109 protein-coding genes, 1 tRNA gene and 1 pseudogene (1 of these 111 running past the window's edge) are annotated in these 109856 nt (G+C 70.6%); 75 read left to right on the top strand and 36 right to left on the bottom strand.

The genetic code is table 11. The annotated features are described in order from the left end of the window. On the bottom strand, window positions 1–488 hold the 5' portion of the coding sequence (locus HNQ70_RS18790; RefSeq protein ID WP_183970616.1) for an enoyl-CoA hydratase. Its footprint begins 340 nt before the window's first position; 488 of the gene's 828 nt are visible here — the first part of the coding sequence; its start codon is at window positions 486–488; its stop codon lies beyond the left edge, outside the window. A gap of 165 nt (window positions 489–653) precedes the next feature. Between HNQ70_RS18790 and HNQ70_RS18785 the strand changes: the two genes are divergently transcribed. Beyond that, window positions 654–1175, top strand: a complete 522-nt coding sequence (locus HNQ70_RS18785) for a DsrE family protein (RefSeq protein ID WP_221302899.1) — start codon at window positions 654–656, stop codon at window positions 1173–1175. Window positions 1176–1219: 44 nt separating this feature from the next. On the opposite strand, the gene HNQ70_RS18780 is transcribed toward HNQ70_RS18785, so the two are convergent. Further along, the gene (locus tag HNQ70_RS18780; RefSeq protein ID WP_183970615.1) at window positions 1220–2509 is read right to left on the bottom strand and encodes a diguanylate cyclase domain-containing protein; all 1290 of its coding nucleotides are present in this window, start codon (window positions 2507–2509) and stop codon (window positions 1220–1222) included. A gap of 571 nt (window positions 2510–3080) precedes the next feature. Here HNQ70_RS18780 and HNQ70_RS20315 point away from each other — a divergent pair. From HNQ70_RS20315 to HNQ70_RS20310, 5 genes are all read left to right on the top strand, one after another. Then, entirely contained in the window at window positions 3081–3668 is a 588-nt protein-coding gene (locus tag HNQ70_RS20315) for a GNAT family N-acetyltransferase (RefSeq protein ID WP_183970665.1), read from the top strand. A 49-nt stretch (window positions 3669–3717) separates the two neighbouring features. Beyond that, complete coding sequence (locus tag HNQ70_RS18770; RefSeq protein ID WP_183970614.1) at window positions 3718–4071, top strand: nuclear transport factor 2 family protein; 354 nt, start codon at window positions 3718–3720, stop codon at window positions 4069–4071. Between the two features lie 237 nt (window positions 4072–4308). Beyond that, window positions 4309–5232, top strand: coding sequence for a DMT family transporter (locus tag HNQ70_RS18765; protein WP_183970613.1), 924 nt, complete (start codon window positions 4309–4311; stop codon window positions 5230–5232). A 42-nt stretch (window positions 5233–5274) separates the two neighbouring features. Next, window positions 5275–5760 carry a hypothetical protein gene (locus tag HNQ70_RS18760; protein WP_183970612.1) on the top strand — a complete coding sequence of 162 codons (486 nt, stop codon included), beginning with the start codon at window positions 5275–5277 and terminating at the stop codon, window positions 5758–5760. Beyond that, a complete protein-coding gene (locus HNQ70_RS20310; protein ID WP_221302897.1) occupies window positions 5757–7148 on the top strand; it encodes a GAF domain-containing protein in 1392 nt (463 codons plus the stop codon). Before HNQ70_RS18760 ends, HNQ70_RS20310 begins: the two co-directional genes overlap by 4 nt. A gap of 51 nt (window positions 7149–7199) precedes the next feature. On the opposite strand, the gene HNQ70_RS18750 is transcribed toward HNQ70_RS20310, so the two are convergent. After that, window positions 7200–7919, bottom strand: a complete 720-nt coding sequence (locus tag HNQ70_RS18750) for a hemerythrin domain-containing protein (protein ID WP_183970611.1) — start codon at window positions 7917–7919, stop codon at window positions 7200–7202. A gap of 196 nt (window positions 7920–8115) precedes the next feature. Here HNQ70_RS18750 and HNQ70_RS18745 point away from each other — a divergent pair, with 196 nt between their 5' ends. From HNQ70_RS18745 to HNQ70_RS18720, 6 genes are all read left to right on the top strand, one after another. Beyond that, window positions 8116–9030, top strand: coding sequence for a hypothetical protein (locus tag HNQ70_RS18745; RefSeq protein WP_183970610.1), 915 nt, complete (start codon window positions 8116–8118; stop codon window positions 9028–9030). Next, window positions 9027–9851: a TauD/TfdA family dioxygenase gene (locus tag HNQ70_RS18740; protein ID WP_183970609.1), complete on the top strand. Its 825-nt coding sequence runs from the start codon at window positions 9027–9029 to the stop codon at window positions 9849–9851. Before HNQ70_RS18745 ends, HNQ70_RS18740 begins: the two co-directional genes overlap by 4 nt. A gap of 13 nt (window positions 9852–9864) precedes the next feature. Next, on the top strand, window positions 9865–10410 hold the full coding sequence (locus HNQ70_RS18735) for a methylated-DNA--[protein]-cysteine S-methyltransferase (protein WP_183970608.1): 546 nt from the start codon (window positions 9865–9867) through the stop codon (window positions 10408–10410). Between the two features lie 67 nt (window positions 10411–10477). Continuing rightward, complete coding sequence (locus HNQ70_RS18730) at window positions 10478–10864, top strand: DUF488 family protein, N3 subclade (RefSeq protein WP_183970607.1); 387 nt, start codon at window positions 10478–10480, stop codon at window positions 10862–10864. Window positions 10865–10871: 7 nt separating this feature from the next. Beyond that, the gene (gene murI, locus HNQ70_RS18725; protein WP_343060835.1) at window positions 10872–11693 is read left to right on the top strand and encodes a glutamate racemase; all 822 of its coding nucleotides are present in this window, start codon (window positions 10872–10874) and stop codon (window positions 11691–11693) included. Further along, entirely contained in the window at window positions 11690–11923 is a 234-nt protein-coding gene (locus tag HNQ70_RS18720; RefSeq protein WP_183970605.1) for a cysteine-rich CWC family protein, read from the top strand. The genes murI and HNQ70_RS18720 overlap by 4 nt, the downstream gene beginning before the upstream one ends. A 67-nt stretch (window positions 11924–11990) precedes the next feature. Here HNQ70_RS18720 and HNQ70_RS18715 read toward each other — a convergent pair whose 3' ends face one another. Then, window positions 11991–12455, bottom strand: a complete 465-nt coding sequence (locus HNQ70_RS18715; protein ID WP_183970604.1) for an SH3 domain-containing protein — start codon at window positions 12453–12455, stop codon at window positions 11991–11993. Between the two features lie 307 nt (window positions 12456–12762). On the opposite strand from HNQ70_RS18715, the gene HNQ70_RS18710 reads away from it, so the two are divergent. Further along, window positions 12763–13803 carry an NAD(P)H-dependent flavin oxidoreductase gene (locus tag HNQ70_RS18710; RefSeq protein ID WP_183970603.1) on the top strand — a complete coding sequence of 347 codons (1041 nt, stop codon included), beginning with the start codon at window positions 12763–12765 and terminating at the stop codon, window positions 13801–13803. 37 nt (window positions 13804–13840) lie between these two features. Further along, window positions 13841–14635 (top strand): hypothetical protein, encoded by a 795-nt coding sequence (locus HNQ70_RS18705; protein WP_183970602.1) that lies wholly within the window; start codon window positions 13841–13843, stop codon window positions 14633–14635. Window positions 14636–14667: 32 nt separating this feature from the next. On the opposite strand, the gene HNQ70_RS18700 is transcribed toward HNQ70_RS18705, so the two are convergent. Further along, the gene (locus tag HNQ70_RS18700; RefSeq protein WP_183970601.1) at window positions 14668–15285 is read right to left on the bottom strand and encodes a hypothetical protein; all 618 of its coding nucleotides are present in this window, start codon (window positions 15283–15285) and stop codon (window positions 14668–14670) included. 166 nt (window positions 15286–15451) lie between these two features. On the opposite strand from HNQ70_RS18700, the gene HNQ70_RS18695 reads away from it, so the two are divergent. The 5 genes from HNQ70_RS18695 to ugpQ are packed head-to-tail and all read left to right on the top strand — an operon-like array spanning window position 15452 to window position 18582. Beyond that, window positions 15452–15694 (top strand): hypothetical protein, encoded by a 243-nt coding sequence (locus tag HNQ70_RS18695; RefSeq protein WP_183970674.1) that lies wholly within the window; start codon window positions 15452–15454, stop codon window positions 15692–15694. Continuing rightward, on the top strand, window positions 15694–16104 hold the full coding sequence (arfB, locus tag HNQ70_RS18690) for an alternative ribosome rescue aminoacyl-tRNA hydrolase ArfB (RefSeq protein WP_183970600.1): 411 nt from the start codon (window positions 15694–15696) through the stop codon (window positions 16102–16104). The genes HNQ70_RS18695 and arfB overlap by 1 nt, the downstream gene beginning before the upstream one ends. Further along, window positions 16101–17429 (top strand): TIGR03862 family flavoprotein, encoded by a 1329-nt coding sequence (locus tag HNQ70_RS18685; RefSeq protein WP_183970599.1) that lies wholly within the window; start codon window positions 16101–16103, stop codon window positions 17427–17429. The genes arfB and HNQ70_RS18685 overlap by 4 nt, the downstream gene beginning before the upstream one ends. Before the next feature lie 2 nt (window positions 17430–17431). Beyond that, window positions 17432–17833 (top strand): nuclear transport factor 2 family protein, encoded by a 402-nt coding sequence (locus HNQ70_RS18680; protein ID WP_183970598.1) that lies wholly within the window; start codon window positions 17432–17434, stop codon window positions 17831–17833. After that, the gene (ugpQ, locus tag HNQ70_RS18675) at window positions 17833–18582 is read left to right on the top strand and encodes a glycerophosphodiester phosphodiesterase (protein WP_183970597.1); all 750 of its coding nucleotides are present in this window, start codon (window positions 17833–17835) and stop codon (window positions 18580–18582) included. The genes HNQ70_RS18680 and ugpQ overlap by 1 nt, the downstream gene beginning before the upstream one ends. 33 nt (window positions 18583–18615) lie before the next feature. Here the strand turns inward: ugpQ and glpK are convergent, their stop codons facing one another. Next, window positions 18616–20133, bottom strand: coding sequence for a glycerol kinase GlpK (gene glpK / locus HNQ70_RS18670; protein WP_183970596.1), 1518 nt, complete (start codon window positions 20131–20133; stop codon window positions 18616–18618). Window positions 20134–20258: 125 nt separating this feature from the next. On the opposite strand from glpK, the gene HNQ70_RS18665 reads away from it, so the two are divergent. Continuing rightward, window positions 20259–20642 carry a TraR/DksA family transcriptional regulator gene (locus HNQ70_RS18665; protein ID WP_183970595.1) on the top strand — a complete coding sequence of 128 codons (384 nt, stop codon included), beginning with the start codon at window positions 20259–20261 and terminating at the stop codon, window positions 20640–20642. 7 nt (window positions 20643–20649) lie between these two features. Here the strand turns inward: HNQ70_RS18665 and HNQ70_RS18660 are convergent, their stop codons facing one another. The 3 genes from HNQ70_RS18660 to lexA form a co-directional block, all read right to left on the bottom strand. Beyond that, a complete protein-coding gene (locus tag HNQ70_RS18660) occupies window positions 20650–22155 on the bottom strand; it encodes a Y-family DNA polymerase (RefSeq protein ID WP_183970594.1) in 1506 nt (501 codons plus the stop codon). Between the two features lie 79 nt (window positions 22156–22234). Beyond that, window positions 22235–23005 (bottom strand): translesion DNA synthesis-associated protein ImuA, encoded by a 771-nt coding sequence (gene imuA, locus HNQ70_RS18655; RefSeq protein ID WP_183970593.1) that lies wholly within the window; start codon window positions 23003–23005, stop codon window positions 22235–22237. A gap of 17 nt (window positions 23006–23022) precedes the next feature. Continuing rightward, the gene (lexA, locus tag HNQ70_RS18650; RefSeq protein WP_183970592.1) at window positions 23023–23670 is read right to left on the bottom strand and encodes a transcriptional repressor LexA; all 648 of its coding nucleotides are present in this window, start codon (window positions 23668–23670) and stop codon (window positions 23023–23025) included. Window positions 23671–23954: 284 nt separating this feature from the next. On the opposite strand from lexA, the gene HNQ70_RS18645 reads away from it, so the two are divergent. After that, window positions 23955–24551 (top strand): RNA recognition motif domain-containing protein, encoded by a 597-nt coding sequence (locus HNQ70_RS18645; protein ID WP_183970591.1) that lies wholly within the window; start codon window positions 23955–23957, stop codon window positions 24549–24551. Window positions 24552–24682: 131 nt separating this feature from the next. On the opposite strand, the gene HNQ70_RS18640 is transcribed toward HNQ70_RS18645, so the two are convergent. Continuing rightward, window positions 24683–26332 carry an electron transfer flavoprotein-ubiquinone oxidoreductase gene (locus tag HNQ70_RS18640; RefSeq protein WP_246435132.1) on the bottom strand — a complete coding sequence of 550 codons (1650 nt, stop codon included), beginning with the start codon at window positions 26330–26332 and terminating at the stop codon, window positions 24683–24685. Window positions 26333–26480: 148 nt separating this feature from the next. Here HNQ70_RS18640 and HNQ70_RS18635 point away from each other — a divergent pair, with 148 nt between their 5' ends. Continuing rightward, a complete protein-coding gene (locus HNQ70_RS18635; protein WP_183970589.1) occupies window positions 26481–27266 on the top strand; it encodes an SDR family oxidoreductase in 786 nt (261 codons plus the stop codon). Window positions 27267–27274: 8 nt separating this feature from the next. Further along, window positions 27275–27709: an acyl-CoA thioesterase gene (locus HNQ70_RS18630; protein WP_183970588.1), complete on the top strand. Its 435-nt coding sequence runs from the start codon at window positions 27275–27277 to the stop codon at window positions 27707–27709. Window positions 27710–27802: 93 nt separating this feature from the next. Here HNQ70_RS18630 and HNQ70_RS18625 read toward each other — a convergent pair whose 3' ends face one another. Further along, the gene (locus HNQ70_RS18625; protein WP_183970587.1) at window positions 27803–28456 is read right to left on the bottom strand and encodes a CoA transferase subunit B; all 654 of its coding nucleotides are present in this window, start codon (window positions 28454–28456) and stop codon (window positions 27803–27805) included. 17 nt (window positions 28457–28473) lie between these two features. Continuing rightward, window positions 28474–29172: a CoA transferase subunit A gene (locus HNQ70_RS18620; RefSeq protein WP_183970586.1), complete on the bottom strand. Its 699-nt coding sequence runs from the start codon at window positions 29170–29172 to the stop codon at window positions 28474–28476. A gap of 97 nt (window positions 29173–29269) precedes the next feature. Between HNQ70_RS18620 and HNQ70_RS18615 the strand changes: the two genes are divergently transcribed. The 5 genes from HNQ70_RS18615 (at window position 29270) to ftsB (ending at window position 34560) form a co-directional block, all read left to right on the top strand. After that, entirely contained in the window at window positions 29270–30163 is an 894-nt protein-coding gene (locus HNQ70_RS18615) for a sensor histidine kinase (protein ID WP_183970585.1), read from the top strand. A 92-nt stretch (window positions 30164–30255) separates the two neighbouring features. Beyond that, window positions 30256–31938: a CTP synthase gene (pyrG, locus tag HNQ70_RS18610; protein ID WP_183970584.1), complete on the top strand. Its 1683-nt coding sequence runs from the start codon at window positions 30256–30258 to the stop codon at window positions 31936–31938. A gap of 12 nt (window positions 31939–31950) precedes the next feature. Then, window positions 31951–32808 (top strand): 3-deoxy-8-phosphooctulonate synthase, encoded by an 858-nt coding sequence (gene kdsA, locus HNQ70_RS18605; protein ID WP_183970583.1) that lies wholly within the window; start codon window positions 31951–31953, stop codon window positions 32806–32808. A gap of 42 nt (window positions 32809–32850) precedes the next feature. Further along, the gene (eno, locus tag HNQ70_RS18600; protein ID WP_183970582.1) at window positions 32851–34134 is read left to right on the top strand and encodes a phosphopyruvate hydratase; all 1284 of its coding nucleotides are present in this window, start codon (window positions 32851–32853) and stop codon (window positions 34132–34134) included. A gap of 54 nt (window positions 34135–34188) precedes the next feature. After that, window positions 34189–34560: a cell division protein FtsB gene (ftsB, locus tag HNQ70_RS18595; RefSeq protein ID WP_183970581.1), complete on the top strand. Its 372-nt coding sequence runs from the start codon at window positions 34189–34191 to the stop codon at window positions 34558–34560. Here ftsB and hslO read toward each other — a convergent pair. Both hslO and HNQ70_RS18585 read right to left on the bottom strand, forming a co-directional pair. Then, window positions 34529–35467: an Hsp33 family molecular chaperone HslO gene (hslO, locus tag HNQ70_RS18590; RefSeq protein WP_183970580.1), complete on the bottom strand. Its 939-nt coding sequence runs from the start codon at window positions 35465–35467 to the stop codon at window positions 34529–34531. The two genes, ftsB and hslO, sit on opposite strands and share 32 nt — an antisense overlap. Then, window positions 35464–35988 carry a gamma carbonic anhydrase family protein gene (locus tag HNQ70_RS18585; RefSeq protein ID WP_183970579.1) on the bottom strand — a complete coding sequence of 175 codons (525 nt, stop codon included), beginning with the start codon at window positions 35986–35988 and terminating at the stop codon, window positions 35464–35466. The genes hslO and HNQ70_RS18585 overlap by 4 nt, the downstream gene beginning before the upstream one ends. A gap of 211 nt (window positions 35989–36199) precedes the next feature. Here HNQ70_RS18585 and HNQ70_RS18580 point away from each other — a divergent pair, with 211 nt between their 5' ends. Genes HNQ70_RS18580 through HNQ70_RS18565 form a run of 4 tightly spaced genes read left to right on the top strand, consistent with a single transcriptional unit; the run spans window position 36200 to window position 39873 of the window. Then, window positions 36200–37093 carry an alpha/beta fold hydrolase gene (locus tag HNQ70_RS18580; protein ID WP_246435129.1) on the top strand — a complete coding sequence of 298 codons (894 nt, stop codon included), beginning with the start codon at window positions 36200–36202 and terminating at the stop codon, window positions 37091–37093. Continuing rightward, window positions 37090–37941 carry a 3',5'-nucleoside bisphosphate phosphatase gene (locus HNQ70_RS18575; RefSeq protein ID WP_183970577.1) on the top strand — a complete coding sequence of 284 codons (852 nt, stop codon included), beginning with the start codon at window positions 37090–37092 and terminating at the stop codon, window positions 37939–37941. The genes HNQ70_RS18580 and HNQ70_RS18575 overlap by 4 nt, the downstream gene beginning before the upstream one ends. Before the next feature lie 29 nt (window positions 37942–37970). Further along, window positions 37971–38612: an L-threonylcarbamoyladenylate synthase gene (locus HNQ70_RS18570; protein ID WP_183970576.1), complete on the top strand. Its 642-nt coding sequence runs from the start codon at window positions 37971–37973 to the stop codon at window positions 38610–38612. A gap of 58 nt (window positions 38613–38670) precedes the next feature. Continuing rightward, window positions 38671–39873, top strand: a complete 1203-nt coding sequence (locus HNQ70_RS18565) for a tryptophan--tRNA ligase (RefSeq protein ID WP_183970575.1) — start codon at window positions 38671–38673, stop codon at window positions 39871–39873. Between the two features lie 60 nt (window positions 39874–39933). On the opposite strand, the gene HNQ70_RS18560 is transcribed toward HNQ70_RS18565, so the two are convergent. Continuing rightward, window positions 39934–42774 carry a sensor domain-containing protein gene (locus HNQ70_RS18560; protein WP_183970574.1) on the bottom strand — a complete coding sequence of 947 codons (2841 nt, stop codon included), beginning with the start codon at window positions 42772–42774 and terminating at the stop codon, window positions 39934–39936. 74 nt (window positions 42775–42848) lie between these two features. Between HNQ70_RS18560 and HNQ70_RS18555 the strand changes: the two genes are divergently transcribed. The 4 genes from HNQ70_RS18555 (at window position 42849) to HNQ70_RS18540 (ending at window position 46341) form a co-directional block, all read left to right on the top strand. Next, on the top strand, window positions 42849–43421 hold the full coding sequence (locus tag HNQ70_RS18555) for a class I SAM-dependent methyltransferase (protein ID WP_183970573.1): 573 nt from the start codon (window positions 42849–42851) through the stop codon (window positions 43419–43421). Between the two features lie 26 nt (window positions 43422–43447). Continuing rightward, window positions 43448–44329, top strand: a complete 882-nt coding sequence (dapA, locus tag HNQ70_RS18550; RefSeq protein WP_183970572.1) for a 4-hydroxy-tetrahydrodipicolinate synthase — start codon at window positions 43448–43450, stop codon at window positions 44327–44329. Beyond that, on the top strand, window positions 44326–45486 hold the full coding sequence (gene bamC / locus HNQ70_RS18545) for an outer membrane protein assembly factor BamC (protein ID WP_183970571.1): 1161 nt from the start codon (window positions 44326–44328) through the stop codon (window positions 45484–45486). Before dapA ends, bamC begins: the two co-directional genes overlap by 4 nt. Before the next feature lie 78 nt (window positions 45487–45564). Further along, window positions 45565–46341, top strand: coding sequence for an MBL fold metallo-hydrolase (locus tag HNQ70_RS18540; RefSeq protein ID WP_183970570.1), 777 nt, complete (start codon window positions 45565–45567; stop codon window positions 46339–46341). A gap of 57 nt (window positions 46342–46398) precedes the next feature. Here the strand turns inward: HNQ70_RS18540 and HNQ70_RS18535 are convergent, their stop codons facing one another. Both HNQ70_RS18535 and HNQ70_RS18530 read right to left on the bottom strand, forming a co-directional pair. Beyond that, a complete protein-coding gene (locus tag HNQ70_RS18535; protein ID WP_183970569.1) occupies window positions 46399–46737 on the bottom strand; it encodes a hypothetical protein in 339 nt (112 codons plus the stop codon). 186 nt (window positions 46738–46923) lie between these two features. Beyond that, the gene (locus HNQ70_RS18530; RefSeq protein ID WP_183970568.1) at window positions 46924–47406 is read right to left on the bottom strand and encodes a DUF7931 domain-containing protein; all 483 of its coding nucleotides are present in this window, start codon (window positions 47404–47406) and stop codon (window positions 46924–46926) included. Between the two features lie 189 nt (window positions 47407–47595). Here HNQ70_RS18530 and HNQ70_RS18525 point away from each other — a divergent pair, with 189 nt between their 5' ends. Then, the gene (locus HNQ70_RS18525; RefSeq protein ID WP_183970567.1) at window positions 47596–48135 is read left to right on the top strand and encodes an FKBP-type peptidyl-prolyl cis-trans isomerase; all 540 of its coding nucleotides are present in this window, start codon (window positions 47596–47598) and stop codon (window positions 48133–48135) included. A gap of 76 nt (window positions 48136–48211) precedes the next feature. Here the strand turns inward: HNQ70_RS18525 and mutS are convergent, their stop codons facing one another. The 3 genes from mutS to HNQ70_RS18510 all read right to left on the bottom strand — a co-directional run bounded on the left by mutS (window position 48212) and on the right by HNQ70_RS18510 (window position 52539). Then, a complete protein-coding gene (gene mutS, locus HNQ70_RS18520; protein ID WP_425504392.1) occupies window positions 48212–50968 on the bottom strand; it encodes a DNA mismatch repair protein MutS in 2757 nt (918 codons plus the stop codon). A gap of 199 nt (window positions 50969–51167) precedes the next feature. Then, window positions 51168–51611 carry a universal stress protein gene (locus HNQ70_RS18515; protein ID WP_183970566.1) on the bottom strand — a complete coding sequence of 148 codons (444 nt, stop codon included), beginning with the start codon at window positions 51609–51611 and terminating at the stop codon, window positions 51168–51170. Window positions 51612–51708: 97 nt separating this feature from the next. Next, window positions 51709–52539: an inositol monophosphatase family protein gene (locus HNQ70_RS18510; protein WP_183970565.1), complete on the bottom strand. Its 831-nt coding sequence runs from the start codon at window positions 52537–52539 to the stop codon at window positions 51709–51711. Between the two features lie 120 nt (window positions 52540–52659). Between HNQ70_RS18510 and HNQ70_RS18505 the strand changes: the two genes are divergently transcribed. Together HNQ70_RS18505 and cysE are read left to right on the top strand one after the other, a co-directional pair. Next, complete coding sequence (locus HNQ70_RS18505) at window positions 52660–53460, top strand: RNA methyltransferase (RefSeq protein ID WP_343060831.1); 801 nt, start codon at window positions 52660–52662, stop codon at window positions 53458–53460. Between the two features lie 225 nt (window positions 53461–53685). After that, entirely contained in the window at window positions 53686–54432 is a 747-nt protein-coding gene (gene cysE / locus HNQ70_RS18500) for a serine O-acetyltransferase (RefSeq protein ID WP_183970563.1), read from the top strand. 51 nt (window positions 54433–54483) lie between these two features. Here cysE and HNQ70_RS18495 read toward each other — a convergent pair whose 3' ends face one another. The 3 genes from HNQ70_RS18495 to HNQ70_RS18485 form a co-directional block, all read right to left on the bottom strand. Then, window positions 54484–55272, bottom strand: coding sequence for a UDP-2,3-diacylglucosamine diphosphatase (locus tag HNQ70_RS18495; RefSeq protein ID WP_183970562.1), 789 nt, complete (start codon window positions 55270–55272; stop codon window positions 54484–54486). Window positions 55273–55309: 37 nt separating this feature from the next. Then, window positions 55310–55909 carry a peptidylprolyl isomerase gene (locus HNQ70_RS18490; RefSeq protein ID WP_183970561.1) on the bottom strand — a complete coding sequence of 200 codons (600 nt, stop codon included), beginning with the start codon at window positions 55907–55909 and terminating at the stop codon, window positions 55310–55312. Between the two features lie 85 nt (window positions 55910–55994). Beyond that, window positions 55995–56729 carry a tetratricopeptide repeat protein gene (locus HNQ70_RS18485; RefSeq protein WP_183970560.1) on the bottom strand — a complete coding sequence of 245 codons (735 nt, stop codon included), beginning with the start codon at window positions 56727–56729 and terminating at the stop codon, window positions 55995–55997. Window positions 56730–56829: 100 nt separating this feature from the next. Here HNQ70_RS18485 and cysS point away from each other — a divergent pair, with 100 nt between their 5' ends. The 8 genes from cysS (at window position 56830) to HNQ70_RS18445 (ending at window position 64792) form a co-directional block, all read left to right on the top strand. After that, window positions 56830–58236 carry a cysteine--tRNA ligase gene (gene cysS, locus HNQ70_RS18480; RefSeq protein WP_183970559.1) on the top strand — a complete coding sequence of 469 codons (1407 nt, stop codon included), beginning with the start codon at window positions 56830–56832 and terminating at the stop codon, window positions 58234–58236. 4 nt (window positions 58237–58240) lie between these two features. Further along, window positions 58241–58888, top strand: coding sequence for a DNA-3-methyladenine glycosylase family protein (locus tag HNQ70_RS18475; protein WP_183970558.1), 648 nt, complete (start codon window positions 58241–58243; stop codon window positions 58886–58888). A gap of 135 nt (window positions 58889–59023) precedes the next feature. Then, window positions 59024–59998: an acetyl-CoA carboxylase carboxyltransferase subunit alpha gene (locus HNQ70_RS18470; RefSeq protein WP_183970557.1), complete on the top strand. Its 975-nt coding sequence runs from the start codon at window positions 59024–59026 to the stop codon at window positions 59996–59998. Next, entirely contained in the window at window positions 59964–61499 is a 1536-nt protein-coding gene (gene tilS, locus HNQ70_RS18465) for a tRNA lysidine(34) synthetase TilS (RefSeq protein ID WP_183970556.1), read from the top strand. The genes HNQ70_RS18470 and tilS overlap by 35 nt, the downstream gene beginning before the upstream one ends. A 53-nt stretch (window positions 61500–61552) precedes the next feature. Further along, window positions 61553–62809, top strand: coding sequence for an aspartate kinase (locus HNQ70_RS18460; RefSeq protein WP_183970555.1), 1257 nt, complete (start codon window positions 61553–61555; stop codon window positions 62807–62809). 119 nt (window positions 62810–62928) lie between these two features. Next, window positions 62929–64116 (top strand): ABC transporter substrate-binding protein, encoded by a 1188-nt coding sequence (locus HNQ70_RS18455; RefSeq protein WP_183970554.1) that lies wholly within the window; start codon window positions 62929–62931, stop codon window positions 64114–64116. Window positions 64117–64205: 89 nt separating this feature from the next. Continuing rightward, window positions 64206–64298: transfer RNA gene (locus HNQ70_RS18450), tRNA-Ser, on the top strand. Between the two features lie 77 nt (window positions 64299–64375). Continuing rightward, window positions 64376–64792: a PaaI family thioesterase gene (locus tag HNQ70_RS18445; protein WP_183970553.1), complete on the top strand. Its 417-nt coding sequence runs from the start codon at window positions 64376–64378 to the stop codon at window positions 64790–64792. A gap of 56 nt (window positions 64793–64848) precedes the next feature. Here the strand turns inward: HNQ70_RS18445 and HNQ70_RS18440 are convergent, their stop codons facing one another. Further along, window positions 64849–65838, bottom strand: a complete 990-nt coding sequence (locus tag HNQ70_RS18440) for a Bug family tripartite tricarboxylate transporter substrate binding protein (protein ID WP_183970552.1) — start codon at window positions 65836–65838, stop codon at window positions 64849–64851. Window positions 65839–66197: 359 nt separating this feature from the next. On the opposite strand from HNQ70_RS18440, the gene HNQ70_RS18435 reads away from it, so the two are divergent. After that, window positions 66198–66923 (top strand): TetR/AcrR family transcriptional regulator, encoded by a 726-nt coding sequence (locus HNQ70_RS18435; protein ID WP_183970551.1) that lies wholly within the window; start codon window positions 66198–66200, stop codon window positions 66921–66923. Between the two features lie 109 nt (window positions 66924–67032). Here HNQ70_RS18435 and HNQ70_RS18430 read toward each other — a convergent pair whose 3' ends face one another. Then, entirely contained in the window at window positions 67033–68784 is a 1752-nt protein-coding gene (locus HNQ70_RS18430) for an N-acyl-D-amino-acid deacylase family protein (protein ID WP_183970550.1), read from the bottom strand. Window positions 68785–69027: 243 nt separating this feature from the next. On the opposite strand from HNQ70_RS18430, the gene HNQ70_RS18425 reads away from it, so the two are divergent. The 4 genes from HNQ70_RS18425 (at window position 69028) to HNQ70_RS18410 (ending at window position 73157) form a co-directional block, all read left to right on the top strand. Further along, window positions 69028–69249 (top strand): acyl-CoA carboxylase biotin carboxyl carrier protein subunit, encoded by a 222-nt coding sequence (locus HNQ70_RS18425; RefSeq protein WP_183970549.1) that lies wholly within the window; start codon window positions 69028–69030, stop codon window positions 69247–69249. Window positions 69250–69298: 49 nt separating this feature from the next. Next, complete coding sequence (locus HNQ70_RS18420; RefSeq protein WP_183970548.1) at window positions 69299–70540, top strand: glycosyltransferase family 4 protein; 1242 nt, start codon at window positions 69299–69301, stop codon at window positions 70538–70540. 98 nt (window positions 70541–70638) lie between these two features. Beyond that, window positions 70639–72123 (top strand): class I adenylate-forming enzyme family protein, encoded by a 1485-nt coding sequence (locus tag HNQ70_RS18415; RefSeq protein WP_183970547.1) that lies wholly within the window; start codon window positions 70639–70641, stop codon window positions 72121–72123. Next, complete coding sequence (locus HNQ70_RS18410; RefSeq protein ID WP_183970546.1) at window positions 72120–73157, top strand: Bug family tripartite tricarboxylate transporter substrate binding protein; 1038 nt, start codon at window positions 72120–72122, stop codon at window positions 73155–73157. Before HNQ70_RS18415 ends, HNQ70_RS18410 begins: the two co-directional genes overlap by 4 nt. Before the next feature lie 110 nt (window positions 73158–73267). On the opposite strand, the gene HNQ70_RS18405 is transcribed toward HNQ70_RS18410, so the two are convergent. Next, on the bottom strand, window positions 73268–74974 hold the full coding sequence (locus tag HNQ70_RS18405; protein WP_183970544.1) for a M10 family metallopeptidase: 1707 nt from the start codon (window positions 74972–74974) through the stop codon (window positions 73268–73270). A gap of 135 nt (window positions 74975–75109) precedes the next feature. On the opposite strand from HNQ70_RS18405, the gene HNQ70_RS18400 reads away from it, so the two are divergent. Both HNQ70_RS18400 and HNQ70_RS18395 read left to right on the top strand, forming a co-directional pair. After that, window positions 75110–76732, top strand: a complete 1623-nt coding sequence (locus HNQ70_RS18400) for a thymidine phosphorylase family protein (protein ID WP_183970542.1) — start codon at window positions 75110–75112, stop codon at window positions 76730–76732. After that, window positions 76732–77628, top strand: a complete 897-nt coding sequence (locus HNQ70_RS18395; protein WP_183970540.1) for a ribose-phosphate diphosphokinase — start codon at window positions 76732–76734, stop codon at window positions 77626–77628. The genes HNQ70_RS18400 and HNQ70_RS18395 overlap by 1 nt, the downstream gene beginning before the upstream one ends. A 1-nt stretch (window position 77629) precedes the next feature. Here the strand turns inward: HNQ70_RS18395 and HNQ70_RS18390 are convergent, their stop codons facing one another. From HNQ70_RS18390 to HNQ70_RS18380, 3 genes are read right to left on the bottom strand one after another with little or no spacing between them, the layout of a single operon-like run. After that, window positions 77630–78667: an NADPH:quinone oxidoreductase family protein gene (locus HNQ70_RS18390; protein WP_183970537.1), complete on the bottom strand. Its 1038-nt coding sequence runs from the start codon at window positions 78665–78667 to the stop codon at window positions 77630–77632. 1 nt (window position 78668) lies between these two features. Further along, the gene (locus HNQ70_RS18385; RefSeq protein ID WP_183970535.1) at window positions 78669–79061 is read right to left on the bottom strand and encodes a carboxymuconolactone decarboxylase family protein; all 393 of its coding nucleotides are present in this window, start codon (window positions 79059–79061) and stop codon (window positions 78669–78671) included. Between the two features lie 29 nt (window positions 79062–79090). Next, complete coding sequence (locus HNQ70_RS18380) at window positions 79091–79867, bottom strand: SDR family NAD(P)-dependent oxidoreductase (RefSeq protein WP_183970533.1); 777 nt, start codon at window positions 79865–79867, stop codon at window positions 79091–79093. Window positions 79868–79953: 86 nt separating this feature from the next. On the opposite strand from HNQ70_RS18380, the gene HNQ70_RS18375 reads away from it, so the two are divergent. Continuing rightward, window positions 79954–81000, top strand: a complete 1047-nt coding sequence (locus tag HNQ70_RS18375) for a P1 family peptidase (RefSeq protein ID WP_183970531.1) — start codon at window positions 79954–79956, stop codon at window positions 80998–81000. Between the two features lie 61 nt (window positions 81001–81061). Further along, window positions 81062–82459, top strand: a complete 1398-nt coding sequence (locus HNQ70_RS18370; protein WP_183970529.1) for an amidase — start codon at window positions 81062–81064, stop codon at window positions 82457–82459. Window positions 82460–82487: 28 nt separating this feature from the next. Here the strand turns inward: HNQ70_RS18370 and HNQ70_RS18365 are convergent, their stop codons facing one another. The 4 genes from HNQ70_RS18365 to HNQ70_RS18350 all read right to left on the bottom strand — a co-directional run bounded on the left by HNQ70_RS18365 (window position 82488) and on the right by HNQ70_RS18350 (window position 86785). Then, window positions 82488–83729 (bottom strand): MFS transporter, encoded by a 1242-nt coding sequence (locus HNQ70_RS18365; protein WP_183970527.1) that lies wholly within the window; start codon window positions 83727–83729, stop codon window positions 82488–82490. An 11-nt stretch (window positions 83730–83740) separates the two neighbouring features. After that, complete coding sequence (locus tag HNQ70_RS20680) at window positions 83741–84310, bottom strand: cation diffusion facilitator family transporter (RefSeq protein WP_183970525.1); 570 nt, start codon at window positions 84308–84310, stop codon at window positions 83741–83743. Continuing rightward, window positions 84307–85890 carry a bifunctional aminoglycoside phosphotransferase/ATP-binding protein gene (locus HNQ70_RS18355; protein ID WP_221302896.1) on the bottom strand — a complete coding sequence of 528 codons (1584 nt, stop codon included), beginning with the start codon at window positions 85888–85890 and terminating at the stop codon, window positions 84307–84309. Before HNQ70_RS18355 ends, HNQ70_RS20680 begins: the two co-directional genes overlap by 4 nt. An 85-nt stretch (window positions 85891–85975) precedes the next feature. Further along, window positions 85976–86785, bottom strand: a complete 810-nt coding sequence (locus HNQ70_RS18350) for a YceH family protein (protein ID WP_183970521.1) — start codon at window positions 86783–86785, stop codon at window positions 85976–85978. Window positions 86786–87123: 338 nt separating this feature from the next. On the opposite strand from HNQ70_RS18350, the gene HNQ70_RS18345 reads away from it, so the two are divergent. The 4 genes from HNQ70_RS18345 to HNQ70_RS18330 all read left to right on the top strand — a co-directional run bounded on the left by HNQ70_RS18345 (window position 87124) and on the right by HNQ70_RS18330 (window position 91631). Continuing rightward, window positions 87124–87792 (top strand): XRE family transcriptional regulator, encoded by a 669-nt coding sequence (locus HNQ70_RS18345; RefSeq protein WP_183970519.1) that lies wholly within the window; start codon window positions 87124–87126, stop codon window positions 87790–87792. A 148-nt stretch (window positions 87793–87940) separates the two neighbouring features. Then, window positions 87941–88384 carry an MliC family protein gene (locus tag HNQ70_RS18340; protein ID WP_183970517.1) on the top strand — a complete coding sequence of 148 codons (444 nt, stop codon included), beginning with the start codon at window positions 87941–87943 and terminating at the stop codon, window positions 88382–88384. A gap of 60 nt (window positions 88385–88444) precedes the next feature. Continuing rightward, window positions 88445–89842: a class II fumarate hydratase gene (gene fumC, locus HNQ70_RS18335; RefSeq protein ID WP_183970515.1), complete on the top strand. Its 1398-nt coding sequence runs from the start codon at window positions 88445–88447 to the stop codon at window positions 89840–89842. Between the two features lie 115 nt (window positions 89843–89957). Continuing rightward, window positions 89958–91631 carry a SulP family inorganic anion transporter gene (locus HNQ70_RS18330; protein WP_183970513.1) on the top strand — a complete coding sequence of 558 codons (1674 nt, stop codon included), beginning with the start codon at window positions 89958–89960 and terminating at the stop codon, window positions 91629–91631. A 25-nt stretch (window positions 91632–91656) separates the two neighbouring features. On the opposite strand, the gene HNQ70_RS18325 is transcribed toward HNQ70_RS18330, so the two are convergent. Further along, window positions 91657–92712 carry a VWA domain-containing protein gene (locus HNQ70_RS18325; protein WP_183970511.1) on the bottom strand — a complete coding sequence of 352 codons (1056 nt, stop codon included), beginning with the start codon at window positions 92710–92712 and terminating at the stop codon, window positions 91657–91659. Between the two features lie 106 nt (window positions 92713–92818). Between HNQ70_RS18325 and HNQ70_RS18320 the strand changes: the two genes are divergently transcribed. The 4 genes from HNQ70_RS18320 to HNQ70_RS18305 all read left to right on the top strand — a co-directional run bounded on the left by HNQ70_RS18320 (window position 92819) and on the right by HNQ70_RS18305 (window position 96885). After that, entirely contained in the window at window positions 92819–93844 is a 1026-nt protein-coding gene (locus tag HNQ70_RS18320) for a S1C family serine protease (protein WP_183970509.1), read from the top strand. A 78-nt stretch (window positions 93845–93922) separates the two neighbouring features. Further along, a complete protein-coding gene (locus HNQ70_RS18315) occupies window positions 93923–94933 on the top strand; it encodes an AAA family ATPase (protein WP_183970507.1) in 1011 nt (336 codons plus the stop codon). Further along, window positions 94914–95885: a DUF58 domain-containing protein gene (locus tag HNQ70_RS18310; RefSeq protein WP_183970505.1), complete on the top strand. Its 972-nt coding sequence runs from the start codon at window positions 94914–94916 to the stop codon at window positions 95883–95885. The genes HNQ70_RS18315 and HNQ70_RS18310 overlap by 20 nt, the downstream gene beginning before the upstream one ends. A 7-nt stretch (window positions 95886–95892) precedes the next feature. Next, window positions 95893–96885 carry a VWA domain-containing protein gene (locus HNQ70_RS18305; protein WP_183970503.1) on the top strand — a complete coding sequence of 331 codons (993 nt, stop codon included), beginning with the start codon at window positions 95893–95895 and terminating at the stop codon, window positions 96883–96885. Between the two features lie 515 nt (window positions 96886–97400). On the opposite strand, the pseudogene HNQ70_RS20300 reads toward HNQ70_RS18305, so the two are convergent. Further along, window positions 97401–97583 (bottom strand): annotated as a pseudogene (locus HNQ70_RS20300) (TetR/AcrR family transcriptional regulator); the annotation flags it as partial. Between the two features lie 136 nt (window positions 97584–97719). Between HNQ70_RS20300 and HNQ70_RS18295 the strand changes: the two are divergent. The 6 genes from HNQ70_RS18295 (at window position 97720) to minE (ending at window position 103451) form a co-directional block, all read left to right on the top strand. Then, window positions 97720–98457 carry an SDR family NAD(P)-dependent oxidoreductase gene (locus HNQ70_RS18295; protein ID WP_183970501.1) on the top strand — a complete coding sequence of 246 codons (738 nt, stop codon included), beginning with the start codon at window positions 97720–97722 and terminating at the stop codon, window positions 98455–98457. A gap of 67 nt (window positions 98458–98524) precedes the next feature. Beyond that, complete coding sequence (locus tag HNQ70_RS18290) at window positions 98525–99823, top strand: acyl-CoA dehydrogenase family protein (RefSeq protein WP_183970499.1); 1299 nt, start codon at window positions 98525–98527, stop codon at window positions 99821–99823. Between the two features lie 118 nt (window positions 99824–99941). Further along, window positions 99942–101156 carry an esterase/lipase family protein gene (locus tag HNQ70_RS18285; protein ID WP_183970497.1) on the top strand — a complete coding sequence of 405 codons (1215 nt, stop codon included), beginning with the start codon at window positions 99942–99944 and terminating at the stop codon, window positions 101154–101156. A 103-nt stretch (window positions 101157–101259) separates the two neighbouring features. Beyond that, window positions 101260–102255 (top strand): septum site-determining protein MinC, encoded by a 996-nt coding sequence (minC, locus tag HNQ70_RS18280; protein WP_221302894.1) that lies wholly within the window; start codon window positions 101260–101262, stop codon window positions 102253–102255. A 67-nt stretch (window positions 102256–102322) separates the two neighbouring features. Then, the gene (minD, locus tag HNQ70_RS18275; protein ID WP_183970493.1) at window positions 102323–103156 is read left to right on the top strand and encodes a septum site-determining protein MinD; all 834 of its coding nucleotides are present in this window, start codon (window positions 102323–102325) and stop codon (window positions 103154–103156) included. Window positions 103157–103166: 10 nt separating this feature from the next. After that, complete coding sequence (gene minE / locus HNQ70_RS18270) at window positions 103167–103451, top strand: cell division topological specificity factor MinE (RefSeq protein ID WP_183970491.1); 285 nt, start codon at window positions 103167–103169, stop codon at window positions 103449–103451. Between the two features lie 12 nt (window positions 103452–103463). Here the strand turns inward: minE and HNQ70_RS18265 are convergent, their stop codons facing one another. Beyond that, complete coding sequence (locus HNQ70_RS18265) at window positions 103464–103889, bottom strand: hypothetical protein (protein ID WP_183970489.1); 426 nt, start codon at window positions 103887–103889, stop codon at window positions 103464–103466. A gap of 132 nt (window positions 103890–104021) precedes the next feature. Between HNQ70_RS18265 and HNQ70_RS18260 the strand changes: the two genes are divergently transcribed. The 5 genes from HNQ70_RS18260 to HNQ70_RS18240 all read left to right on the top strand — a co-directional run bounded on the left by HNQ70_RS18260 (window position 104022) and on the right by HNQ70_RS18240 (window position 109835). Next, window positions 104022–105314, top strand: coding sequence for an acyl-CoA dehydrogenase family protein (locus HNQ70_RS18260; protein WP_183970487.1), 1293 nt, complete (start codon window positions 104022–104024; stop codon window positions 105312–105314). Window positions 105315–105383: 69 nt separating this feature from the next. Next, window positions 105384–106928, top strand: coding sequence for an acyl-CoA synthetase (locus HNQ70_RS18255; protein ID WP_183970485.1), 1545 nt, complete (start codon window positions 105384–105386; stop codon window positions 106926–106928). A 127-nt stretch (window positions 106929–107055) separates the two neighbouring features. Beyond that, on the top strand, window positions 107056–107871 hold the full coding sequence (locus HNQ70_RS18250) for an SDR family NAD(P)-dependent oxidoreductase (protein WP_183970483.1): 816 nt from the start codon (window positions 107056–107058) through the stop codon (window positions 107869–107871). A 127-nt stretch (window positions 107872–107998) separates the two neighbouring features. After that, entirely contained in the window at window positions 107999–109291 is a 1293-nt protein-coding gene (gene egtB / locus HNQ70_RS18245; protein ID WP_183970481.1) for an ergothioneine biosynthesis protein EgtB, read from the top strand. Between the two features lie 127 nt (window positions 109292–109418). Beyond that, window positions 109419–109835: a VOC family protein gene (locus HNQ70_RS18240; protein WP_246435126.1), complete on the top strand. Its 417-nt coding sequence runs from the start codon at window positions 109419–109421 to the stop codon at window positions 109833–109835. Window positions 109836–109856: the final 21 nt, after the last annotated feature.

Genomic DNA, 109856 nt, shown 5'->3' with positions numbered 1-109856 from the left:
AAGTAGGTGCCGCCGTAGTCGCCCGAGAAGCCGACCTTGGCGAAGGCCGTGGTCAGGATCGCGCTGGTCGACATGATGCGCAGGTCGCAGGCCAGCGCCAGCGAGAAGCCCGCGCCTGCCGCGGCGCCCGGCAGCGCTGCGATGGTCGGCTTGGGCATCTTGAAGAGCTTGCCCGCGGTGGCGCGCTGGTTCACCCGCTGGCGGTGGATGGCGGCGTCGATGGTGTTGCTGCCGACGGTGCCGTCGCCGCTGGCGGCCATGCCCTTGACGTCGCCGCCGGCGCAGAAGCCCTTGCCCGCGCCCGTCAGCACGATGCATCTGACCTCGGGGTCTAGCTCGGCGGCAGCGAGCTGCGCGGCCAGCGCCTCGTTCATCGCGCGCGACATCGCATTGCGCGCGTCCGGGCGGTTCAGCGTGATGGTCAGCACACCCTCGTCGAGCTCGGCGAGCAGGTCCTGGGTTCCGGTGTCGATCGTTCGCGATGCCATCTTGTCGTCTCCTCGTGTGTTCATGTGCAAGTGCCGGGCCACTCTAGGGGAGGGCGGAGGGGACCGTCAATTTGCTTATCGCTGCGTCCCATATGCGTGCACCGGATATGCCGGCCGGGCATCGTTGCGGCCAGCGATCGAAACCGACACAGGGAACACACCGACATGAGATCCACTGCCATGGCACTCGGCCTCGTCGTAGCGGCGCTCGCTGCCCACGCGGGCGACGCTGTAGCCGAGGCCTTCGCGCCCTACGGCACCGCGCGCGTCGACATGCATCCGATGGCGCGCACCGACGTGGTGTTCGACGTCAACTATGCGGACCCGAAGCAGCTGAACGTGCTCTACAGCTTCATCGTGAACACGCGCCGCGAGACCCGCGGCAACGTGGTGGTGGTCACCCATGGCCCCGAGCTCCGCGCGTTCGCGAAGGAGAACTACGAGAAGTACCAGGGAGTCGTCGACCGCATGGCGGAGCTCGCCAAGGAAGGGGTCGAATTCAAGATGTGCAGCAACGCGCTGCGCGCCGCTGGCTTCCAGCCCGAAGACATGCACGGCTTCGTCACGGTGGTGCCGGCGGGGTTCGCTGAACTCGTGCACTGGCAGAGCAGAGGCTATCAGTACGTGAACCCGCTTCCTCTGTCCGTGCGGGACGTGCGCTACCTCGACCAGCCGCGCAAGCAGTAGGGCGGAGCAGGGCGGGCGCCACGGACCGCAATGTCCGCGGCGTTTCAGGGCAAGGCCGGCGGGCGGGCCCCCAGTCGCCAGCGGTTCCCGCCCTCGGTCTTGGCGAGATACATGGCCGCGTCCGCGCTGCGGATCAGCTCTCCGCCGGTTTCACCGTGCCTGGGGAACAGGCTCACGCCCACCGACATCGACAGCGCGATCGAACCGTCCCGCCAGGAGATGGGGGCGCGCACCGCTTCGAGCAGCGCCCGGGCGGCGCGCTCGACGTCATGGGCCGAAACGACGCCGGTGAGGATCACCAGGAACTCGTCGCCGCCAAAGCGCGCGACCAGGTCGGACTCCCGGACTGCGGAGCGCAGCCGACGGGCCACGGCGCAGAGCAAGGCGTCGCCCGCGTCGTGGCCGAGGGTGTCGTTGACCGGCTTGAAGCCGTCCAGGTCGATGAACATGACCGCGACGCCCTGGCCCTGGCGGCGCGCCTGCGCAAGGATCCGGGGCAGGTACTCGTTCAGGTAAAGCCGGTTGGGCAGCTCCGTGAGAGGGTCGTGCAGCGCGAGGAACTCGATGCGCTCCTGCGCCTGCTTGCGGGCCGTGATGTCGCGAACCACCACCAGCCGCTGCTCGTCGCCGGGCCGCCCGATGGCCTTGCCCACGAGCTCCACCGGGATGGTGCGCCCGTCCCTGTGGAGGGCCTCCGCCTCGAACGGTTCTTCGTTGCGCGCCTGCACGTATTTGTACACGGTGGAATGCCAGCGGGCGGGGACGAACTCGAGGGTCTTCCGGCCGATCAGATCGCTGGCCGGGTAGCCGAGCAGGCGCACCAGAGCGTCATTGACGTCGAGGATCAAGCCGTCGCGGTGGAACAGGATTCCCTCGCTGCTCGCGTACATGAACTTGCGCAGCCGCTCCTCGCTGTCGCGGATCGTGCGCTCGGCCATCCAGTGGTCGGTGATGTCGTTGATCAGGACCACGGCGCCGAGTTGCGATCCCTCGGCCGAGCAGTGCGGCACCAGGTTCACCTCGACGATTCGCTCGGCGCCGTCCGGCAAGGTCTGCCGGCGCACGTACCGCACCTCGTTACCCTGGCACACCGCGTCGACCTGCGGCTCGATCATCGCCCAGGCCTGTTCGCCGATGACCTCGCGGACGGTCTTGCCGAGGATGGTTTCCGGAGTCCAGCCGTTGTACTCGGCGTAGCGCCGATTCGCGAAGCGACAGCGCAGGCTGCCCCACTCGTAGTAGGCCATCAGCGCGGGCACCGAGTCGGCCACCAGCCGGATGATGGAGCCGGAGACTTCGTGGGTATTCGCGTCGGTGGTGCCGGTATCGGGCATCTCGCAGTTCCTGTCCGCCATGCAGGGAGTCGCCGGTGTGCGTCCGGAATCCTAGCCTAGGCGGGAATGGGCGGCGGCTGCGGGCCGACGGACGGAGCCCCCGCTCCCTTGCATTGCTCGGTCGCATTGGGCCCGCTGCCAGTCGGATCGGCCCCGAGGGCGGCCCTGCGCAGCCCCGGGGAACTTGCGCTAGGGTGGCGGTTCGACAGGCGAGACGGAGAACGCAGATGGCAAGGTCCGGAATCATGGCCCCGAACACACGGCCCCGGCACGAGCCCGGCCGCAAGGCCTGCCGGCGGGGCTGACCATGGGGTACGCGGGCGTGGTCACCGTGGACAGGCGGGGACGCAGCGGCCGGGTGCGCGTCGACCTTGGCGGACGCGAGCTGCTCTTCGACTGGGAGTTCGGCGGCGGCGACTGCATCGCTTTCGTCGTCGCGCCGGACCCGCAGGAATGGCAGTCGCTGGAGCCGCACCGGACCCTCGAGCGGGAGCCCTTCCTGGCATGGCTGGCGGCCGAACTCGCGGCACGCGAGTGCCCGGGGGCGAGGATCGAGGTCGGCCCCTCGGGCATCCACTTCTTCGAGCGCCCGGCCGAAGGCGCGGCGCAGCCGGCCGGCGGCAGTGGACCGGCGGGCGTCGGCTTCGTCGACTGCACCCATGCCGCGCACGCGGCGCCCATCCTCGAGATCCTCAACGACGCCATCGTCAGCTCCACGGCCTTGTACGACTACCACCCGCGTCCGCCGGAGAGCATGGACGTCTGGTTCGCGGCAAAGGCGGCCGGGCGCTACCCGGTGATCGGCGCCGTCGATTCCGAGGGGCGGCTGCTCGGCTTTGCGAGCTACGGCAGCTTCCGCGCCTGGCCCGCGTACAAGTACACCGTCGAGCACTCCGTGTACGTGCACCGGGATCATCGCGCGGCCGGGCTGGGCGGCGCGCTGCTGGGGCGGCTGATCGCGGCCGCCAGGCGGCAGGAGTACCACGTGATGGTGGGCGGCATCGACATGGAGAATGCGGGCAGCATTGCGCTGCACGAGCGGATGGGCTTCACGCACGTGGGGACCATCCGGCAGGCGGGCTTCAAGTTCGGCCGCTGGCTGGACCTGGGTTTCTGGCAGCGGGTGCTCGAGACGCCGGCGCAGCCGGTCGACGGATGAGCGAGGCAGCGTGCGCGGCGGAAACCCCGATGCGTTCAAGGAGACGGCAATGCTGACCCCCGAGTTTGCGCAGCGCTTCGCGCACGAATGGATCGAGGCCTGGAACAGCCACGACCTGGATCGCATACTTTCCCACTACACCGAGGATTTCGTGATGGCGTCGCCGCGGATCGCGGTGTTGGCGGGCGAGACTTCCGGCATCCTGCGGGGCCGGCAGGCGGTGGGCGCGTACTGGCGCAAGGCGCTCGAGCTCGCTCCGGATCTGCGCTTCGAGCACATCGCCACGCTGGTCGGAGCCGACAGCGTCGTCATCCACTACCGCGGCGTGCGCGGGCCTGCCGCGGAAGTGTTCTTCTTCGATGCCGCCGGCCAGGTGACGCGGGCCGCGGCGCACTACGCTTGAGCAGAGCGTCCGGGCCGACGCTGTGGCCGCCTCGCTGCCACCGCTGACGGCCCGTTCTGCGGCCGCCGCGTTTCCCGGAACGCGCCGACCCTCGAGGCGGCGCCGCGCCAGGGGATTCGCCACGACAATGCCGCTGTCCCAGTCACCGATTGCGCCCATGATCCCGGCAGGAGCCATCGCAGCATCGACGCCTTGCGGGCGCGGCCCCGGCGCGGCAGCGAACCCTCGGGTGCCGGCATGACGCCCCCGATCACCGCGGAGCGCCGGGCCCAGGCCAACCGGGTCGGCATCCTCTGGATGCTGCTGGCGGTCACCGCCTTCATCTGCAATGACGCGCTGATCAAGAGCCTGGGCGAGCGGCTGCCCACGGCGCAGATGATCGTGGTGCGCGGGGTGATGGCGATCACGCTGATCCTGCTGGTGGCCTGGCGCATGGGGGCGCTCCCGCGGATCGCGGACGTGGCGCGCGGCTGGGTGCTGCTGCGCGCCGCATGCGAGGGCATCGGCACCTTCATGTACCTGGCTGCGCTGTACCACCTGCCGCTGGGCAACGCCACGGCGATCAACCTGTCGTCTCCGCTCTTCATCGCGCTGCTGGCGGTGGTCTTCCTCCGGGAGCGGGTGGACCGCGCCCGCTGGCTCGCGATCGGCGCCGGGTTCGTCGGTGTGCTACTGGTGATCCAGCCGCGCGCCGACGGGTTCAACCTCTATGCCTGGCTGTGCCTGCTGGCCACGGTGGTCTATTCGATGCGCGACCTGCTGACCCGGAAGATCCCGGCGGGAACGCCTTCCATCCTGGTCACGCTCGCCACTGCCGGCGTGGTCTGGTTGATGGCCGGCGCGGTCCTGGCGGTGGAGGGCTGGCAGCCGATGGGTTGGCGCGACGTCGCGCTGCTCGGCCTGGCCGCAGTGTGCCTGGCCACCGGATACCACTCGGTGATCTCGGCCACCCGCCATGCCGAGATCTCCGTCGTGGCCCCGTTCCGTTACGTGAGCCTGTTCTGGGCGCTGCTCATCGGCTACCTGGTCTGGGGAGACGTGCCCAACGGGCTGGCCTGGGCCGGCATCGGGCTGCTGCTGGCTGCCGGGCTGTTCATGCTGCGGCAGCAGCGAACGCAGACGCGGGCAGCTGCGCGCGCGCGCAGCGATCAAGGGGTCTGAGGGCCTATCATCGGGCGATCCGAACCGATACAGGAGGTCGCCGTGCCAACCCTCCCGGACGAATGGATCGAGCACTTCCCCAGGCTGACTTCGTATCGCCTGGGCGCCTGCGACCTTGCGGGCAGGCCCAGCGTCTGTCGCGCCCTCGCGGCACAGCTGCTGGCCAATGGCCGGGTCCGGATCCTGATGGCCGGCGACGCGGGGCCGCGTGTGCTCGACGCCATCCGCGCCACCGGCCAGGTGGCGGCGCTGATGGTCTCGCCGGAGACCAACCGGACGCTGCACATGAAGGGGCGCGATGCGGTCGTCGAGCGGGTCGACGCCGGCTGCGACGCGCTGCTCGCTGAGCGGCGCGCGGCCCTGGTGAGCTCGCTGCGCGCGGACGGATTCCCGGCGGACTCGCCAGTGATCGCGGGCTGGTATGCGGCGCGCGCGGGCGACCTGTACTCGGTCACCTTCACTCCCTGGGGCGCCTGGAACCAGACGCCTGGACCGGGGGCCGGGGCCCCCGTGGAGCTGCTGCCGTGAACGCGCCCTCTGGCGAACGATCCGGGCTGACGCTGCGCGACGTTCGGCGCATCCTCGACGGCATGATCCCGCCGTCGATCTGCAGCGTCTCCGCCGACGGCGTGCCTCATGCGAACCTGCTGTCGCATGCCGAGTACGTCGACGACGAGCATGTGGCGCTCAGCTTCCAGTTCCTGAATCGCAGCAGGGAGAACATCCTGTCCACCGGGCGGGTGGCGCTGATGGCCGAGGATCCGTTCTCCGGCGCCGGGGTGGAGATGCAGCTGCGCTACCTGCGCACCGAGACCGAGGGCCCGACTTTCGAGCGGCTGCGCGCCAAGCTCGCCGGAATCGCGGCGCACAGCGGCATGGAGAAAGTGTTCCGGCTGCGCGGGGCGGACATCTATCGCGTGCTGGAGGTGAATCGGATCCAGCAGGTGAAGGCGCTGCCGGTGCTGGCCGCCCGCTGCGACCTGGCCGCCGCCGCGCGAGCCGTCTCCCGGCGCCTGGCCGACTGCGAGGACCTTGCCTCGGTGCTCCAGGCGACGATGGACGGTCTTGGCCGGGACTTGCGGATCGATCACGCGATCCTGTGGCTGCTCGACGAGCGGCGCGGCATGCTGTTCGCGATCGCGAGCCGCGGCTATGCGCAGGCGGGCACCGGCGCCGAGCTGCCGATGGACGACGCTGGGCTGGCCGGCGTCGCGCTGCGCGAGGGCGTGCCGATCCGGATCGGGCACATGGCGCGGATGTACCGCTACGGCAGGACCCTGCTCGCCCAGGCCCAGGACCTGGGCATCGAGGCGGCGATGCGCGCGGAGATTCCGCTGCCGGGCCTCGCGACGCCGTGCAGCCAGCTCGCGGTGCCGCTGCGCGCGCGCGGGCGCAGCGTGGGGGTGCTGCTGGTCGAGAGCGAGAGCGATCAGTTCTTCGGCTACGACGACGAGGACGCACTCGCGCTGCTGTGCGCGCAGCTGGCCCAGGCGCTGCTCACGCTGCAGCCCGAGGAGGGCGAGAATGTTCACGCGCTGCGCGCGCACGACCTCGCGCCAGTACCTGCCGCGGGCGCCGGCGCCGCGGGCCCGCCGCTGCGGATCCGCCACTACGCGCGCGACGACAGCGTCTTCATCGACGATTCCTACCTGATCAAGGGGGTCGCCGGAGCCATCCTCTGGAAACTGGCGAACGATGCGGTTGTCAGCGGCCGCACCGCATTCACTTCACGGGAGCTGCGGCTGGAGGGCAGGCGGCTGCGGCTGCCCGACGTGCAGGACAACCTCGCGGTGCGGCTGCTGCTGCTGCAGCGCCGCCTTGCCGACTGGGCCGGTCCGCTGCAGATCCGGCGCGTGGGGCGTGGCCTGTACCAGCTGGTCACCGATCGGCAGCTGGTACTGGTCGAGGAGCGCTGAGGCTGCCCGGGCGCCTGTGCCGCCCGGGCCGTCTATGCCGTTTACGGCCGCCTACGCCGCGCGCGCCAGCGGCACGTCGATCGCCTGCGCAAGCTTCGCCCAGTCGCGCGCCGGCAGCTGCGACGCAGCAAGCGCAAGCATGCCCTCGAAGACCTCGGCCGGCGCGCCCTGGCGCATGCCGGAGAGCAGCGCGACGCGCTCCTGGTGGCACAGGTTGCGCAGCATCCAGGGCGCGATCAGCTCCATCGCCTCGGGCGGGATCGTGGCCACCAGCGCGGCCTCGATCGCCGCGAGCTCCGCATCCGTGTAGGCCTCCCGAAGCGCCGCGTTGTGCACCGTCTCCTCGTGGTTCATGTGCACGAAGTTCGCAGCGACGAACAGCGCAAGCTCGAGCTGGAGCGCGTGGGCAGCCGGCCCGCGCGCGGCGCCCCGCAGCCGGCCGAGCTCGGCGACGGCCTGCCGCAGCGCATGGATCTCCTCCAGGTGATGCTCATGCTCTCCGGCCACCCGGGCGCTGACGCCGGGCCGGCGCGCCTCGATTGCCGGGTGGACGAAGACGTTCTCGTCATGCACGTGCACTTCGCAGACGGCGAGCAGCTCGCCCAGCTGGGCCAGTGTGCGGCTGGCGTCGATCTCGTCCTGCCAGTCGCATCGGCCGACCATCGCAAGCGTGTCGCCCATGAAGGCGCGCAGCGCCTTGTGGATGCCAGCGTACATGTCGTACCTGGGGGTGGCGCGGGCCGCTGCTGCCATGCGTGAAACGATGTCCATCGTCGAAGCTCCTCGGTGTGCGTTGGTGCGTCGCGGCGCCTGCCCGACGCGTTCAAGGAGTCTAGGGACGGAGGCTTGCGCCGTTTCCTAAAACTTCATTCACGGATCGCTAAGTAAATGCTAAGCGGCGCGGCCTGTGCAAAGATGTCCCGGCAGTCCAGGCACCTACACACGGAACAAGAGGAGACGACGTCCCATGAGCTTCGACACCCCGCTGGCCCTGTGCGGCCCCTTGCGCAAGCCGCTCCAGATGCTCGCCGAACAGGAGTACGGCGGCCACGCCTCGATCCATGACGACTCGATGGCGGAGAAGCTGGGCTTCAGGGCGGGGCCGATCGAAGGGCCCACCCATTTCAGCCAGTTCGCGCCGCTGATGGCGAAGCTCTGGGGGCCGGCCTGGTTCGAGCGCGGCTGCATGTCGGCGCACTACCAGAACATGGTGGTCGAGGGCGAGGAGGTGAGGGCCTTCGTGGAGATTCCGGCGGAGGGGGCGACGCTCACCCGCGCCTGGGCGCAGAAGGCCGACGGCACGCCGGTGCTCGAGGCCAGCGCCAGTCTCGGGTCCGGCCACGGGCAGACACTGCTGGATCAGCGGATGGCGCAGCTGCGCCCGCCGCAGCGCCTGGTGATCCTGGCCGACCTCGCGGTCGGGATGAAGGGCGCCGAAGACGAGCTGGTGCGCATGGACGCCGATCAGCACATGGGCAATCTCTATCCCTTCTCGCTGAACCAGAAGCTCGCCAAGATCACCGAGAGCTCGCCCTGGTACTCGGATCCCGCGTCCACGCCGTGGGGCAGGGCGATCATCCCGATGGAGATGATCAGCGTGCTGGCCGAATACTCGAACCGCAGCGCGCGCTTCCCCGTCAAGGGGCCCGCGGTGGGCCTGTTCGCCGACCAGGAGATCCGCATGGTGGACGGGCCGCTGTTCGTCGGACAGGACTACCTGATCCGGCGCGAGATCGTGGCCCTGTCCGAGAGCAAGCGCACCGAGTCCTACTGGGTGCGCTCGAGCATCTTCGATCCGGACGGCAAGCGGCTGCGCGCGGAGGTGCTGCTCAACCACGCCACGCTCAAGCACTCCTACGCCGGCTACGAGGATCTGGCGTGAAGCTGCGCCGCATCGCCGGCGCCCTGGGCGCTGTCATCGAGGGCGTGGACCTGCGCAGCCCGCTGCCCGATGCCCTCGTGCGCGAGATCCGCGCGGCGTGGCTGGAGCACCTGGTGGTCTTCTTCCGGGATCAGCCGCTGAGCCCGGAACAGTTCATGCGCTTCGCGCGCGCGATCGGCGAGCCGGTCGAGTATCCCTTCGTCAAGGGGATGCCCGGGTTTCCGGAGATCATCGAGGTGGTGAAACTGCCCCACGAGCGGGTCAATTTCGGCGGCATCTGGCACACGGACACCGCCTACCTCGAGGTGCCGCCGATGGCCTCGATGCTGCTGGCCCGCGAGGTGCCGCCCTATGGCGGCGACACCCTCTGGGCCAACCAGTACCTGGCCTACGAGGCGCTGTCGCCGGGCATGCGGCGGATGCTCGACGGCTTGGTCGGGGTCAACAGCTCGGCCAAGGCGGACGTCTCGCGCACCCGCGAAGATCGGGTGCGCGACCATGGGCAGCAGGAGGCGCCTCGTGAGTACCTCGCGGAACACCCGGTGGTGCGCACCCATCCCGAAACCGGCCGCCGCGCGCTCTACGTGAACGTCGCGCACACGCTGCGCTTCCGGGACATGAGCCAGGAGGAGAGCGCGCCGCTGCTGCGCTTCCTGCACGAGCACCAGGTGCGTCCGGAGTTCACCTGCCGCTTCTCCTGGGAGCCGGGATCGCTGGCGCTGTGGGACAACCGCTGCGCGCTGCACAACCCGGTCAACGACTATCACGGCTTCCGGCGCGAGATGCATCGCATCACGCTGGCCGGCACGCGGCCGGAATGAGCGTGCGCCTGACATGGGCACCGTGGGCCTTTGCCTCTTCGACACCGCGATCGGCCGATGCGCGGTGGCATGGAGCGTCGACGGGCTGACCGGCGTGCAGCTGCCGGAAGCGGACGAGGCCGCCACGCGCGCGCGGATGCGGGCGCGCTTTGCCGGCGTCGAGGAGTGCGAGCCGCCGGTGGAAGTGTTCGAGGCGGTCCGGCGGATCTCCGCGGCACTGGCAGGCGAGGCTGACGACCTGCGCTCGATCCGCCTCGACGAGAGCGGGGTCGGCGCTTTTCCCCGGCGCGTCTACGCGCTGCTGCGCGAACTGCCCTACGGCGCCACGACGACCTACGGCGAGCTTGCGGCGCGCCTGGGCGAGCCCGGCGCCGCGCGGGCGGTCGGCCGCGCGCTCGGCGACAACCCCTTCGCGCCGGTGGTGCCCTGCCACCGGGTGCTGGCGGCCGGTGGCGGCTCCGGGGGCTTCTCGGCAGCGGGGGGCGTGCGCACCAAGCTGCGCATGCTCGCGATCGAGGGCGCCCGCTTCGGCGCGCAGCCCGGGCTGTTCGACGCATGACCCACCAGGCGGGACGGCGCGGGCGGCTGGCATTAACATTGCGCCTGTCGAGGGCAGGGAGAATGTCGTGGTCGTTCGGGTCGTGAGGCTCGGCAGTGCGCGTGTCGAGGGCGAGGGCACCCGGATCGGGACGGTGCGGCGCCCGCCGCGTGGCGTGCCCAGGGATGAGTTCGCGTCCGGCAACTGGTACGACGTCTGGTATCCGGAGCTGTCGCCAGCCGCCGAGACCGTGAAGATGGCCCAGCAGGCGCGCACGCCCGAGGACTGGCGGGCCTTCATGAAGAAATACCGCGCGGAGATGTCCGCGCCCGATCGTAGCCGCACCCTCGACCTGCTCGCCGCGCTGTCGCACCATGCGGATTTTTCGGTGGGCTGCTATTGCGAGGACGAGTCGCAGTGCCACCGTTCCGTGCTCCGCGAACTGCTCGCGCAGCACGGGGCGAAGCTGGCGTGAGCCGTCGGTGATCGGCGTCTTCGATTCAGGGGTCGGCGGCCTGTCGGTGCTGCGCGAGGTCCGGATGCACCTGCCGGGCGAGCCCCTGCTGTACGTCGCCGACTCCGGACACGCTCCCTATGGCGACCGCTCGACCCGGTACATCGAGGCCCGCGCCACCGCGATCGTCGAGTTCCTGGTCGGGGCCGGCGCGCGTGCCATCGTGATCGCCTGCAACACCGCGACCGTGGTCGCAGCGAAATCGCTGCGCTCCTGGTGCCCGGTGCCCATCATTGCAATGGAGCCGGCCATCAAGCCGGCGGTCGCGCTGACCCGCAGCGGGGTGGTCGGGGTGCTTGCCACCCGCCGCACGCTGGAGAGTCCGAGCGTGTCGAGGCTCTGCGACCTGCACGGGCACGAGGCACGGATCCTGCTGCAGCCCTGTCCGGGCCTGGTCGACCGGGTGGAAGGCGGTGACCTGCAGGGCGCGGTCACCCGGGGTCTCCTGCAGTCCTATCTCGATCCGCTGCTGTCCGCCGGCGCGGACACGCTGGTGCTGGGCTGCACCCACTATCCCTTCCTCGCGCCGATGATCCGCGAGCTCGCCGGCCCGGACGTGTCGATCGTCGATCCGTCCGGGGCCGTGGCGCGCGAGCTGAGCAGGCGCCTGGGTGAGGCGGTCGCGCGCGATGCCCCGCTGGCCGACTTGCGGGATGTCCCGCCGGCGCCCTGGCGCACCGGCACTGAGCGCTTCTTCACCAGCGGGCCGCTGCCTGCCGCGCGCGAGCTGATGGGCGCGCTGTGGGGGCGGGAAATCGAACTCTCGGCGCTGCCGCTGGTGCGCGCATGACTGCGCCTGCCGACCGCGCGTCGCCGGGCCTGAGCCCGAAGCCGAACGGACGGTGCCCGGTGTGCGGCGGGCCCAACGGCTGCGCGCCCGCCGCCTGCGGCAGCTTCGACGTCGACTGCTGGTGTTCGGCGGTGGTCATCGACCCGGCTGCGCTCGAGCGCGTTCCTCAGGCGTTGCGCGGAGAGGCCTGCCTCTGCCCACGCTGCGCGGGTGTGGCGCTGCCGCGCTGAGCGGACGAAGGCCGCAGCGGCCTCGCTCTTTCGCGTTGCGCGGGCCGCAGCCGGGGCGCGTGACTTTCTACCAGCCCCAGAGAAGCCGACCGGAGATCCAGCCGATCTGGCCTCCGGAAGTCCGGACCCGCACCCAGTCTGCGCGCCGGCCCAGGGTGCGCAGCACCTCGCCGTACTCCGCCTTTCCGACCACCGTGTGCTTCGTTCCCGGGCCGCTGCGAAGGTTGACGATCTTCGACTTCACCACATGATGCGGCTTCTTCGCCGTGAGCGGGCGGTACACCCAGCCTTCATCGTTCTCGAAGTCCCGCACTTTGTACCACTGCCCCTGCTGGCCGATCACCAGCAGCGGGTATCCGGCGCTCAGGGTCCAGAGGGGGGCGTCGCGGGTGCTTGCGCCAGTGCGCATGTTCACCTCGGGGCGGTCGATGCTGATCATCTGGCGGGCATCGGCCGCAGAGGCGGAGAGGATCAGGAAGGCGGACAGGAAGAGTCCGGACAGGGAACGCGACAGGGAACGCGACAGGGTCATCGGGAGTCCTCGGGGCAGGCTGGAGCGGGCGCGCGCGGCGGTCCGCTCCGGGACGCAGGTTGATCGCCCGGCGCCCGCAGCCCGGATCGAGGGCGGGACGACGGCGCGTACGCGCCGGTGCCGGGCGGGCGAGAACCCTGCACGAGGCTGGCGGGGCGTCACGGACGCGTCCGCGCGGGACGTGCGGGGCAGGCTGCGATTTTAACGCGCCGTCGAGGGCCGGCCCTTCGGCGAGCGGGTGTATCGTTTCGCCAGCAGCGGTGTGAGTCCGCGTCGCGGCACGCCGCGCCAGCGAGGAGGGAGCGCGATGTCGAGCCTGCGGGAGCTGATCGGAGTGGCGCTGCCCATCGTGCAGGCGCCGATGGCAGGCGTCCAGGGCAGCGCGCTCGCCCTCGCGGTATCGAACGCGGGCGGGCTCGGTTCGCTGCCCTGCGCGATGCTGTCGCCGGAGGCGATGCGCGCGGAGCTCGAGGCGCTCGCAGCGCGGGCGCGCGGCCCCTGGAACGTGAACTTCTTCTGCCACGCGGCGCCCCGGCCCGATGCGGCGCGCGAACTCGCCTGGCGGAATGCCCTCGCCAGCTGCTACGCGGAGTTCGGCATCGACCCCGGGGGTATTCCGGCCGGGCCCGGCCGACGGCCGTTCGACACGGACGCAGCCGATCTGCTCGAGCCCTTCAGGCCGCCGGTGGTGAGTTTCCACTTCGGCCTGCCGTCGCCGGAACTGGTGGCGCGCATCAAGTCCTGGGGCTCGAAAGTGCTCTCCTCGGCCACCACGGTGGAGGAGGCGCGCTGGCTCGAGGCCCATGGCGCCGATGCGATCGTGGCGCAGGGGCTCGAGGCCGGCGGACACCGCGGCCACTTCCTGTCGGACGACCTGAGCCTGCAGATGGGCAGCATTGCGCTGCTCAGGCAGGTGGTGCGCGCGGTTCGCGTGCCCGTCATCGCGGCCGGCGGGATTGCCGATGCGGCGGGGGTGGCGGCGGCGCTGGCGATGGGCGCGGCGGGGGCGCAGCTCGGCACCGTCTGGCTGCTCTGCCCGGAGGCCGGCACCAGCGCGCTGCACCGGGCGGCGCTTCGCAGCGAAGGCGCGCGCCATACCGCGCTTACCAACGTGTTCACCGGCCGTCCGGCGCGCGGAATCGTCAATCGTTTCATCCGGGAGTTCGGGCCGATCAGCCCGCTCGCACCGGAGTTTCCTCTGGCTGCATCGGCGGCAGCGCCGCTGCGCGCCGCCGCGGAGGCGCGCGGCAGCGGAGAGTTCTCGCCGCTCTGGTCGGGGCAGAACGCGAGCGGCTGCCGCGAGCTCGCCGCCGCCGAACTCCTGCGCGAACTGGCGGGCAAGTCTTGAAGCGCGCCGCTGCATCGCTGCTCGGTCTTGGGCGTCGATGCTGCTGCTGAAGTTGCTGCTGGTACCGGGCTTCCTGGCGCTGGTGACGCTGGCCGGCCGGCGGTGGGGCCCGTCGGTCGCGGGCTGGCTCGCCGGACTGCCGGTGGTCGCCGGGCCGATCCTGTACTTCCTGTCGCTCGAGCTTGGCATCGAGTTCGGCGCACGTGCAGCGACGGCGTCGCTGGCGGCGATCCTGTCGGCCTTCGCGTTCAGCGTCACCTACGGGCGCGTCTGCCGGCAGCGCGGCTGGCTGGGCGCGCTCCTCATCGGGCTGTGCGCCTGGTTCGTCGCAGCGCAACTGCTGGTCAGGCTGCCGCTCTCGCTGCCATTGTCGGTCGCGCTGGCCGGGGCAGCGCTGCTGGCGGCGCCGAGACTGCTGCCACGCGCCGTCGCGGTCGTTGCCGTGCGAGCCGCACCGGGCTGGGATCTGTGGCTTCGGATGGCGGCGGGCGCGGCGCTGACCGTCGCAGTGACCGGTCTCGCGGCCGGCATCGGGCCGGCCTGGAGCGGCGTGCTCTCCGTCTTTCCGGTGCTCAGCCTGGTGCTGTCGGTGTCCTCCCACCGCGCCTACGGTCCGGAGTTCGTTCTTGCGCTGCTGCGGGCGATGGCCACCGGCATGTGGTCTTTCGGGGCCTTCTGCCTCGCGCTGGCGCTGGCCTTGCCTCGGCTCGACCTGGTGGCGGCCTTCGCGACCGCGCTGGCGACGACGCTGGCGGTGCAGTGGCTGACGCGGAGCGCCGGCGGGGGCGGTACCCGGCCGGCGCCGCCGGTGCGCAGGCCGGACGCTTCCTAGCTCGGTGGAACGGATGCGCCGATGCGATCGATCTAGTCGTCGCGGCCCTTGCCCTTGCCGCCGCCGTTGCCTTTGCCCTTGCCGTCGTCCTGCCGCCCCTGGGCGCCGCGCCGCTCGTCCCGGCGCTGGTCGCCGCGGTCCAGGCGCTGCTCGCGCCGACGTTCCTCGTAACGCTGGCCGTCGTCGCGACGGTCCATCCGGCGCTCGTCACGTCGGCCGTCATATTGCCGGTCATCGTCTCTCCGGCCGTCATGACGCCGACCGTCGTCGCTGCGATAGGCCTCGCGCTTGCCGCTCTGATGCCGCTTTCGGTACTCCGGCGAGTACACCTCCTGATACCAGCGATCATCCACGAAGTAGACCGGCTGGCCGCAGGCGGCGTACTTGCCGCAATGTTTGCCCCAGTCCTTCGCATGGCCGGGAGGAACGTGCAGGTAGATCGGGCGCCGCGAGGCGGCCTGGGGCGCCGGCGACACGATCCGCGGCTCCAGGTAGATCAGGCGGGGCTGGGGGTAGTTGCCGATATCGATGCGACCGTAGAAGCCGGGCTGCCCGACGCTGACCGAGACCCCGACGTCGGCGGCATGCACGGGGGCGGCGGCCGCAAGGGCGAGCGCGGCGGCGAGGACGAAACGTCTTGTAACGGTCATGCGGGACTCCGATCGAATGTGGCCTAAGCCTATAACGCACGGTCGCTCGTTCCGATGACCCGGCATCGTCGATAATGAAGGAATGTCCGCCCGTGCGCTTCCCGGGGGACCGGGTTCGCCGACCGGCGTCCCGCCATCGCAGCACCCTTTTCGGGAGGACCGGAACTTGGCCACCAATTTCTCGTATCGCAAGCGGCAACTCGAGCTGGAGAAGAAGCGCAAGAAGGAGGACAAGCTCAAGCGCAAGCAGGACCGCGCATCCGGCATCGGTCCGGACGACGCCGGCGAGCAGCCGCTCGAAGGCGAAGCCGCAGACCAGCCCGGCGATAGCGCCGAGGGCGGCGCAGCCGAGGGCCAGGGCGCCGACGGCGGGCAGTCCGCCACCGACACCGGCCGATCCGGACAGTGATGGCTGCCCCGTTCCTTCCCGCGATCCGGGAGGAGGAGATCGAGTTCTCCGCCATCCGCGCGCAGGGGGCGGGCGGGCAGAACGTCAACAAGGTCTCCAACGCCGTCCAGTTGCGTTTCGACATCCGCGCCTCTTCGCTGCCAGAGGAGCTGAAGGCGCGGATGCTGGAGCTCAGCGATCAGCGCATCACCGCCGACGGGGTGGTCGTCATCAAGGCGCAGCGTTTCCGCAGCCTGGAGCGCAACCGCGAGGATGGCCTGGCACGCCTGCGCGAAATGGTGGCCCTGGCGGCCTATGTGGCCCCGGAACGCCGCCCGACGCGGCCGACGCGCAGCTCGCAGGTGCGGCGGGTGGAAGGAAAGGTCAAGCGGGGACAGGTCAAGGCGATGCGCGGGCGCGTGGTCGAATGAGGTCGGCTGGAGGCCAGGCGGCGGGGCAGGAGGCCGTGCCGGGGTCGGGCGCGGCGCCCGCACGGGTCGCGATCGTCGGGGGCGGGCCGGCCGGTCTGATGGCTGCGGAGACGCTCGCGCAGGCCGGCGCGGCGGTGGATGTCTACGATGCGATGCCTTCGGTGGGGCGGAAATTCCTGCTCGCAGGCAAAGGCGGGCTCAACATCACCCACTCGGAGCCTGAGCAGGCCTTCCTCGCCCGCTACGGCGAGGCCGCGGTCCACGTCGAGCCGATGCTGCGGGCCATGGGCTCCTCGGCGCTGGTCGATTGGGTCCACGCGCTGGGAATCGAGACCTTCGTGGGAAGCTCGGGCCGGGTGTTCCCCGCGGGAATGAAGGCCGCGCCGCTGTTGCGCGCCTGGCTCCACCGGCTGCGCGCGGCCGGCGTGCGTTTCCACATGCGCCATCGCTGGCGCGGCTGGTCGGACGAAGAGCTGGTCTTCGATGCGCCGGATGGGGAGGCGCTGGTGAGCGCGGATGCCGTCGTTCTCGCGCTGGGCGGCGCGAGCTGGCCGCGGCTCGGTTCCGACGGCGCCTGGGTGCCACTGCTGGAGGCGCGCGGCGTCCATTCGGCGCCGCTGCGGCCATCGAACTGCGGCTTCGACGTCGGCTGGAGCGCCCATTTTGCCGGCCGCTTTGCCGGCCATCCGTTGAAGTCGGTGGAACTCGCGTGTCCGGACCCCGCTGGGCAGGCGCAGCGCCGGCGGGGCGAGTTCATCGTCACTTCCACCGGAATCGAAGGCAGTCTCGTGTACGCCTTCTCGGCGATGCTGCGCGACCGCATCGAGGCCTCCGGGTCCGCGGTGCTGCATCTCGACCTGGCGCCGGATCGCAGCGAGGAGCGCCTGCGGGAGGCGCTGTCGCGGCCGCGCGGCGGACGATCGCTGTCGAATCACCTGCGGGTGCGCGCCGGGCTCGAGGGCGTCAAGGCCGCGCTGCTGCGCGAACTGCTCGACGAGGGAACGCTTGGCGACCCGGATCGGCTGGCGCCCGCCATCAAGCGGCTGCCGCTGCGACTGGTCGCCGCGCGCCCGGTCGCGGAGGCGATCAGCAGCGCCGGGGGCGTGCCCTTCGCCGAGCTCGACGCGGGGCTGATGCTGCGGCGGCTGCCCGGCGTATTCTGCGCCGGCGAGATGCTCGACTGGGAGGCGCCCACTGGCGGCTACCTCATCACAGCCGTCTTCGCGAGTGGCTTGGCGGCGGGCAGGGGAGCCGCAGCATGGCTCGGGCTCGCGCCTGAAATCGAACAACCGGGCACTTCAGGTGCCTCACGACGGGGAGAGTGAAGATGGCGGGCACGACCGGCAACGGGATCATCGGCGAATGGCACCGCGTGGTGCGCGAGCGGGACATGGCGGGCATGCGCGCATTGCTCGACGACGAGGTGGTGTTCCACTCGCCGGTCGTGCACACGCCGCAGCGGGGCAAGGCGATCACCGCGAAGTACCTCGAGGCCGCGCTGGGGGTGCTGAACAACGACAGCTTCACCTACCTGCGCGAGATCGTCGGCGGACGCGATGCGATGCTCGAGTTCTCGACCGAGCTCGACGGCGTGCAGGTCAACGGGGTGGACATCGTGCGCTGGAACGACGAGGGCCGCATCGTCGACTTCAAGGTGATGGTGCGCCCGCTGAAGGCCATCGACGCGGTGCACAGGGCGATGGGCGCAATGCTCCAGAAGCTCGCCTGATGAGCCCGGCCGCGCCGGCTGCGTGGCCCTATCCGGCGCGCATCGCGCATCGTGGCGCCGGGCTGCGCGCGCCGGAGAACACGCTGGCGGCACTGCGGGAAGGCGCGGCGTTCGGCTATCTGATGTTCGAGCTGGACGCGAAGCTCTCCGGCGACGGCGTGCTGGTGCTGATGCATGACGAGACCCTGGAGCGGACCACCGACGGCCGCGGACGGGTGGCGGCGAGTTCGCTGGCAGACCTGATGCGGCTCGATGCCGGCTCCTGGCATTCGGCGCGATACGCAGGCGAGGGCGTCCCCACGCTGGCGCGCGCCGCGGCCTGGCTGCGGGCCAACGGACTGCACGCCAACCTCGAGATCAAGCCCTGCCCTGGGCGCGAGCGGGAGACCGGCGCCGCAGTGGCGATCGAGGCCGAGCGTCTCTGGGACGCTGCCTCGGTGCCGCCGCTGCTGTCCTCGTTCTCGGTGGAGGCGCTGGAGGCGGCGCGGCGCGCAGCGCCCCGGCTGCCGCGCGCGCTGCTGCTCCAGGATGTGCCGCACGACTGGGCCGCGCGCTGCCGCGAGCTGGGCTGCGCGGCGCTGGTGGTCCAGGAAAGCGCGCTGGACGAAGCGACGATTTCGCGGGCGCATGCCGAGAGCCTGAAAGTGCTCGCCTACACGGTGAACGATCCGGCGCGCGCCGCCGCGCTCGACGCCTGGGGAATCGACGGGCTGATCACCGACGCGGTGGAGCGGATCTCCCCGGGCTGAAGCGGCGGCCCGCTGGACAGCGGCAGTCCTCGCTCAGCCGCCAACGGGTTCCTCGTCCGCCCAGTTCCTGGAACGCTCGACCGCGCGGCGCCAATGGTGCTGCAGCTCCTGGGCGCGGCCCGGGTCCATCGCAGGCTCGAAGACGCGGTCTGCCTTCCAGTTGGCGGCAACCTCTTCGGCGGAGCTCCAGAACCCCACCGCGAGCCCCGCCAGCGAGGCGGCGCCCAGCGCCGTCGTCTCGGTCATTTTCGGGCGCACCACAGGCACCCGCAGCAGGTCCGCCTGGAACTGCATCAGCAGGTCGTTGGCGGTCGCGCCTCCGTCGACGCGCAGCTCGAGCAACGGCTGGCCGCTGTCCTTCTGCATCGCATCGAGCACATCCGCGCTCTGGTAGGCGATCGATTCGAGCACTGCGCGGGCGATGTGCGCCCGGGTCGAGCCGCGCGTCAGTCCCACCATGGTGCCGCGCGCATGCGCGTCCCAGTGCGGCGCGCCGAGACCGGCGAAGGCAGGCACGAAATAGACGCCGTCGGTGTGCGGAACGCTGGCCGCGAGGGCCTCGACGTCGGCCGAGCGCTGGATCAGCCCGAGTCCGTCGCCCAACCACTGCACCGCTGCGCCCGCGACGAACACGCTGCCCTCGAGCGCATAGCGCAGGCGGTCGTCGCCGCTGGCGGCGCGGCCGCGCCAGGCGACCGTCGTCAGCAGGCGGTGCCGCGAGTGCAGGGGCTCGCTGCCGGTGTTCATCAGCATGAAGCAGCCGGTGCCATAGGTGTTCTTCGCCATGCCCGGCCGGAAGCAGCCCTGGCCGAACAGCGCCGCCTGCTGATCGCCGGCCATCCCCGCCAGCGGCACCTGCGCGTCGCCGATGCGCACTTCGGCGAGCACCACGCTGGAGTCCCGGATGGCGGGCAGGCAGGCGCGCGGAACGTCGAGCATCTCGAGCATCGCGTCGTCCCAGTCGCCGGTCTCGAGGTTGGCGAGCAGCGTGCGGCTGGCGTTGGAGACGTCGGTGACGTGGACGGCGCCGTCGGTCAGCTTCCAGGCGAGCCAGCTGTCGATGGTGCCGAAGGCTAGCTCGCCGGCTGTGGCGCGCTCACGGGCGCCGGGCACTTCGTCGAGCAGCCAGGCGAGCTTGGTGCCGGAGAAATACGGATCGAGCAGCAGGCCGGTTCGACGCGACACCTCCGCTTCGCGCCCCTGCGCCTTCAGGCGTTCGCACATGGGCGCGGTGCGGCGGTCCTGCCAGACGATGGCGCGGCCGACCGGCTCGCCGGTCTTGCGGTCCCACAGCAGCGTGGTCTCGCGCTGGTTGGTGATGCCGATCGCAGCGATCTCCGCGGGGCGCACGCGCGCCCGGGCGAGCGCCTCGTACATGGTCGCCTGCTGGGTGGCCCAGATCTCGTTGGCGTCATGCTCGACCCAGCCGGGCTGCGGAAAGTGCTGGGCGAACTCCCGTTGCGCGGTGGCCACCGCATTGCCCTGCGCATCGAACAGGATGGTGCGTGAACTGGTGGTCCCCTGGTCGATGGCGAGGATGTAGCCGGGCATCTGTGCGGTCCTGGTCTGGGAGCGGCGGCGTCGGGCGGTCAGCGGGGCAGCTTCCGCTCGCTGTCGCTGCGTCCCTTGGGGCTATCATTGCATGAGGCAGGCACATCCATTCTCGAGGGAACGTAATGGCATTGGCGCAGGAAGAACTCAAGGCACTGGAACGCGCGCTGGCATCGAGGGCGCGCAGGCTGCGGGGCGAGGTGTCGGAGAAGCTGGGCGACGCGGCCGACGATGCGGGCGGCATGAACGCCGGCGGCGACTACGGCGACCAGGCGTTCGCATCCGGTGAGAGCAGCCTCGACCTGGCGGAGGCCGGGCGCGACATCGCCGAGCTGCGCGCGATCGACGCGGCGCTGGTCGCGATCGGCGAAGGCAGCTATGGGATGTGCGCCAGCTGCGGCGAGGAGATCCCGGAGGAGCGGCTGCGCGCGCAGCCGCTCGCGCTGCGCTGCGTTCCCTGCCAGGAGCGTTTCGAGCGCCAGGGCGGGCAGCAGTCGTCGTCGATCTGAGCGGGCTTCAACCGAAGCTTCCGTGCACGAACCAGCCCTGCCGGCCGTCGAGGTCGGCAAGGCGCTGGCGATAGATCCAGAGCATCCGTCCGGTTTCGTCGGCGGCGATGAAGTAGTCGCGCTGCACCAGCCCGCCGTCCCACCAGCCGCTCTCGATCCGTTCGGGACCCGCCAGCAGCGCCAGGGGTCCTTCCGACCAGGGGCGTCCCTGCCGCTCCGGCAGCGCCTGGGGTCGCGAGAGCAGCCAGAGCGGGCGCGGGAGTCCGCCGTCGCGGAGCGTCGCGCCGTGCCCGCGTGTGCCGGGGAACTCATCCACGGTCTCGAAGCGGTGCGCCATCTCGGGGCGGTGGTCGGCTGCCACCCTGATGCGCTGGACCTGCTCGCGGCCCAGCCGTGCCTGCAGTCGTTCGATCAGCCGCCCGAGCTCCTCGCGGACCGCCGCGGGCATCGGGAACAGGGATCCATCGGGCGGGGCCAGCGGCACCACCTCATCGCAGCGCAAGACCAGTGTGTGCACCGGCGCGGGCAGACGCCTGGCCCCCAGGGTTTCGCGCAGCACGCCGAGCAGGCGTGAGGCATCCCGGCTGGCTTCGGAAAGGCGGACGGAGAACACGCTGGCGGGCAGGTCGTCGTGCTCGCCGTGCAGCTCGAACGCGCTGACCGCAGCGTGGCGGGCGGCCAGCCATCCGGCCAGCTGGGCGACCAGCCTGCGGGCCGCGTAGAGCAGGGCCTCGGCGCCGGCGACCTCCGCCAGCAGCTCGAGCCGGGCGTGGAAGACCCTGGGCGCCTCGAACCACCGGTGCGCCTCGGGCTCGCGGCCGAAGGCGCGATCCAGTTCCGACAGCAGGGCGCTGCCGAAGCGGCGGGCCAGCCCTGCGCGCGGCAGCGTGCAGAGGTCTCCGACGGTGCGGGCGCCGATCGATTCCAGCGCGCCCAGGTGCGGCCGCGCCTGTTCGAGCAGGACGGCGGGCAGGGCCGCCAGCTGGGTGCGCAGCCGCGCGTCGGTGCCGGCGTCCAGGCCGTCCCGGTGACGGGCCAGCAGCCAGGCTCCGGCAGCCACCGGAGCGCTGGCGATCTGCGCAGTGAGGCCCTGCTCCGAGAGTCCGTTGCGGATGCGCGCGAGCAGTGCCTCCTGCCCCCCGAAGAGCCGCAGGCTGGGCTCCACCTCGAGCAGCAGGCCCAGCGGGGTTGCCGAGGCCTGTTTGCCGGAATCATGGATGTCCGGCGTGCCGGCCTGCAGGCAGACCGAGGGCGTGAACTGCAGCGCCCAGCAGGCGACCTGCCGGAGCGCTTCGTGTTCCCGGACTTCGTCGCGCTCGATCAGCAGCAGGCCGGGCGCGAGCGCCAGGGCAGTGGCGCGCCGGAGGCCCGGCTCGACGCCCAGCGCCCGGGCCTGCGCGTTGGCCTGCAGCACCGTGAGCCGGCCGCAGACCGCGACCGGCTCACGGTCGGCCTCGGGACAGCGCATTGCCTCGCTGGAGAGGCAAGGCAGGTAGATGGCGAACCACAGCATCCGGAAGGCCTTCGGGCGGGGCGGCCTGGGTCGGCCTGTTGGCGCCGCCCACGCGGAGACTCCGTGCGGCAGCTCACAGTCAGTTGAGCGTCATGGGGCGGCCGGGACGAGGGCCGGCGTGCGCCGTGGCGAGCGAATGCTCGACGGCTGCCTGCGGCGCCTGCCGGGGGCGCAAGCCGATCGCAGCCACGGGCTGCGGCAATCCGAGCAATAGCGGCGAGGCCAGGACCGGACCGCGCCGCTTGAGCAGCTGCACGGACAGCTTCTGGTCGGGCCGCGGCGTGAGCAGCAGCCGCAGGGGCGCGGGCGACGGCTCGAACTGTGCCGCCAATGGACGGAACAGGAAGGCCGGCCCCTGCGCTCCCTGGGCGGCCAGCTGCATGCGCCTGAGATGCTCGGGCCGGGTGCGGTCCTGGGGCAGCCAGGCGAGCAGGGCGCCGAAGCTGGTGCTCCGGAGCGCCTGCTCGACTGCCCAGAGACGGTCGGCGGCGTTTGCCGCATGCACCACCAGGAGGTAGTCGAGGTCGATGCCGAAGCCTGCCAGCGCAGGCGCGTACGGAATGTGGGGCGGCCCGAGCAGGATGGCCAGCTTGCGTTCCCGCGTGAGCTGGCGCAGCAGCGGGACCAGCAGGCGCAGCTCGCCGATGCCGGGCTCCCGGGAGATGAGCTCGGTGAGCATGCCGAGCGGCCAGCCGTCACCGGGGAGTTCGGCGTCGAGCGCGGCGAAACCGCTGGACAGCGCCGGCGTGGCGACGCGCCCGAGGCTGTCGGCCCGCCAGACGTCGGCCCGCCAGACGTCGGCCCGCCAGACGTCGGGCGGAAGGTGGGCTGGATCGGATGGGTGTGCCATGGCGATGGTGGCGGGGGTCAGAGGGTCTTGCCGCCGCGCAGCAGGCCCACGCCGATGCCTTCCAGCGTGAAGTCGCCGCTGCGCGTGTCGATCACGATGGGGGCGTAGTCGGGGTTTTCGGGCAGCAGTTCGATGGTGCCGCCCCGCCTGCGCAGGCGCTTGACCGTGACGTCGTCGCCAACGCGGGCGACCACGATCTGTCCGTTGCGGGCCTCGTGCGTCCGCCTGACCGCGAGCAGGTCGCCGTCGAGGATGCCGGCGTCTCGCATGCTCATTCCGCGCACCTTGAGGAGGTAGTCCGGGCGCTGGTCGAACAGGTTGGGGTCGATGGCGTAGCTGGCCTCGATGTGCTCCTGGGCGAGGATGGGGCTGCCGGCGGCCACCCGGCCGACCAGGGGCAGGGTGAGCGCGATCTGGACTGCACTGGGCATGTCGATGCCATCGGAGTCCGGGAGCAGCTTCAGGCGGATGCCGCGCGAGGCCCCGGAGGTGAGCTCGATGACGCCTTTGCGCGCCAGGGCCTTGAGGTGCTCCTCCGCCGCGTTGGGCGAGCGGAACCCGAGCGTGGCGGCGATTTCCGCGCGGGTGGGCGGGAAGCCGGTATCGGCGATATGCTTTTTGAGCAGCGACAGGATTTCCTGCTGCCGAGGGGTGAGATCGCGCATGCTCCACCTTGTCCGTGCGGGTGCGCCTGGAATCGGGCGCTTGGGGGTCCGGAAAACAACTGTATTTTTATACAGTTTCCGGTTCTTTTTCAAGTGCCGTTCGGCCGGATGGGGGGATATGCAAGATCGGGAACTTTATGGCACAGTTTGCGCACGCAAGGCCCACGCTTGCGTCTTGCGTCATTGCGCAGGCTCTTGTCTGGGTTGCATTTCTCGGTTCGCTGGTTCCGGTTCGCCTCGAAATGCAATGAACGTGTTCCGTGTTCCGTTTCGAGGATGATTCGATGTCTACCAAGATCTACGTCGGCAACCTGCCCTGGAAGGCCACCGACGCCCAACTCACGCAGTTGTTCGGCGCCCACGGTGAAGTCACCGATGCCCGTATCGTGACCGACCGCGAAACCGGCCGCTCGCGTGGCTTCGGTTTCGTCACCATGGCGAACGCCGACGAGGCCCAGAACGCAATTCGCGCTCTGAACGGCCATTCCATCGAAGGGCGCAGCCTCGTTGTCAATGAGGCGCGCGAGCAACAGGGTGGCGGTGGCGGTGGCGGTGGCGGTGGCGGTGGCGGTGGCTTCCGCCGTGGCGGTGGTGGTGGTGGCTATGGCGGTGGTGGCGATCGTGGTGGCGGCGGCGGCGGTTATGGCGGTGGCGGCGGCGGCGGCGGCTATGGCGGCGGCGGTGATCGCGGCGGCGGCGGCTATGGTGGCGGCGGCGGTGATCGCGGCGGCGGTGGCGGTGGCTACGGCGGCGATCGCGGCGGTGGTGGCGGCTACGGAGATCGTGGCGGCGGTGGGGGCGGCGGTCGCGGCGGTTTTGGCGGCGGAGATCGCGGCGACGGCGGTGGCGGCTATGGCGGTCCGCGCCGTCCTCGCCAGTAAGGAAATGCGTAGCGCGGGGCCCGTCCCCGCGCGATGCTCAGAATGAAAAATGCCGGCTCTGGGCCGGCATTTTTCATTGTCCTGCGCACATCAGGGGCGCCCGCACGGGCGGGCACCCCGCGCCGGGGCGGTCACATCGAGGTGTAGTTCGGGCCGCCGCCGCCCTCGGGCACTACCCAGACGATGTTCTGCGTCGGGTCCTTGATGTCGCAGGTCTTGCAGTGCACGCAGTTTTGCGCGTTGATCTGCAGGCGGTCGGTGCCGTCGTCGTCGCGCACGAACTCGTATACGCCGGCAGGGCAGTAGCGCTGCTCCGGGCCCGCGTACTTGGCCAGGTTCACGTTCACCGGCACCGACGCATCCTTCAGCGTCAGGTGGATCGGCTGGTTCTCCTCATGGTTGGTGTTCGAGATGAACACCGACGAGAGCTTGTCGAAGCTGAGCTTGCCATCGGGCTTCGGGTACTGGATCGGCTGGAACTCCGAGGCGGGGCGCAGCATCTCGTGGTCGGCATGAGTGTTGTGCAGCGTCCACGGAGCCTTGCCCTTGAACACCACCTGGTCGATGCCGACCAGCAGGGTGCCCAGCCACAGGCCCTTGGCCATCGCGGGCTTGAAGTTGCGGGCGCGGTGCAGCTCGTCGTGGAGCCAGGATGCCTTGAAGGACTCCGGGTAGGCGTCGAGCCTGTCCGAGCTGCGGCCGGCGCCCAGCGCTTCGAAGGCGGCCTCGGCGGCGAGCATGCCGGTCTTGATCGCGGCGTGGCTGCCCTTGATCCGCGAGGCGTTCAGGAAGCCCGCATCGCAGCCCACCAGCGCGCCGCCCGGGAACACCAGGTCGGGCAGCGAGTTGATGCCGCCGGCAGTGATGGCGCGCGCACCGTAGGCCAGGCGCTTGCCGCCCTCGAGGAACTTGCGGATCTCGGGATGCGTCTTGTAGCGCTGGAACTCCTCGTACGGCGACAGGTACGGGTTCTGGTAGGCCAGGCCGACCACGAAACCGACCGCCACCTTGTTGTCGTCGAAGTGATAGAGGAAGGACCCGCCGTAGGTGTCGTTGGCCAGCGGCCAGCCGGCGGTGTGGATCACCAGTCCGGGGACGTGTTTCGACGGGTCGATCTCCCAGAGTTCCTTGAGGCCGATGCCGTAGCTCTGCGGGTCGCGGCCCTTGTCGAGCCCGAAGCGCGCGATCAGCTGCTTGCCGAGGTGTCCGCGCGCGCCCTCTGAGAACAGCGTGTACTTCGCGTGCAGTTCCATGCCAGGCTGGAAGTTGTCGGTCGGCTGGCCGTCGCGGCCGACCCCCATGTTTCCGGTCGCCACGCCCTTGATCGAGCCGTCCTCGTTGAACAGCACTTCGGATGCTGCGAAGCCGGGGTAGATCTCGACGCCGAGCGCCTCGGCCTGCTGGCCCAGCCAGCGCACCACGTTGGCCAGGCTGACCACGTAGTTGCCGTGGTTCTGGAAGCAGCCGGGCAGCATCCATCCGGGAACGCTGCGCGCGCCGTTCTCCGAGAGGAACATGAAGCGGTCCTCGACCACGGGCGTGTTCAGCGGCGCGCCCATCGCCTTCCAGTCGGGGAAGAGTTCGTTGATCGCGCGCGGATCCATCACCGCGCCGGACAGGATGTGGGCGCCGACCTCGGAGCCCTTCTCGAGCACGCAGACGCCCACTTCGCGGCCCTGTTCGGCTGCAAGCTGCTTGAGGCGGATCGCCGCGGAGAGCCCGGCAGGCCCGCCGCCGACGATCACGACGTCGTATTCCATCGCATCGCGCTGAATGTCCATGCTGTTCTTGTCCTTCGCAGTTCTGTCGTGAGCCGTAACTGGGGGATTTTCCCAGCAATCGGTCATTCGGCGCAAACCGCGGCCGGATGCGCGCGCTGTGCGATCATCGGCGCCATCCGGAACCCTCAAGAACAGACAAGGAGCCAGCGTGCCTACCACCTTCGAACTCAACGGCAAGATCGCCCTCGTGACAGGCGCCTCGAGCGGCCTGGGCACCCGGTTCGCCCGCGTGCTCGCCGCCAACGGCGCGCAGGTGGTGCTCGCATCGCGGCGCGTGGAGCGGCTGAAGGAACTGCGCGCAGAGATCGAGGCCGCGGGCGGCGCGGCGCACGTCGTCGCGATGGACGTCACCGACGTCGACAGCATCCGCGCGGCCGTGGCCTACGCCGAGACCGAGGCCGGCCCGATCGACATCCTGGTGAACAATTCCGGCGTCAGCACCACGCAGCGGCTGGCCGACGTCACGCCCGAAGACTATGACTTCGTCTTCGACACCAACACGCGCGGCTCCTTCTTCGTTGCCCAGGAGGTTGCCAAGCGGATGATCTCGCGCGCCAAGGCGGCCAGCGGCGAGGCGGCGCCTCGCCAGGCGCGCATCATCAACATCGCCTCGATGGCGGCGCTGAAGGTGCTCTCGCAGATCGGCGTCTACTGCATGAGCAAGGCCGCCGTCGTTCACATGACCAAGTCGATGGCGCTCGAGTGGGGGCGCTACAACATCAACGTCAACGCGATCTGCCCCGGCTACATCGTGACCGAGCTCAACGAGCATCACTGGGAGACCGAGGGCGGGCGCAAGCTGGTGCAGATGCTGCCGCGCCAGCGGCTGGGCATGCCCGAGGATCTCGATGGACTGCTGCTGCTGCTCGCGGACGACAAGTCGCGCTTCATCAACGGCGCGGTGATCGCCGCGGACGACGGCTTCGGCATCTGAGCGCGCAGATGTTCGAGCGTTCCGCCGACAGCCTGCTGGTCTTCCAGCTCGAGGTGCCCATCCGCTGGGGCGACATGGATGCGATGGGCCACGTCAACAACACCGTCTACTTCCGGTACATGGAGCAGACCAGGATCAGCTGGTTCGAAGCCATGGGCCTGGACTCGCGGCCGGAGGCGGGCGAGGGGATGGTGGTCGTCAACGCCTACTGCACCTTCGCGCGGCAGTTCGAGTATCCGGGCACGGTGCTGTGCCGTCACTACGTGGGCAGGCTCGGCACCTCGAGCTTCGAGACCTACGTGGAGATGAGCCGCACCGACGATCCCGACACGGTCTGCGCCTACGGCGGGGCCAAGGGCGTCTGGGTGGACTACGCGCAGCAGAAGTCCCGGCCGCTGCCGCCGCAGGTCCGGGAGGCGATCCTCACGCCGCGGCTGGGATGAGCCCCGCGGCGGGACGCGGGGTCAGTCGCCCGCGTCCCGAATTCGCCGAAGAAACGCGGCTGGCCCGCGGCGGCCGCTCCCGCGCCACCGCGCTCAGGCGAACCCGGAGGTGTCCACCGGGCAGCCGGTCTTCGCGCTGACTTCGGCGGCAGTGACGCCGGGGGCGAGTTCGAGCAGCTTCAGGCCGGAGGGCGTGACGTCGAGCACGCAGAGGTCGGAGATGATCATGTCGACCACGCCGACGCCGGTCAGCGGAAGCTCGCACTTCGGCAGGATCTTGAGATCCTCGGTGCCGTCCTTCTTCTTGGCGGTGTGCTCCATCAGCACGATGACGCGGCCGACGCCGGCGACCAGGTCCATTGCGCCGCCCATGCCCTTGACCATCTTGCCGGGGATCATCCAGTTGGCGAGATCGCCCGACTCGCTGACCTGCATCGCGCCGAGCACCGCCAGGTTGATCTTGCCCGCGCGGATCATCGCGAAGGAGTCGGCGCTGGAGAAGATCGAGGAACCGGGCAGGGTGGTGACCGTCTGCTTGCCGGCGTTGATCAGGTCGGGGTCGACCTCGTCGTCGGTGGGGAAGGGGCCGATGCCCAGCAGTCCGTTCTCCGACTGCAGCCAGACCTCCATGCCCTTGGGCACGTGGTTGGCCACGAGCGTCGGCAGGCCGATGCCGAGGTTCACGTAGAAGCCGTCGCGCAGCTCCTGTGCTGCGCGCGCCGCCATCTGGTCGCGGGTCCATGCCATGTCGGTGTCTCCTGGGCTCAGCGGGGGCGGGTGGTGCGCTGCTCGATGCGCTTCTCGGGATTCGGGTTGTGCACGATGCGGTGCACGAAGATGCCCGGCAGGTGGATCTGGTCGGGATCGAGCTCGCCGGTGGCGACGATGACCTCGGCCTCGACCACGGTGAGCTTGCCGGCCATCGCCACGTTCGGGTTGAAGTTGCGCGCGGTGCGGCGGAACACGAGGTTGCCGGCGCGGTCGGCCATCCAGGCTTTGACCAGGGACACGTCGGGCGTCAGCGCGCGCTCCATCACGTACTGGTGGCCGTCGAACTCACGCACCTCCTTGCCGTCGGCGACGATGGTGCCCACGCCGGTGCGGGTGAAGAAGGCCGGGATGCCGGCGCCGCCGGCGCGCAGCTTCTCGGCCAGCGTGCCCTGCGGGGTGAACTCGAGCTCGAGCTCGCCCGACAGGTACTGGCGCTCGAACTCCTTGTTCTCGCCAACGTAGCTGGCGATCATCTTGCGGATCTGCCGCGTGGCCAGCAGCTGGCCCAGGCCGAAGCCATCGACGCCCGCGTTGTTGGAAATGCAGGTCAGGTCCTTTACACCTGAATCGCGCAGCGCCGCGATCAGCGCCTCGGGGATGCCGCACAGGCCGAAGCCGCCGACCGCGATGGTCTGGCCATCCTGGGCGACGCCGGCGAGCGCTGCGTGGGCGTTCGGATACACCTTGCTCATCAGGCACCTCGGGGGAGTGATCGTTCGCGATGAATTATAGCCACCGGCGTCTGCTGGCCTAGAATGCCGGCAGTCTCCTTCTCCGGACCGTCAGCCGATGACTTCCGCCCGCGAACAGTCCGGAGCCTCCGCGCCCCGCCCCGAGTGCAAGCCCGCGTCCGCAGCGCCGGAGCACGCGCAGCACGCCGTGCCGGCATCGCAGCAGCTGGCGCACCAATCCACTTCCGCATCGCTGGATCGCGCGCTCGAGCGCACCCGTGGCGAGCGCGACGACGCGCTGCGCCATTCGCTCGAAGTGGAGCGGCAGCGCGACCTCGGCCAGGAACTGGCGTTGCGCTTCGAGCGCGAGTTCGAGGACGAGCGCCGCGCGCTGGCCCAGTCGATCCAGGACGAGCTCGGTCAGCACGCGGTGGCGATCCGCACCATCGCCGCCACGCTCGAGAGCCGGCTGGCCGGGCGCGAGCCCTCGCTCGCGCAACTGGCCCTGATGATGGTGCGCAGCGCCGACGCGCTGTCGGCCTCGGTCCGGGCGGCGATCCACCGGATCCGGCCCGAGCCGCTCGAGCATGGCGGGCTGCTGGAGGGCCTGCGCTCATTGCTGGCCGAGTGGGGTTCGCGCCGGCAGGCGGTCCGCTTCGAGCTGCTCGTCGAACCCGCCGGCGACGTGGCGTTCGGTCTCGGTGCGGTGTTCGTCGAGGCGGCCGCCTGGCGGATCGTGGCCGAGGCCGTCGAGAATGCGGTGGAGCACGGCTGCGCCGGCACGGTGGTGGTGTCGGTGCGCAGAGAGGCGGGCATGCTCACGCTGCAGGTCAGCGACGACGGGCCAGGCCTCGCTGCACGCCGCACCGAGGGTGCGGGCCTGCGTGCGATGCGCGAGCGCGCGCTGGCCTGCGGGGGCAGTGTCACGGTGGCCAACGGGGAGTCGGGCGGCGTGGAAGTGCTCGCCTGCCTTCCTTGGCCGGGCGGCACCGCGTCGATGCCGTCCAACTGAATTTCTTCACGGCTTTGCAGTCTTTCGCCCCGCCCGGCCCGGCTATCGGCCGGCGCGGGCAGGTATAATTTCTTTTTACCGGTATCCCGCCCATGACCAAGTTCGTTTTCGTCACCGGTGGTGTGGTGTCCTCGCTCGGAAAGGGCATCGCTGCCGCGTCGATGGCCGCGCTGCTCGAGTCGCGGGGCCTGCGAGTCACCCTCCTCAAGCTCGACCCCTACATCAACGTCGATCCCGGAACGATGAGCCCGTTCCAGCACGGCGAGGTCTTCGTCACTGAAGACGGCGCCGAGACGGATCTCGACCTCGGCCATTACGAGCGCTTCGTCAGCGCGAAGATGCGCCGCTTCAACAACTTCACCACCGGCCAGATCTACGACTCGGTGCTGCGCAAGGAGCGCCGCGGCGAGTACCTTGGCCGCACGGTGCAGGTGATCCCGCACATCACCAACGAGATCCAGGCGTTCATCGAGCGCGGGGCAGGCGTCGGCACGCCCGACGCCGCCGACGTCGCCATCGTCGAGATCGGCGGAACGGTGGGCGACATCGAGTCGCTTCCCTTCCTCGAAGCGGTGCGCCAGATGAGCCTGAAGCTGGGCCGCGGCAATTACTGCTTCGTGCACCTGACGCTCGTGCCATTCATCGCCTCGGCCGGCGAGCTCAAGACCAAGCCCACCCAGCACTCGGTGCAGAAGCTGCGCGAGATCGGCATCCAGGCCGACATGCTGATGTGCCGTGCCGATCGCCGGGTGCCGGATGACGAGCGCGCCAAGATCAGCATGTTCTCCAACGTGCAGCTCGACTCCGTGATCTCGGTCTGGGATGCCGACAGCATCTACAAGATTCCCCGGATGCTGCACGACCAGAACGTGGACGACACCGTCTGCGACATCCTGCGCCTGTCGGTGCCGCGGGCCGACCTCACGATGTGGGACCGCCTGGTGTATGCGCTGGAGCATCCGCGCCAGGACGTGCGGATCGCGATGGTCGGCAAGTACGTCGATCTCACCGAGTCCTACAAGTCGCTCACCGAGGCGCTGGTGCATGCCGGCATCCACACCGAGAGCCGGGTGCTGATCGACTACATCGACTCCGAGCAGATCGAGAACGATGGCGGGGTCGCGCTCGCCTCGCTGTCCGGCTACGACGCCATCCTGGTGCCGGGCGGTTTCGGACGGCGCGGCGTCGAGGGCAAGATCGCAGCCATCCGGCACGCGCGCAAGAACGGCATTCCCTACCTCGGCATCTGCCTGGGCATGCAACTCGCCGTGATCGATTACGCGCGCGACGTCTGCGGGCTGGAAGGCGCCAACAGCACCGAGTTCGACCAGGACACCGCGCATCCGGTGGTCGGCCTGATCACCGAGTGGCTCGACCGCGCCGGCAAGGTCGAGCGCCGCGATGCGGGCTCCGATCTCGGCGGCACCATGCGCCTGGGTGCGCAGCGCTGTCCGGTGGAGCCGGGCACCATCGCCGCCGGGGTCTACGGCGAGACGGTCTACGAGCGGCATCGCCACCGCTACGAGGTCAACAACCACTACGTGCCGCAGTTTGAACAGGCGGGCCTCAGGGTCTCGGCGCGCACGCCGAGCGAAGGTCTCACCGAGATCATCGAGCTGCCGCAGGCCGGCCGCGGCGCCCATCCGTGGTTCGTCGGGGTGCAGTTCCACCCGGAGTTCACCTCGACGCCGCGCGCGGGCCACCCGCTCTTCAAGGCTTACGTCGAGGCCGCCATCGCCCAGTCGGAGCGCAGCCGTGCGCGCCGCGTCGCCTAGCAGGAGCAGCGCATGCAGCTGTGTGGATTCGAGGTCGGCCTTGACCGGCCGTTCTTCCTGATCGCGGGCCCCTGCGTGATCGAGTCGCGGGAGTCGGCGATGGAGACTGCCGGGCGCCTGAAGGAGATCGCCGCCGCCGTCGGCGTGCCCTTCATCTACAAGTCCTCCTTCGACAAGGCCAACCGCAGTTCCGGGAAATCCTTCCGCGGCCCCGGCATGGACGAGGGACTGAAGATCCTCTCCGACGTGCGTTCCGCCATCGGTGTGCCCGTGCTCACCGACATCCACGAGGCGTACCAGGTCGACGCAGTGTCAGCCGCGGTGGACGTGCTGCAGACGCCCGCCTTCCTGTGCCGGCAGACCGATTTCATCCGCGCGGTCGCCGCCAGCGGCAAGGCGGTCAACATCAAGAAGGGCCAGTTCCTCGCGCCGCACGACATGAAGAACGTCGTCGACAAGGCGCGCGAGGCAGCCGTCGAAGCCGGCGGCAGCGGCGACACCATCATGGTCTGCGAGCGCGGCGTCTCCTTCGGCTACAACAACCTCGTGTCCGACATGCGCTCGCTAGCGATCATGCGCGAGACCCGCTGCCCGGTGGTCTTCGATGCCACGCACTCGGTGCAGCTGCCCGGCGGGCAGGGCAGTTCCTCGGGCGGCCAGCGCGAGTTCGTGCCGGTGCTCGCGCGCGCGGCGGTGGCCGCCGGCGTCGCAGGCGTGTTCATGGAGAGTCATCCGGATCCGGCCAGGGCGCTTTCCGACGGCCCCAACGCCTGGCCCATGGACCGCATGCAGGAATTGCTCTTCACCCTCAAGGAGCTGGACGCGGCGGTCAAGCGCGCCGGCTTCCCCGAGGCCACGATCACCGGCTGAGCCCCGCCGGCCCCAACGAATCCCAAGAGACAGAAAGCCAACATGAGTTCAATCGTCGACATCATCGGCCGCGAGATCATCGACTCGCGGGGCAATCCCACCGTCGAGTGCGACGTCCTCCTGGAGTCCGGAGTGATGGGCCGCGCTGCGGTGCCGTCCGGGGCGTCCACCGGCTCGCGCGAGGCCATCGAGCTGCGCGACGGCGATGCGTCGCGCTACCTGGGCAAGGGCGTGCTGCAGGCGGTCGAGAACATCAACACCGAAGTCTCCGAAGCGATCATGGGGCTGGACGCCACCGAGCAGGCGTACATCGATCGCACCCTGATCGAGCTCGACGGCACCGAGAACAAGTCCCGGCTGGGCGCCAACGCCACGCTGGCGGTCTCGATGGCGGTGGCGAAGGCCGCTGCCGAAGAGTCCGGCCTGCAGCTGTACCGATACTTCGGCGGCTCTGGCGCGATGTCGCTGCCGGTGCCGATGATGAACGTCATCAACGGCGGCGCGCACGCGAACAACAACCTGGACATCCAGGAGTTCATGATCATCCCGGTGGGCGCGCCCAGCTTCCGCGAGGCGGTGCGCTACGGCGCCGAGGTCTTCCACGCGCTGAAGAAGCTCCTCCACGACCGCGGCCTGTCCACCGCGGTGGGCGACGAGGGTGGCTTCGCCCCCTCGGTGGCCAACCACGAGGCCGCGATCCAGCTGATCCTCGAGGCGATCGACCGCGCCGGCTACGAGCCCGGCCGCCAGATCGCGCTGGGCCTGGACTGCGCCAGCTCCGAGTTCTACAAGGACGGCCGTTACCGTCTCGCCGGCGAGGGCCTCGACCTGGACGCGGCCGGGCTGACCAACCTGCTCGCCACCTGGTGCGACAAGTACCCGATCATCTCGATCGAGGACGCCATGGCGGAGAACGACTGGGAGGGCTGGAAGCATCTCACCGACGCGCTCGGCGAGCGGGTGCAGCTGGTCGGCGACGACCTCTTCGTCACCAACACCCGCATCCTGCAGCAGGGTATCGACGAGGGCATCGCCAACTCGATCCTGATCAAGATCAACCAGATCGGCACGCTCACCGAGACCTTTGCCGCGATCGAGCTCGCCAAGCGCTACAACTACACCGCAGTGGTGTCGCACCGCTCCGGCGAGACCGAGGACACCACGATCGCCGACATCGCGGTGGCCACCAACGCGCTGCAGATCAAGACCGGTTCGATGAGCCGCACCGACCGCGTCGCGAAGTACAACCAGCTGCTGCGCATCGAAGAAGACCTCGGCGACATCGCCAGCTATCCGGGCCGTTCCGCCTTCTATAACCTGCGCTGACGGCCGGGCGCAGCTTGCGGACGCGGTGGCGCCCGAATCCCTTATGATGCGCGCATGAAGCTGCTCGCACTCGCGCTCGTAGGCCTGCTCGCGCTGATCCAGTATCCGCTCTGGCTTGGCAAGGGCGGCTGGCTGCGCGTGTGGGAGCTCGATCGGCAGCTGCAGTCGCAGCAGGGCAACAACCGCCGGCTGACGGAGCGCAACGCTTCGCTCGAGGGCGAAGTGGGCGATCTTCGGCAGGGCCTGCTGGCGGTGGAGGAGCGGGCGCGCTACGAGCTCGGCATGGTGCGGGCCGACGAGGTCTTCATCCAGTTCACCGACGCCGGCGCCCGGCGCATGCCCACTGCGGATCCGGCCGCGGGGGAAGAGGTGCGCGTCGCGCGCACCCCTCCGGTCACTGAAGTAGCGAGGGGCCCGGGCCGCTGACGCCCGGGACGAACAGCTCGGCGCAATCGACCCGGTCGAACAGATAGGGCAGGTTGCAGAACTCGCAGCGGACCTCCACCGCGCCCCGCTCGGCAACGATTCCCTCCACTTCCTCCTCGCCCAGCATGCGAAGCATCGACGCGACCTTGTCGCGCGTGCAGGTGCATGCGAAGCGGCACTGCCGCTCGTCGAAGGCGTGCAGCGGCTCCTGCCAGAACAGCCGGCGGATCACGTGCTCGGGCGCGAGCCTGAGCAGTTCGCCGCGGGTGATCGTGTCTGCCAGCTGCTGCATCCGGTTCCAGGCGTCGTCGTCGTCGATCGGCGTCTCGGCGGCCGGCGGGGCCACCGTCGCGGTGCCGCCCGTCGAGGGCATTCGCTGGAGCAGCAGCCCGACCGCGCGCCGGCCATCGGCCGCCAGCCACATCCGGGTGGGCAGCTGCTCCGAGCGCGCCATGTAGTGCTCGAGCACCATCGAGACGCTGTTACCCTCGAAGGGCACGATGCCCTGGTATGGCTGGCGCCCGGGCGCGGGCGACCCTGGCACCAGCGTCACGACGAAGCGGCCCTTGCCCTCGACGTCGACCAGCTCGCGCAGGCTCGCATCGTCAGCCGGGGTCGGCGCCTCTTCGCGCAGCTTCACGGTGGCCCGATAGTCGCCGTCGGCATCGCATTCGACGACGAACAGCGCCACCGGTCCGTCGCCATGGATCTGCAGCACCAGCGAACCGTCGAACTTCAGCGTCGCGGCCAGCAGCAGCGCTGCCGCAGACAGCTCGCCGAGGCGGTCGCGCACGCTGTCGGGCAGCTCGTGGCGGTTCACCACCTCGAGCCAGGCGTCGTCCAGCGAGACGATCTCGCCGCGCACCGGTGCGCCCTGCAGCAGGAAACGTCGAAGCGAGTCGCTCATGCGATGCGTTTGAGCTGCTGCCTGAAGTAGGCGGCGCGCTGCGCGTAGTTGCGGGCGTTCTGGCGGAAGCGCTCGGCCTCCTCGGGGCTCACCTGGCGCACGATCCTGCCCGGGGCGCCCAGCACCACGCTGCCGTCGGGGATCTCCTTGTCCTCGGCGATCAGCGCGCCGGCGCCGATCAGGCAGCCGCGTCCGATCTTCGCGCGATTCAGGATCACCGCCTGGATCCCGACCAGCGTTCCGTCGCCGATCGTGCAGCCGTGCAGCATGGCCTGGTGGCCGATCACCACGTCCGAGCCGACGGTCAGCGGCGCGCCCGGGTCGGTGTGCAGCACGGCGGACTCCTGGACGTTGCTGCCTTCGCCGATGTCGATGAGTTCGTTGTCGCCGCGCAGTGTGGCGTTGAACCAGATGCTGGAGTTGGCGCGCAGGCGCACGCGTCCGATCACCTGGGCCGCTTCGGCCACCCAGGCGCTGGGGTCGATCTCGGGGATCCTGTCGTCGAGCTGGAAAATTGCCATCGCGGGTTCCGTCGTCATTGGCCCGGAGGGCGCACAAGGCGCCGACTTCCGGAAAAGGGGCGCAAGTCTAAGCGATCCGCGTCCGGTCTGCTGGCATGCTAGCCCGAGGCCACGGACGCCCCAACGGCGGCGGGAAGGTTTCCGGACCGGAACGGGCGCTGCTGCAGGCGTCGGCGGTGCTTCTTATAATGCAAGGCTTGCGGAGTCACACTTGCCCAGCTACCTGCCTCGTCGTCACAGCCGTTCCGAGTTCCATCCCGTGCGTGGACTGCGCTATCACGTCCGCATCTGGGATCCCGTACCCGATCGCCCGGCGGAGGGCACGCTGGTGCTGCTGCATGGCTGGATGGACGTCTCGGCCTCGTACCAGTTCCTCGTGGATGCCTTCGAGCGGAACTGGCGGATCATCTCGCCGGACTGGCGGGGCTTCGGCCTGACCGACCGGCCGGGGGCGGACAGCTACTGGTTCCCGGACTACCTCGCGGACCTCGACATCCTGCTCGACACGCTGCTGCCCGACCAGCCGGTCGACCTGGTGGCGCACAGCATGGGCGGCAACATCGCCACGCTCTACTCGGGGGTGCGGCCGCACCGTGTGCGCAGGCTGGTCAACCTCGAGGGCCTCGGGATGCAGTCGACCCGCCCCGAGCAGGCGCCGGCCCGGTATGCGCGCTGGATCGACGAAGTCAGGCATGGCGCCCGGCTGCGCGACTACGGTTCGCGCGCCGAGGTGGCCGAGCGACTGGCGCAGAACAACCCGCGACTGAGCCCCGCGAAGGCCGGCTTCCTGGCCGAGCACTGGTCGCTGCCCGGTCCGGACGGCCGCTTCGTGCTGGCCGGCGACCCCGCCCACAAGATCGTCAACGCGCAGCTCTATCGTGTCGAGGAGGTGCTTGCCTGCTGGCGGGAGGTTCGCGCGGACGTGATGCTGGTGGTGGCCAACCATTCCGAGCGCTGGCACGCCTTCCTCAACACCGAGGAGTTCCGGCTGCGCAAGCTGGCGCTGCGTTCGCTGCGCACCGAGATCGTCGACGATGCGGGCCATATGCTCCACCACGACCAGCCCGAGGCGGTGGCCCGGCTGATCGAAGAGTTCATCGCTTGAAGCCTGCGGCCCGGGCGCTGAACGCCGACCTCCACTGCCACTCGGACCGGTCCGACGGGACCCTCGCGCCGGCGGAGGTGGTGCGCCGCGCGCACGCGAACGGGGTCGAGATGCTCGCGCTCACCGACCACGACGAGCTGACCGGTCTGGACGAGGCGGCGGCGGAGGCGCACCGACTCGGGATGCGTTTCGTGCCGGGGGTCGAGATCTCCGTCAGCTGGGCCGGGGAGACGGTCCACGTGCTGGGTCTGGGCATCGATCCGGCCTGCACCGATCTGATCGAGGGCCTGGCGCGCACCCGGTCAGGGCGTGACGGACGCGCGCGCGAGATGGCGGCGCAGCTCGCCGCGGTCGGCATTGCAGGCGCCTACGAGGGGGCCGCCAGGTTCGTCGGCAACCCCGAGCTCATCTCGCGCACCCACTTCGCGCGATTCCTCGTCGAGCGCGGCCACTGCAGGGACATCGGTGAGGTCTTCTCAAGGTACCTGTCGGAGGGCCGGCCCGGCTTCGTTCCCCATCGCTGGGCGAGCCTGCCGGAGGCCGTGGGCTGGATCCGCGCGGCCGGCGGCGTCGCTGTGCTCGCCCACCCCGGACGCTACCGGCTCGGACACACCGCGCTGCGGTCGATGATCGAGGAGTTCAGCGCGCTGGGCGGCGAAGGCATCGAGGTGGTGTGCGGCAGTCATGAACCCTGGCAGTACGAGGTGTTCGCGCGCCACGCCCGCGAGTTCTCCCTGAAGGCATCCCGCGGCTCCGATTTCCACGGTCCGCAGGAAGGCCGCGTCGACCTCGGCGGGCTGCCGCCGCTGCCGGGCGACCTCGTTCCGGTGTGGAGCGCCTGGAACTGAGCGCGCGCAACCGTAACTAGACACCTCCCATGACACAACGTTTCATCGTCCATCCCACGCATCCGCAGCCGCGCCTGCTGCGCCAGGCCGCCGAGATCCTGCGCGGCGGCGGCCTCCTCGCCCTGCCCACCGACGCCTGCTACGTGATCGCATGCCAGCTCGATGACAAGGCGGCGGTGGAGCGGCTGCGCGCGGTGCGCGGCATCGGCGACAAGCACCTGCTGACGCTGATGTGCCGCGACCTCTCCGAGCTGTCCACCTATGCTCAGGTGGACAACCGCCAGTTCCGCTTCCTGCGCGAGTGGACCCCCGGGCCCTACACCTTCGTGCTGCCGGCCACCAAAGAGGTGCCGCGCAGGCTCTGGCATCCGTCGCGCAAGACGATCGGCCTGCGGGTGCCGGCCTCGCCGGTGATCGACGGCCTGCTCGAGGCCCATGGCGCACCGCTGATCTGCTCGAGCCTGATCCTGCCCGGCGACGAGGATCCGCTGCACGAGGCCGACGAGATCCTCGAGCGGCTCGCGCGCCGCATCGAGGCGGTCGTCGACGCCGGCGGCCAGCCCTTCGACGCCACCACGGTGGTCGACCTCACCGGTCCGGAGCCCGCGGTGATCCGGCTCGGCTGCGGCCCGGTGGACGGGCGCATCGCGATCGCGACGCCGGACGACTGACCGCCCGGCCGGGCCCGCTTGCTAGAATCCGCCAACTCCTTCGTCCGGTCCTCCCCTCATGTTTCCCGAACGCGTCGTCTCCGGCATGCGCCCCACGGGTGCGCTGCATCTCGGCCACTATCACGGTGCCCTGAAGAACTGGGTCAGGCTCCAGAACGAGTATCCGTGCCTGTTCTTCGTGGCCGACTGGCACGCGCTGACCACGCACTACGATTCGGTCGAGGTCATCGAACCCAACACCTGGGAGATGCTGGTCGACTGGCTCGCGGCGGGCATCGATCCGCAGCAGTCGGTGCTGTTCATCCAGTCCAGGGTGCCCGAGCACGCCGAGCTCCACCTGCTGCTGTCGATGTGCACGCCGCTCGGATGGCTCGAGCGGGTGCCCACCTACAAGGACCAGCAGGAAAAGCTCACCGAGCGCGATCTCTCCACCTATGGCTTCCTCGGCTACCCGCTGCTGCAGGCGGCCGACATTCTGCTGTACCGCGCCGCGTGGGTGCCGGTGGGCGAGGACCAGGTGCCGCACATCGAGTTCACACGCGAGGTGGCCCGCCGCTTCAATCACCTGTTCGGCCGCGAGGCCGGCTTCGAGGACAAGGCGCGCGAGGCGGTGAAGAAGCTCGGCAGCAAGCGCGCCAGGCTGTACTCGGAGCTGCGCACCCGCTACCAGGAGCAGGGCGACGACGAGGCGCTGCAGCAGGGCAGGGCGCTGCTCGAGGACTCGCAGAACATCGGGCAGGGCGACCGCGAACGCCTGTTCGGATGGCTGGAAGGCAGCCGCAGGATCATTCTTTCCGAGCCGCAGGCGCTGCTCACCGAAGCCTCGCGCATGCCCGGCATCGACGGGCAGAAGATGAGCAAGAGCTACGGCAACTCGATTGCGATGCGCGAAGATCCTGCCTCGGTCACGAAGAAGATCCGCACGATGCCGACCGACCCGGCGCGGGTGCGCCGCACCGATCCCGGCGAGCCCGAGCGCTGCCCGGTGTGGCAGCTGCACCAGGTGTATTCGGACGACGCCACCCGCGAGTGGGTGGTCAAGGGCTGCCGCAGCGCGGGAATCGGCTGCCTGGACTGCAAGCAGCCGGTGATCGACGCGGTGATCGCCGAGCAGCAGCAGTTCCACGAGCGCGCCCAGCCCTACCTCGACGATCCCGGCCTGCTGCGCAACATCGTCGCCGACGGCTGCGACCAGGCACGCAAGTTCGCCATCGAAACCATGCGCGAAGTGCGCGAGGTGATGGGGCTGTCGCACGGCTGAGCCCTGGCGGGCGCCCACGCGTCGCTCAAGCGGCGCCCATGCGGTGCCCCTGCGGCGCTCTCAGCCGGCGGCGCCGGCCTCGCGCACCAGGTGCATCCGCCGGATTTCCGGCAGCGACTCCATGAAGTCCTGCAGCTGTGCCAGCGGCAGGGGCTCCGAGATCAGCGTGCCCTGCATCTGCTGGCAGTCGAGCTTGCGCAGCGTGCGCAGCTCGGCGGCGGTCTCCACTCCCTCTGCCAGCGCCTGCACCCCAAGCCGCGCGGCCAGCGTGGTGATCGCCTCGACGATCGCCGCATTGCCCCGATCCGCCGGGAGGTTGCGCACGAAGGTCTGGTCGATCTTCAGGCCGTCCACCGGAAGATCCTTCAGGTAGGACAGCGCGGCGTAGCCGGTGCCGAAGTTGTCGATGATCACCTGCACGCCGATCCGGCGCAGCTCCGCGATCAGCGCCGCGGCGCGCTCCGGATGCTCGATGAAGGCGCTCTCGGTGAGCTCCAGCCGCAGCAGGCGTGCGGGGAAGGCGCGTTCGGCGAGCAGGCCGTTGACCGTTGCGAGGAAATCGCCTTCCGCGAAGTGGCGCGCCGAGATGTTGACCGACACCGCGGCGTCCTCGTGCCTGTCGAGGCCGAGGGCGACCCGGTCGTCGAGCGCGCGCCGCAGCGACCACAGGTCGAGCTCGTGGATCAGGTTGTTCTGCTCGACCACCGGCAGGAAGCTGTCCGCCGCCAGCAGCCCGCGCACCGGATGGCGCCAGCGCAGCAGCGCCTCGAACCCGACCACGCGCCGGTCGGCCACGTCCAGGATGGGCTGGTAGTGCAGGTCGATGTCGCCGCGCTGCAGCGCCAGCGGAAGCTCGGCCGCCAGCTGGAGCTGGTCGGTGCGCGCGTCCGAGGCCTCGCCGGTGCAGAAGCGCACGTCGTTGCGCCCCTCCGACTTCACCCGGTACATCGCGCCGTCTGCCCGCTTGATCAGCAGGCCCGCGTCGGTGCCGTCGTCCGGGGCGATCGCGACGCCGATGCTCGCCGACAGGAAGTAGGCGCGGTTCATCAGCACGAAGGGCTTCTCGATGGATGCGAGCACCCGGCGCGCGATCCGCTCGATCTCGTCGCGGTCCGACAGGCCGGTCAGCAGCAGGATGAACTCGTCGCCGCCGATCCTGCCGGCCACGTCCTGCGGCCGGATCGCGTCGCGCAGCCGCTTGGCGACCTCGATCAGCACCTGGTCGCCCGCCGAGTGTCCCAGGGTGTCGTTGATCAGCTTGTAGCGGTCCAGGTCGATGTAGAGCACCGCCGCAGCTTCGGCACGCGCCAGCCGAGACTCCAGCTTGCGCGTGAGGAAGACGCGGTTGGGGAGGTCGGTGAGGGCGTCGTGCTGGGACTGGTGGGTGAGCCGGCGCTCCGCCGCGATCCGCTGCAGGTAGAGGGCGAGGTTGCGGGAGACGATCTCGGCGACCTGGAACAGGAAGGGCTCGCCGCGGTAGCTTGCCGGGCTGAGGAACAGCAGCACGCTCAGCGCCTTGCCGCCTTCGTCGGCGATCGGCGCCAGGAACGCTGCGTGCACGCCAAGGCGCGTGGTCTGGTAGCGATGGGCGAGCTGCGGATGCGCCTCCAGGTCTTCGATCCAGACCGGGCTGCCCTCCTGCCAGGCGCGCGCCTCGCTACTGCCACGAAGCAGGGGGATTTCGGCGGGCAGCTCGGCGACCATCCGCGTGAAGCCTGGATGACCCCAGCGCTCATGCGGCGCGAATCCCTTGCGGCCCTCCAGCATCACCAGATTGGCCCCGCCGGTCCAGCCGAGCACGCCGCAGAGCGTGATGATGACCGCTGCGGTCACGCGCTCCGGATCGCACTGGTCGCGCATGATCGAGGCGATCTCGCTCTCGATCTTGAGCAGCATCCGCTGCTGCTTCTCACGCGTGATGGCCTTGCCGACCCCTCGGTAGCCGGCGAAGGTGCCGCTGCTATCGAACACCGCGCGGCCGCTGATCGACACGCAGCGCGCCACTCCCTGCGGGTCGATCACCGCATACTCGAAATCCTCGAACGGGGCGTGCGCGTCCATCAGCACCTGCTGACCCTTCCAGTCGGGCGGCTCGAAGGCGAGGCGGTCCTGCGGGAGGTCCCATAGATGGCGGCCGACCAGCTCTCGAACCCAGCGCCCGAGCACCGCGTCCACGCTGTCGGAGAAATACGACCAGCGATGATGCTCGTCGGTCTCCCAGACCCAGTCCGAGCTCATCTGGGTGAGGTCGCGGAACTTGGCCTCGCTCGTGGCCAGCTGCTGCTGCATGGCGCGGATGCCGGTGATGTCCTGCGCCACGCCGCCGAGGCGGTCGACCTGCCCCTGTTCGTCGCGTTCGGCGCGCGCGATGCTGCGCACCCAGATGGTCTCGTGGCCGCCGCGCTGGTAGCGGTACTCGATGCGCGCCTCGCCGCCCCGGTGCATCGCGCGGCGGTGGGCGTCGATCCAGCGCTGCCGGTCGTCTTCGTGGATGGCGGAGGAGAACCTGCGCAGGCTGGGCTCGCCGTCCTGCGGGTCGATTCCGAACAGCCGGAACGCGCCGGGGCTCCAGACGAAGCGGTTGCGGCCGCGGTCGATGACCCAGGTGCCGAAGCCGCCGAGCTGCTCGGCGATGCCGTGCTGGGCCTGGAGTTCGTCGAGGGCGTGGATGCGCTCCCGGTCCAGGCCGAGCTGCCGTTCACGCGCACGCGCGCGCACGGCGAGCGCCCCGGCCGCGCCGGCCCAGGCGAGCGCCGACAGCAGCAGCACGGGCCGCCAGCCAAGCAGCCCGGCTGCTGCGGCTGCGCCGAGCAGCGCCGTCGCGAGCAGCGCTGCGCCCGCAGGGAGCAGGGCCTGCGCGGCGGGGCGTGAGCGGGGAGCCTCGTGGGTCTTTGTCGGCATGGTCCGGGGTTGTGCCGACGCGGTGGCGCGGGCCGCTACACTCTAGCGTTTGATCGGCATGGAGGGTGCGACTTATGTCAGCCTGCGATCCGGATCCGGGGACACGCCCTGCCACGGGCGCTTCAGCCTGGGTGGAGCGCTGGGCCCCCTGCATTGCCCCGGGCGCACGGGTGCTCGACTTCGCCGGCGGAGCCGGGCGCAACCTCGCGCCGCTGATGGCGCGCAGCGACCGGGTCACGCTGGCGGACCGGGACTCGGCGGCCCTCGAGGCAGCGCCGGCTGCGGTCGAGCGGCTCTGCGCAGACCTGGAGTCCGGGCCCTGGCCCTTCAGGGGGCGGCGTTTCGATGCCGTGGTGTGCTGCAACTACCTGCACCGGCCACGGCTGGACCTGCTGATCGCGCTGGTCGCGCCCGGCGGCCTGCTGCTGTACGAGACGTTCGCGCAGGGCAACGAGCGTCACGGACGTCCGGCGAGGCCGGACTTCCTGCTGCGCCGCGGCGAGCTCTTCGAGGCGGCGCTGCGCGGCGGGCTGGAGGTGCTTGGCTTCGAGGACGGTTACGTGGGCAGCCCCCGGCCGGCGGTGATCCAGCGGGTCTGCGCGGTCCGTCCGCCCGCGGGGCCGGAAGAGCGGCGGCGGGTCGGATAGAATTCGGTTTTCGCGGGATGACGAACATGATCAAAGGCAGCATCGTTGCGATCGTGACGCCGATGCACGACGACGGCAGCATCGACTACGACAGCTACCGGAGTCTCATCGACTGGCACGTCGAGCAGGGCACCGCAGCCATCGTCGCGGTGGGCACCACGGGCGAGTCGCCCACGGTCGACATGCATGAGCACAACGAGATCGTGCGCGTCACTGTCGAGCAGGCCGCCGGCCGCATCCCGGTCATCGCGGGCACCGGGGGGAACTCCACCCGCGAGGCAGTCGAGCTCACGGCCAACGCGAAGAAGGTCGGAGCGGCGGCCACGCTGCAGGTGGTGCCCTACTACAACAAGCCCACGCAGGAAGGCATGTACCGCCATTTCCGTGCGGTGGCCGAGGAAGTGGGCCTGCCGGTCATCCTCTACAACGTGCCCTCGCGCACGGTGGCCGATCTTGCCGACGAAACGGTGCTGCGCCTGGCGCAGGTGCCCGGCATCGTCGGCCTGAAGGACTCCACCGGCGACATCCCGCGCGGCTCCAACCTGATCGCCCAGTTGCCCGAGCACTTCGCGGTCTACAGCGGCAACGACGACTCCGCGCTGGCGCTGATGGCCATGGGAGGGCACGGAGTCATCTCGGTCAACGCCAACCTGGTGCCGGCCCAGGTGGCGCGCATGTGCCAGGCCGCGTTCTCCGGGGACTGGCCTGCCGCGCTCGCGATCCATCGCCTGCTGCTGCCGCTGAGCCTGAAGCTCTACGTCGAAGCCAACCCCATCCCCGTCAAGTGGGCGCTGGCCCGGATGGGGCGGATTCCCAGTGGCATCCGCCTGCCGCTCACGCCGCTTTCCGAGCCGCACCACGCCACCGTCCTGGCCGCGCTGCGAGCCTCAGGAGTCATCGTTCGATGAAATCCAATCCTTCGACGGCGCGCAGCGCGCAGCGCTTTCTGCTGCTGCTCGCCGTCCCGTTCGCCCTGTCCGCCTGTTCCATCACCGACGAGATCGGCGAGCGCACCCGGATCGACTACAAGTCGGCAGGAAAACTGCCGCCGCTGGACGTTCCGCCCGACCTGGTCAATCCCAAGGGCGACGAGCGCTTCGCGATTCCCGACCGGGCCGAGCGCACCTTCTCCGGCTACCAGAGCGCCCGGTCGGTCGAGCGCCCGCAGCAGGAGACGAAGGTGCTGCCCGCGGTGGAAGGCATGCGCATCGAGCGCGCGGGCAGCCAGCGCTGGCTGGTGGTCGACCAGCCGGCCGACAGGCTATGGCCGGCGGTGAAGGACTTCTGGCAGGAATCCGGTTTCATCCTGGAGAGCGAGTCGCCCGCCACCGGGATCATGGAGACCGAGTGGGCCGAGAACCGGGCGAAGATTCCGCAGGACATCGTTCGCCGTACCATCGGCCGTCTCTTCGAGTCCGTCTACTCCACCTCTGAGCGCGACAAGTTCCGCACCCGCTTCGAGCGCAGCGGCGCCGCCACCGAGATCTACATCAGTCATCGCGGCATGGAGGAGGTCTTCACCTCCCAGGACCGCGAACGCACGATGTGGCAGCCTCGCGACAGCGACCCGGAGCTCGAGGCCGAGTTCCTGCGCCGCCTGATGGTCCGGCTCGGCGCGAGTTCGGAGTCCGCGGCGAAGGCAGGGGCCGCGCCGGCGCAAGCACCGCGCGAAGAGCTGGCGCGCGTGATTTCCTCCGCCGGCGTCGCGGATGTCCTCGAGGTCCGAGAGGGCTTCGATCGTGCCTGGCGGCGCATCGGCCTTGCGCTCGACCGGGGCGGGTTCACCGTCGAGGACCGCGATCGCACGCAGGGGGTCTATTTCGTCCGCTACATCGACCCCGAAGTCGAAGCGGGTACCGGCAAGAAGGGCCTGCTGTCGCGGATCTTCTCGCGTTCCCCGTCCAAGCCCTCGTCGGCCCAGCAGTACCGGATCCGCGTGGAGGGCAGCGAGTCCGTGTCGCGGGTCACCGTGCTGGGCAAGGACGGCGGGCCGCTGGCCGCCGAAGCCGATCGCAAGACCGGCGCGAAGATCGTCTCGCTGCTGCGCGAGCAGATGGCGCAATAGCGCCGGGCTCGCACCGGATTGCGGGGCCGCCGGCCGAGGCGGCCGCCGATCCGGTGCGCGGCCGCCGAAGCGGGACGCATGCGATTCAACAGCCTGGGTAGCGGGAGCGAGGGCAACGCGCTGCTGGTGGAATGCGGCAGCCCGGAAGCCCCGGTGCGTCTGCTCATCGACTGCGGGTTCGGGGTGCGCGAGGCGAGGCGGCGGCTGGATCGCCTGGGCCTCGGCGACGGCGCCCTCCATGCGGTGCTCGTCACGCACGAGCACGGCGACCACATCGGCGGTGCGCCCCGGCTCGCGGCCGCGCTCGGCGTGCCGCTCTTCCTGACGCAAGGAACGGCGCGTGGCGGTCAGGCCGCGATGCGCGCACAGGCGCAGGTGCGCTTCATCGACCCGCATCGCCCGTTCGAGATCGAGGGCGTGGTGATCGAGCCGGTGGCCGTGCCGCACGATGCGCGCGAGCCCGTCCAGTTCGTGATCGACGATGGCGTCTCCCGGCTCGGCGTGCTGACCGACCTGGGGCATTCGACGCCGCACGTGATCCGGGCGATGCAGCGGCTCGACGCGATCATGCTCGAGTGCAACCACGACCCTGCGATGCTGGAGGCGAGCGACTACCCGGCTGCGCTCAAGCGGCGCATCGCCGGCGACTACGGCCATCTCGCCAACGCGGCGGCGGCCGGACTGCTCGCAGCGATCGACCACTCGCGGCTGCGCACCGTGGTCGCGGCGCATCTGAGCCGATCGAACAACCGGCCGGAGCTTGCGCGCGCCGCGCTGGCCGCTGCCTGGGGGCAGGCGCCGGAGGCGGTGATGGTGGCGGACCAGGACGACGGCATCGACTGGGTCGCGGTCTGATCCGGCAGGCGAAAAAAAAGGCCGGCATGAAGCCGGCCTTCGCATCGGACGAGCCGATTACTTCTTGAGCTCTTCCTTCGCTGCCTCGACGGCGGCGCCGGCGGCATCCTTGGCCTTCTCGGCGGCGTCGACGGCGGCGCCGGCGGCGTCCTTGGCGGCTTCGGTCACTGCGGTACCGGTGGCGGCAGCAGCGTCACCCGTGGCAGCGGCGGCGTCCTTGGCGGCTTCGACGGCGGTGCCGGCAGCGTCCTTGGCGGCTTCGACGGCCTGCTCGGTCTTGGGCGCTTCGACCGGTGCAGCGGTCGGGGCCGGAGCCGGTGCGGGGGCCTCTTCCTTCTTGCCGCAAGCGGTCAGGGTCAGGGCCAGGAGGGAGGCGACCAGGAGGGATTTCTTCATGCTTTTTCCTTCAGATGAAAACAGGGGTGGAAGAACAATCTGCTGAAACCGTTGTGCCTGTGACGTGCGGCGTCGGGCAATGCACGAAAAATGCGAGGCACGCAATCCGTGATAATACCAGTGCCGTTCGTGCCGTGCAGCGCCCCGCGGAGCAGGGTTGCTGCGCTGCCACTACGGACGTTCATTTCAACGCATCAGGCCCAGGACGGTTGACGGCAGGCAGGGGTCACACTCCTCCCAGGCGGCGTCGAGCCTGGCGGCCAGCGGCTCCGCCTCGGTCGGGCTCGCGATCGCGCAGCGGCCGCGCAGCCGCTCACCGGGCAGGCGGCGCAGCAGATGCTGGCGGTCGCCGAGCAGCGCGCTCTCGTCCACGCGCAGCGCAGGGGAGAGCCTGCGGCACTCGATCCGCCCGTCGAACACCCTGCGGGTGCGCATGAAGCGGGTACCGTGCCGTTCGAGCCACGCTGCATCGGCCACCAGCACGCGCAGCCGCGCACCGCGCCGCAGGGCGGCGACCAGCGCGCGGTCGTTCTCGGGCGTCTCGAAGGGCCAGGCCTGCAGATCCCGGTCGACCAGCATGATCTCCCGGCGGCAGCAGGCGAGGACCTTCAGCAGCGCGTCCCCGAAGGCCTCGCGACCCTCGAGCAGGATGTGTTCGGCTTGCCTCATGAGGGCGATCCTCGTGACTGTTGGAGCAGCTGTCGCTCATATCCAATGCCGGCGAAACGGGCTGCGCAAGCGGCGCGCGACGGCCGTGTGCCAGGGCGCGCCGGACGGCAGGCCAGCGACGCCCAGGCGATCTCGTCTAAACTCAGAGCCGCCCGCGGCGCCGGCCGCGGCCTTGTGACGGAGGTGAACATGATGATCGAAGACGGCGTCTGGGTGACGGTGGAATACCGGCTCTACGATTCCCAGGGCGAGGCGCTCGAGCCTTCGGAGCGCGAGCTCACCTACCTGCAGGGCGGCTATGGCGCTGTCTTTGCCCGGGTCGAGGAGGCGCTGGCCGGCCACGAGGTCGGCTACGAGACCGTTCTGTACCTGGAGCCCGAGGACAGCTTCGGCGACTACGACGCCGAGCTGGTCCGGCTGGCGCCGCGCGCGGGCTTCCCTGAGACGCTGGAGGTTGGGATGACCTTCGAAGGGGTCCCGGGCGACGACGAGGCCGAGGGAATCTTCACGGTCACCGACTTCACCGACGAAGCGGTGGTGCTGGATGGCAACCATCCGCTGGCGGGAATGTCGCTGCGCTTCGAGTTGCGCGTCACGGATGTGCGCGAGGCAACCGTCGAGGAGGTCGAACAGGAGCGCGCCGAGGCCGGCGAATTCGATGAGGACGAAGACGCGGACGATGCGCCATTGCAGCACGGCATGTCCCGCGAGGTCAGGCGCCTGCACTGAACTCGTCGCGGCGCGGAGGGGCGGCGCGACGGCAGCCTCGCCCTGAGCGCGTCGCCGCAGCCGCTGCCTCGCCCGGTCAGCCTCCGAGCGCCGACTTCAGTTCGTAGACCAGGTCGAGCGCCGCGCGCGCGCTGAGCTGGTCGGCATCCACCCGGGCCAGCCTGTCCAGAACCGCCAGGGCCTGCGGGTCGGATGTCGCGGCGCTTGCGCCACCCTCTGCCGGTTCTCCAGCCGCTTTCCCGCCCGCTTCGCCGTCCGCGCTCGCGCGTTCCGTCCCATTCCCCGACGACGGGCCTGCCGTGTCGTCCACGGGCAGGGCCGCGAAGAGGTCGAACTGTGCGTCGCCGTCGTGCGCCCGGGCTTCGAGCGTTTCGAGCAGCTGCCCGGCAGCGCGGATCACCGGCGCGGGCATTCCCGCGAGCCGGGCGACCTGCAGGCCGTAGCTGCGGTTGGCCGGACCGTCGCGGACCTCGTGCAGGAAGGCGATCGTGCCGCGGTGCTCCGCCGCCGCCAGGTGCCGGTTGACGGCCTGTGGGAAGCGCTCTGCCAGCTGCGTCAGCTCGAAGTAGTGGGTGGCGAACAGGGCGAAGGCGCGGTTGTGCGACAGCAGTCGGGCGGCGATCGCATGCGCCAGCGCGAGTCCGTCGAAGGTCGAGGTGCCGCGGCCGATCTCGTCCATCAGCACCAGCGAATTCTCGGTGGCCGCATGCAGGATGGCCGCCGCCTCGGTCATCTCCACCATGAAGGTGGAGCGGCCGCCGGCCAGGTCGTCCGAGGCGCCGATCCGGGTGAAAATCCGGTCGATCGGGCCCAGCGTGCAGGCGTCTGCCGGGACGAAGCTGCCGCAGTAGGCGAGCAGGACGATCAGCGCCACCTGCCGCATGTAGGTCGACTTGCCGCCCATGTTGGGGCCGGTCAGGAGCACCATGCGGCGCCGGTCGTCCAGGACGCAGTCGTTGGGCACGAACTGCTCGACGTTCGCCTCGACCACCGGATGGCGCCCGGCACGGATCTCGATTCCGGGGAGCGCGGTGAACACGGGCGCGACCCAGTCCAGGGTGCGGGCGCGCTCGGCGAGGCAGGCCAGCACGTCGACCTCTGCCACCGTGCGGCCCACCCGCTGCCAGACGGGCACTGCAGCCGAGAGCGCGTCGACCAGTTGCTCGTAGAGCTCGCGTTCGCGTGCCAGCGCCCGCTCGCGCGCCGACAGCGCCTTGTCCTCGAAGGCCTTGAGCTCGGGTGTGACGTAGCGCTCCGCGTTCTTGAGCGTCTGCCTGCGGCGGTAGTCGTCGGGCACGCGGGCCGACTGCCCGTGCGTGACCTCGATGAAGAAGCCGTGGACGTTGTTGAAGCCGACGCGCAGGTTGCCGATTCCGGTGCGCTCGCGTTCCCGCTGCTCCAGCGCCGCGAGGAATCCGTCGCAGCCCTCGTCGATCGCCCGCAGCTCGTCCAGCACGGCGTCGAAGCCGGTCCGGAACACGCCGCCGTCACGCACCAGCGCCGCCGGCTCCTCGGCGAGCGCGTGGGACAGCATGGCGGTGGCTTCGTGGGGGAGCTCGAGCGCGGCCGCGGTCTGGCCGAAGAGCTCCGCGTCGAGGCTGCGCAGTCCGCCGGCGAGCGCCGTCACCGCCGGCGCCGCGTCGCGCAGCGCGGCGAGCTCGCGGGGGCGCACCGAGCGCAGCGCGACCCGGCCCGCGATCCGCTCGAAATCCACGGTCTGCGCCAGCGCCTCGCGCAGGCCGGCGCGGCGCCCTTCGCGCCCGGGCAGCGCCAGATCAAGTTCGGTGGCGCCGGCCTGCAGCGCGGCCACGCGGCGGTGGCGCTGAGCCGCGTCAGCCTGGGCGCGCAGCGGCAGCTGGAGCCAGCGGCGCAGCAGCCGCGCCCCTGCGCTGGTGGCGCAGTGATCCAGCACCGTAAGCAGGCAGGGGCCATCCTCGCCGCGCATCGTCTCGGTGATCTCGAGGTTGCGGCGCGCGACGGGGTCCACCACCAGGTACTCGTCGCCGTGGTGGACGCGAAGTCCCTGCAGGTGGGTGGGCGCCTGCCCCTGGGTGCGCGCCACGTACTCGAGCAACGCACCCGCGGCGCCGACCGCCTCGGGTGCCTCATCCACGCCGAAGCCGGCCAGGTCGCCGACGCCGAGAATCTCGCACAGGCGCCGCGTTGCGCGCTCGTCGTCGAACTGCCAGTCGGGAAGCCGGGCCAGCGAAGCGGCCGCCGTGCCGCGCGCCTCCTGGGGCCAGCCGGGCAGGCGGGCCGGATCGACCGATTCCGGCAGCACCACCTCGGCGGGGCGGAGCCGGTCGAGCTCTGCGGCCAGCTGCCCGGCAGCGAACTCGGCGATCCAGCATTCCCCGCTGGCGACCACCATCCATGCCGCCGCCACCCGCCGCGCGCCGGGGCGCAGCGCGAGCAGCAGCCGGTCGTCGCGCTCGGGGAGCAGCTGCGCATCGGTGATGGTGCCGGGGGTGACGATCCGGACCACCTTGCGCTCAACCGGCCCCTTCGAGAGCGCGGGATCGCCGATCTGCTCGCAGATCGCCACCGACTCGCCGATCCGGATCAGCCTGGCGAGGTACTGCTCGAGCGAGTGGACCGGAACGCCGGCCATCGGGATGGGCTCGCCCGCGGAGCTGCCGCGCCGCGTGAGGGTGATGCCAAGCAGCCTGGCAGCCTTCTCGGCGTCGCCGTGGAAGAGCTCGTAGAAGTCCCCCATCCGGTAGAAAAGGAGCACGCCGGGGTGCTCGGCCTTGATGCGCAGGTACTGCGCCATCATCGGCGTGTGCCCGGCGGCGATGTACGGGTCGTCTGAGGCTTGGGATCGGGTCGCCACGGGGTCTGGAAGCTCGAGCGCGGTTGGGAACGGCGGGATTATCCGCGTGCGGCAAGGATCGGCAAGCGCGCCGGCGCGCGGTCTGTCCGGAATCGCCGCCGGCAGGGCGGCCGCGGGCCGGGGCGGGAAGCGAAGGCTGCGCGGGGCGCTGGCAAGGAAGCGCCGCGGGGCGCAGGCCCCGGCGGCGGTGTCCCGGGGCTCAGCCGCCCCGCACCAGCAATACCGGTACCGTCGCGGTGCGCACAACTCCCATCGCCACGCTGCCCATCAGCACGCTGCTGAAGCCTCGCCGGCCATGGGTGCCGATCACGATGAGGTCGGCCGGCCACTCGACGGCCTCCGTGTTGACCAGGCTGGCGATCCGTTCACCAAAGGATTCCGCGCCGGACAGCCGGGTCTCGGCGTCCAGCCCGGCCTCCCTGGCGCGGGCCTTGGCCCGCTCGAGGATCTCCTCGCCGGCCTTGCGGGCGGCGTCGAGGAACTCCTGCAGGACGTAGGGCGTGTCGAGCACCAGCGCGACCTGGTCCAGCGCATGGACGATTCGCAACTGCGCGCCCTGGTCGAGCGCCAGCCTGATGGCTTCGTCGAGCGCGAGCTCGGAGCTTGCACTGCCGTCGACTGCGACCAGGATCCGTTTGTACATGTGGACGTCCGTGTTCGTTGCGCGAACCGCGGCGCCGCGCCGCGGAGGGTCATCCTAGTGTGACCGCCGCAACGGGATCAGGCAACCGCGGACGGTTTCACTCGGTCTTCGGCGCATTGGCGCGGCGGCTCTGCGCGACCAGCGCGAGCAACGCGCCGAACACCTTGGGTGTGCCGGCCAGCACCTGCTCGCTGAACAGGTAGTCGGCGTCGCCGGAGAAATTTCCGACCAGGCCGCCAGCTTCGGTGATGAGCAGACTGCCGGCGGCGACGTCCCAGGGTGCCAGGCCAAACTCGAAGAACGCGTCGTAGCGGCCGCAGGCGACGTAGGCGAGATCCAGCGCTGCCGCGCCGGGCCGGCGCACCGAGGCCGATTTTTCCGTGACCAGCTTGAACAGCTGCAGGTAGTCGTCGAGCTGGTCGAGCTGGCGGTAGGGGAAGCCGGTTCCGATCAGCGACTCTTCGACCTTGGTGCGGCGCGAGACCCGGATGCGGCGGTCGTTCAGGAAGGCACCGCGCCCTTTGGACGCGGTGAAGAGTTCGTCGCGCGTCGGGTCGTAGATCACGGCCTGCGTGACCAGGCCGCGCTGCATCAGCGCGATCGAAACCGCGTACTGCGGGAAACCGTGGATGAAGTTGGTCGTTCCGTCCAGGGGGTCAATCACCCAGACGTGCTCGGCCTCGTGCATCGCGGTGGCTGCGCCCTTGCCGGGGCGGTGGCCGGATTCCTCGGCCAGGATGGCGTGGTCGGGGTAGGCGGTGAGCAGCGTGTCGATGATCGCCGCCTCGGAGGCGTGATCGACCTCGGTGACGAAATCGTTGGTCTGCTTGCGCGTGACCTTCACCTGTTCGAGATCGACGCTGGCGCGGTTGATGATGCGGCCGGCACGGCGGGCGGCGCGAACCGCAACATTGAGCATCGGGTGCATTGGCGGGACCTCGAAAACCCTCCATTCTAAGGGATCGGGCCTAGAATCACGGCTTTTCCTGCGGGCTGACCCTTGAATCCACTCCACAGACACGCCCCTGACGCCCTCGCAAGGGTGCGCGTGGTCCTCGTCCGGCCCGGCCATCCGGGCAACGTCGGGTCCAGTGCGCGCGCGATGCGGGTGATGGGGCTGCGCGACCTCGCTCTCGTGGATCCGCGCGAGCCGGACTGCACCCGCCACCCGGAAGCGATCGCCTTCGCGAGCGGCGCCACCGACGTCCTCGAGGCGGCCCGGGTGTTCGGCTCGCTGGACGAGGCGCTCGCCGATGCCAGTCTCGTGGTCGGCGTGAGCGCCGGTCCGCGCGAGTTCGGTCCGCCGCCGCAGCTCCCCGAGGAAGCGATGGCAGACGTGCTCGACGAGCTCGCCGCGAATCCGGCGCATCGCGTCGCGCTGGTGTTCGGCACCGAGCGCACGGGTCTGTCCATCACTGAGGTCTCGCGCTGCCAGCGGTTGTGTTCGATCCCCGGAGACCCCGACTACTGTTCGCTGAACCTGTCGCAGGCAGTGCAGCTGGTCGCGTACGTGCTCCGGCGGGCGGCGATCGCGGCGGCAGGCGAGCAGCCCGCGAGCGGCGATGCGGCGGCTGGGCGCCTGGCAAGCCAGGGCGAGGTGGAGGGTTTCTTCGCCCATTTCGAGCGCGCGCTGGTGGCGATCGGCTACCTGGATCCGGCCCACCCCAAGAAGCTGATGCCGCGCATGCGCCGCCTGTTCGGCCGCGCGCGGCTCGAGACCGAGGAGGTGCAGCTGCTGCGCGGCGTGTGCAAGCTGACCGAGGACGCCGGGCGCGCCTGGACCGCGCGTCCCGGCGCCCGCCCCGCGGACGATGGTCGCGTCGGGGGCGACGCCGCTCCGGGCCGCTGAGCACGGGCCACCGCGCGAGCCACGGCACGGCCCACGGCACGGCCCACGGCACGGCCCACGGCGCGGCCCACTGCGCGCGCCGAACCCCGGCTTCGTGACCGACCGCGGCCTTGGCCGCGTACATGCGCTCCGGGCAGGGGATTCGCGCCGGGCTTAGAATTCGCTGCTCGCGCGGCCTGCCGCCGCGCGGTCGACGCGCCCCATGGGCGCCTGAGGGAGAGCGGCTTGGCATTCGAGCGTCTGCGCGAGGACATCGCGACGATCATGGAGAAGGACCCCGCGGCGCGCTCGGCGCTGGAGGTGCTGCTCTGTTATCCGGGCGTGCATGCGCTGGCGATCCACCGCCTCTCGCACTGGCTCTGGCGGATGGGTTTCACCGTTCCCGCCCGCTGGCTCTCGTCGCTCGGGCGCTGGCTCACCGGCATCGAGGTGCACCCGGGGGCGACCGTCGGACGCCGCGTCTTCATCGATCACGGGATGGGCGTGGTGATCGGCGAGACCGCCGAGATCGGGGACGACTGCACCATCTACCAGGGGGTGACCCTGGGCGGCACCGCGCTGAACCGGGCCAAGCGCCATCCCACGCTGGAGCAGGGCGTGGTGGTGGGGGCGGGCGCCAAGGTGCTGGGCCCGTTCACGGTGGGCGCCGGCGCGCGCATCGGTTCCAACTCGGTGGTCATCAAGGCCGTGCCGGCCGGGGCCACTGCGGTCGGAATCCCGGCGCGCTACATCCTTGAGGATGACGACCGGCGACGCGAGGAACAGGCCGCGAGAATGGGCTTCTCCGCCTACGCGGTCACCCAGGGCGCGAACGACCCGCTGGCGGCGGCGCTGCACCGGCTGATCGACCACGTCGCCGAGCAGGACCGGCAGATCGAGCAGCTGCAGCAGGTGGTCAAGCGCCTGGGCGGTTGCTGTGACGAGCAGGTGGAGCCGCTGGATGCGGGCAAGCTGAACCGCATGGTGGACTGACCCCAGGCGCGGACGCGCGGATGCGCGGGCCGCGTGGACGGGCAGTCCGGCTCAGGCGTCTTCGATGCCGGCGGCGGTGACGGCCAGCATGCCGCCGCGGCCTTGCGCGGCGTCCCAGTCCGGCAGCACGATGCGCATCGCCGGCGCACCGTCGAGCACGATGGCATGCCGCGCCGGACGATGGGTGTGGCCGTGGATCAGCAGGCGGACGCAGGCGGAGCGCATCGCAGCGTCGACCGCGTCGGCGTTGACGTCCATGATGTATTCGGCCTTCGCGGTCTTGGAGAGTTCGCTGCGCGCCCGCAGGTCCTGGGCGATCGCGATCCGCTCGTCGATCGGCTTGTCGAGGAAGGCGCGCTGCCATGACGGGTCGCGCGTGAGCGCGCGGAAGCGCTGGTAGTCGCCGTCATCGGTGCACAGCGCGTCGCCGTGCGCGAGCAGGGCCGACTCGCCGAACAGGGAAATCACGCAGGGGTCCGGCAGCATCGTGGCGCCGGTGCGCGCGGCGAAGCCCGCACCGGCCTGCGTGGGCGATGGGGGAAGTGGCACGTCCAGCAGGAAGTCGCGATTGCCGCGCATCACGTGGATGCGGCAGCCGCCGCGCGACAGTCCTGCCAGCGCGTCGATCGTTCGCTGGCAGACGGCATCCGCCCAGTCGTCCCCGACCCAGGCCTCGAAGAGGTCGCCGAGCAGGAACAGGTGGGTCGCGCCTGGTGCCAGCAGGCGCAGGCGCTCCAGGAAAAATTCGGCGGTCGCCGGGTCGTGCCCGCCCAGGTGCATGTCGGACGCGAACAGCGCCCGGTCGTCCGGGCGCACTTCGATCCGACGCGGTTCGGTCATCTCCGGGGCCAGCCGACCAGGCACCGCGCTGCGGGGCTCAGCGTCCGCCGACCACCGACACCGACTCGATCGTCACCGGTTCGGCGGGCACGTCGCCGAACGGGCCCATGCGGCCGGTCTTGACCGCCTTGATCGCGTTGACCGCTTCCATTCCCTTGATCACCTTGCCGAACACCGCGTAGCCGTGGCCGTCCGGCTGGGGATGATTCAGGTTCGCGTTGTCGACCGTGTTGATGAAGAACTGCGCGGTGGCGGAGTCGGGCGCGGAAGTGCGCGCCATCGCGAGCCAGCCGGCGTCGTTGCGCAGTCCGTTTTTCGATTCGAGCGGGATTGGCGCGCGGGTCTTCTTCTGGCCGAAGTCGGGTGTGCCGGGCTTGTAGAAGTCCGGGGTGAAGCCGCCGCCCTGGATCATGAAGTTGCCGATCACGCGGTGGAAGACGGTGCCGTTGTAGTGGCCGTCGCGCACGTACTGCAGGAAGTTCTCGACGCTCTTGGGCGCCTTGTCCGGATAGAGCTCGACGACGATCTCGCCCATCGAGGTCTTGATCAGGACCTGCGGGTTCGCAGCGGCGGCGCCGTCCTCGACGACGGTGAGTGCGACGAACATCGCACCGATCAGGGGAAGCTTCTTCAGCATGGAGGTTCTCCGTTGTGGAACTGGAAGAGGGATGGCCTGGGGTTCGGGCGCGGGGCGGAGCCGGCGCGGCTGCCGGGCGTGGGGCTCAGCGGGCCGGCGCGGCGCGGTCGCCGGGGCGCGACGGGCTCGCGGGCTGCGTGGCCGGGGGCTGCGTGGTCGCGGGCTGCGCGCTCGCAGAGCCTGCCCCTGGTGCGGGGAGCGCCACGCGCTGCAGCAGATCGCGCGCCAGCGCCAGCTTGGCAGGGGCGCTGCGGTTGCGGGCGTCGGCGCGGCTGGCCCGCTCCCAGGAGCGCTCTGCCATGCGCAGGTAGACGTCGCCCAGGTTCTCGTGCGCCAGCGCGTAGCCCGGCAGCGCGCGGACCGCGTTCTCGAGCGCGGCGCGCGCCCGGTCCAGGTCGCCGACGGCCGCGTGCATCACCGCGAGGTTGTTGTGCGGCTCCGGCAGCTCCGGGAAGTCGGCCGTCAGCTGCTCGAACACGGCAATCGCATCGTCGCGGCGGCCGGCCTCGGCCACCGTGACGCCATAGAGGAAGCGCAGCTGCGCGTCGCGCGGCGCGGCCCTGAGCGCCAGCTCCAGCTCCTGCAGCGCGTCCTGGGTGCGGCCGTCCTTGCGCAGCGTCTGCACCCGCGCGACGGCGGCTGCGACGCGCCGCGGGTCGGACTGTTCGGGCACTGCGGCGGCTGCGGCCGGCGGCGCCCCGGGGCTTGCGCCCGGCGCTTGCTGTGCGAAGGCCGGCGCAATTGCGGCCGCTGCGGCGAGCGCGGCGGCTGCTGCGATGCTGCGGATCGCCGGGAACCCCGGTGCTATACTGGTTTTCATCGCGCCATTCTAGCAATCCGCCCGGCGTGGCCGCCTCGTGCGCCGGCCCCGGTTGCCACCGGTGAGGGCCTGGCGGCAGCGCCGGCGTCACGCCCGCCCCATGCTCCGACTCCACAATTCTCTTACCCGGCAGAAGGAAGACTTCGTTCCGCTGGAACCCGGCCGTGTCCGCATGTACGTCTGCGGAATGACCGTCTACGACTACTGCCACGTCGGCCATGCGCGTGTGCTGGTCGTCTTCGACGTGGTGCAGCGCTGGCTGCGCGCCACCGGCTACCAGGTCACCTACGTCCGCAACATCACCGACATCGACGACAAGATCATCCGGCGGGCGGTGGAGAACGGCGAGACCCTGCGCGCGCTCACCAGTCGTTTCATCGGGTACATGCACGAGGACGAGCGGTCGCTTGGCGTGCAGCCGCCGGACCACGAGCCGCGCGCCACCGACTACGTGCCGCAGATGCTCCGCCTGATCGAGCGGCTCGAGGGAAACGGCTATGCCTACCGCGCCGCCGACGGCGACGTGAACTTCGCGGTGCGCCGCTTCGAGGGCTACGGCCGTCTCTCAGGCAAGAGCCTGGACGACCTGCGCGCCGGCGAGCGCGTGTCGGTGGCGGACGCCAAGCAGGATCCGCTCGACTTCGTCCTCTGGAAGGCAGCGAAGCCCGGCGAGCCGGACGAGGCGAAATGGGGTTCGCCCTTCGGCGCGGGGCGCCCGGGCTGGCACATCGAGTGCTCGGCGATGTCGACCTCGCTGCTGGGCGACACGATCGACATCCACGGCGGCGGTGCCGACCTGCAGTTCCCGCACCACGAGAACGAGATCGCGCAGAGCGAGGGGGCGCTGGGCTGCACCTTCGTGCGCTACTGGATGCACAACGGCTTTGTGCGGGTGGATGAGGAGAAGATGTCCAAGTCGCTGTGCAATTTCTTCACCATCCGCGAGGTGCTGCAGAAGTTCGACGCCGAAGTGGTGCGGCTGTTCATCCTGCGCGCGCACTATCGCAGTCCACTGAACTACTCGGATGCCCACCTCGAGGATGCGCGCGCGAGCCTGCTGCGCCTGTACACCGCCCTCTCGCCGGAGTTCCGGGGCGATGCCAGCGCAGCGGCGATCGCCTGGAGCGGCACGCACGAGCGGCGCTTCCGCGAGGCGATGGACGACGACTTCAACACCCCGGTGGCCCTGTCGGTGCTGTTCGAACTGGCCACCGAGCTCAATCGCAGCCGCGACCCCGCGCTGGAGGCCCGCTTGCGCGCGCTCGCGGGCGTGCTCGGGCTGCTTGCAAAGGACCCCGAGGAGGCGCGCCGCGGCGGCCTGCTGGGCAGCGACGCAGCGCAGGACGCAGGCGCCGACGACGTGCAGATCGGGCAGGCGGTGGCCGCGCGGGCGGCGGCCAAGAAGGCGCGCGACTTCGCCGAGGCGGACCGCATCCGCGCCGAGCTGCTGGCCCGGGGTGTCATCCTCGAGGACGGCCCCGCCGGCACCACATGGCGGCGCGGTTGAGGCCATGAGCGGCCCGGACTACTGGGCGCAGGCCTGCGACGAGCTGTCGCTGGCGGATCCCGTGATGGGCCGCCTGATCTCCGCGCGTGCGGACACGCATCCGGTACCGCGCGGCGATCCCTTCCAGACGCTGGCGCGCTCGATCGTCGGGCAGCAGATTTCGGTGAAGGCGGCGCAGGCGGTCTGGGATCGTTTCGCCCGAGCGGCGCGCGAGGTTTCGCCGGAGCGGGTGTCGCGGATGCGGGTCGGTACGTTGGCGGGCGCCGGGCTGTCGATGCGCAAGGCCGAGTACCTGAAGGATCTCGCGCAGCGTTTCCACAGCGGCGCGGTCGATCCGGCCCGCTGGCCCGCGCTGGCCGACGAGGAGCTCATCGCGGAGCTCGTCGAGGTGCGCGGCATCGGGCGCTGGACGGCCGAGATGTTCCTGATCTTCAATCTGCTGCGCCCAGACATCCTGCCGGTCGACGACCTCGGCGTGCTGCGCGCGCTGCAGCAGCACTATCCGGCGCACCTGCCCGACAGCCCTGCCGGCGTTCCGGGCCGGCAGGTGCGCCTGGCCGCCGCCGCGCTTGGCGAGCGCTGGCGCCCCTGGCGCACGGTCGCCACCTGGTACCTGTGGCGCAGCCTGGAGGCCGTTCCGGTCGACTACTGAGCTTTTCCGGCCTCGCTGCCGGCGTGATGGAAGTCCTTGAAACGATGGCTGGCGCGGGAATCGACATGTGCTTCGCCCGGCGTTACGATGCGCCCCGGCGGCATTTCGCGCACCGCCCGCTGTCCCGGAGATTCGATGAAAACCACCTTTCTTGATTTCGAACAGCCCATTGCCGACCTTGAGCAGAAGATCGATTCGCTCAGGTTCGTGCAGGGTGAATCGGCGGTCGACATCGCCGACGAGATCGAGCGCCTCCAGAAGAAGAGCCTGTCGCTCGTCAAGGACACTTACGCGAAGCTCACCCCCTGGCAGGTGGCCCTGGTGGCGCGCCACCCGCAGCGCCCGTACACGCTCGACTACATCGCCGCGCTGTTCACCGATTTCCACGAACTGCACGGCGACCGCACCTTCTCCGACGATCCCGCAATCGTGGGCGGGATGGCCCGCTTCAACGGCACGCCGGTGATGGTGATCGGGCACCAGAAGGGCCGTGACACCCGCGAGCGGGGCTACCGGAATTTCGGCATGCCGCGCCCAGAGGGCTATCGCAAGGCGCTGCGCCTGATGAAGCTCGCCGAGAAATTCGGCCTGCCGATCTTCACCTTCGTCGACACGCCTGGCGCCTTCCCGGGCGTCGGCGCCGAGGAGCGCGGGCAGTCCGAGGCGATCGGCCGCAACCTCTACGAGATGTCCGCGCTGCGGGTGCCGATCGTCACCACCATCATCGGCGAGGGCGGCTCCGGCGGCGCGCTGGCGATCGCGGTCTCCGACATCACGCTGATGCTGCAATACGCGGTGCTCTCGGTGATCTCGCCCGAGGGCTGCGCGGCCATCCTCTGGAAGGGCGCATCCAACAAGGCGCCCGACGCCGCCGAGATCCTCGGCATCACCGCCCACCGCCTCAAGGCCCTGGGCCTGGTCGACCGGATCGTCAGCGAGCCGGTCGGCGGCGCGCATCGTGACCCCGCGCAGATGATGCAGTTGCTGCGCCGCGCGCTCGGCGACGCCCTGCGCCAGTTCCAGGACGTCAAGCCGTCCGATCTGGTCCGGCAGCGGCAGGAGAGGCTTCTGGCCTATGGAAAATTCAAGGAGATCGGCGAAGGACGCTGATCCCGTCGTCGCGGCGCTCGCGCGGGCGCTCGGCGAGGCCTGCGCGGCTGCGGGGCCCTTGCCGCATCCGCCGGTCTTCGTGATCGGCTGGAGCGGCGGACTCGATTCCACAGTGCTGCTGCACGCCGCCGCGTCCGGCGCGCCAGCAGGCGCCCGGCTGGTGGCGGTCCACGTGCATCACGGCCTGCAGCCGGCCGCCGATGCGTGGCAGGCGCATTGCGAGCGCGAGTCCGGACGGCTGGGCGTGGCCTGCGAGATCCATCGGGTCGAGGACGCGCCTGCGCCCGGCGCCAGCGTCGAAGCCTGGGCGCGCGATCGGCGCTACGCCGCGCTGATCCGCGCAGCGGTGCGTCACGGCGCGCTCGGCGTGCTGACCGCCCACCACTCGGACGACCAGGTCGAGACGATGCTGATGCGCATCGCGCGCGGCAGCGGCGTGGACGGGCTGGCAGGCATCGAGGCGAGCGGGCGCCGCGAGGGCGTGCCGCTGCTGCGTCCGCTGCTCGGCCTGTCACGCGCCGAACTCGCTTTCTACGCGCAGCGCCATGGCCTGCGCTGGGTCGAGGATCCCAGCAACGAAGATCCGGCGCTGCTGCGCAACGCCTTCCGGCATCGGGTGCTGCCGGTGATGGACGCGGTGGCTCCGGCCTTTCGCGACAATCTGCTCCGCCTGGGCCTGCGGCTCGACGAGGCGCGCGCCGCGATCGAGGCGCTGGCGCGCATCGACCTGCGCGGCGCGTGCGTCGACGCGAACTCCATCGACGCGAAATTCGACGCGACTGCGCTCGGCGGGTGCCCAGGGCAGCGCGCGCAGCGGACTGCAGGGTCGTCGGCTGCCGGTCTTCCCGCGGACGGCGCTGCGCCTGTGGCGCTGGATGCGGACGCGCTCGCCCGGCTGCCAGCACCGCGACGGGCGGCTGCGCTGCGGCTGTGGCTCGAATTGCTGGGCGCGCGCGCGCCCACCGAGTCGAAGCTGAGGGAGATCGAGCGCCAGCTGGTGCTGGCTGCGGGAGCGTACGGACAGGTCGCGCACGAGGGCCTGCTGCTGCGCCGCCATCGGCGGCGCATCGCTGCCGCCCCCGTTGCGCAGGGCCTCGTCGTGGCTGCGCGGGACGCTGTCTCGCTTGCCTGGCAAGGCGAGCCCAGCCTTGCGGTGCCGGGCTTCGCAGGCATGCTGCAGTTCGACGAGGATGGCCCGGCGCAGGTAGCGCAGGTAGCGCAGGTCGGGGGCGTGAGCGCGGAGTGGCTGCGCGGACGTCCGCTCACGGTCCGCAGTCCGGACTCCATGCTGCGGCTGCGCGCGCAGCCCGGAGGCCGCGCCCGGACGCTGAAGAATCTCTACCAGGAGCGCGGGATTCCCGCCTGGCTGAGGCCCTCGCTGCCTCTCGTCGAGGCTGACGACCGGCTGTTGTTCGCGGCCGGGCTGGGCATGGATCACAGCCCCGGCTGGCCGCGCACCGGGCGCCTGGTGCGTCTATGCTGGATCGCCCCTCACGTATAATCGCGGGTTTTGCGCAGACCAGCGGGCCCGCTTCGAGCGGGTGGAATCCAGCCATGTCCCTGATCGTTCACAAGTACGGCGGCACCTCGATGGGCTCGACCGAGCGCATCAAGAACGTCGCAAAGCGCGTGGCCAAGTGGCACGCCGCCGGCCACCGGATGGTGGTCGTTCCGTCGGCGATGTCCGGCGAAACCAACCGGCTGCTCGGCCTGGCGCGGGAGATCCAGGATCAGCCCGATCCGCGCGAGCTCGACATGATCGCGGCCACCGGCGAGCAGGTTTCGGTGGGGCTGCTCGCGATGGCGCTGAAGGCGATCGGCGTCGACGCGGTGAGCTACGCCGGCTGGCAGGTGCCGGTGCGCACCAACTCGTCCTTCACCAAGGCGCGCATCGAGGCCATCGAGCCGGAGCGGGTGCACGCCGATCTCGAGGCCGGGCGCGTGGTGATCATCACTGGCTTCCAGGGCGTCGACCCCGCCGGCAACATCACCACGCTGGGCCGGGGCGGATCCGACACCTCGGCGGTGGCGGTCGCAGCGGCCCTGGGCGCCGCGGAGTGTCTGATCTACACCGACGTCGACGGGGTCTACACCACCGATCCCCGCATCGTCGCCGAGGCACGCCGGCTCGAGAAGGTCACCTTCGAGGAAATGCTCGAGATGGCCAGCCTGGGCTCCAAGGTGCTGCAGATCCGCTCGGTGGAGTTCGCCGGCAAGTACAAGGTCAAGACGCGCGTGCTCTCGAGCCTCACGCCCCCGGATATCCCTGTGGAGGTGGAGGCGCAGTCGGGCACCCTGATCACGTTCGAGGAAGACGAAAAAATGGAAAAGGCGGTCATCTCCGGGATCGCGTTCAATCGCGACGAGGCCAAGATCACCGTGTCGGGCGTGCCCGACCGCCCGGGCATCGCACACCAGATTCTCGGCCCGGTGGCCGACGCCAACATCGACGTCGACATGATCATCCAGAACGCCAGCGAGGCGGGGATGACCGACTTCTCGTTCACGGTCCACCGCAACGAGTACGAGAAGGCGCTCGCGGTGCTCGATGCGAAGGTCAAGGGGCCGATCAGCGCGGGCAAGATCACCGGCGATCCGAAGATCGCCAAGGTCTCGGTGGTCGGCATCGGCATGCGCTCGCACGTCGGCCTCGCCAGCCTGATGTTCCGCACCCTGTCGGAGGAGGGCATCAACATCCAGATGATCTCCACCAGCGAGATCAAGATCTCGGTGATCATCGACGACAAGTACATGGAACTCGCGGTCCGGGCGCTGCACAAGGCCTTCGAACTGGACCAGCCGCCCGCCTGACCTGCGTGCAAGCCGGGGGCGGCGGTTGCATCCGCAGGCGCCTCGGTGACAGACTCCCCGTCGACGGTGACCGGCGCCGCAGAGCGCCCGCGCCGCAACAACGACGAGGAGACACCATGATGTTTTTCCGCAAAACCGGCGCGCGCCTGCGCGCCGCAGTCACGCTCGCGGCTTTCGCCGCCAGCGCCCCTGCATTCGCCCAGGCCACCCAGGGCGTCACCGAAACCGAGATCCTGATCGGCTCGCACCAGGACCTCAGCGGACCGGTGGCTGCGCTGGGCGGCCCGCTGCGCGACGGCATGGTGCTCGCCGTCGAGGACATCAATGCCGCCGGCGGCATCCACGGACGCAAGCTGCGCCTGGTCGTCGAGGACACCTCCTTCGATCCCAAGAAGGCGGTCCTGGCCACCCAGAAGCTGCTGACGCAGGACAAGGTGTTCGCGATGGTGGCGCCGCTGGGCACCGCGCCCACGCAGGCATCGATGCCGCTGATTCAGGAGCGCGGCGTGCCCCTGCTGTTCCCTGGCACGCCTGCCGACTTCACCTACACGCCCTTCCACAGGCTGAAGTTCGCGCTGTCCTCGCCCTACGGCGAGCAGGTGCGCGCCCAGGTGAAGTGGGCGTACGAGAAGCTGGGCAAGCGCCGCTTCGGCGTGCTGTACCAGGATGACGAGACCGGCCAGAACGTGCTGCGCGCCACCGAGGAGCAACTGAAGGTTCACGGCCTGAGCCTGATCGAACGCGCGAGCTACAAGCGCGGCGCAATCGACTACTCCTCGCAGATCGCACGGCTCAAGGCGGCCAATGTCGACGTCCTGATCCTCGGCACCATCGTTCGCGAGACCGCAGCGGCCAAGATGGAGGCGCGCAAGCAGGGCTGGCCGGTGGACATGATGGTCAACGTGGCCGGCACCAACTCGGCCGTGTTCACGATCGCCGGCGCCGAAACCATGGAGGGGCTATACGGCCAGTCGCAGTTCCTGCCTCTGGATTCCGCGGAGCAGCCGCCGGCGGCCAAGGGCGTCATCGAACGCTACAAGACCCGGTTCGGCAAGAGCCCCGAGGACGGCATCGTCTTCGGCTACACCAGCGTGATGCTGTTTGCAGAGGGCGCGAAGAATGCCGGCCGCGACCTCACCGTCGACAGCCTTGTCAAAGGGCTGGAGAAGGTGCGCAACTGGACTTCCGCCTTCGGCGCCTCGCCGGTGAGCTTCAGCGAAACCGAGCGCCTTGGCGTGCGCGCCACCATGGTGATGCAGGCGCGTGGCGGCAAGTTCGTGCCGATTACGCCGCCAATTACCTACTGATCGCGCCGCGCGGCCGGCTCATTCGGGCGGCCGCGCTTTTTCGGATACAATTCGCCCCGAGCCGGCATCGAGTGAACAATTCGAAGCCAGGAGACGTGGCCGAGAGGTCGAAGGCACTCCCCTGCTAAGGGAGCATGCGGCCAAAAACTGCATCGAGGGTTCGAATCCCTCCGTCTCCGCCAAGCAATCACGCCCGCGCAAGCGGGCGTTGTTGTTTTGCGGGAGGAGCAAGCCGGCTGCGCGAGAAAGCACACGAGCGATGACCACGATCCAACCCAGCCCCCGCCAGCAGATCCTTCTCGAGTTTGCGCTCCATCGTCACCTCGGCCTCGCGTTCGAGGCATCCGCCGATGGCAAGGCGAGCGCCGGATTCGTGGTCGATCTGCAGCACATCGCCTTCGGCGGCCTGCACGGCGGCGTGCTCTATGCGCTGATGGACGCGGTGGCGATGCTGGCGCTGCTGACCCGGCTCGCGCCGGATCGGCATGCCGTGACGCATGACCTGCACGTCTCGGTGATGCGCGGCGCGGCGTTCGGCGACCGCGTCGTCCTGGCGGCGCAGGTCGCCCGCCTCGGGCGCAGCCTCGCGTTCGTCGACGTGGCCGCCCGCGTCGGTGAGACCATGATCGCGACCGCGCGCGTGACGAAGTCCGTGGTCGTCCCGAAGCCCGCGTAGCGCCGCGGTGGCGCCGAGGGCGCGCACCGCGGTCAAGGGCGGGCGGAGCCCTCCGCTCAGTCCAGCTTGATCCCCAGCTGGTCCGTCAGCCTGATCCAGATCGGGCTCTCTTCGCGCCACTTCCTTTTCGCCTCGTCCATCGTGGTCGGCTTGTCGCCGATCGCGAAGGCCTCGCGCAGCGCGACCGCCTTCGGTGAGTCCGCGCCTTCGACGAATGCCTGTGAGATCCGTTGCAGCACGTCCTCGGGGGTGGCGGCAGGCGCCACCATCAGCAGCCCGCCGCTGAGCCGGAAGATCTCGCCGTCGAAGCCCTGCGACGCGAACGAGGTGACCTGGGGAAGCTTCGGGGAGCGCTCGTCGCCCACCGAGGCCAGCACCTTCACCGAGCCGCGCGCGATGTGCGGGGCAAGCGCCATGTAGCTGCCGATTCCCGCCTGCGTGACGCTGGTGCTCACGTCCGGCCACATCGGCCCTTCACCCTTGTAATGGACGACGTTGATCTTGGTGCCGTAGCGCTTGTTGAACTCCTCGGTGGCAAGGTGCGGCACCGAGGCCGGGCCGTAACTCGCCATCGAGACCGGATTCTTGCGCGCGTAATCGACCCACTCCTTGACGTCGTTGACCGGCAGAGTGGAGGGCACCGCCATCAGCAGCGGTCCGACCGGGAACCAGCCCAGCGGCACGAAGTCGCGATCGGCATCGTAGGGCAGCCGGCGATAGAGCGTGCGCGCGCCCCAGACCGAGGTGGACGTGGTGATGCCGATGGTGTGCCCGTCGGCCGGTTCGCGGGCGAGCGCACCCAGCGACAGTGTTCCCCCTGCGCCAGGGCGGTTCTCGACGACGACCGGCGCGTTGAGGCGCTGCCCGAGGATTTCGCCGTAGACGCGCGCATAGGGGTCGGTGGTGCCGCCCGGGTTGAAGCCCACGAAGATTCGGATCGGCTTGGACGGCCACGCCTGCGCGCGGGCAGGGCCCACGCCAGCGGCTGCGAGCCCGGTTGCGGCAAGCGAGCCGAGGATCTGACGACGGCGGGAATCGGTCGGCATGCTTGTCTCCTCCCCTCGAGGGGTGTGTAGTGGTGCGAAGGATCATCGCACCGGTCCGGCTCGCGGTCGAGGGTCGAGATCCGGCGCCGGGACGCCGGCTGCCCAATCGGTGGGCATGGACTGGAGACCCGCGCCTTGCAAGGCTTTGGGGCGGCTCTCCAGTTATTGTCCACAGGGTTGCGCACGGTTTTGCGGAACAATCCGGAGGCAGCCGCACGGGCGGTCAGCCCGCTTCGCGCCGGGCGGGGAATCGCCCGGGATGGGGTGGTGCCGTCAGGCGATACACTGGCAGGCACTGGCCGCCATGCCCCGTTGCTGGCGCACTTGCGGACTCACCCGGAGCAGAACAGCCAGATTCGATGCCCATCAGCGATCTCGAACGTCAGTCCCCGGCCCTGGAGGGGGCGCCCCCGAGCGGCGACTCCGTGCCGGTCGCGGGCGCAACTGCTGCCGGAGGCGAGCGCGCGCCGCTGCTGCGGCGCACCCGCAACAGCGCGGAGGCGACCGAGCAGATGTTCCTGGCTGCTGCGCGCAATGCGTTCTCGGCGAAGGGCTACAGCCGCACCACGGTGCAGGACATCGTGGCGGGCACCGGGCTGAGCCGGGCGGCTTTCTACCAGTATTTTCGCGGCACCCATGACGTCTTCCTGCAGATCATCGGCGCGGTGGTCGATGAGGTGCTGGCCTCGTCGCGGGTGCGCAGCGGCACCACGCTGCGCGAGCGCGTGCATGCGGGCAACCGGCGCTACCTCGAGATCTTCATGGCGAACCGCGGCCTGATCCGGGCGATCGCCGAGGCCGCCTACGTCAATCCGGAGATCGCCGGGATCCGGTCACGGATGCGCAGGGCCTACCTTCGCCGCGTGCGCGATCACCTGGAGCGCCAGCGCAGTCACGGCCGCTGCCATCCGATTGACCCGGATGCCGCTGCGCTCTCGCTGGGGCTGATGGTGGAAGGTGCTGCCCATTCCTGGGCAGTGGCGGGTCTGGAGCCCTTCGAGCGGCCGCTCGACCTCGACCGGCTCTGCACCCAGGTGACGGAGATCTGGTGCCGGGCGGTGTACCTGGACCCCGACGCGCGCTGAATCGGGCCGGGGGGGTCGCCTGCGTTCCGGCTGCGCACGATCGGACCGCGGGCTCCGGCGCCGCCTGCGCCTTTCCAGGCCAGGCCAGCGCCGGTTCCGCGGCCGGACTTCAGGCCAGAGCCGGCTCCGCAGCCACGGCCTGCTTCGGACCCGCCTGGCGCCCCCGTACCAGCCGCCCGGGCAGCGCGCCGGTGGGCTGGCCGTTGCGGTAGATGACCTGGCCGGTCTTGATCGTGGCCACGTAGCCCTCGGCCTCCTGCATCAGCCGGCGGGCGCCGGTGGGCAGGTCGTAGACCATGCGCGGCGCCGTCAGGCGCAGCCGCTCGAAGTCGATCACGTTGACGTCGGCAAGGTAGCCCGGGGCGAGGACGCCCCGGTCCGCCAGGCCTACCGCCCGGGCGGTATCGTGGGTCTGGCCCTTGATCGCCTGCACCAGGTCCAGCCTGGGGCCGCGGGTGCGGTCCCGACACCAGTGGGTGAGCATCGACGTGGGCATGCTCACGTCGCAGATGGCGCCAACGTGCGCGCCGCCGTCGGACAGCGCGCTCAGCGTGTTGGGGTTCTCCAGCATCGCGCGCACCACCTCCAGGTCCCCGGCCGCGTAGTTCTGCATCGGGAAGTACAGGAAGGCCCGGCCTTCGTCGGCCAGCAGCGCGTCGTAGACGAGCTCGTCCGGGTTGACACCGAGCGCCAGTGCCTTCGCGCCGATGCTGTCCTTCGGGTCGGGCTCGTAGTTGGGCGGGTCGCCCAGCTCGAACATCTTGTGCTGGGCGTCCGCCAGGGAGTTGATGAACGGATGGCCCTTCTCGGGGTTCTCGGCGATCAGCTGCGCGCGGAAGGCAGGGTCGCGCATGATCGCCACGCGTTCCTCGAGCGGCCGGTCCATGATGGCCTGGTAGGACGGTCGCGAGATGAACGGATGCGCCGAGCCCTGCAGGCCGAGCATCAGTCCCACCGGACGGCTGGCGACCTGGGCCTTGATGTTGACGCCGGCGGCCGCTGCGCGGTCGAGGCGATCGAGCAGCGCTTTCCAGTTGTCGGGGACGCGGTCGACCTGCACGAGGCTGAAGCAGAGCGGCTGCCCCGACACCCGGGTGAGCTCGCACAGCAGCTCGAACTCCTGGTCCATGTCGGCGAAGTCCGAGGCCACCTGCAGCACGCCCGAACCGGCATCGCGCAGGCCGCTGGCGATGCCGATCATCTCGTCGGCGGCAGCGCGCACCGTGGGGGTCAGGTCGCCGTCGGCAGTGCGATGGATCATGGTGCGGGTTGTGGAGAAGCCCAGCGCGCCGGCGCGGATCGCCTCGGCGGTGAGCGCGCGCATCCGTTCGATCTCGTCGGCAGTGGCGGGCGCGCGGTTTGCGCCGCGCTCGCCCATCACGTAGACGCGCAGCGCGCCGTGCGGCAGCTGGACCGCGACGTCGATGTCGTGCGGCAGTCGCTCGATCGCATCCATGTACTCCGGGAAGCTCTCCCATTGCCATGAGAGCCCTTCGTGGAGCGCGGCGCCGGGAATGTCCTCGACGCCTTCCATCAGGCGGATCAGCGTGTCGTGATCGGCGGGCCGCGCGGGCGCGAACCCCACGCCGCAGTTGCCTGCGAGCACCGTGGTGGCGCCCAGGTTCGACGAGGGCGAGAGCCTCGAGTCCCAGGTCACCTGCCCGTCGTAGTGAGTGTGGATGTCGACCCAGCCCGGCGTGACCATCAGCCCGCGGGCGTCGATCTCCTCGCGGCCACGGGCACGCACTTCGCCCACCTCGACGATGCGGCCGTCCGCGATCGCGATGTCGGCCTGGTAGGGGGCGGCGCCGGTGCCGTCGTAAAGGGTGCCGCCGCGGATGACGAGATCGACCGTGCCCATGCTGTGTCTCCTGGTCTGTGTCTTGTGGATCGTCGATCATCACACATCCCTTGCGGGCCGGCCGGCGGGCGGGCCCGGATTCGGCATGCGGGGCGGAGCGCGGCGCCGCCCGTCGTTCCGGGAATCGGAACCAGGCCGGCGTGCGCGCTCGGCTAAGATCGACCGCTTGCGCGGAGCGGCTCGCCCGCCGATGGAGGCGGGCAGCGCGGCGGCGATCGTCGAAACAACCAGGAGAGGAAGCAGATGGCGCGGATCGAGGTCAAGAGCGAGGTTGCGGGGCGGGTCTGGAAGATCGAAGCGGAACCGGGCGCGGCGCTGGCCGGCGACGACACCATCCTGATCATCGAGTCGATGAAGATGGAAATTCCGGTGGGCGCTCCCCGCGACTGCCATCTGGTCGAGGTGCGCGTCGCCGAGCAGGACACGGTCGCCGAGGGCCAGGTGGTCGCGGTGGTGGAGGCCTGAGGCACCCGCGCGAGGTCGTTTCCATCATCGACGAACTGCGGCGACCCGCTTGAAGATCCTCTTCGTTCACCAGAATTTCCCGGGGCAGTTCCTGCACCTGGCGCCCGCGCTTGCCGCGCGCGGCCATGAGGTCGGCGTGCTCACGATGCGCACCGGGCTGCCCAAGGTGTGGCAGGGCGTCCGGATTGCGACCTACCGAGTGCAGCGTGGCAGCACGCAGGGCATCCATCCCTGGCTGGTCGATCTTGAGTCCAAGGTGATCCGGGGCGAGGCGGCTTTCCGCGCCGCCCTCGCGATGCGGAAAGCGGGCTACGAGCCCGACGTGGTGATCGCCCATCCGGGCTGGGGCGAGAGCCTTTTTCTGAAGGACGTCTGGCCCCGCGCGCGGCTGGGCATCTACTGCGAGTTCCACTACCGGGCATCCGGCGCCGACGTCGGCTTCGACCCGGAGTTCCCAGCCACTGACCCTGGCGACCCCTGCCGGATCCGGCTCAAGGGGGTCAACAACCTGCTGCATTTCCAGGCCGCCGATGCCGGGCTGTCGCCGACCCGCTGGCAGGCCGACAGTTTCCCGGACGCGTTCAGGCCGCGCATCTCGGTGATGCATGACGGCATCGATACAGACCGGGTGGCGCCCGACCCCTCGGCGTTCTTCGAACTTGCGGAAGCGGAAGCTCCGCTGCGCCTGGTCCCGGGCGACGAGATCATCACCTTCGTGAACCGGAACCTCGAGCCTTATCGCGGCTATCACGTGTTCATGCGGATGCTGCCGGAGATCCTGCGCCGCCGCCCGGGCGCCCGCGTGGTGATCGTCGGGGGCGACGGCCTGAGCTACGGCGCGCCCGCGCCTGGCGGTCGCAGCTGGAAGGACGTGTTCCTCGACGAGGTGCGCGCGCGCATCGACCCTGCGCGGGTCCATTTCACCGGCAGGCTGCCCTACGAGCGCTACCTGGCGCTGCTGCGGGTCTCCGCAGTGCACGTCTACCTGACCTATCCCTTCGTGCTGGGCTGGAGCCTGCTCGAGGCGATGAGCGCGGGCTGCGCGATCGTTGCCAGCGACACGCCGCCGGTGCGCGAGGCGATCGTCCACGGCGAGACCGGGCGCATGGCGGGTTTCCTCGACGTCGCCGCGCTGGCCGATGAGGTCTGCGGGCTGCTGGAGGATCCTGGCGCGCGTGTCCGTCTCGGTGCCGCCGCGCGGGAGCATGCGCGCCGGCACTACGACCTGCGTACGGTCTGCCTGCCGGGGCAGGTGGCGTGGGCGGAGTCCGTGGCCGACGCGAGGGATTGAGCGTCGCGCCGGGCCGGCACGGGCTCGAAACCGGCAGGCGATAACATAAACTTCCGCCTTCGATGCGCCGGATGAGCCGGCGCGAACGGAGCAACCGGATGAATTACCGCAGGGCCGAGCCCAACATCGCCGACCGGATCGACGCCCGCGCCCGTGAGCACCCCTGGGCAGTGGCGTGCATCGACGACGGCCGGGTGCTGTCCTACGCCGCCTTCTCGGATGCGGTGCATCGTGCCGCCGCGCAGCTGCAGGCCGCCGGCGTCGGCCCGGGCACGGTGGTCGGCACCACGCTGGGCCAGTCGGCCCTGCACCTGGCGGCGGTGCTGGCGGCAGCGCGACTGGGCGCGACCTCGATCGCGCTCCGGCCGCTGCTGAGCGCGGAGCGGCGCGGCGCCGTCGCCCGCCGCTACGGCGTGGGACTGGTGGTGCGCGAGTCGTCGCTGGCCGCGACGCCGGTGGGCGCGGAGGTGCTGCTCGACGCCGGGCTGTTTGAGCCGTCGAAGCTGCCGGCGCCGCGCGTGGCCTGCGCAGACGCGTCGGGCCGCCCCTGGCGGCTCGCCCTGTCCTCCGGAACGACCGGGGTGCCCAAGGCCGTGGCGGTCAGCCACGCGGCGCTGGACACCTCGGCCTGGCTGTACGGGGGCGTGCCACAGGCCCGGGGCGGGCGGCGACATCTGCTGTTCCTGGACCTGAACGCCGCGGTCAGCATGAACATGGCGCTGCGCCGCCTGGTTTCCGGCGACCCGGTAGTGCTGGTTCCAGGCGTCTCTCCAGACCGCTTTTTCGATGCAGTGGACCGCTACGGCATCGACGCCAGCCGGATTTCTCCCCATATGCTGGGCCTGCTGGCGGATCACGCGCCTGGCGGCGCGCTCCGCTGCCCGGGGCTGACCCTGACGGTGACCGGCGGCGCGCTGCCCGCTGCGCTGAGGGAGCGCGCGGCGCGCCTGGTCACCGACCGAATCCTGGTCAGCTATGGATCCACCGAAACCGGCTCGCTCGCGCTCGTCGATGCCGAACAGCGGGCGCGGCGGCCGGACGCTGCCGGCCTGCTGCTGCCCTGGGCGCAGGCGCAGGCAGTGGACGATGCGCATCGTCCGCTGCCGCCCGGCGAGACCGGGCGGCTGCGGTTCCGCGGCCCCGAGGTCGCGACCGGGTACGTCGACGACCCCCGGGCCGACCAGGCGTCCTTCCGCGATGGCTGGTTCTACCCGGGCGACCTGGGCTCCCTGGCGGCGGACGGCATGCTGCTGCTCGCCGGGCGGACCGACGAAATTCTTGACGCGGGCGGCCGGAAGGTCAACGCGAATGAGGTGGACGCCGCACTGCTGGAGCATCCGGACGTGGCTGAGGCAGCGGCCTTCGTGGCGCTGACGCCGGCCGGCCGGCCCTTGCTGATCGGCGCGGTGGTGAGTCGCGGCGCCTTCGACGCCGCGGCGCTGCTTGCGCATGCCCGCAGCCGGCTCGGGCCTGCGGCGCCCGACCGGGTCGTTGCGGTGAGCTCGCTGCCGCGCAATGAGAGCGGCAAGGTGCTGCGCAGCCGGCTCGCCGCGGCCGCCCGGATCGGTGCGGGCGCGCGATGAGCCGCGGCGCAGAGGCACCGAAAGCCAAAGCCTGCCGGATCAGCCGCGACGATCTCCGGCCAGGGCCGGGCGACGGCCGGAGGGCGCTGCTAGGCGCCTGCGCGGCGATCGCGCTGACGCCGCGCGCCTCGCTGGCGGCGCAGGCCGGCTGGCCGGAGCGTCCGCTGCGGGTGCTCGTCCCCTTCGCGCCGGGCGGCACCGTCGATCTCTCCGCGCGTCTGCTCGCGCCTCGCCTGGCAGAGCGGCTGGGGCAGCCGGTGGTCGTGGAGAACCGGCCAGGGGCGTCAGGCAACCTGGCGATCGAGTCGGTCGCCAGGGCACCGGCGGACGGTTACACGCTGCTGTACGCGCCCACCGCCCTGGTCATCAATCCGCATCTGGTGCGCGGCTCGCTCGATCCCCTGCGCGCGCTGGCGCCGATCTCGATGGTCAGCCGCAACTGGCTGACGCTGCTGGCGCGCAGGGACCTGCCGGTCCGCGATGTCGCTGGACTGCTGGCGCTGGCGCGCGCCCGGCCCGGTGCGGTCACCTGCGGCACCGCCGGCGGAATGCCGCAGCTCGGCTGCCTGCTGTTCGAGTCGCTGGCCGCGGTGGATCTGAACGAGATCCCCTACAAAGGCATGGGACCGGCGACGCTGGACCTGGCCGCTGGCAGCATCGACCTGCTGTTCGGCGTGGGCGCGATCTCGCAGTCCTTCGTGGAGTCCGGGCGGGCGCGGGCGCTGGCGATCACCGCCGGTGCGCGGCGCGCCGGCTGGACGGAGGGCCTGCCGACGCTGTCGGAGACGCTGCCCGGCTACGTGCTTGAAGGCTGGGAGGGCCTGCTGGCACCGGCGGGAACCGATGCCGCGATCGTCGAGCGGCTGAGCCGCGAAATCGCCGTCACGCTGGCCGAGCCAGCGGTGCGCTCCCGCCTCGTCGAGCTGTCGCTGGAGCCGGTGGGCAGCGCGCCAGCGGAGTTCGCCCGGGCGATCGCGCGCGACATGAAGCGCGTCGGCGAGATCGCCGCGCGGGCCGGGCTGGAGCCGCAGTAGCGGCGCGGGCTGGCCTGCGCCGGACAGCTTCCCGCTCTGCGTCGCGCGCCAGCCGCGCCGCTTTCCGCAGCGCGTCTTGCGGCACAGCCGCGCCCCCACCGGCCGCTGGCTCAGCCCTCCAGCAGCGCAACCCCGATCAGTGACAGCAGCGCCGCCTCGCTGTAGACGTCGGTGGCGGGCGTCACCGGCTCGAGGATCGCGCGCAGCGTGTCGAGATCGGTGGTGCTCTGGCCCATGTACTCGGTGTAGAACTTCGAGACCACGATCTGGTTGCGGAACTGGATAGCGGTGCCGCCCCAGTCGGCGTCGTCCAGCGGCTTGTCCGCGAGGTTGCCGAACACCGTGTGGATCACGTGACCCAGCGTGGCGCCGCTGTCGAGCGATGTGCGGATGTCGGTGGCGGCCTGCAGCTTCGCCGCGATGCCCGCGCTGTCCTTGACGATGTTCGCCACCATCGCGTCCGCCAGCGCCTGATGGTCCAGCGACGACGGGTAGACCGAGGTGAACTGCTGCTTGCCCGTGAAGACTTCGACGATCTCCGGCACGCTCATCCCGTAACGCCAGGCCAGCGCCAGCTGTTCCATGTACTCGACGCCGGGAGCCGCGTCGAAGGCCACGATGAAGAAGTGCCAGAGATCTTCTGGCAGGTCGTCCCAGGTGCCGTGGGCGCGCGAAGCGGCATGGACCGTCCGGTCGGAGAACCTGAGCAGCTCGACGTCTGCGAGCGTGTCGCTGCCCTCCGCGCCAGACTTGTCGGTGACGGTGAGCAAGCCGTCGGTGAAGCCCAGGCGGTAGCCTGACGCGGCGCCCGACCAGATGACCGTGTCGATGCCGGCGCCGCCGGCGATCGAGTCGTTGCCGCCGCCGCCCTGCAGGAGGTTGTCTCGTTCGTTGCCGATCAGCAGGTCATCGGCCGCGCCGCCGCGGGCATTCTCGATCCAGGTTCCGGGCGCGATCGTGACAGTCTCGAGGTCCGGCCAGGAGCTCTCGAAATCCTTGCTCCAGTAGGTGAGCGGATCGCCCAGCATGCTCCTGGCACCCGGAGCGAGGTCGATCAGAGCGCCCTCGGTGGCCCCCTCCCAGGCGACGGTGTCGTTGCCGCCGGCATCCCAGAGCGTCTCGAAGTAGCGCTCGCCCTGGCGGAACACGTGCACGTCGTCGCCGGCCCGGTGCGAGGTGTTGGCGCCGTACAGATGCTGGATGGCGAGGATGTCGTAGGGCATCGGAGTCGTCGGCTCGAAGTCCACCCAGGATCCCGGGCTTCCCACGAAGGCGGTGTAGCTCATCAGCGTGTTGCCATAGCCCTCCTGGTCCTGCGGCAGGCGGACGGCGCCCTCGAAGGGGTGCGCCAGGCCCAGTGCATGGCCAATCTCGTGCAGCAGGGTGGAGTAACCGTAGCTGCCGGGCTCGAAGTCGTCGCTCCACGGTGCGTCGGAGTTCAGCCAGACGTCGCCGGCCTTCGCAGGCTCACCCACCTCGTAGGTGTGCGACTGCTCGTCGGGACCGGCCGAGGTCCAGCCGAAGCGGATGGTCCCGGAGCCGGCGGCATTGTCCGCGACCTCGACGAAGCGGACGTTCGCGACCGACGACCAGGCTTCGAGCGCCGAGCGGACGGCCTGGCGCTCGGCGTCCGACAGCGCCGCGAAGCCGGTCCAGGGCTCTGCGCTCTCGCCGCCGGGGGCGTAGCTCGACCACACGCTCTGCAGGCCCGAAAAACTGTAGGTGATCTCCTGCGCAGGTCCGGTCTGCCAGCGCAGGGGGCCGGCCAGGGCGTCGATCCGCGGGTCGCCGGTGGCGGCGACGGTGAGGGTGGGCATGTCGTGTCGTTCCGGTTGGCTTCGGGCCGGCGCTGCCATCGCACTGGCAGGCGGGGCGCCGCTGCAGGGGAGGGGTGTGATGGTCCGTGGATTAAGCTTCGGGTGTCCTGTTCCGCCGCATTGCGCTCAGCTTCGATGTCGACATCTTCCAGGGAAGCTCCCGAGGGCCCCGGTGCCGATCGCGCCCGCCCGGTCACGCCTGCGCCGCCGCGCCTGTCGGCCGTCCGGGTCGGGATCGACACCTTCAAGGAGAACGTCGCATTCCTGCACCGGGACTGCAGCATTGTCGATGCGGAAGGCTTCCAGGCCCTGTCCAAGGTCGATCTGTCGGTGAACGGCAATGGCAACGGCAGCGCGAATGGTCGCACCATCTCCGCAGTTCTGAACGTGGTGGACGACGAACGGATCGTCGGCCCCGACGAGATCGGGCTTTCCGAGCAGGCCTTCGCCCAGCTCGGCGTGCCCGAGGGCACCGAGCTGGCGATCGCGCACGCCGAGCCGCCCGCGTCGATGCACGCGCTGCGGCGCAAGATCGGCGGCGAGCGCCTCGCGGCCGACGAGTACCTGGCGATCGTGCGCGACATCGTCCACCGCCGCTACTCGAAGATCGAGCTCGCTGCCTTCGTCGTCGCGTCCGCGCAGTTCGAGCTCGACCGCGACGAGGTGGTCTACCTGACCGAGGCAATGGCCTCCTTCGGGCGGCGCCTGGACTGGCGCGAGCGCCTGGTGGTCGACAAGCACTGCATCGGCGGCATCCCGGGCAACCGGACCTCGATGCTGGTGGTGCCGATCGTCGCAGCACACGGCATGCTGATTCCCAAGACATCGAGCCGTGCGATCACCTCGCCGGCCGGCACCGCCGACACGATGGAAGTGCTTGCCGACGTGGACCTTCCCTTCGACCGGATGGCGTCGATCGCGCACTCGCTGCGCGGCTGCCTGGCCTGGGGCGGCCGCGCCGAGCTTTCGCCTGCCGACGACGTGCTGATCGCAGTCGAGCGGCCGCTGTCGATCGACTCCCCCGGGCAGATGGTCGCCTCCATCCTCTCGAAGAAGCTGGCCGCGGGCTCCACGCACCTGGTGCTGGACATCCCGCTGGGGCCGTCGGCGAAGGTGCGCTCGATGACGGAGGCCCAGCGCCTGAAAAAGCTGTTCGAGTACGTGGCCAGGCACGTCGGCATCACGCTGGACGTGGTGATCACCGATGGCCGGCAGCCGATCGGCCGCGGCATCGGGCCGATGCTCGAGGCGCGCGACGTGATGCAGGTGCTGGAGAACGATCCGCAGGGGCCGCCCGATCTGCGCCAGAAGTCGCTGCGCCTGGCCGGGCGCGTCATCGAGTTCGATCCGGACGTGCGCGGCGGCGAGGGCTTCGCGATCGCCCGGGACATCCTGGATTCGGGCCGAGCGCTGCACAAGATGAACGAGATCATCGATGCCCAGGGGCGGCGCGAGCAGGCGCCCGGGCTCGGCCGGCTGTCGATGGAAGTGAACGCGCCGCGCGACGGCGTCGTGGTGGGGGTCGACAACCTGCAGCTCGCGCGCATCGCCAGGCTTGCCGGTGCGCCCCGGGTGAAGGGAGCCGGAGTCGACCTGTTCCACGCGATCGGCAGCCTGGTGAGCGCCGGTCAGCCGCTCTACCGCATCCATGCCGATTATCCTGCGGACCTGTCCTTCGCCTCGCGCCTGGCAGCCCGTTCGACCGGCTTCGAGATCGGCGCGGGCGATGCGGTCCCGAAGGCCTTCGGGGAGTTCTGATGACGACTGCAGCGGATGCCTCGGAGGCGACGATCCTCGCACTGCCGGGCTCGGAGGCGGGCGCCGCCGACCTCGCCAGCGAACTGGGATGGGGCTGTGAGCCGGTGCGGCTGCACCGCTTTCCGGACGGCGAGTCGCGCCTGAGCCTGCCGGCGCGGCTGCCGGCGCGGGTGGTGCTGTTCGACTCGCTGCATGATCCCGACGCCAAGCTGGTCACGCTGATGCTTGCAGCCGAGACTGCGCGCGAACTCGGGGCCCGGGAGCTGATCCTGGTGGCGCCCTACCTGTGTTACATGCGCCAGGACATCGCCTTCGAGCCGGGACAGGCGGTCAGCCAGCGCATCGTCGGGCGCTTTCTCGGCAGGATGTTCGACGCTGTATTCACTGTAGACCCCCATCTGCACCGCATCGAGCGACTGTCCCAGGCGGTGCCGTCGGCGCGCGCGGTCTCGCTTTCGGCAGCCGGTGAGATCGGCCGGCTGGTCGTCGACCGGGGGATGCAGCCGCTGATGCTCGGGCCGGACGCCGAATCGCTGCCCTGGGTGCGGGCCGCGGCCGCGGTGGGCGGCTTCGGCTTCGCAGTCTGCGAGAAGACCCGGCTGGGCGACCGCTCGGTCGAGATCGTGCTGCCCGAGGCGCCGATCCGGGGCAGGGCGGTGGTGCTGGTCGACGACATGGCCAGCACCGGCCGCACCCTGGCGCGCTGCGCGGCGCTGGCGCTGGCGGCGGGGGCCGTCAGCGTGGACGTCGCGGTGACGCACGCGCTGTTCGTCGGGGACGCGCTCGCGGAGCTGCGTGACGCGGGGATCCGTGAGGTCTGGAGCACTGACGCCATCCCCCACGAGACCAACCGGATCCGGCTCGCGCCGCTGCTGGCGCGCGCGCTGCGCGGCTGACTCAGCCGCGCGCCGGCATCTCGATCACCACCTTGCCCACCACCTTGCGGTCGGCGATGTGGCGCAGCGCGTCGAGCGCGCGCTCCAGCGGAAACCGGTCGCTGATGTGCGGCCGGAACACTCCCTGCTCGGCCAGCAGGTCGATGGCGCGCAGGTTCTCGGCGCCCTTGAGCGGGTCGCGCCGGCCATACTCGCCGGCCCGCACGCCGACCACCGAGAAGCCCTTGATCAGCGGGATGTTCGCCGCGATGGTCGGGATCCGCCCGCTCACGAAGCCGATGACCAGCAGGCGGCCATCCCAGGCGATGCAGCGGGTGGAGGCGTCGAAGACGTCGCCGCCGATGGGGTCGTAAATGACGTCCGCGCCGCGCCCGCCGGTGAGCTCCTTGACGCGCTCGCGCAGGTCCTCGCGGGTCAGGTTGATCACCTCGTCCGCGCCCTGCGCGCGCACGATCGCCAGCTTCTCGTCCGAGGTGCCGGTGGCGATCACGCGCGCGCCCAGGTGCCGGCCGAGCTGCACCGCTGCCATGCCGACGCCGCCGGAGGCGCCGTGCACCAGCAGGGTCTCGCCGGCGGCGAGTCCGCCCTTGCGCACCAGCGCAACGTAGGAGGTGATCGCGGCGGCCTGGAAGGCCGCGCCCTGGGCGAAATCGTGTCCGGCGGGCAGCGCTCGCACGCTGGTCGAGGGCAGGACGATCCGCTCGGCATAGCAGCCCGTCTTCTGGTGGGCGAGCACGCGGTCGCCGACCGAGAACTCCCTGACCTCGGAGCCGACCGCGGCCACGATCCCCGCGCCTTCCATGCCCAGCACGAAGGGCGGATCGGGCCGGAACTGGTAGAGCCCCTTGGTCATCAGCAGGTCGGGGAAGTTGACCGACGCGGCGCGCAGGTCCACCGCGACTTCGCGCGGTCCGGGCGCGAAGCGGGGCAGCGAGCGCAGCTCGACGCCGGAGAGATCCTCGCTCAGGCGGTGGCAGACGAAGGCGCGGTAGGTGTCGGTGGTCGTGCCGGGCGCGGTCGCCCGTTGAATATCTGTCATTTCAGCTCTGTTCCTTCTCTGCGAGAACGCGTCTTGCGATCCTGAAGCTGTCCAGCGCGGCGGGCGCGCCGCAGTACACCGCCGTCTGCAGCAGGATCTCCTTGATTTCGGCGGCGTTCACCCCGTTGCGCAGTGCGCCGCGCAGGTGGATCTCGAACTCGTGCGGCCGGTTCAGCGCGGTGAGCATCGCCAGGTTCAGCATGCTGCGGGTCTTGAAATCGAGCCCCGGGCGCGCCCAGGACGCGCCCCAGGCATGTTCGGTCACGTAGTCCTGCAGGTCGCGGGTGAAGTCGTCCGCGCCCGCGAAGGCCTGCTCGACGTAGGCCTCGCCGAGCACGCGGCAGCGCGCCTCGTAGCCGCGCCGCCAGGCTTCCGGTTTGTCGCTGGTGTCCATGGTCTGCGCTCCTTGCTGGCCCGTCGGGCTCATTCGCCGCGCGGCGAGCCCGCGAGCCGTCCGCCGTCGATGACCAGGGTCTGGCCGGTCATGAAGCTGCCGGCCTTCGATGCGAGGAACACCGCCGCACCCGCGATCTCGTCGGGCTCGCCGATGCGCTGCAGCGGCGCGGTTTCGACCGACTTCTTCAGGATGACGGGATTTTCCCAGAGCGCGCGGGCGAAGTCGGTGCGGATCAGGCCGGGCGCGATGCAGTTGGCGCGCACGTTCTGCGCGCCCCATTCGACCGCGAGGTTGCGCGCGAGCTGCATGTCGGCAGCCTTGGAGATGCAGTAGACGCCGAGCTGGTTGGAGCCCTGGAAGCCGCCGATCGACGACACGATGATGATCGAGCCGTCGCCGCGCTCGGCCATCTGCGGCGCAACCATGTTGCACAGCCAGAAATTGCTACGCACGTTGCTGTTCATGATCCGGTCGTAGGCCTCGTCGGGCATGTCCACCGAGCGCCCGAAGAAGGGATTCACGGCCGCGTTGCAGACCAGGATGTCGATGCCGCCCCACTCGACCCTGGTGGCGTCCACCAGCGCCTGCAACTCCTCCTTGCGGCCGATGTGGCAGGCGCGGGCAACCGCCGTGCCGCCCTTGGCGCGGATCGCCGAGGCGACCTCCTCGCAGGCGTCGAGCTTGCGGCTGGAGATCACCACCCTGGCGCCGTGCTCGGCGAGGCGTTCGGCGATGGCACGGCCGATGCCGCGGCTGGCGCCGGTGATCACGGCCACCTTGTCTTTCAGGTCGAACAGCGTCATTGCGGTCTCCTCCGGATGTCGGGCGATCATAGCGGCTTTGCCCGTGGCGCCCGGTCCGGATCCGCGCGATGAAGTAAGCTTTCCCGATGAACGAAACGCAGCCTCGCCGCGCCGCGCCGGCCCCGCTGCCCGGCGGCGCCGTGACCGACGTGCGGGGCATCCGGGTCGGGCATTTCACCGACCCGCGCCGCCCGACCGGCTGCACCGTGATTCTCGCCGAGGAGGGCGCGGTGGCAGGCGTGGACGTGCGCGGCGCGGCGCCCGGCACGCGTGAGACCGACCTGCTCGAGCCGGGCAACCTGGTGGAGCGTGTTCACGCGGTGCTGCTGGCTGGCGGCAGCGCCTTCGGGCTCGACGCAGCGGGCGGGGTGGTGCGCTGGCTGGAGGAGCGCGGCGTGGGGCTGCAGGTGGGGCCCGCGTGCGTGCCGATCGTGCCCGCGGCGATCCTCTTCGACCTGCTGGTCGGAGATCATCGTGTGCGCCCGGATGCCAGCGCCGGCTACGCGGCCTGTGCCGCGGCGTCCGATGCGCCGCCGGCCGAGGGCTCGGTGGGTGCCGGCGCCGGCGCCACGGTGGGCAAGCTGTTCGGGATCGAGCGCGCGATGAAGGGCGGCATCGGCACTGCCTCGGTGCGCGTGGCCGGCGTCAACGTGGGCGCGATCGTCGCGGTCAACGCGGTCGGCGACGTGCTCGATCCGCACACCGGCGCGGTGATCGCGGGCGCGCGCAGCGCTGACGGCATGTGGCCACTACGCACCGCCGAGGCGATGCTGCGCGGCGAGTGGCCCGCTGCCTCGGCGCCGGTGACGCAGCCGGGAGGCGCGACCACCATCGGCCTGGTCGCCACCGACGCGGTGCTCGACAAGGCGCAGGCGCGCCGGCTTGCGCAGGTGGCGCACGACGGCTTCGCGCGCACCATCGATCCGGTGCACACGCCGTATGACGGCGACACGATCTTCGCGCTGGCCACCGGCGCCTCGGGGCTGCGCGTCGACCTCGCGCTGCTCGGGGTGGCGGCGGCGCTGGTCACGGCCGCGGCCGTCGTGCGCGGCGTGAGCCGCGCCCAGGGTATTGCCACCTCGGGCCTGCCCCGCCTGCCGTCGGCGCGCGACCTGGGCTGGATCCGCGGCTGAATCCCAGGCTGGTCGTCCACCGGTCAACCGCCCGAATCTTCGACCCGACAGGAGTCCCCGCATGATCGAACTGCATCGACTCGGCGCCGCCGAACTCTCGGAGGCCTTCGCCACCGGGCGCCTGTCTCCCGTGGAAGCCGCACAGGCGGCGCTCGGGCGGATCGACCGCTGGGAGCCCTCGATCAATGCGATGTACCTGGTGCACCGCGAGCAGGCGCTCGCCGACGCGCGCGCGTCGGAAGCGCGCTGGCGCTCCGGCAGCCCGCTGTCGCCGATCGACGGGGTGCCGATCACGATCAAGGAAAACATCTACACGCGCGGCGATCCGGCGCCGATCGGCAGCGCCGCTGCCGACCTGACGCCGAAGGCCGCCGACGCGCCGCCGTCGGCCCGGGTCCGCGAGGCCGGCTGCGTCATCCTGGGCAAGACCACGATGCCCGACTTCGGCATGCTCTCGTCGGGGCTGTCATCGATCCACGGCGTCACTCGCAACCCCTGGCGCCTGGACCGGAACACTTCAGGCTCGTCCTCTGGCGCCGCGGCGGCGGCAGTCGCGGGGTATGGCCCGCTGCACCTGGGCACCGACATCGGCGGGTCGGTGCGGCTGCCGGCCACCCACTGCGGCCTGTTCGCGCTCAAGCCCAGCCTCGGGCGGATCCCGATCCATCCGCCCTACATGGGGCGCGTGGCGGGACCGATGACGCGGACCGTCCGCGATTCGGCGCTGCTGATGAACGTGGTGACCCGTCCCGACGCGCGCGACTTCATGTCGCTCCCCTGGCAGCAGGAGGACTACGCGGCGGGGCTCGACGGGCTGGAGCCGCGCGGCCTGCGCATCGGCTTCCTGCCGGACATGCGGGTCGGGCTGCCGGTGGACCCGGAGGTGGCTGCAGTGGCCGCTCAGGCGGCCGGCGCGCTGGCCGCTGCCGGCGCGATCGTCGAGGAGATCCCGTCGTTCCTGACCGGGGAGATGCTCGAGGGGATGAACGTGTTCTTCGAGGCGCGCTCCGGGAACGACGTGGCTGCGATGAGTCCGCAGGCGCGCGCGAAGCTGCTGCCCTTCATCGTCGAGTGGTGCACCTGGCGCTCCGGCGGATTCACCGGCAGCGAGGTGATGGCCGGTTACACGCGGGTGATGGAAATGCGCGAGGCGGCGGTCCGCGCGGTCGGCGCCTACGCCTTCGTCCTGTCGCCGACCTCGCCGATCCCCGCCTACGAGGCCGGCGTTCCGTCGCCCGGCAGCGATCCGCACCGGGCCCTGCCGCACATCGCATTCACCGTTCCGTTCAGCATGAGCGAACAGCCGGCGTCCTCGGTCAACTGGGGCTATACCGGCGACGGGATGCCGGTTGGCGTGCAGGTGGTCGGGCAGCGCTTCGACGATCTCGGGGTGCTGCGGATGTCGCGGCTGCTCGAGCGCCTGCGCCCGCCGCAGCGCCCGTGGCCTGAGCCGGCCTGAGCGCTGCCCGTTCTGCCGGCGCGCCGGATCAGGCCGGCGCCGGCTGTCTGAAGGTCCGCCAGGCAGCCCAGGTGGCGCCCGCCGAGCACAGCGCGCAGGCGGCCATGACCGGGACGTAGCTGCCGGTATGGTCGAAGATCGCGCCAGCAGCCACCGGGCCCAGCAGGTTGCCCAGCGCGGCGCCGCTGTAGAGCACGCCGATGATCGACGAGATCGCGCGTCCGCCGAACAGGTCCATGCAGATGGGGGGCAGCAGCGAGACGATGCCGCCGTAGCACAGGCCGAAGCAGACGGCGAACACTGCGAGCAGGCCATAGCCCGGCGCCAGGTACCAGAACGCGTAGGACGCCCCCAGCAGCGCCATCATCAGCACCAGGCTGCGCAGGCGCCCGAGCCGGTCGGCGAGCCAGCCGATCGCGAAGCGTCCGACCAGGCTGCCGATGCCGATCAGGCCCACCAGCCCCACGGCGAGCCCTTCGGCGATCGACAGGTCGCGCGCATGGGCGGACACGTGGGCGAAGGGGGTGAACATCACCGGCGCCGCGAGCATCGTCGATGCGTACAGCCAGAGGAAGCGGCGGTCGCGGATCGCCTCGCGCAGCGGCATTCCCGCCACTGCCGCGGCCCGTCCGCCCAGGCCTGCCAGCGGCGGGCCGCCGTCGGGGCCCTGGTTGCGGCGCGCCGGGTCCTTCTCCATGCACATCGCCGAAGCCACGCCGACGGTGGCGACCACCGCGGCAAGGATGCGCATGCCTTCGCGCCAGCCCCAGGCGTCGATCCAGGCAGTCACCAGCAGCGGCAGCACGACGGTGCCTGCGCCGATCCCGGCGCTGGAGATTCCGGAGGCGAGCCCGCGATGGCGCAGGAACCAGGGCTGGACCGCGCCCATCGTCGGCGTATAGACCAGCGCGATGCCGATGCCGACCCCGGCGCCGAAGGCCATGTACACCGCCATCAGCGATTGCGCGAAACTCGCTGCCAGGAGGGCGGCAGCGATGATCGCCATGCCGGTGGTGGTGGTAATGCGCGGCCCGAAACGGTCCGACATCGCGCCGCCGCCGACGCCGAGAACGAAGTAAAGCAGCCCGGAAAGGCCGAAAACCATCGCGACGTCGGCGCGCTGGGCGTCGAACTCCTGCGCGAACGACTGGAAGAAGGCCGCGAACGAGTACGAAGTGCCGAAGATGGTGCCGAGGCCGACGAAGGCGGCCCACACCACGATCCAGCCGTAGAACACGCGCGGTCGAGCAGCGGAGTCGGGTGCCTGCATGGGTCGTTCCTTCAGGGGCTCAGGGTCGCTGCGCCGGGAGGCTGGCTGGCGCAGCGGCGGCGGCGGGACCGTCGTCGCGATCCAGGAATCGGTCCGCCATCGAGGCGGAGTCCTCGATCGGCTCGAGATGGGTGAACACGGTGCTGCGCTGGATTGCGGCCCGCATGGAAGTCCAGCCCTTGGGCCCGACAGCCCTCGAGCACCGCATCCAGGGCCTCGAGCTGGCCGGAGGGCAGGACGCCGTCCATCAGGCCATGCGCTGAGTGCCGGGCCAGCCGCCAGCCAGTCCAGAGGATGTTGACGCCGGCCGCCGGCGCGATCAGGGCCCCCTCGAAGGCGCAGGAGAAGGACTCTGCCTTGCCGTGACCGAAGGCGTGCAGCTCGTCAGCGGGGCGCGATGCGATCGCGAGCATGGCAAGGGCCATCACCGCCCCTGCGACGTTGACCAGCGACTCGAGCGCGTCGGACAGGAAGCCGACTGATCCGGTGAGCCACCAGGCGCCGGATTTCAGCGCGATGGTGACCAGCGCTGCAAGGATCGACAGCCAGGCGAAGCGGCGAAGCGGACCGGGATGGCTCATCGGGATGGCGGGGTCGTGGAGTGGCTGCAGCGCGACAGCAGGGCCTGCCCGAGCGCCGCGGCGTCGGCCGGGGTCGAAGTGTCGACGCGGATGGCGCAGGCCTCTTCGTCGGCGCCGAGGGGTTCGAACGTCTTGCGCTGCGCTTCGAGCACCTCGAGGGTCGCGTCCGATGGATCGCTGCCGGCGCGCGCACGTGCCTGCACCCGCTCCCGAAGCAGCGCGACCGGCGCGTCTGCGACAAGGATGCCAAAGCCGGTGCCGTGCTCGGCCGCCAGGCTGCGCAAGGCGTCGCGCTGGCTGCGGCGCAGGAAGGTGGCATCGACCAGGGCCGGGAAGCCGGCGTCGGCGACCGTGCCCGCCAGGGACGCGAGCCGCTCGTAGACCTGCCCGGTGCGCCCGGGCGCGTACAGTCCCGCGCCCGGCGGGGCGCCGGCCCGGTCGGCTGCGGCCAGGCCGGCCAGCCTCTTGCGCTCGACGTCCGAGCGGATCCGCACCCAGTCGCCGGACTCGGCGAGCGCGAGCGCGAGCCGGCTCTTGCCCGAGCCGGACACGCCCATGGTGATCGCGATTGCGCGCGGGCGCGGGGACGCGAGGCGCTCGGCGAGGGCGACGTCGGCGCGCATCTCGGCGAGCGCCTCGTCCTGCCCGGTGCCGGGGGCGGACTGGGTGGCGCGCAGCGCCGCCACCTTGGCCCGGACCAGCGCGCGATAGGCCAGCATCGCCGGCAGCAGGGCGAGTCCGGCGAAGTCGCCGCTGCGTTCCAGCCAGGCGTCGAGGAATCGCCGCGCGAGCCCGGGGTGCCCGAGGCGCTCCAGGTCCATCATCGTGAACGCCACCTCGGCCACCACATCGGTCCAGCGCAGGCCGGGATCGAACTCGAGCGCATCGAAGGGCACGGGGTGTCCTTCGATCAGCACGACGTTGCCCAGGTGAAGGTCGCCATGGCACTCGCGCACGAAGCCCTCGGCGCGCCGGCTGGCAATCAGTGGCGCGAGCCGTTCGTGCTGCGCGCGCATCCAGCCCTCGAGCGCCTCCAGGCGCACACGTTCGGCGGCCGCCATCCCGGTGCGCGCCAGCACCTCGAAGTTGCCGATCCAGTGCGCGAGCACCTGCTCCGGGCTGCCCCAGCCCGAGTCCGGCGGATCCCTGTCGGCCGCCGAATGAAAGTCTGCGACCAGCGCCGCCAGTGTCTCCACGTGCGCCGGCTCGAGTTCGCCGCGCGCCGCCAGCGCGGCGAATTCGTCGGCGCGCCGGAAGCGGCGCATCCTCACTGCGTACTCGATCGGCTCGCCGTCGCCGTCGATGCGTGGCGCTGCCGCCGGGCCGGCGATCGGCGCGACCCCCAGGTAGAGCTGCGGCGCGAGGCGCCGGTTGAGCCTCAGCTCCTCCTCGCAGAACCGACGGCGCCGCTCCAGCGAGGAGAAGTCGACGAAGCCGAAGTCCACCGGCTTCTTTACCTTGTAGGCAAAGTCGCCCGCGAGCAGCACCCAGGAGATGTGCGTCTCGACCAGTCGGACCGGGCCGGACGGGTGCGGGTAGGCGTGGGGATGCTGGAGTCCCTCGATCAGTGGAACGGCCATGGTGTGCATCAGGGGGGTAGCGGCCGATTCTTGCATGCGCGTGGCCGGCGCGCGACCTGGTGGCGCGCGCCACCCCTCGAGCCGTTCACGCGTCCGTGGCAGCTGAATTCGCACTTGCACCAGCGGCGTTCGCGGCGCCCGTCTGCCGGGTGCCGGGTTCGTCCTCGCCGGCTTCGACCCGGCCGGTCTGCTCTGCCCGGGACTGCTCGATGCCGAGCTCGGCGCACAATCGCCGGACGGTCGCTTCCAGCGCGGCGACCCGGGCTTCCAGCGTGTCGATCCGCGCCTGGGCGGATGCCGCAGAGGGCGCGCCGTCGAGCCGGTGGCTGCCCGGAACGGCGGAAACCGCGGCGCCTTCGATGAGATCCCGTTCCATCGGCGCAGCCGCGGGCGCGCCGCACAGCAGCTGCACCCAGCGCTGCTCGCGGGCGCCCGGCTGGCGCGCCAGCCGGCTCACCAGCGCGCCCGCGGGCCAGGCCGCCAGCTCCTCGAGGAACGCCTCGAGCGCGGAGGCGTCCGAGAAGCGCTGCAGGCGCTCGGTGTTGGCCCGCAGCTCCGCCGCGGTCTGCGGGCCGCGCAGCAGCAGTGTCGCCAGCAGCGCCACCGACTCGGTCGGCACGCCGAGCACCCGCTTCGCGTTGTGTGAATAGCGCATCACGCGGCTGCCGCTGGATTCGATCACCAGCGACAGCCGGCGCAGGCGCTCGAGGGCGTCCTGGACCTCGCCCTCCGACAGCGTCATCACCGGATCGCGGCTGGTCTTCTGGTTGCAGCCGGCCAGCAGCGCGTTCAGCGTCAGCGGATAGATGTCGGGCACGGTGAGCTGCTTCTCGACGAGCACGCCGAGCACGCGCGCCTCGACGGCGGAGAGGAGGGGGATCGACTGTTCTGGCATGGAGGTTCCGGTCTGGCTGGCGCTGGCGGGCAGTGTATAGCGGCGGTCGCGAGGCGGCCGCCGCCGCCGACCTTCACCGCCGACCTCCACCGCGCTCCCGCGCCTGCAGCTGGAGATCACCCCGGGCAGGCCGCCGGGGATAGCATAGGGGCGGTGCATCCGGCAAAGTGGGGTGGGGCATGAGCGAAAGGGGCGCGGGGAAGCCTGCGGCGAAGGCGAAGCCGGGCGCGAAGCCGGGCGCGAAGCCGGGCGCGAGGACGAGCGCGAGGGGGAGCGCGAGGGGGAGCGCGAGGGGGAGCGCGAGAGGGCGCGCAGCCGAGGCCAAGGAGCCGAAGGCGGTGGCGAAGCCTGCGGCGGCCAGGGCGGGGGCATCCGGCGCAGCGGGGCGAGCGAGCCTGGCCGCCGCCCGCAAGTCGGGCAGGCAGGCTCCGGCTGCGCCGGTCGTTTCCTGGCCGCTCGATGTGCGCGCGATTGCGGCGCAACTCCTCGGTCTGGTGGGCAGCGCGGCGGAACTCTCGCTGGGGGTCGGCAATGCCCTGGTGCGCCGGCCTGCGCACTGGCGGGCGCTCCACAAGGCGGGCGCCTTCCTGCGAGACGCCCGCGAGACCGCTGGCCTGACCGTCGCCGAGGTGAGCACTGCGATCGATCTCAAGGATCCGGAGATGCTCGACCTGGCCGAGAACGGCAAGATGGTGCTCCCCTTCGAGGTGCTGCTGCGGCTTGCCGCCCTGCTCGCGCGCAACGATCCGGTGCCCTTCCTGATGCAGCTGGCGCGCAACTACAGCCCCTCGTTGTGGAAGGCGCTGGAGGAGCTCGGGGTCGCGCGGCTGGTGCTGCATGCGGGTCGTGAACATGAGTTCATCAACGTCTACCGCTCCCGCGACGCCGCCCGGCGCCTGAGCGACGAGGAGTTCGAGAAGGTGCTCGCGTTCACCGATGCGGCGTTCGGCATGGCCCTCGACCTGGCGACGCTGGGCCGGATCCCGCCCCGGGGGCAAGGCAGCTGAATGGCGGGTGTGGCGTGGCCGCTGCGCCCGTGCCGGCGCGCGCGCAGCGTCGCGCTTGCGTTCCCGCGTTCGCAGGCCGACAATCGCGACGATTCGAGGACCGGTTTCGAGGCGACGGGCGCAGCCCGTTTCACTCCAGGAGAAGACGATGCAGCGTTCAAGCCTTGCCCGATTTGCCGTCGCCGCCGCGATCGCTGCCTCCGCGCAGGCGGCCGGCGCGAGCGGCGCCTCGGCGCCGTTGACGCCCACGGTCGCCATGGCGCCGGCGCAGGAGCAGGTCGTGAGCCCTGGCGTCCAGGCGACCGAGGCGCCGCTGTCCGACTTCAACCCGGCCGGCCTGCCGTTTCGCGCGGGCACCTACGAGTGCGAGCTGAACCGTCGCGTCCAGGTCCGGACCGTGAGCGCGGATCTCCAGTTCGCCACGCTGAACTGGGATCGCAAGGACTACACGCTGCGCGCGGTGAGCACGAAGACCGGGGCGCTGCGCTACGAAGACAACGCCTCGGGGCTGGTCTGGCTCGTGATCGTCGGAAAATCGATGCTGCTCGACACCAAGAACGGCAAGCAGCTCGCGAACGAGTGCAAGACCTGAGGACGGCAGCGCCCCCGGACCGCCTCGGGCGGTCCGCGCGCGCTCCGGTGGGGAGCGGCCATGGCCTCCTTCCGCACTGAGCGCGATTCCCTTGGCACGGTCGACGTGCCTTCCGAGCGTCTTTGGGGTGCGCAGACGCAGCGCTCGCTCGCCCATTTCCGCATCTCGACCGAGCGCATGCCGCGCGAGCTGCTGGTCGCGCTGGTGGCGGTGAAGCGCGCATGCGCGCTGGCCAACCGCGACCTCGGGCTGCTCGATGACGAGCTCGCAGCTGCGATTGCGCAAGCCTCGGACGAAGTCCTGGCAGGGCGCCATGACGCGGAGTTCCCGCTCTCGGTCTGGCAGACCGGCTCCGGCACGCAGACCAACATGAATGCCAACGAGGTGCTCGCCAACCGCGCCTCGGAGATCATGGGCGGTGTGCGCGGCGAGAGCCGTCGGGTGCATCCGAACGACCATGTCAATCTCGGTCAGTCCTCGAACGACGTGTTCCCGACCGCGATGCACGTGGCGTCCGCGCAGGCCTTGAACGGTCAGGTTCTGCCAGTGCTGAGGGGACTGCGCGCGACGCTGGAAGCCAAGGCGCAGGCCTTCTCCGGAATCGTGAAGATCGGGCGCACGCACCTGCAGGACGCCACGCCCCTCACGCTTGGCCAGGAATTTTCCGGCTACGCGGCCCAGCTGGCGCATGCGGAGCGCGCGATCGACGCGGCGCTGCCCGGATTGTTCGAGCTGGCGATCGGGGGTACGGCGGTCGGCACCGGGCTGAACACCCACCCCCAGTTCGGCGATCGGGTGGCCGCGATGCTCGCGCGCGAAGCCGGACTGCCGCTGGCGGTGGCGCCCAACCGCTTCGCGGCGCTCGCGGCGCACGAGGCCATGGTGGGCGCGCACGGCGCGCTGAAGCTGCTGGCCACCGCGCTGATGAAGATCGCCAACGACGTACGCTGGCTGGCCTCCGGTCCGCGCAGCGGGCTCGGCGAGATCTCGATTCCCGAGAACGAGCCTGGCAGTTCGATCATGCCCGGCAAGGTGAACCCGACGCAGTGCGAGGCGCTGGCGATGGCCTGCTGCCAGGTCTTCGGCAACGACACTGCGATCACTTTCGCGGGGGCCTCGGGCAACTTCGAGCTCAACGTGTGCAAGCCGCTGATCGCGCATGCCTTCCTGCAGAGCGCCCGGCTGATGGCCGACGGTATGTCGAGCTTCGACCGGCACTGTGCGCGCGGCATCGAGCCGCGCCCGGAGCGCATTGCCGAACTCGTCGAAGGCTCGCTCATGCTGGTCACTGCCCTCGCGCCACACATCGGCTACGACCGCGCAGCCGAGATCGCAAAGCGTGCGCATTCACGCGGCGAGAGCCTGCGGCAGGCGGCGATCGAACTGGGCTACGTGAGCAGCGAGGAGTTCGACCGTTGGGTGCGGCCGGGCGACATGATCGGCCCTGCCGGCGGCTGAGCAGGCGCGTGCCGGCTGCGGGCCGCGCTCGGAGCGCTTCGTCCCTGTCGGTGTCCGGGTGGCTGGGCCGGACGATTCATCGTCGTGACGCCGATCGGGGTGGCAGGAGCCCGTGATGAAGTTTTCCCTGCAGTTCCGTCCGGCGGCGCTCGCCGCGCTGCGCAACTACGATCGAAGCCAGCTCTCGGGCGACGTCGCTGCGGGCGTGACCGTGGGGGTCGTGGCGCTTCCGCTTGCCATGGCCTTCGCCATCGCGAGCGGCCTGTCGCCGCAGGCCGGGATCGTCACGGCGATCGTCGGCGGCTTCCTGGTCTCGGCCTTCGGCGGGTCGAGGGTGCAGATCGGCGGTCCGGCCGGCGCCTTCATCGTGATCGTCTACGGCATCGTCGAGCGCTACGGCGTGGCCAACCTGCTGCTCGCCACCATGTTCGCGGGGGTGATTCTGTTCGCGATGGGAATGGCGCGGCTCGGCAGCCTGGTGCGCTTCATCCCGGTCTCGATCGTCATCGGTTTCACCAACGGCATCGCGGTGCTGATCGCGCTGTCGCAGGTGAAGGACTTCATGGGGCTGCCGATCGACGATCTCCCGGCGGAGTTCTTCGGCAAGGTCGGAGCGATCGTGCGCAACGCGAGCGCCTTCGACCCGGCGACCCTGGGACTGGGGGTCGTATCGCTTGCGGTCGTCGTGCTCTGGCCCAAGACCTACGCGGCCAGCCGTTCGCGGGCGTATCACTGGATGTCGCGGGTGCCGGGGACCATCGTCGCGCTCGCCGCCGGAACGCTTGCCGTCTCGGCCGGCGGGCTCGATGTGGAAACCATCGGCTCGAAGTTCGGCGGGATCCCGCAGGCGCTGCCTGCGATCGAGTTCCCGGCGTTCGAGTGGGCGACGGTCCGGCTGCTCTTCGCGCCGGCGCTCACGATCGCGCTGCTGGGCGCGATCGAGTCGCTGCTGTGCGCCCGGGTCGCGGATTCGCTGACCGAGGACCGTCACGATCCCAACCAGGAGCTGATGGGGCAGGGCGTGGCCAATTTCGTTGCGCCGCTGTTCGGCGGCTTCTGCGTCACCGGCACCATCGCGCGCACCGTCACCAGCATCCGCTCCGGCGCGCGCTCGCCGGTGGCGGGAGTGGTCCACGCGGGCGTGCTGCTGCTCATCGTGCTGGTGGCTGCTCCGCTGGCCCAGGACATTCCGCTTGCCACGCTGTCGGCGATCCTGCTGTTCGTTGCGTGGAACATGGGCGAGTGGCACGAGTTCGGGCGGCTGAAGCAGTTCTCGATGAACTACCGGGTGATCCTGCTGGCCACCTTCCTGCTCACGGTCGTCCTGGACCTGACGGTGGCGGTCGAGGTCGGCCTGGTGCTCGCCTGCCTGTTCTTCGTCACGCGCATCTCCAGCCTGACCAGGATCGAGCCGATCGACCAGGCGGAGGCGGAGCGCCGGGGCCTGCCAGTGGCCAGCGTGGAGGCCTATCGCGTCGTCGGGTCGCTCTTCTTCGGCGCGGTCAGCAAGCTCGAGGGGCTGCTCGACCCGCAGCGGCACATTCCTCCGCTCACAGTGCTCGAGATGTCGGGGCTGATCAACATCGACACGACCGGACTGGATGCCCTCGAGTCGCTGGAGGCGCTGCTGGCCAGGCGCGGCGGTCGGTTGGTGCTGTGCGGGCTGCAGGCGCAGCCGGCGTCGCTGATCCACCGCTCGGGGTTCGGCAAGCGGCTCGGCGAGCGCGGCATCCAGCCGGACCTGGACTCGGTCGCGCGCGAGTGCTGTGCGAGCGCCGGAACTCCCTGAGCCGGGCCGGCGTCCCCCTGGAGGCTCAGCGTCCGGCCCGGAACCAGGCGAAGGACAGCCCTGCCGCAGCCAGTGCGAGCGCCGCGGCGAGCGCCGCGAACAGGGCGCCGATCTCGGTGCGCGCCGTCTCCAGCGCGAACCGCGCGCCGAGTTCCCTGTAGATGCGCTGCAGGTCGTCGCCGCTGGCGGCGTGGTAGTACTCGCCACCGGTGATCTGCGCGATCGCGCGCAGCGCCTCCTCGTCGAAGCGCATGAACATCGAGAAGCCGTTGAAGGCCACCGTGGCGCCTTCGCCGGAGCCGAAGCCTACGGTGTGGACGCGCACGCCCATGGCCGCAGCGGTGCGCGCGGCCTCCAGCGGGTCCGGGCCGGTGGTGGTGCGGCCATCGGTGAGCAGGACGATCGCTGCCGACCCGGACGAGCCGGGCTGCACCGGCGCCGAGGGCGATGCGTCGCTGCGGGCGCCGCCGGGCGCGGCTGCCGGGCTACGCGCGCCGGCTCCGGCGCGGTTGCCGAACAGGCTCTCCTCGAGGTCGATCGCGGCGTCCGGGAACAGGCTGGCCAGCGACACTAGGATGCCGCTGCCCACCGCGGTGGCGCGCTGCAGCTGGAAGCCGTCGATTGCGGCCAGCAGCGCCTCGCGGTCCCGGGTGGGCGCCTGGACCAGGCTGGCGGTGCCCGCGAAGGCGACGATTCCGACCCGGACCTTGCCGGGGAGCTCGCGCACGAAACTGCGCGCCGCGGCCTGCGCCGCCTCCATCCGGTTGGGTTCGATGTCTTCCGCGCGCATGCTCAGCGACACGTCGATGGCCAGCAGCAGCGTCTGCTGGTCGGCCGGAAGGGTGATCGTGGCGACCGGGCGCGCGGCGGCGAACAGCGCCGCCGCCACCGAGAGCAGCATCAGCGCAGGAGGCAGGTGGCGGCGCCATCCCGGTCCCTTGCCCAGCGCCTCCCGGATCAGGCCGAGATGGGGAAAGCGCAGCGCCGGCTGGCTGCGCCGACGCAGCAGCAGCAGGTAGCCCGCAAGCAGCGCGGGGATCGCAAGCAGCAGCCACAACATCGTCGGCCACAGGAACGTCATTGCGGGCTTTCCCGTCATAGGGGCGCCGGCGCACACGCCGCCGGGAGGTCGTGTTAGCGTAGCCGAAACCGGGCCCTTCGGTCGGGGCCTGGCCGGAGCGACGGTCATGCCGAGAGCGGGCGTCTACATCGCGGTGCGCAGGAAGGCTCCCCGACCAGGGGGCGGGAGTGCGGCCGCGCCTGCCGGCATCGGCGCGGAGTGCTCGGTGCCCGACATGACCGCCAGCGCCACCAGCGCCACCAGCGCCACCAGCGCCACCGGCCCCAGCGGCCCCAGCGCGCGGCGCTGGCGTTTGCGACTGATGTTGCCGATTCTTCTTGGCGCCGCTGCGCTGCTGGCGGCGGGCGTCCTGGCCGGGCGCCATCTCGGTCAGCCGGTGGACGAGCGCGCGCAGGAGCGCTTCGATCTGGCGGTGCAGCGCAGCCTGGAGAAGGCGAAGCTGCCGTCGCCGGCCGCCCGCGCCTGGGAAACCATCCGGCCCTCGGTGGTGCGGGTACGGGCGTTCGGTGCGCCGGGCGAGCGCGGCGCGGCCGGGAAGGGGCGAGGACCGAAGGAGCGCGCTGCGCCCGGCACCGCACCCGGCACGGACGAAGCCGCGCATGGCACCGGCACCGGCGTCGTCATCCTGGAGGAAGGCGTGATCCTGACCAACCTCCACGTCGTCGCCGGCGCGGCCCGGATCAGGGTGGTGTTCGACGACGGGCTGGAGTCGGATGCCACCGTGCTGTCGGTCCAGCCCGAGAACGACCTCGCGGTGCTGAAGGCGCACACGCTTCCCGACGACCTCGTCGCCGCCACGCTGCGCTCCTCGGGCGACCTGCGGCCGGGCGATCGGGTGGTCGCAGTCGGTTTTCCGTTCGGGATCGGCCCGTCGGTGAGCTCGGGCGTGGTCTCCGGCCTGGACCGAGAGTACGTCTCCGAGGACGGCGGGCGAGTGCTCGGACGGCTGATCCAGTTCGATGCCGCGGCGAACCCGGGCAACTCGGGCGGGCCGCTGGTCACCGACGAGGGCGAGGTGGTGGGCATCGTCACCGGCATCCTGAATCCGGTCGGCCAGCGATTCTTCGTCGGCATCGGCTTCGCGGTGCCCATCGAGAATGCGGCGGCGGGCTTCGGCCTGCCGCCGTTCTGACACGGGGCCGCGGGCGCCCGGCCCGACAGCACCCATGCCGCAATCAGGCCGCAATCAGGCCAGCCGCGAGGAGGCACGATGATCGATCCGGAGGCGACGCAGCGGGGCACGCTGATGGAGCGCGTGTTCTACGAGATGAAGAAGGTGGTGGTGGGCCAGGATGCCTTCCTGGAGCGGGTTCTGGTGGCGCTGCTCGCCCAGGGGCACCTGCTGGTCGAAGGTGTGCCCGGCCTCGCCAAGACGCTGACCGTGAAGACCCTGGCGCGGACCATCCGTGGAGGCTTCGGACGGATCCAGTTCACGCCCGACCTCGTTCCTGCGGACCTGGTGGGGACCCGCGTCTACAACCAGCGCACCGGCGAGTTCTCCACTGCGCTCGGCCCGGTGTTCACCAACCTGCTGCTGGCCGACGAGATCAATCGCGCCCCGGCCAAGGTGCAGAGCGCGCTGCTGGAGGTGATGCAGGAGCGGCAGGTGACGATCGCCGGGGAAACCTACCCGGTGCCGGCGCCCTTCCTGGTGATGGCGACGCAGAACCCGATCGAGACCGAGGGCACCTACGCGCTGCCGGAAGCGCAGGTGGATCGCTTCATGATGAAGGTGCTGGTGGGCTATCCGACCGAAGAGGAGGAGTTCGTGATCGTCGAGCGCGTCACCGGCGGTACCCCTGAGCCGCAGCCGGTGGCCAGCACCGCGCAACTGCTCGAGCTGCAGTGCGAATGCCGGGCCACCTACGTCGATCCGTCGCTGATCCAGTATGCGGTGAAGCTCGCGGCGGCGACGCGCGCTCCCGCGCGGCATGGGCTGCCGGAGCTCGAGCGATGGCTGGCCCATGGCGCCAGTCCCCGCGCGCCGATCCATCTGATCGAGGGCGCGCGCGCGCTGGCCCGCCTGCGCGGGCGGGCCTACGTGCTGCCGGAGGATCTCGCGGACCTCGTTCCCGACGTCTTCAGGCACCGGCTGGTGCTGTCCTGGGAGGCGCTGGCAGAGGAGGTCGATGCCGATGCGCTGATCGAGAAGCTGATGGCGCGCGTGCCGATGCCGCCCAAGCCACTGGAGGCCCACCGGGATGCCGTCCCCCGCGCCTGAGCGGATGCTGCGCCGCATCGAGTGGACCGTGATCCGGCGGCTCGACGGGCTGCTGCAGGGCGACTATCGGACCCTGCTGCGCGGCTTTGGTCTCGACCTCGCCGACCTGCGCGAGTACCAGCCCTGGGACGATGCCCGTCACATCGACTGGAACGTGACGGCGCGGCTGCAGGTGCCGCACGTTCGCCAGTTCCATGAGGAGCGCGAGGCCTGCGCCTGGTTCCTGGTCGACCTGACCGGTTCGATGTCCTTCGGTTCGGGGGCACGCGACAAGCGCGCGCTGGCCGCGCAGTTCGTCGGCGCAATGGCGCGGCTGATGGTGCGCCATGGCAACCGCGTTGGCGCGATGCTGTTCGGCGAGCGCGTGGATGCGGTGATTCCGCCGCGCGGCGGACGCGGCCAGGTTCTGCACCTGCTGGCGCGGATCGATGCGCATCAGCCCGGGCGCAGCGATGCGCGTTCACCGGGACGGGCCGATGCGCGCCGATCCGCGCCGACCGGCGCCGGGACCGACCTCGCCGAGCTGCTGCGCGGCGCGCAGCGGATGGTGCCGCGCCGCTCGCTGCTGTTCGTGGTGTCGGATTTCTTCAGCCGGCCCGGCTGGGAGGCGCCGATGGGGCAGCTGGCGCGCCGTCACGAGGTGCTCGCAGTGCGCCCGGTCGACCCGCTCGAGCAGGCGCTGCCGGAGCTGGGTCTGATGACGGTCGAGGACGCCGAGACCGGCGAGCGTCTGTTCGTCGACGCGGACGACCCGGGCTTCCGGGCACGCTTCGCCGAGGCGGTGCAGCGGCGCGAGGCCGGCCTGCGGGAGTCGCTTTCCCATGCGGGCGTCGACGCACTGGAGCTGTCCACGGATGCCGACCTGGTCGATTCGCTGATGGCCTTCGCTCATGCGCGGGCGCGCGGCGCGCGCGCCCGTCGGCTGCCAGGGCGCGCGGCGCGGGGCCGCTGAGGGCGCCATGGAGTTCGGCTGGCCTGCGCTGCTCTGGCTGCTCGTCCTGGCGCCCGCGCCCGTGCTGGCCAACGTGGTCGCCGCCCGGCGGCGCCGTCGCGCTGCCGCGGCCGGCGCAACACAGGCGCCTGCGCCGCCGGTGCGGGCCTGGCGGCGCGCCATGCCCGCGCTGCTGCTGTCGCTCGCGCTCGCCGCGCTGCTCGTCGCGGCCGCGCGGCCGAGCGCGCAGCTGTCGCTGCCGGCGCCGCACGAGGTCGTCGTCCTGGCGATCGACATCTCCGGCAGCATGCGGGCCGCGGACATCGCCCCGGACCGCATCGGCGCCGCGCGCGCGGCGGCGCGCGAGTTCGTCCTGCGCCAGCCCGCCACCACCAGGATCGGGCTGGTGGCCTTCGCCGCGAGCGCGTCGCTGGTGCAGACGCCCACGCACGACCGCGATGCCGTGCTTGCTGCGCTGGACCGGCTGCAGCTGCAGCAGGCCACCGCGGTCGGCAGCGGCCTGCTGGTCGCGCTCAAGGCGATCGACCCTGCGCTGCGCTTCGACCTTCGTGCGGAGGACCCGCGCGCCGACCCCGAGAACTGGCCGGCGCCGATTCCGCCAGGATCGAACCGTTCGGCCGCGATCGTGCTGCTGAGCGATGGCGAATCGGGCGCCGGACCGGAGCCCGAGCTCGCCGCGCGCATCGCCGCGCAGCGCGGCGTGCGGGTGTACACGGTGGGGCTGGGCACGGCCAAGGGGGCGGTGCTTGCGGTGGAGGGCTGGTCGATGCGGGTCCGGCTCGACGAGGCCGGCCTGCGGCGCATCGCCGAGCTGACGCTCGGCGAGTACTTCCCCGCCGCGAGTGCGGCCGAGCTGACGCGCGTCTATCGGGCCCTGGACCTGAAGCTGGGCTTCGAGCGGCGGCGCGTGGAACTCTCCGGAGCGCTGTCGGCGGCGGCCGCGCTGCTGCTGGCGCTGTCGGCCGGTCTGTCGCTCGCCTGGTTCAAACGCGTGTTCTGAGACGCGTCCTCCGGCAGTCGGCGCGTCGTCCGCGCCGAAGGCGGCTGGCCGAGCAGGCCGCACAGGGTGTCGACCAGGTTGTCCAGCGCCCAGGCGGTGCGCCACAGGCGGCTGGAGCGGGCCGCGTCCTCGAGCGCCCGCTCGCGGGCGGCGAGGGTGCTGCCGAGATACAGCGACATGAAGATGAAGCGCTGGTTCAGCAGCGCCGGCGGCACGTCGGCGAGCAGCCGCTCCAGGTGCCTCAGGCAGCGCTGGTAGCCGGAGTTCCAGCGGCCCTGCAGCGCGTCCATGAAGAGCGAGTTGTGGTGCGCCCGCACCGCATTGATGAAGCGGATGTAGCTGGCCGCGCGGGCAGCGCCCGGGCCGTCCGCCGGGCCGCCGTCGATCGATGTCTCCACGAGCAGCCTGGCTATCTCGGACACGCTGCGCGGACCGCCGTCCCCCTCGATCGCGTCGAGCGCGGCATTGCGGCGCAGGTCGATGCGCTGCGCGCCTTCCAGGACCAGCTCCTGCACCAGCGCCTCCTTGGCGCCGAAGTGATAGTGGACCGACGCGCCATTGCGCACGCCGGCCGCCGTGACGATGTCGCGGATCGAGACGCCGTCGATGCCGCGCTCGGCGAACAGGCGCTGCGCGGCGGTCTTCAGTCGCTCGCGCGTGGGGTCAGCGGAGGGCGGGGTCTGGGCAGGGGTCGACAAGGTGCTTCCTTTGGTGCGATGATTGCATAAGTCATTTGTTTTAGCCAAACGTATTAACCGCCGCCGCCGGACCGGGGCTGCGGGCTGGCTTGGTCACGCGCGCTGCGCGCTCGAAGGCGATGGAGAGATGGGCAAGATGGGCAATCCCCTGGACTTTTCCGGCAAGACCGTCCTGGTGGTCGGTGGCTCGAGCGGCATCGGCAACGGCATCGCCAGGGCCTTCCTGGACAACGGCGCGGAAGTCCACGTCTGGGGCACTCGCGCCAGCCCCGCCGACTACGATCCCGCCGAGGGCTCGGACCTGTCCGGCCTGCACTACGCGCAGGTCGACGTCAGCGACCGCAACGCGGTCGAGACCCTGGAACCTTCGTTCTCGAAACTCGACGTGCTGGTGCTCTCGCAGGGCATCGTCATCTACCGGCGGGGCGAGTTCGACGGCGGCGGCTTCCGCCGGGTCATCGAGGTGAACCTGAACAGCCTGATGGACTGCAGCCTCAAGTTCTACGACATGCTCAAGGCGTCGAAGGGCTCGCTGATCACGGTCAGTTCCACCGCCGCGTTCCACTCGACCAAGGGCAATCCGGCCTACAACGCGTCCAAGACCGGCGCGATGGGGCTGACCCGCACGCTGGCCGAGGCCTGGGCAGGCGAGGGCATCCGCGTCAACGGCATCGCGCCGGGGCTGGTGGACACCAAGCTCACCAAGGTCACCACGGCCAACCCCGAGCGCCTGAAGGCCACGCTGGAGAACATCCCGGCGGGGCGCCTGGGGCTGCCCTCCGACATGGCGGGCGTTGCGCTGTTCCTGGCGTCGCCGCTGTCGGCCTACGTCTACGGCCAGAGCATCCCGGTGGACGGCGGCCTGATCCTCTGATCGCGCCCCGCCCGCCAGACCGAAACACCGACGAACCTGACGACGAACGCAACACGAGGGAGCAGAAATGAGCTGGGGATTCGAGACCGATGCAGACTTTCAGAAGGAACTCGACTGGGTCGAGGCCTTCGTACGCGAAGAAGTGGAGCCGCTCCAGCATGTGCTCGGCAGCCCCTACGACCTGAACCAGCCGGGCTTCGAGCGCCTGGTTCGCCCGCTGCAGCAGCGGGTGAAGGAGCGCAAGCTGTGGGCCTGCCACCTCGGCGCTGACCTTGGCGGCCCGGGCTACGGTCAGATGAAGCTGGCGCTGCTCAACGAGATCCTGGGCCGGGCCTCGTTCGCGCCGGTCGTGTTCGGCTGCCAGGCGCCCGACACCGGCAACGCCGAGATCCTCGCGCACTTCGGCACGCCCGCGCAGAAGAAGCGCTTCCTCGAGCCGCTGCTGGAGAACCGCATCGTCTCCTGCTTCGCGATGACCGAGCCGCAGGGCGGCGCCGACCCCAAGGTGCTCACCACCAAGGCGGTCCGCCAGGGCGACGAGTGGGTGATCAGCGGCCAGAAGTGGTTCGCCTCGAACGCACGCTTCGCGGCCTTCTACATCGTGATGGCGGTGACCGATCCCGAGGCGCCGCCCTACCAGCGGATGTCGATGTTCATCGTGCCGGCAGACACCCCGGGAATCGAGATCAAGCGCAACGTCGGCTGGGGCGCGGACCATGTTCCGAGCCACGGCTATCTGGAGTTCCACGACGTGCGCGTGCCCGCCGACCACATGCTGGGCCCGCAGGGCGGCGCCTTCGTGGTTGCGCAGGTGCGCCTCGGCGGCGGGCGCATCCATCATGCGATGCGCACCATCGGCCAGGCACGCAGGGCGCTGGACATGATGTGCGAGCGCGTGCTGTCGCGCTTCACGCAGGGTGAGCTGCTGGCGAAGAAGCAGATGGTGCAGGAGAAGATCGCCGACTCCTGGATCGAGCTGGAGCAGTTCCGGCTGCTGGTGCTGCGCACCGCCTGGCTGTGCGACAGGCACAACGACTACAAGCTGGTGCGCAAGGACATCGCCGCGGTGAAGGCGGCGATGCCCAAGGTGCTGCACGACATCGCGTCGCGCGCGCTGCACCTCCACGGCTCGATCGGCATCTCCAACGAGATGCCTTTCGCCGAGCAGGTGCTGGCCTCCTATTTCCTCGCGCTGGCCGACGGTCCGACCGAGGTGCACAAGGTGACCGTCGCCCAGCAGGTGCTGAGCGGCTACCGCGGCACCACGGAGCTGTTCCCGGCCTACCACGTGCCTCAGGTGGAGGCTGCCGCGCGCGCGAAGTTCGCCGACGTGGTGGCGGAGATCGAGGAAGCGATGCAGGGCTGACAGCCACGGGCGCCGCGCGGCGGTGCCCGGTCGGCGCGGGAGGGGCGGGCCGCTGGCGTGGCGGCCCTCGCTGTGTCATATTCGTCGGCTTCCACCGAACCCGATGCGGCCTGCCGCCATGGCGCCGAACTCCCGTAACGCCGACCTGCGCGGCGCCAGCCGTCTCGCCGTCGCCGCCACGCTCGGTGTGACCGACCTCGTCGAGGCGATGCACCGCACCATCCAGCGCGTGCCCCTGCCGATCGGCACGCCGGTCGAGGGCCGCACGCGCGGAATCACCGGCTTCGTCTACAAGACGGTGCGTGGCGTCACCCGGATGGTGGGCGGGGGCATCGATACCGCGCTGGCCGTGCTCGGCGAAGCCCTGCCGGAGGATGAGGACGAGGCCGGCTGGGCCGGCCGCGAGCCGCTTGTTGCAGCGCTCAACGGCGTGCTGGGCGATTACCTCGAGCGCACCGCCAATCCGCTGGCCATCCCGATGAGCCTCAGGCACGAGGGGCGCACGCTGCAGCAGGGCGAGGGCGCGGCCGTCGTGGCGGCGCCGAGCGGCTGGCTCATCCTGGCCATCCACGGCCTGTGCATGAGCGACCTCCAGTGGCGCCGCGGCGCGGTCGACCCGATCGGGGTGCTCGCCCGCGGCCTGGGCGCCACGCCGCTGCACCTGCGCTACAACACCGGCCTGCATGTCTCCACCAACGGCCGCGCGCTCTCGGAGCGCTTGCAGGCGCTGCTGGCCGACTGGCCGGTGCCGATCACCCGGATCACGCTGATCGGCCACAGCATGGGCGGGCTGGTGGCGCGCAGCGCGTACCACGACGCCCAGGCCCGGGGGCTGGACTGGATCGACCGGGTGCGCGACATGGTGTTCCTGGGCACGCCGCATCATGGCGCCCCGCTGGAGCGCGGCGGCCGCTGGGTGCACGAGGTGCTCGGCGTGAGTCCCTACTCCGCCGCGTTCGCGCGGCTGGGCAGCCTGCGCAGCGCCGGCATCACCGACCTGCGCCACGGCAGCCTCCTCGACGAGGACTGGCAGGGCCGCGACCGCTTCGCCCATGCCGCCGACACCCGGGTGCCGGTGCCGCTGCCCGAAGGGGTGGCCTGCTACGCGATCGCCGCCACCACCGGCCGCCGAGAAGATCCGCTGGCGCGCCGGCTGCTGGGCGACGGTCTGGTGCCGCTCGACAGCGCGCTCGGCCGCCATCCGCAGGCGCGGCGCGGGCTTGCGTTCCCGCCGGGCCACACCTGGATCGCTCTGCGCACGGGCCATGTGGGACTGCTCGGCCGCGCGTCGGTGTACCGCCGGGTCGCCGGCTGGCTGAGCGCGGGCAGCTGATCCGCCAGGCCGGGCCCCGGCGGCGCTGGTCGCTGCGGGCGCGTCGGGTACAATCGTCAACGATTCGTCACCCGGCGAACCCGCTGCGCGCCAGGCGGCGTGCATGCCCGACCGCAGATGCGGACAGCTGCGCTGGCGCGCTGGCCGCCCAAGCCCTGGCGAACCCGACTACCGGCCGATGCCCACCGAATCCGCTGTCCACTCCACGATCGATCCCGACCAGCCGCCGGCCGCTGCAAGCGCACGCGCGCCCGCCGCAAGACCGGCGATAGAGTTCAAGGGGCTGTCCCATCCGGCGCTGCGCGCCGTGCTCAACGACGCGTCGCCCGACGCGCTGCGCCATGCGCTGATCGAGCTTCTCGACGGCGACCCGGACCGCTTCGAATGGCAGCCGGTGGTCATCGACCTGTCCAGGCTGGGCTCCGAGGCTTCGGTGGACTGGCCGGAGGTGCTGGCGGCGTTGCGGGCGGTCCGGCTGCACCCGGTTGCGGTCGCCGGGGCAAGCGAGGCGTTTCGCGTTGATGCGAACCGCCTGCAGCTCGGCTGGCTGGCGCCGATCCCCGAGCCGAGGCGGCGCGAAGGCGTGCCGTCGGCGCAGGGCGCTGCCGGGCGCACGGATGCGGCTGGGGCGGAGGCGCAAGGCGGCGCATCGGCACGGCCGCCGGCACCCGCGGCAGGCGCGGCACCCGCAGCAGGCGCGGCACCCGCAGCAGGCGCGGCACCCGCAGCAGGCGCGGCAGGCGCGGCACCCGCGCCAGGCCTGGCGGACACGCTGGTGGTGGACCGTCCGGTCCGCTCCGGCCAGCGCATCTACGCGCGGGACGCGGATCTCGTCGTCATCGGCCCGGTGTCGCCCGGCGCGGAAGTGATTGCCGACGGAAACGTCCACATCTACGGCCCGCTCCAGGGCCGTGCCATCGCCGGCGCGCGCGGCCGGCGCGGCGCGGCCATCTTCACCCTCGACCTTCGCGCCGAACTGGTCGCGGTGTGCGGCGTCTATCGCACCTTCGAGGAAGGGCCGCCCGAGGAGCACCGCGGCCGCCCGGTGCGCATCGAACTCGACCCGGTGGCCGACAGGTTGTCGGTCCGGCCGCTGTAGCAAGGTACGCAATACGGCCTGCTCGACCCGTGGCGAGGCCGGAACACACCAGCATGGAAGGACTCTGATGAGTGAAGTGATCGTTGTGACCTCGGGCAAGGGCGGCGTCGGCAAGACGACCACCTCGGCCAATCTCGCGGCGGGCCTGGCCCTGCGCGGCAAGAAGGTGGTCGTGATCGATTTCGACGTGGGCCTGCGCAACCTCGACCTGGTCATGGGCTGCGAGCGCCGCGTCGTGTACGACTTCGTCAACGTGATCCACGGCGAGGCCACGCTCAACCAGGCGCTGATCCGCGACAAGCAGGCGCCCAACCTGTCCATCCTCGCGGCCTCGCAGACCCGCGACAAGGAGGCCCTGACCGAGGAGGGCGTGGGCAAGGTGATCGAGGACCTGAAGGCGATGGGCTTCGACTTCATCATCTGCGACTCGCCGGCGGGCATCGAGAAGGGCGCGATCATGGCGCTGACCTTCGCCGACCACGCGCTGGTCGTCGTCAATCCCGAGGTCTCCTCGGTGCGCGATTCCGACCGCATCATCGGCATCATCCAGTCGCGTTCGCGGCGCGCCCAGGCGGGCGGCGAGCCGGTGCGCGAGCACCTGCTGATCACGCGCTACTCGCCGCGGCGGGTGCGCGACGGCGAGATGCTCTCCTACGGCGACATCCTCGACATTCTCAAGATCCCGCTGCTCGGCGTGATCCCGGAGTCGCAGAAGGTGCTCGAATCCTCCAACGCCGGGGTGCCGGCGGTGCACGATGCGCAGAGCGAGGTGGCACAGGCCTACGTCGACGCGATCGACCGCTTCCTCGGCAAGGACGTGCCGATGCGCTACGTGACCGAAGAGCAGCCGAGCCTGCTGCGCCGGATCCTGGCGTCGGTGGGCCGCAAGGCCACGGCCTGAGGGGCGCGCCATGTCCATCCTAGATCTCATCCTGCGCCGCCAGCCCAAGACCGCCTCGCTGGCCAAGGAGCGCCTCCAGGTCATCATCGCCCGCGAGGGAAGCCGCTCGGCCAATCCCGAGCTCATCCAGCAGATCAAGCAGGCAGTGATCGAGGCGGTGTCGCGCTACGTGAAAGTGGCGCCCGAGGACATCGCGATCGACCTCGACAGCGACCGCGACATGGAGGTGCTGTCGGTGAGCGTCACGCTGGCCGACACCGTCACCGCCTCCGCCAAGCCGCGCAAGGCGGGCTGAGCAGGCTGCCGCTCAACGCGTCACGCTGACGCTGTCGGCACTGCTGCCGGTGGCGTCGGCGATCGTGACGGTGATGCGGTTGACGCCCGGCGCCAGCGCAATGCTGCCGGTGCTCCAGGAGAGGAACGCCTGGTTGCAGTTCCACAGGGCGATGGGCGTGCCCGTGCTGCCGGTGGTTTCGTTGCGCCAGCCCATCGTGTAAGGACCCGGCTGGCAGCTCACCCAGGGCACCGTGGGCGTGCCGCCCAGGCGCACCGAGCCGTCCGGCAGGCTGGCGGTGCCGCTGAGCACGATCAACGGCTGGCCCGTCGGTGGCGTGGCGGGGAAGTTGATGCTGACCGCGAGCCTGACCTCGCCGTCGCCGCAGGCGGCCAGCGTGACCAGGGCGGCCGCGGCGGCGAGGCTCAGCCTGCTGCGCGCGATCGAAGGTGCGGGCATGGGTGGTTCCCGGAACTGTGCGCTGCCAGTATCCGCTTTCCGGAACCGTCCCGCCATTCCCGCGCCGCTGGCCGTCCGGCCCCCTCTGCTAGCCTCGGATCGACCAGAACCAAGCGATCGAGGAGGCGTCAGATGGGGTGGGATTTCGAGACCGATGCGGAGTACCAGCGGCAACTCGACTGGGTGAGAGACTTCGTCCGCACCGAGGTCGAACCGCTCGATCAGGTGCTTGGCCATCCGGCCGACGTGCACGATGCGCGCCGCAATGCGCTGGTGCGCCCGCTGCAGGCCGAGGTCCGCAAGCGCAAGCTCTGGGCCTGCCATCTCGGTCCCGAGCTCGGCGGCCAGGGCTACGGCCAGGTCAAGCTCGCGCTGCTCAACGAGATCCTCGGCCGCTCGCTCTACGGGCCGACGGTGTTCGGCTGCCAGGCGCCCGACTCCGGCAACGCGGAGATCCTCGCGCATTACGGCACGCCCGAGCAGAAGAAGAAGTACCTCGAGCCGCTGCTCGCCAACGAAATCGTCTCCTGCTTCGCGATGACCGAGCCGCAGGGCGGCGCGGACCCGAAGATCTTCACCACCACCGCGGTGCGCGATGGCGACCACTGGGTGCTCAACGGCCAGAAGTGGTTCGCCTCGCACGCGCGCTACGCCGAGTTCCTGATCACGATGGCGATCACCGATCCCGACGCGCCGCCCTACCAGCGGATGTCGATGTTCATCGTGCCCCGGGACACGCCGGGCTGGAAGATCATCCGCAACGTGGGTTACGACACCGAGAAGGCGCCCACCCACGGCTACCTGCAGTACGACAACCTGCGCGTGCCCGCCGACCACATGCTGGGCCCGCGCGGTGCTGCCTTCGTGGTGGCGCAGGTGCGCCTGGGCGGCGGGCGGATCCACCACGCCATGCGCACCATCGGCGACGCCCGCCGCGCGCTGGAGATGATGTGCGAGCGCGTGCTGTCGCGCACCACGCAGGGCGAGCTGCTCGCGCGCAAGCAGATGGTGCAGGAGAAGATCGCCGACTCGTGGATCGAGCTCGAGCAGTTCCGGCTGCTGGTGCTGCGCACCGCCTGGCTGATCGACCGGCACAAGGACTACAAGCGGGTGCGCGGCGACATCGCGGCGATCAAGGCGATCATGCCCAAGGTGCTGCACGACATCGCCTCGCGCGCGCTGCACCTGCACGGCTCGCTGGGCATCTCCAACGAGATGCCCTTCACCGAGATGGTGATGCAGTCCTATCACATGGGCCTGGCCGACGGTCCGGCCGAGGTGCACAAGGTGACCCTCGCCCGCGAGGTGCTGTCGCAGTTCAAGGCCACCGCCGAGCTGTTTCCCGATTACCACCTGCCGCTGGTGCGCGAGCGGGCGATCGAGAAGTATCGCAAGGCGCTGGAACACATCGACAACGTGGCCTGAGCCGCGGGGTGTGCGGCGCGCCTTGCCCGGTGGGAAGGCGCGCAGATTCTTTCCATGGAGGAGTTCGGCATGGGCAAGGTGTGGCTGGGCGAGCGCGTGCGTTCGTCCGCGGAGATCGACCGCAGGATCGCGCAGGCGGCTTCAGGGTTCGAGTCGCTGGGGCTGGCGGCGGGCGACGGCGTGGCGCTGTGCCTGCGCAACGACTACGCCTTTTTCGAGGCGGGAAATGGGGCAGGCCAGCTCGGCGTCTATCCGGTCGCGATGAACTGGCACTACACGGTCGACGAGGCCAACTACCTGCTGAAGGATTCCGGGGCCAAGGCCCTGGTGATCCATGCAGACCTGCTGGCGCCGATCCGCGATGCGATCCCGGAGGGCGTCAAGGTGCTCGTGGTGCGTGTTCCGCCCGAGATCCGCGCGGCCTACGGCCTGGCGCCCGAGGCCGGCGAGGTCCCGGCGGGGATGACCGACTGGGACGCCTGGTGCGACGGCTTCGCGCCGCGCACCGCGCCCCCGCAGCCGATGCCCTCGGCGATCATCTACACCTCCGGAACCACCGGCAGGCCCAAGGGCGTGCGCCGTCCCACGCCCACGCCCGAGCGACGCGAGGCGTCGGACCGTGTGTTCGCACGCTCCTACGGATTCGGCGGCGACTTCGACGACCCGTCGACGGTGGTCACCGCGGTCGTCGGGCCCATCTACCACTCGGCCCCGTACGCGCACGCGAGCTACTCGTACCGGATGGGGGCCGAGCTGGTGATCCTGCCGCGCTTCGACCCGGAGGAACTGCTGCGGGCGATCGAGAAGCACCGGATCACGCACCTGAACATGGTGCCAATCATGTTCAATCGGCTGCTCAAGCTGCCCGAGGAGGTCAGGCGCCGCTACGACCTGTCGTCGCTGCGTTTCGTGGCGCATGCCGCGGCGCCGGTGTCGCCGCCGGTCAAGCGCGCGATGATCGACTGGTGGGGGCCGATCATCAACGAGTACTACGGCTCCACTGAGATGTCCAACGTCACCTTCTGCACTGCTCAGGAGTGGCTTGAGCATCCCGGTACGGTAGGGCGCGTGGTGCAGGGGGCCGAAGTGCGCATCGTCGATGCCGAGGGCAAGGAATTGCCGCCGCGGGCGATCGGCGAGGTGATCGGCCGGGTGCTCGGGGTGGGCAGCTTCGAGTACCACGGCGATCCGGACAAGACCCGACGCGCGCAGAAGGGAGATCTGGTCTCGCCCGGCGACGTCGGCTACTTCGACGAGGACGGCTTCCTGTATCTCTGCGACCGCTCCAACGACATGATCATTTCGGGCGGCGTGAACATCTACCCGGCGCAGATCGAGGCTGAACTCCAGCGCATGCCCGAAGTGGCCGACTGCGCGGTGTTCGGCATTCCGGACGACGAGTACGGCGAGGCGGTCTGCGCGGTGATCCAGCCGCAGCCCGGCACCGAGCCGACCGAGGCCGGGGTGCGCGCCTTCCTGCGCAAGCACGTGGCCGGCTACATGGTGCCGCGCCGGGTGGAGTTCCTGCCCGAACTGCCGCGCGAGGACTCGGGCAAGATCTTCAAGCGCAAGCTGCGCCAGCCGTACTGGGAGAACGCAGGGCGTTCCATCTGAGGATCCTGGAGCGGTTCGTGCGGCTCGTGCGCTCCGCTCCAGCCTTGCGGGTACATGCCGGGTCCGCCGTGCGGCGGCGCGGCCCATCACCGCGGCCACCGGCCGCATCGATCCGGGAGCCAGGGCGATGAAGGAGTTCAGGGACAAGGTCGCGGTCATCACCGGCGGGGCCAGCGGCATCGGCCTGGCCACCGCAACCGCGCTGGCGCGCGAAGGCGCGAAGCTGGTGCTCGCCGACGTGGAGGAGTCCGCGCTGAAGGCGGCAGTCGACGGGCTGCGCGCGCAGGGCGCAAAGGCGATCGGCGTGCGCACCGACGTCGGCGATCGCGCCGCGGTGTTCTCACTTGCCGACGAGGCCTTCGAGGAGTTTGGCGCGGTCCACGTCGTGTTCAACAACGCGGGCGTCGCGGTCGGCGGCCCCACCCAGGACGCGTCGCATGCCGACTGGGAGTGGTCGGTGCGGGTCAATCTCTGGGGCCCGATCCACGGCGTCGAGGCATTCGTGCCGCGGATGGTCGAGCAGAAACAGGGCGGTCACGTGCTGTTCACTGCGAGCTTCGCCGGGCTGGTGCCCAACCGCAACCTCGGTCCCTACTGCGTGACCAAGTTCGGCGTGGTCGCGCTGGCGGAGTGCCTGCACAAGGACCTGCGCGAGCACGGCATCGGCGTGTCGGTGCTGGCGCCGATGCGCGTCGGCACCCGCATCGACTTCAGCAAGCGCAACCGTCCCGGGGAGTACGGCGGACCGTCGGACGAAGGCGTCTACAGCGAGGAGGAGCTCGCAACCCTGTCCGGGCGCGAGATCGGCGCCGATGAGGTGGCCGGGCTGGTGCTCGCGGGCATCCGCGACAACGAGCTGTACCTGCACACGCACCACGAGGCGCGCCAGTTCGTGAAGCGCCGCTGGGAGCGCATCGACAAGTCGTTCGAGCGGCTGGAGTGAGGGCGGCGCAGGACCCAACCCCGCTGCCAGCACGGGCGCCGTTCGGCGTAGCATCGGTCCTGCTGACCGAGGCGCCGGACACGGCGACCTGCCGCTCGGTCAGGTGGATCACCGGGAGGCGAACGCGATGGCTCACTCAGGCACGCCCGTGGAAGAGGATTGGCTCGCAGCCCTGAGGAATCGATTTCTGGACTGCCGCCAGCAGACTCTCGGCCTGGTCGCCGGTCTGACCGACGCCGACATGACAGTGCAGTCGATGGACGACGCGAGCCCGGCCAAGTGGCACCTCGCGCACACCACCTGGTTCTTCGAGGAATTCCTCCTTGGCGCTCATCTGCCGGGCTACGTCCCCGCCGAGCCGCGCTATCGCTACCTCTTCAATTCGTACTACGAGACCGTCGGTGCGCGCCAGCCGCGGCCCGAGCGCGGCATGCTCACCCGCCCGGCCATCGGCGAGGTGCTCGACTACCGGCAGCGCGTGGACGCTGCGCTCGAACGCCTGCTCGCTGCCGCTGTGCCGGCCTCGGTGCTGGCCCTGGTCGAGCTGGGAATACATCATGAGCAGCAGCACCAGGAACTGCTGCTGACCGACCTGCTGCACCTGTTCTCGCGCAACCCCCTGCGGCCCGCACTCCGGCCCGCGCTCCGGGACCTGCACGGGGAGAGCCCCGCCGGGGGCGCCCCGCCGATGCAGTGGATCGACTTCGACGGCGGCTGCTTCGAGGTGGGGCACCGCGGCCAGGATTTCGCGTTCGACTGCGAGGCGCCTTGTCACCGGGTGGTGCTGGTGCCCTACGCGCTGGCCTCGCGACCGGTCACCAACCGCGAGTGGATCGGCTTCGTCGAAGACGGCGGCTACCTCGATCCCATGCACTGGCTGGCGGACGGCTGGGCTCGGGTCCAGCAGGAGGCCTGGCGCGCGCCGCTCTACTGGGAGCAGCGGGATGGCGCGTGGTGGCAGATGACGCTGGGCGGGATGGCACCTCTGGAGCTCGAGGCGCCGGTATCGCACATCTGCCGCTTCGAGGCCGACGCCTATGCGCGCTGGGCCGGCGCGCGCCTGCCAACCGAGTTCGAATGGGAGGTGGCTGCCCGCGGCCAGCCGGTGCAGGGCAACTTCGCGTCTTCGGATCGGCTGCGGCCGGTGCCGGCGGTGCGGGTTGCCCAGTCTCCGCTGAGCCAGGTCTACGGCGATGTCTGGGAATGGACCGCGAGCGCTTATGCCCCCTATCCGGGCTTTCGCACCGGCGCCGGCGCGATCGGCGAATACAACGGCAAGTTCATGAGCGGCCAGTACGTTCTGCGTGGCGGCTCCTGCGCCACGCCCGAGGGGCACATGCGGCCCACGTACCGCAACTTCTTCCACCCGCACCAGCGCTGGCAGTTCTCCGGCGTGCGCCTTGCCCGTGACCGCGGCTGAACTCCGGCGGCGCGCTTTCCTTCGGCACGGGGAGGGAGAATAATGATTGCCCGCATCGGGCGCGGCAGCGCGGCGGTGCCGATCGTGGACCGGCCGCGCCGCGCCCTCAAGACCTGGGAGGCCCATCATGCTCTCCGACTCGAGCATCACCACAATGCTTCCGGTCATCGACCTGGACCGGGCTCGCCTGTTCTATGAAGGCCGGCTGGGCCTGCACCCGCTGGGCAGTTCCCCCGACGGCAAGTTCCTGTATTCCTGCGGCGGTGCGACCCTGGCGCTGTTTCCGAAGCCCGAAGGCACCCGGGCGGAGCACACCGCGGTGAGCTTCCGGGTGGCGGACATCGAAGCGGAAATCTCGGACCTGGAGTCCAGGGGCGTCGTCTTCGAAGACTACGATCTTCCAGGGCTCAGGACGCAAGGCCACGTGTGCGTGCTTGGCTCCGAGAAGGCGGCCTGGTTCAAGGACACCGAGGGAAGGTCTGCAAAATCGACCCGCGATCAGCTTGTCCGGGACCCGTGTTGCGAGCGACGATGTGAGCCATGAAGCAAGCTGACCTTGGACTGA

Origin of the sequence: Quisquiliibacterium transsilvanicum (assembly GCF_014202215.1) — a bacterium.
Classification (GTDB): domain Bacteria; phylum Pseudomonadota; class Gammaproteobacteria; order Burkholderiales; family Burkholderiaceae_E; genus Quisquiliibacterium; species Quisquiliibacterium transsilvanicum.
This window is presented reverse-complemented; position numbering and strand designations above follow the sequence as displayed.

Excerpts from the sequence above, each read along its gene's own strand:
- HNQ70_RS18785 (WP_221302899.1), top strand. The coding sequence starts at position 654 with ATGAGATCCACTGCCATGGCACTCGGCCTCGTCGTAGCGGCGCTCGCT.
- HNQ70_RS18780 (WP_183970615.1), bottom strand. The coding sequence starts at position 2,509 with ATGCCCGATACCGGCACCACCGACGCGAATACCCACGAAGTCTCCGGC.
- HNQ70_RS18770 (WP_183970614.1), top strand. The coding sequence starts at position 3,718 with ATGCTGACCCCCGAGTTTGCGCAGCGCTTCGCGCACGAATGGATCGAG.
- HNQ70_RS18765 (WP_183970613.1), top strand. The coding sequence starts at position 4,309 with ATGACGCCCCCGATCACCGCGGAGCGCCGGGCCCAGGCCAACCGGGTC.
- HNQ70_RS18750 (WP_183970611.1), bottom strand. The coding sequence starts at position 7,919 with ATGGACATCGTTTCACGCATGGCAGCAGCGGCCCGCGCCACCCCCAGG.
- HNQ70_RS18745 (WP_183970610.1), top strand. The coding sequence starts at position 8,116 with ATGAGCTTCGACACCCCGCTGGCCCTGTGCGGCCCCTTGCGCAAGCCG.
- HNQ70_RS18735 (WP_183970608.1), top strand. The coding sequence starts at position 9,865 with ATGGGCACCGTGGGCCTTTGCCTCTTCGACACCGCGATCGGCCGATGC.
- HNQ70_RS18720 (WP_183970605.1), top strand. The coding sequence starts at position 11,690 with ATGACTGCGCCTGCCGACCGCGCGTCGCCGGGCCTGAGCCCGAAGCCG.
- HNQ70_RS18715 (WP_183970604.1), bottom strand. The coding sequence starts at position 12,455 with ATGACCCTGTCGCGTTCCCTGTCGCGTTCCCTGTCCGGACTCTTCCTG.
- HNQ70_RS18710 (WP_183970603.1), top strand. The coding sequence starts at position 12,763 with ATGTCGAGCCTGCGGGAGCTGATCGGAGTGGCGCTGCCCATCGTGCAG.
- HNQ70_RS18705 (WP_183970602.1), top strand. The coding sequence starts at position 13,841 with ATGCTGCTGCTGAAGTTGCTGCTGGTACCGGGCTTCCTGGCGCTGGTG.
- HNQ70_RS18700 (WP_183970601.1), bottom strand. The coding sequence starts at position 15,285 with ATGACCGTTACAAGACGTTTCGTCCTCGCCGCCGCGCTCGCCCTTGCG.
- arfB (WP_183970600.1), top strand. The coding sequence starts at position 15,694 with ATGGCTGCCCCGTTCCTTCCCGCGATCCGGGAGGAGGAGATCGAGTTC.
- HNQ70_RS18685 (WP_183970599.1), top strand. The coding sequence starts at position 16,101 with ATGAGGTCGGCTGGAGGCCAGGCGGCGGGGCAGGAGGCCGTGCCGGGG.
- HNQ70_RS18680 (WP_183970598.1), top strand. The coding sequence starts at position 17,432 with ATGGCGGGCACGACCGGCAACGGGATCATCGGCGAATGGCACCGCGTG.
- ugpQ (WP_183970597.1), top strand. The coding sequence starts at position 17,833 with ATGAGCCCGGCCGCGCCGGCTGCGTGGCCCTATCCGGCGCGCATCGCG.
- glpK (WP_183970596.1), bottom strand. The coding sequence starts at position 20,133 with ATGCCCGGCTACATCCTCGCCATCGACCAGGGGACCACCAGTTCACGC.
- HNQ70_RS18665 (WP_183970595.1), top strand. The coding sequence starts at position 20,259 with ATGGCATTGGCGCAGGAAGAACTCAAGGCACTGGAACGCGCGCTGGCA.
- HNQ70_RS18660 (WP_183970594.1), bottom strand. The coding sequence starts at position 22,155 with ATGCTGTGGTTCGCCATCTACCTGCCTTGCCTCTCCAGCGAGGCAATG.
- imuA (WP_183970593.1), bottom strand. The coding sequence starts at position 23,005 with ATGGCACACCCATCCGATCCAGCCCACCTTCCGCCCGACGTCTGGCGG.
- lexA (WP_183970592.1), bottom strand. The coding sequence starts at position 23,670 with ATGCGCGATCTCACCCCTCGGCAGCAGGAAATCCTGTCGCTGCTCAAA.
- HNQ70_RS18645 (WP_183970591.1), top strand. The coding sequence starts at position 23,955 with ATGTCTACCAAGATCTACGTCGGCAACCTGCCCTGGAAGGCCACCGAC.
- HNQ70_RS18640 (WP_246435132.1), bottom strand. The coding sequence starts at position 26,332 with ATGGACATTCAGCGCGATGCGATGGAATACGACGTCGTGATCGTCGGC.
- HNQ70_RS18630 (WP_183970588.1), top strand. The coding sequence starts at position 27,275 with ATGTTCGAGCGTTCCGCCGACAGCCTGCTGGTCTTCCAGCTCGAGGTG.
- HNQ70_RS18625 (WP_183970587.1), bottom strand. The coding sequence starts at position 28,456 with ATGGCATGGACCCGCGACCAGATGGCGGCGCGCGCAGCACAGGAGCTG.
- HNQ70_RS18620 (WP_183970586.1), bottom strand. The coding sequence starts at position 29,172 with ATGAGCAAGGTGTATCCGAACGCCCACGCAGCGCTCGCCGGCGTCGCC.
- HNQ70_RS18615 (WP_183970585.1), top strand. The coding sequence starts at position 29,270 with ATGACTTCCGCCCGCGAACAGTCCGGAGCCTCCGCGCCCCGCCCCGAG.
- pyrG (WP_183970584.1), top strand. The coding sequence starts at position 30,256 with ATGACCAAGTTCGTTTTCGTCACCGGTGGTGTGGTGTCCTCGCTCGGA.
- kdsA (WP_183970583.1), top strand. The coding sequence starts at position 31,951 with ATGCAGCTGTGTGGATTCGAGGTCGGCCTTGACCGGCCGTTCTTCCTG.
- eno (WP_183970582.1), top strand. The coding sequence starts at position 32,851 with ATGAGTTCAATCGTCGACATCATCGGCCGCGAGATCATCGACTCGCGG.
- ftsB (WP_183970581.1), top strand. The coding sequence starts at position 34,189 with ATGAAGCTGCTCGCACTCGCGCTCGTAGGCCTGCTCGCGCTGATCCAG.
- hslO (WP_183970580.1), bottom strand. The coding sequence starts at position 35,467 with ATGAGCGACTCGCTTCGACGTTTCCTGCTGCAGGGCGCACCGGTGCGC.
- HNQ70_RS18585 (WP_183970579.1), bottom strand. The coding sequence starts at position 35,988 with ATGGCAATTTTCCAGCTCGACGACAGGATCCCCGAGATCGACCCCAGC.
- HNQ70_RS18570 (WP_183970576.1), top strand. The coding sequence starts at position 37,971 with ATGACACAACGTTTCATCGTCCATCCCACGCATCCGCAGCCGCGCCTG.
- HNQ70_RS18565 (WP_183970575.1), top strand. The coding sequence starts at position 38,671 with ATGTTTCCCGAACGCGTCGTCTCCGGCATGCGCCCCACGGGTGCGCTG.
- HNQ70_RS18560 (WP_183970574.1), bottom strand. The coding sequence starts at position 42,774 with ATGCCGACAAAGACCCACGAGGCTCCCCGCTCACGCCCCGCCGCGCAG.
- HNQ70_RS18555 (WP_183970573.1), top strand. The coding sequence starts at position 42,849 with ATGTCAGCCTGCGATCCGGATCCGGGGACACGCCCTGCCACGGGCGCT.
- dapA (WP_183970572.1), top strand. The coding sequence starts at position 43,448 with ATGATCAAAGGCAGCATCGTTGCGATCGTGACGCCGATGCACGACGAC.
- bamC (WP_183970571.1), top strand. The coding sequence starts at position 44,326 with ATGAAATCCAATCCTTCGACGGCGCGCAGCGCGCAGCGCTTTCTGCTG.
- HNQ70_RS18540 (WP_183970570.1), top strand. The coding sequence starts at position 45,565 with ATGCGATTCAACAGCCTGGGTAGCGGGAGCGAGGGCAACGCGCTGCTG.
- HNQ70_RS18535 (WP_183970569.1), bottom strand. The coding sequence starts at position 46,737 with ATGAAGAAATCCCTCCTGGTCGCCTCCCTCCTGGCCCTGACCCTGACC.
- HNQ70_RS18530 (WP_183970568.1), bottom strand. The coding sequence starts at position 47,406 with ATGAGGCAAGCCGAACACATCCTGCTCGAGGGTCGCGAGGCCTTCGGG.
- HNQ70_RS18525 (WP_183970567.1), top strand. The coding sequence starts at position 47,596 with ATGATGATCGAAGACGGCGTCTGGGTGACGGTGGAATACCGGCTCTAC.
- HNQ70_RS18515 (WP_183970566.1), bottom strand. The coding sequence starts at position 51,611 with ATGTACAAACGGATCCTGGTCGCAGTCGACGGCAGTGCAAGCTCCGAG.
- HNQ70_RS18510 (WP_183970565.1), bottom strand. The coding sequence starts at position 52,539 with ATGCACCCGATGCTCAATGTTGCGGTTCGCGCCGCCCGCCGTGCCGGC.
- HNQ70_RS18495 (WP_183970562.1), bottom strand. The coding sequence starts at position 55,272 with ATGACCGAACCGCGTCGGATCGAAGTGCGCCCGGACGACCGGGCGCTG.
- HNQ70_RS18490 (WP_183970561.1), bottom strand. The coding sequence starts at position 55,909 with ATGCTGAAGAAGCTTCCCCTGATCGGTGCGATGTTCGTCGCACTCACC.
- HNQ70_RS18485 (WP_183970560.1), bottom strand. The coding sequence starts at position 56,729 with ATGAAAACCAGTATAGCACCGGGGTTCCCGGCGATCCGCAGCATCGCA.
- cysS (WP_183970559.1), top strand. The coding sequence starts at position 56,830 with ATGCTCCGACTCCACAATTCTCTTACCCGGCAGAAGGAAGACTTCGTT.
- HNQ70_RS18475 (WP_183970558.1), top strand. The coding sequence starts at position 58,241 with ATGAGCGGCCCGGACTACTGGGCGCAGGCCTGCGACGAGCTGTCGCTG.
- HNQ70_RS18470 (WP_183970557.1), top strand. The coding sequence starts at position 59,024 with ATGAAAACCACCTTTCTTGATTTCGAACAGCCCATTGCCGACCTTGAG.
- tilS (WP_183970556.1), top strand. The coding sequence starts at position 59,964 with ATGGAAAATTCAAGGAGATCGGCGAAGGACGCTGATCCCGTCGTCGCG.
- HNQ70_RS18460 (WP_183970555.1), top strand. The coding sequence starts at position 61,553 with ATGTCCCTGATCGTTCACAAGTACGGCGGCACCTCGATGGGCTCGACC.
- HNQ70_RS18455 (WP_183970554.1), top strand. The coding sequence starts at position 62,929 with ATGTTTTTCCGCAAAACCGGCGCGCGCCTGCGCGCCGCAGTCACGCTC.
- HNQ70_RS18445 (WP_183970553.1), top strand. The coding sequence starts at position 64,376 with ATGACCACGATCCAACCCAGCCCCCGCCAGCAGATCCTTCTCGAGTTT.
- HNQ70_RS18440 (WP_183970552.1), bottom strand. The coding sequence starts at position 65,838 with ATGCCGACCGATTCCCGCCGTCGTCAGATCCTCGGCTCGCTTGCCGCA.
- HNQ70_RS18435 (WP_183970551.1), top strand. The coding sequence starts at position 66,198 with ATGCCCATCAGCGATCTCGAACGTCAGTCCCCGGCCCTGGAGGGGGCG.
- HNQ70_RS18430 (WP_183970550.1), bottom strand. The coding sequence starts at position 68,784 with ATGGGCACGGTCGATCTCGTCATCCGCGGCGGCACCCTTTACGACGGC.
- HNQ70_RS18425 (WP_183970549.1), top strand. The coding sequence starts at position 69,028 with ATGGCGCGGATCGAGGTCAAGAGCGAGGTTGCGGGGCGGGTCTGGAAG.
- HNQ70_RS18415 (WP_183970547.1), top strand. The coding sequence starts at position 70,639 with ATGAATTACCGCAGGGCCGAGCCCAACATCGCCGACCGGATCGACGCC.
- HNQ70_RS18410 (WP_183970546.1), top strand. The coding sequence starts at position 72,120 with ATGAGCCGCGGCGCAGAGGCACCGAAAGCCAAAGCCTGCCGGATCAGC.
- HNQ70_RS18405 (WP_183970544.1), bottom strand. The coding sequence starts at position 74,974 with ATGCCCACCCTCACCGTCGCCGCCACCGGCGACCCGCGGATCGACGCC.
- HNQ70_RS18400 (WP_183970542.1), top strand. The coding sequence starts at position 75,110 with ATGTCGACATCTTCCAGGGAAGCTCCCGAGGGCCCCGGTGCCGATCGC.
- HNQ70_RS18395 (WP_183970540.1), top strand. The coding sequence starts at position 76,732 with ATGACGACTGCAGCGGATGCCTCGGAGGCGACGATCCTCGCACTGCCG.
- HNQ70_RS18390 (WP_183970537.1), bottom strand. The coding sequence starts at position 78,667 with ATGACAGATATTCAACGGGCGACCGCGCCCGGCACGACCACCGACACC.
- HNQ70_RS18385 (WP_183970535.1), bottom strand. The coding sequence starts at position 79,061 with ATGGACACCAGCGACAAACCGGAAGCCTGGCGGCGCGGCTACGAGGCG.
- HNQ70_RS18380 (WP_183970533.1), bottom strand. The coding sequence starts at position 79,867 with ATGACGCTGTTCGACCTGAAAGACAAGGTGGCCGTGATCACCGGCGCC.
- HNQ70_RS18375 (WP_183970531.1), top strand. The coding sequence starts at position 79,954 with ATGAACGAAACGCAGCCTCGCCGCGCCGCGCCGGCCCCGCTGCCCGGC.
- HNQ70_RS18370 (WP_183970529.1), top strand. The coding sequence starts at position 81,062 with ATGATCGAACTGCATCGACTCGGCGCCGCCGAACTCTCGGAGGCCTTC.
- HNQ70_RS18365 (WP_183970527.1), bottom strand. The coding sequence starts at position 83,729 with ATGCAGGCACCCGACTCCGCTGCTCGACCGCGCGTGTTCTACGGCTGG.
- HNQ70_RS20680 (WP_183970525.1), bottom strand. The coding sequence starts at position 84,310 with ATGAGCCATCCCGGTCCGCTTCGCCGCTTCGCCTGGCTGTCGATCCTT.
- HNQ70_RS18355 (WP_221302896.1), bottom strand. The coding sequence starts at position 85,890 with ATGGCCGTTCCACTGATCGAGGGACTCCAGCATCCCCACGCCTACCCG.
- HNQ70_RS18350 (WP_183970521.1), bottom strand. The coding sequence starts at position 86,785 with ATGCCAGAACAGTCGATCCCCCTCCTCTCCGCCGTCGAGGCGCGCGTG.
- HNQ70_RS18340 (WP_183970517.1), top strand. The coding sequence starts at position 87,941 with ATGCAGCGTTCAAGCCTTGCCCGATTTGCCGTCGCCGCCGCGATCGCT.
- fumC (WP_183970515.1), top strand. The coding sequence starts at position 88,445 with ATGGCCTCCTTCCGCACTGAGCGCGATTCCCTTGGCACGGTCGACGTG.
- HNQ70_RS18330 (WP_183970513.1), top strand. The coding sequence starts at position 89,958 with ATGAAGTTTTCCCTGCAGTTCCGTCCGGCGGCGCTCGCCGCGCTGCGC.
- HNQ70_RS18325 (WP_183970511.1), bottom strand. The coding sequence starts at position 92,712 with ATGACGTTCCTGTGGCCGACGATGTTGTGGCTGCTGCTTGCGATCCCC.
- HNQ70_RS18320 (WP_183970509.1), top strand. The coding sequence starts at position 92,819 with ATGCCGAGAGCGGGCGTCTACATCGCGGTGCGCAGGAAGGCTCCCCGA.
- HNQ70_RS18315 (WP_183970507.1), top strand. The coding sequence starts at position 93,923 with ATGATCGATCCGGAGGCGACGCAGCGGGGCACGCTGATGGAGCGCGTG.
- HNQ70_RS18310 (WP_183970505.1), top strand. The coding sequence starts at position 94,914 with ATGCCGTCCCCCGCGCCTGAGCGGATGCTGCGCCGCATCGAGTGGACC.
- HNQ70_RS18305 (WP_183970503.1), top strand. The coding sequence starts at position 95,893 with ATGGAGTTCGGCTGGCCTGCGCTGCTCTGGCTGCTCGTCCTGGCGCCC.
- HNQ70_RS18295 (WP_183970501.1), top strand. The coding sequence starts at position 97,720 with ATGGGCAATCCCCTGGACTTTTCCGGCAAGACCGTCCTGGTGGTCGGT.
- HNQ70_RS18290 (WP_183970499.1), top strand. The coding sequence starts at position 98,525 with ATGAGCTGGGGATTCGAGACCGATGCAGACTTTCAGAAGGAACTCGAC.
- HNQ70_RS18285 (WP_183970497.1), top strand. The coding sequence starts at position 99,942 with ATGGCGCCGAACTCCCGTAACGCCGACCTGCGCGGCGCCAGCCGTCTC.
- minC (WP_221302894.1), top strand. The coding sequence starts at position 101,260 with ATGCCCGACCGCAGATGCGGACAGCTGCGCTGGCGCGCTGGCCGCCCA.
- minD (WP_183970493.1), top strand. The coding sequence starts at position 102,323 with ATGAGTGAAGTGATCGTTGTGACCTCGGGCAAGGGCGGCGTCGGCAAG.
- minE (WP_183970491.1), top strand. The coding sequence starts at position 103,167 with ATGTCCATCCTAGATCTCATCCTGCGCCGCCAGCCCAAGACCGCCTCG.
- HNQ70_RS18265 (WP_183970489.1), bottom strand. The coding sequence starts at position 103,889 with ATGCCCGCACCTTCGATCGCGCGCAGCAGGCTGAGCCTCGCCGCCGCG.
- HNQ70_RS18260 (WP_183970487.1), top strand. The coding sequence starts at position 104,022 with ATGGGGTGGGATTTCGAGACCGATGCGGAGTACCAGCGGCAACTCGAC.
- HNQ70_RS18255 (WP_183970485.1), top strand. The coding sequence starts at position 105,384 with ATGGGCAAGGTGTGGCTGGGCGAGCGCGTGCGTTCGTCCGCGGAGATC.
- HNQ70_RS18250 (WP_183970483.1), top strand. The coding sequence starts at position 107,056 with ATGAAGGAGTTCAGGGACAAGGTCGCGGTCATCACCGGCGGGGCCAGC.
- egtB (WP_183970481.1), top strand. The coding sequence starts at position 107,999 with ATGGCTCACTCAGGCACGCCCGTGGAAGAGGATTGGCTCGCAGCCCTG.
- HNQ70_RS18240 (WP_246435126.1), top strand. The coding sequence starts at position 109,419 with ATGCTCTCCGACTCGAGCATCACCACAATGCTTCCGGTCATCGACCTG.